We start from the raw sequence: 115,343 nt of genomic DNA on the forward strand, positions 1-115,343 counted from the left end.
CTGGTGTATGTAAATACAGCCAGAGAAAAACAGGACGGACAGGCGGAAGAAAAAGCCAACGAACGCAAACTGCTTTGGGACGAAGAAAACCGTTTACAGGCTATTAACGATAATGGATTTATCAGTGGCTACTGGTATGATGCCAGTGGAGAAAGAGTAATCAAAACCAGTGGCGATGACGAAGGTATTTATGTAAACGATGTATTCAGCGGAGGACGTACCGAGACGGCTAACTTTACCGCTTATATCAATCCGTATCTGGTAGTCAGTAAAGGCGGACAATACACTAAACATATTTACATAGGCAGTCAACGTATCGTTAGTAAGCTGGGTGATCTGGATTCTTACGGACAAGACCCACGCAGGTTAGAATATGCAGGTTCGGAAGTAGACGGGGCTAAGGTGGATTACAAGACTAAGTACCAACAAAGCCAGCAAACGATCAAAGACCGCTATGCTTATTTTGAAGTGCCTTATTATGGTAAGGATAATGACGATTATGTAAATGGTGGTGGTTTCTGCTGTAATGATGTTCCGACAACCCGTTCTTTTGATCCAAGTAAGAATGATAATCCTGAGTTGTATCAGTTTTATTATCACTCCGATCATTTGGGTAGTTCATCATTAATTACTAATTTGGACGGTGAAATTGTGCAGCATATAGAGTATGTGCCCTTCGGTGAGGTATTCATCGAGGAACGTAACAATAAGTGGAATACGCCATTCTTATTTAATGCCAAGGAGTTGGATGAAGAGACGGGATTGTATTATTATGGGGCAAGGTATTATGATCCGAGAACGAGTGTTTGGTTGAGTATTGATCCTCCACTAATTAATGGATACTATTTAGATGGCAATCATAACGGTGGAGTCTATAATGCTTTTAATTTAAACCCGTACTTATATTGTAAAGCAAATCCTATAATATTTGTTGACCCAGATGGTAATCAGGTAAAGATTGTAACATATGGACAGAAAGGAGTTTCAAAGGTGAATGATGATGATTTTGTACGAAGGTGTGCAACTGCATGTGCCGAAAAATTAGGTGTAACCCCTCAAGGCTTTAGTACGGGAACAGAATTAGTGAATATATTATCATCCTCAAGTAAAATTGCGACATATGTAAATTGGGGACATAGTGAACCTGTAGGACTATATTTGAAAAATGACCAAGGATTTTATGTTGGATCTTTAAAAGTTGGAAAAGAATCTTCTAATATAGAAGAACTTAAAAATAGTGGAATGAAGACAACAAAAAGTTGTTTATTCATTTTTGCAAGTTGTAATACTGCTGGAGGATATAGTAAATATAATGAGCATGCATTTGCAGAACAATTTAGTGATGTTTTAGATTTAGGCAATGCTGCACCTGGTACTTATAAAATAACAGTAATTGGAGCTACTAACTATTCTAATCTCAAATTAGATGGGACAGTTAAAACAGATGGAAGTTTCCTTAAAATAGAAGAAACATTTTATGTAACCCCTATAAATATACTAGCCTTACCTGGTAAAAGTAAAAATGCAGTTCTTCCTATGGAAAGGAAAATTACGAACTTAGGAAGTCATATTGATCCAGCTAAAATAATTAAAAAATTCGATTACACAGATGTATCAATTAGCAAGTAGGTGTTTACTATTTGCTATATTAATTTCTTGCTCTTCAAAAACGGAAAAAAAGCAAATAGTGGATAACAATAAAGTATATTATGATCAAGTTATTAAATATATTGAAATGTATGATACCGAAATGGATATGGAGTTATATATTGAGGGTAAAAAGTATGCTATTGAAGATAGTTTATCTAAGTATTTGTCCAAAGTAAATATTGATTCACTATATTGTGATGAAAAATTTGGATTTATTATGGGTAATTTAATAGAAAAAAGATATTTATCATTAATAAAAATAATACCAAAACAATCGGTCAATCGGTCACTTACATATAATGCAAACGCTTGGTGCTATGAGAGAAAGAGTAGTCAATCATTCCTAAACTATAATTATGGTTTTAGAAGAAAATCAGATGAAAAATTTGAAGAATATTCTTCGCCAAAAACAGATTTTATTTGTATTGACTCTGTTATATTAAAACTTGATAATAATATCTTTTTGAAAAAAGATTCCATACATGAAGTTTGTATGCAATTAGTAAGACAGAAAAAAACAGGAGGTTGTTTGTGGTAATTTCCTCGTTGAGCGTAGTCTATCAACTACGTTCTATATAAAAGGAAAACTTTGCTTTATAAGTAATAATATCAGCCCCTCCATTCTTAGCCGTTTGGTGGGGTTGATTTTTAAAGCTGCTTTGGGACGAAGAAAACCGTTTGCAGGCTATCAACGACAATGGGTTTATTTCCGGTTACTGGTATGACGCAAGTGGAGAACGCGTGGTTAAGACCAGTGGTGATGATGAAGGTATTTATGTAAATGATGTGTTCAGCGGAGGACGTACCGAGACGGCTAACTTTACGGCTTATATCAATCCGTATCTGGTAGTCAGCAAAGGCGGACAGTACACTAAACATATTTACATCGGTAGTCAACGTATCGTTAGTAAACTGGGTGATCTGGATAGTTATGGACAAGACCCGAGAAGGGTGGCATATGCAGGTTCGGAAGTAGACGGGGCTAAGGTGGATTACAAGACCAAGTACAAACAGTCTCAACAAACCATCAAAGACCGTTACGCTTATTTTGAAGTGCCTTATTATGGTAAGGATAATGACGATTATGTGAATGGCGGTGGTTTCTGCTGTAATGATGTTCCGACAACCCGTTCTTTTGATCCTTCAAAAAATGATAATCCTGAGTTGTATCAGTTTTATTATCACTCGGATCATTTGGGTAGTTCGTCTTTAATTACTAATTTGGACGGTGAAATTGTACAGCATATTGAGTATGTGCCGTTCGGAGAAGTATTTATCGAGGAACGTAATAATAAGTGGAATACGCCGTTTTTATTTAATGCCAAGGAGTTGGATGAAGAAACAGGGTTGTATTATTACGGAGCGAGGTATTATGATCCGAGAACTAGTATTTGGATAAGTACTGATCCACTTCAAGAGAAGTATCCCAATATTAGTAGTTATGCGTATTGTGCTTTGAATCCTGTGAAATATATTGATCCGGATGGGAAAGATATAATAATCAGTCTTAGTGGAGGTGCATCGACTTATAACTATAGAGGTGGACAGCTTTATGCTGAAAGAATGAATCCAAGAACTGGGAGAATGGAAGAGTCTAATTATATTCCGTCTGCTGGTAGTTTTTTAGAAGGGGTTTTAAATGGACTAAATGACTTGAAAGCGAATTCGACGACAGGGTCGGAATTAGTCAGCTTTTTTGAAAGTTCGAGAGCTAATGTTGAAATAACTGCTAACCAATCCATTACTGGCACAAGAGGGAATGCTGTGGAGTTAGATGCTCAAGGGCGTCCAGTTGTTTATATGAAGAATGATCTTACAGGAAGTAATATGCCGACACTGAACGGAATAGAGACCAGTCCTTTTTGGTTAGATCTAGGACATGAATTAGCCCATGCTGTAGATCATTACTTTAGAGGGCCTATAGCGAGTAATAAAATGGATGGATTATTTTTCTCGGAATTTCTTTATGTGGGTTATAATGCACAAGGAGGGCTTACTTCAAATACATACAGTAACGTTTTACAAAGAACAGAAATTTATGCTACATTTATGGAAAATAAAATGAGATCGGAATCGAGACTGTCATTAAGAACCCATTATTATACTATTACATCAGGAAATGATACTCGAGGAATCGGTCCTTCTTTATTAAATGCGGATAATTCTAGTGCATTCTCTAATACGACTTATTTACCAAAACATAGCTTAATCCCTGAAAACTAAGATGAAAACAGTATTGTTTCTAATATTTTCTTTTTCTATGTCAATTGTTAACAGTCAATCGATATCGACCAATTTAAAAACGATAAATGAAGACTTTGACAATAAGCGTATGATAGAAGCATATCTGACTAGTGAACCTTTTGGATGGGCACCTAAATTAGATGGAATCAATTTATTAGCTGATAGCATAATTGTAATAAAAATAGGAGGATATGATTCTTCGCCTCGTTCTTTTTTATTATATAGAGGAAAATCTTATCCTGTTTTATATAATTCAGATATCAATTACTCTCAGTCACTTCATGAGATCTTTTTTGATAAGAACGTTGGATTATCAACGCTAATAGCAGAAGATAATAAACCTGTTACCGACTGGCAGCTTGCTACTTTCCAGACGGATTATGATCCGAATAAGAATCCGTGGCTGACGTGAGAGATAAGTTTAGATATGGATAGTCTGCGGAATTAGTCACATTATCATTATATATTTTATCGAATTTAAAGTTTAGTAAGTAACGTCTTTAATAAAACCATTCTATATGTAATTTAAAGTCAAATCTATACGATCATTGTTTCGACCGTTTTTTGAACAGGCATTACTTTTATTGTATAGTCATAATGTTCGGGAGAACGTTTTTTTAGACGTACTAACAAATCCCTTAACAGACCTTTTTGCTGCAATAATTCGGGAAACCTCATTGAAGGATATAGTCTGATTTCTATAGTGCTGATCATGCCTTCCCGTGGTCTGGGGCTATGCTTGACGGTATCTACAACTTCTACCTTACTGATCGATTTATCAAGCTCTATTTCACAAAAGCTGGCTACATTATCTTCGGTAACAAGCCTGTCGTTGGAGGTCAAAATATACATATTGACTGCTAAGAGGCTATCTATATCCGAAAATTCCTTGCCACCGCAAATCTCAGTCAGAGAAATACCCACCGCATCGACTGTTTGATCGGTCATCTGAGGTGCAAATTGTTCGCTGCGAGGCAAGCCGTTAATAAGGTTTCCAAGAGTACTCAAATACTGAATGTTGACATGGATGACATTGTCATGGGGGGATAGCAAGATTTTTCCAACTTCGGTAGTATGTTTCTTTTTTTCGTTCGTCTCAATTTTACTGCCCGAGTTTGTTCCTAATTTGGCGATGGATTGGATTGTACGTGCTACCTTGTCGGTATCAATTGTAGGAAAAGCAACCCTTTCGGAGTGAGCCAAATCCATGATCTGTTCCATATAATCCATCACATCGAGCCCTTGTATATGAGTTTGGGTAACAGGTTCTATATGATAAGTACCCGGAACTTTATGCTCATCCAATATATGCGGTTCGTAGTTTGCATTGTCGGAATCAGTAACCGAGTCGATCTCTAAAAGTTTTTCGCCCTTGCCGGCATAAAGCGAAGTAGTACCATATAAAAAATATTCGGTTACTTTGGTATTATGCATACGTTTGTTTAAAACAGGAAATGTATTGAGTATAATTGTTATCCGACTCAAATCTTCGGGGAGAATATAATGATGGAATTTTAACTGTACCCAATATTTAGGAGTTAGTTCAGCAGTCTCATCTTTATCGAATATATCTTTTAGTGCCTGTGGCAGTTTCTCTGCCCGAAGTGTTTCAGTAGACAAGTTCTCGGCTATAGTCAGATAGTTTTTCTCATAGAAGGAAAGTACATTACATTCATTGTCATTGTCTTCAATATCCAAATTTGTAGGGTAGCCTTGTTTTAATTTAATGTTATTTCCGTTTACAATCAGTTCGGTATAGGACATAACCTGATAGTAATCGTGAATCTCGGAAAGTTCTGGAAATTCGATATAAAACGACAATCCTTCCAAATCGGATATCTGCTTATTAATATCCAGTGCCAACCAGATTGAATTGGAATCAACCGACTGCTGGGCTATTGATTTCACTTTCTTTTTTCCGGAATTGTCTACCGAGTATAGATTAGGGTAATGAAAATAGTTATCTGTATGGATGTTGAACAGTTTGACTTCGGTAACCGGATGAAATGAGACTGTAGATATTGCCTTGTTTTTTAATTCTTCCGGTACGTTGTTCAGATAAAAAGGCACCTGCTCGTTGAGAGTAAGTATAGGCTGATTGGTTTTCAACTGGAGTATTGTATGGGCAGGGCGAACCGACAAGTACTGCTTAGGAATAAGCCTCTCAGCAAGCCTCTCTAACAGAATTTTATCTATATTATGTATACTATTCTGAATCAAATAGAGTTCGTTAGTCAATTCTTCGACCAATAACCGAATTACGATATCGAATTGTTCAATCTTTTTTGAACCCCAGATCAGGTCGGCATAGCTTAATATTTTCTTTCGGATAGATTCCTTGCTGTTCATTATCTTTTTTATTAACTTACTTGAATAAAATTTCGATCTGTAATTGTTGTTTCTATTAATTTAATTTACATTACTTCTATATCTCTGTGTATCTCCATCGACATCGGTCATTGAGATTGTCGATTTGTATAAGGGTTTAAGGAAACCTTCTGCTTTACGGCGTTCATAATCTTTTTGCCTGTAAGCATCCAGGTCTTCTCCCGGAGGTAATGGCCTGTTTCTGTCCATATACCATACTAAAAAGGACATACAATTAGTCCAGTCTGTAGAATCTTGAATTGCAGTTATTTTAATATGCCAAAACTTATTTCCAGATATCATAACCCCTATGGATTGAGCTAGAGGAGTTCCTGACACTCCGATTCGAGCATCTTCAAATGGAATGGTTATTGTTCTGGGTATCCAGTTTAAAACTGTGGCTCGCATCGTTAATGTACCATTCTCACGGTTGAAAATAAACTTTCGGTCAGTATTCAGAATGTTGTTGATTATTATAATTATACAACTGACAACGATAATTCCTATAAAAAATGTCAATATAATTTCTTCTAGTCTCCATTTTTCAGAACTTCTGATTATAGCCCAAATGCCAAGAATTGTCACTCCTAAAGCCAATACTATATTTATAATTCTTTCTATAGGAAATTTTATGAGTTCGGTTATCATCTTTTCGTCATCTATATAATTGGCAAATATTTTTCTGAAATAATAAGGTTTACTACTTTCTATCACCAATATTTTATCTTTATATTCCTGATTGTTCATATCTTATTTAATAATTAAAATGGTTGGTTTCGAGTATTATTTCTTTGTTTCCTTCTCTCTTGGAGCTTAGCTTTCTTTTTACAATTTCGTGTAACTTATCGAAACTAAAGGGTGCCCTGTTTTCGCTACCACTTATCTCCATAATGTCTTGCACTGTTTTGCCCATGTATGACGATCCGCTATCCATATTGGAATAGGAAGTATCAACATCAACTCTTTCCATAAAATAGATATCTTCTCCCTTTTCATTTACCGGAGGGAAGCACGAACCGTCTTTATAAATAACCCGTTGAAAAAAGTATGCACTATGTATTCTATATGTATATGATATACAACTGTCGATATAAGACCGACTATATGAGATTCGACAACCGTTAGATAACTCGGAAAAATCTCCTTCAATATCTTTACAATGAAGCCTACTACCATCATCACTAGGTTTTTTGTAAAATATCCGTAGACCATATTCTACATCACTATCGAATGTCAGGGTATTATAAGAACATGCTACAAATATATTATTTAATTTATAGGTAGTGGTATAGGAATTTATGATTCTATTCCACAAACTGCCATGTACCTTCACTATCTCATGCTTAGGCGTTACTTTCATATTCATTAATAACAATGTAAAACACTCTAACGACTGTTTCAAAGTATGCCATTTGGGGAAATCATCTCCTATTATATCTGCTTTGTTTTCACACAGTGTCTGCATTATTTGGGGAGCTTCCATCCTTTTCCAACCATTAACTTTTTTAATAGCATCTTTCTGAAGTATATAGTTTGCTAAAAACTGCTCTAAAGGCGTATGCGTTAGATAAATAGCAAGCAGCATCAGACCGATACTCACCAGATAGGCTATGATCAGGTATTTGTTCCGAGCCCACACCGGAGGTGTTTGTAACATCAACCCAGCTGAAATTCCTGCCGCAGCGAAGAATCCTACCGCACTGCCTATATAAGCTAATCCGGCTTTGGTATTATTTTGTCGAAAAGCTGATATTCCATCGATCACATTGACAATACCAAGAGCTGTACAACTTGCTATCCCGAAGATATTTGAGTAAAAATTAAGACTTTGAACCATGTGCTTCGGTATCTTCGAAAACAAGGAAACATAGCTAGCTACAAACTGCCCAAGTTCAGCTGTTGCTCCAAATATACTAAAAAAATTGTATGGAATAGAGTTATTATCAATGTTAGAAATAGCCGAACTTAGATTCCATGCACTAATGCAACTGGTAAGTCCCATAAAAGATTTAGACTTGAAGATAGTCTCAACTATCCTCTGTAAATTTGCATGCGAAGGCATTGCCGCGGCAGCCTTTGCTGCGGCTGTTTTATTAGCTTCTGCTGCTGTTGCCACGGCCGCGGTCTTGGCCGCCTCATCTGCTGCGGCCGCTTTAGCTACTTTGTCAATAATAGCCTCAATGACTACGTGTTTTCTGTAACCTCCGAGTATTTTGCCTTCGGTATCGGCTATTCTACGGATAGGTATTCCTACTTTTCTTTTGGCCGCTCTTCCTCCCCGTTTAATGTAGTCTGTTTTTTGTATGCAATGCACGTCTTTGAGCAATTCGTCCATTGTTATTTGATCGAAGACCCAACAATTTATTTTTTTCGTACCTCCTCGGGGTCCTTTAAGTGTCCTCTCACTAATGGATACTTTATTAAACCATCTTTCTTCTATAATCAAATAGGTTCCCTTAGAGGTTGTTGCCAACTGAACTCCGTCTTTTACTCCTTCGCTTGCTTTAGCTGCCGCCTGTGCTATTTTTTGTGCTTCTTTGGCTATCTCTGCCGCTTCATCTGCCATTGTTTGTGCCGCCGTCCTCGCAGCATCTTCGCTTTTTGTAATTTGCGTAAGATGCCCGTTCCATGCAATACCGGCATTGGTCATATTCGACCATATTATATCAGTTGTCGATACCACATCATCTACATTGGTTGGTTTATTACCTTCGATGAAAAGAATATCTTCTAAATCGTATTTTTGGGACAACAACTCATCTACCTTATGGCCAATAGAAGCAGATTCCTGCATATACTTTGTTACATCTTTATTGAAATCACAAGAGGTGTCTTTAATATCTATATGACGGTCTACTAAATTGGCATCCATAGATATTCCTTTATGATGTTCTACAACTCTTTCTATACCCCGCTCCATATGAATAGGGTGGTTATTTTTGAAATCATCGAGTGCAGCCCTGTAATAATCAGTATCCGCAAAGGTTAACATTGTTCTTCGTATATTATTGGCATGAATTCTTGCTTCTCCCCTTCTTTCGACTAGCAATATTTTTTCCAGAAACTCCTGTTCTACAATTTTCTCTTTTAATACATCAAGTGTTTTATCTGTTTCTGATGAACCTGATGACCTGCCATAAAACATTTTGTAAAAAGTTAAGGCATGTAGATGAAGATAGTGAAAATCCTCGTTTGTATATTTATTACTTGTTTTTGTATTTACCGATATACTATTTACTAATTGACTAAGATCTCCCAAGGCGATTAGTTGATCCTTTCTTAAATCCGTAGCACATCCGATTGGGTCATGTAAAGAAAAATAAACATAGGGTGTTTTGTCATCCAGAGGTTTAATTGATGATAATCCGAGTTCAAATTTATCATATGCTATACGTTCATATTCACTCGGATTGTTTTTTTCATGATAGATTAGAATATCTTCATAAGTCGCAACATCCTTATTTTTAGTCAAATAACTTGTGTCTAATTCCTGAAATCTTTTTTCTCTTAATTTCTGGTCATCAATCATCGATCGGGTATATCTTACAGACCATTGTTCTGTTGAATAAGCAAACCAATATACAATGCCTTTTTTTATAATAGTATAGTCTTTATAGTCACCATAAGGTTCAATTTCCCTAAAGTCTGATGCTTCTTTATCCCATTTTATCCGAGGACCCTGAATCAATATACCGGCTATACATCTAAATTCAATGATGTCTTTAAATTTCTCGTTGTACATATAAATGTAGCCTTCCACAATATTTTTCCTACAGTATTCATAGATACCAACTTTGTCTGGAAAATTTGGATTCAGATTAAAATTTTGATATTGTTCGTCTGTTTTTGCCTGATGAAGGCTATATCGATTAAATCGCAGAATAATTCCATCTGTAGTACTTAGTCTATCACTCTCGACTTCTCTTCCATCATAATTAGTAGCAGAGAATTTGTATTTCTTTGTCAAAGGATCTTTTCCCATTTATTTCTCCTCCTCATTTTTAGTTTTCCATTCTACTTCTAAGCGACCATTTTCTACAATTCCCTTTACTTCATCAATTATCTCATCGCTTCCTTCTTCATAAATCTTAAGAGCAACTTCTTCTCCATCTTCATAACCCACAGTATCGGCTGATAAAAGCACAGTTTCTTCATAGTTCGTATCTCTTATAATAAAACTTTTCTTTCTCCATTGCAAATTAAATATCCTTGGCTCCGGTTTTTCGGGATTTTCGGCACGCATAGCAAATCCACCGGATATGGTTACACCGGGAACTCCGTCAATTATAACGCCTCCATGTTCAGTCATGCTACCTACAATAGCCACCTGCTCGCCATCGATAAACACTCCGGGACTACCTATTGTAATAGAGTTCGGTTTGGGACTGCCGGTACAAACACATTTGCTCCCCTTGATAGCAACAGGTATTCCGTCTATCAACACTCCATCTACTCCTTTTGTAACAGTTCCCCCTACGTGGGGTTTTGAACCATCCGACATCGGACAGATGTGTTTATTTCCTACAACAACTATTGGTACTCCCATAACTATGCAATTTCTATTTTATGACTAGCTCCACTTATTTTTGTCGATTGACCTTTTATTACCGTTTCCTTTCCGGATATTTCCATGTCGGAAGCACTGGTAATCTTTGCCGCTTTACCTTCAATTTTTATGTCTGATTTTGCCGTAATATCCGTAGAACCAACTGATTTTATCTGTATATTAGCTTCAGTTGCTATATCTACATTGGCTTGAGCTCCGATATGCACTTCAGCCATCGCATCTGCTTTGATGGCTTGTTCGGCTTTCATTTCAATATTGTTAGAAGCGTTCATCTTAATATCTTTGGCATTGATGATTACAGTTTCTACTGCTGTGAGTTCAATATTATTGCCTTTAGTATCTATATGAATATAGTTTCCTTTTTTGTCTTTGAGTGTAATACCTAATGATTCGGGATTATCATCTAATTCAAAAGTAAGTCCCATACGGCTGATAATGCTTTTAATATAGTTTTCCATACCTGCATCCGATGCATTTTTGCCGTGAAACAAACTCCCGGATACAAATGGGAAATTGGGATTTCCGTATTCAAAATCGACCATCACCTGATCACCCTTTTCTGGTGTGAAATTCATACCCCTTCCTCTTTCCACTTCGCTGCTTGATCCCGCATGAGGGCTCACAACCCGCATCCAGTGTGTGCAACGGTTCTGTGCAAACGGGAATCTGACCTGTACACGCCTGTAACCTTCGGGGTCTGTATTGTTGATAACTTCAGCTCTCATAGGACCTGCTACGGGCATCGGTATTTCGGGCATCGGCATTACTTTCAGGGAAGCCGGTACTGCTTCAAAGCTGTTCGAATAAATATGGTTCTGATCGATCTTATGTATGCTTTTAATTACTCTATACGTTCCCAAATCTCTTTTTTCGGATATGGTTTCTGCCAACTTAATGTTTATCAAACGTCCTATGGTAGATTTATAGCTGTTGGATTCGCCTGTTATATAGTTTGTACGGGCTGCCGTGCGTGTTTTCTGCTTTGCGACCAGTTCATCGAGTTCGGCTTGCCCTCTTACAGCTACGTTAGATGGTGTCTTAGGCGGACAAATCTCGGTAAGGTCTACGCTTCGCTCGGCTACTTTATCTATATATTGGTTTGAGTTCTCAATGCCTTCAGGTGCTTGTTTTTGGAGCACCGTATCATTTTCAGCCTGATAATGGTAACGGGTAAATGCATTGGGTAAAAGGCGTGATCCGAACTTAAGCTCTATTATATCTGTATTGTAAGTCATTACCTCCGGTTTCCATTCATCGTATTCTCCGAACAATATGTCTGAACCACTGAAAAACAAATTTTCCCCGTAATCCTGAGCAAGCCTTTGAAGGAACTTCCAGTCGCTTTCGTTATGTTGCATAACAAAGTTTATGGTATTCTTATATGTAGGGGTGCCCGTGGCTTGCATATATACCTGATGTACCCTTGAAGTGACCTGCTCGAAAATAGCATCTATTGTCATTTCGGAATAAATTTCAAGGCGTTTACCCTGTTCAAGCATTATAGTGGGGCTTGCCCCTTTGATTAGTATATAACCATACCTGCCTTTTTCAGCAGTGGGTATCACACCGGTTATTATTCCTTTGAAAACATATGCATTTGCCGTATCGTTTCCATGCTGTATGTCTATTGACACGGGATGGTCGATAAGGTTAAACAGATCTGCCGGAGATTTCATCAGCGAATCCTGCAAAACATGATAGTCTAAGCAGATTTCAAAATAATGATGGTCGCCGTATTCCTGCTCGATGGATAGCCAAACAAAGTCTACTTTTTTTCGGGCTACATATACAATTGCGTTTGTCTGAATTCGTTCGTCTGGTGCTTTTGAAGTTGCCATAAGTTATAATTTAATGTGTTTTAATCATAATGTTGTGTTAATCCCCAAGTAGGCGTTATGTGTGTCTGATGACAGCCTGAACTTGGAAAATTCTTTTAGAGTCAGATAGTTGATCTCCCTTTGACAATCAAGGGGCAACATCAACCTTAGCAGTTCTTTGAGTATTAATCCGTTGCGCAAGGTCGGCATAAAGAGTCTGACTTCTTCCGGCATCGCAGGACCTATGGTAATGCGAATGTTCCTGCTACCGTCTTGAAACGCACCACCGCCTACAACAGTGTTAACTCCGAGCCTCCACTTTTTAAATTGAGGCACCTGATCATTTTTCATCGGTTTAGCAGAGAGATCGCCAAGTTCGACCTTGATGGGTGTATCGAAAATAATGCCTAAGATATGTCCCATAAATTCGAGATCAGTATATATATGGTATAATTCCGGTACGATTTTAATAAAGAATGCCGCCTGACTGACCGACATGAGTTTAAGGACAGGCCAGTAACGGACAAACACGCTTTTGAGGTTATCGTAAAAATTCATTTTGTCGAATTTCCTTTCATAAAGCTGTGCCCGGGTCAGTAACTGATCTATCGCCATTTCGAAAGGCTGGAAAAACTTCCGAGCAGCGAATTCTTCCTGCCTGTGCCTTCTCATTTCCGACAAGACATCCTGATGGGATTTCTTCTTGGCGGTTTCGTAAGGCTGGTGGAAGATACCTTCGGGAAGGTTGTCATACATGCTTTTGCGGTTGGTATGAATATAGAGGTACTCCATCAGGTCCTGCGTAGAAAAGCCGTATTCAATCCGTTGAACATCTTTGGATACATGTCGCTTGTCGCCTTTCTCACGGGCGATAAGAATCTTATTAGCGTCCTGTCCCGACTCGATCAGCCCCGCAGCGATTACCTCGGCACGGTAATCGGTACTCATGCTGTTGGCTGTGGAAAACTTATTTTTTATATGGACCTTTTTTGTATCCGGCATATGAAACCTTATTTAGCAATTGCGAATTGTTCTTTACTATATCAATCAAATATTACCCAGCTTCCGGTAGATTTTGGTGTGTCAGGTTCTTTTATCCTCTCTGATATGACAATATTTTCCTTATGCTGCCCTATAAAATGCAACCCGTTGAGCGTGTGCCACAGATCTGTGATAAATATCAAAAACTGTTCTAGCTGAGTCATCGCCGGACGGATATCGTTGTGATTATACTTTATTTGAGAGGTATTTTTCAGCATTTCTTCAAACGCACCGGGGGTTACATCGTTCCACTGCTGAAAATATTTGAGCAACTCTTCCTTATCTGTTTTGGTTAATTTCGCCAGAGTCATTTGTATCTGAGAGGCTAATGACGAGAAATAAGTGATATTCTTAACAGGTGTCGAATAGCTGCTCATGTTTCTGTAGCGAAAATGTATTTCCGCAATATACATGATTATTGCCTTGCATATCCCGAAAACAGATTCTTCCAATGGCGATTTATGGGGTCTGGAATGTATCTTTTCAATAATATTACAGGAGACCCTTTCAAGTTCGTTGAGGTGTTTCCCAAAAAGTGCATTATATCGTATTAATTCACAATGGCTTTCCATCTCTGTACAAGGAGGAATATATTGCGAATCGAGCATAAAAGCATCTGCATTCTTTACAATTCGTCCGATGATCAGGTTGTAAACACCTTTTTCGTTTTTGCCGGATGAGAATGCCGAGACCACCGATAAACTAAAAAGAGACGCTGTAAACAGATCAGTTGGTATCTTTTTATTCTTACCTGTATTGGCAAGAGGGACTCTTTGAAACGGGTTTACAGTCAGCACAACGTCCCAATAAGAAGGCAACGTCTCTTCCTCTGTGTCTTGTAAACCAAAATCGAGTAAGGTGTGAATCGGTTGGTTATGGGCAGAATCGTAATGAATTACATAACCTGTACGGGTTATGCCATTACAATGCGTAAGGTTTAACCGTGCCGTGCCTTTATCCTGTAATTCCAATTCGAGTTTGCACGATTCATTTTGACTACTCTGTAGTGGCAAAAGTCCATAATTAGTATCGGTGATTTCGATTGCAAGGCTATCGATAAGATTTTCCGTGAAATAGTCTTCGGTTTTTATCAACTGGTCAATCTCAATATCTGCTCCCGGTATCCAGTTGTTTAATTTATATTTACTCATAACTATATATGATTATTGGGTTATTGGGAAAATTCGGCTCTTTTGGCAATGATCGTGGCACCGTCATTTATCTTGTTTGCAGCAAATGATAGTTCTGCATCTATGTATTTTTTACGTTTCAAAAACTTAGAATAGCTATAAAAAATCCAACCGTATGAATTGCTTATATTTGCGTAAACTATCGGTGCTTCACTTTTTTTTATGTTATAATCGTTCACAAATACTTTAAACCAGTAACCGAAAGGTAAATCTTCTAATGCTTTTGCCTTAATGTTTATCGCATTATCATTCAGTGTATTGATGACTAATTCTAATTCAACGACAATCGTCCTATTGGGGTCAATTTGATTTGTATCGACCTGACGATTCTCGCCCTTATATGACCATACATTATAGATTTCAAGGGGAATATCCATGAAAATTTTGTAAGTTTGAAGAAAGACGGATGAAAATATAAAAGGGAAAATACATGTAGCTGCCCAGAAACCATATTGGAGTTCATTGCACAGGTTAAAGACAAGACTAAACAGGGCATAGCCTACAAACATAATTACAAACAAGGCTAAGAACTCTGCATAGTAAGGTTTTTCTTTGAGTTCCAGAATCATTCTATGTATAAAAAACACATTCCGCAATCCGAGTAAAAAATAGAAAATAAATAATCCTATGTATGCATAAGGCATAAACCAGAAGTGTAAAAAACCAAGCAAAGCGGGTAAAGCCATAACCAGACAGACTATCAGGAAGTAGAAAATAAATTTCTTGTTGCTTAAAAGTTGATTCTTTTTAGCAATAAAGTACATTACGACAGTTAAAACAATCCCGATAAGGGGCAGCAACAGATATAAGGATACAAATTGTAATACGGCAACTTCCATATACTTATTTTCTATTAATAATTATTCTTCGATTAAAATCCGGTAATAATAGGTGGCAGGAGAGTGCTTAACCAGTTTCTGCCTGATAAATTCGGTATCCTGCTGATGAAACAATTTGTTAAGTCGTTTATGTGGTGTCAGGTATACATCTATGGTACGCAGGAAACTATATTCCTGCCCCGGATATTCCATATAGCCTTTACTTATTCTGACCTTGCTGACCGTATCCCTGAATTCACTCAGGCAATATTTTTTAATATCGTTATTTGTCACAAGAACGGTTCGCGAAAGTAAGGTTTGACGAAGCATCGATGTCTTAGCCGCAGACCGGGGTGCGCTTTTCCCTCCGGCTGTCGTAGTAAGCAGCCTGATTGAAGAGGAATCGAATTCCAATCCGGAATTACTTTCCAGTACGGTTCCGTTGCGGATACCGTTCACTTTTTCACAGTTGGTAGCCCAGTATTTTACAAACAAAACCTCATCATTGTCTATACAGTCGGTAATAATGTAAGTGCCCGGTTCTCTGCTGTCTTTGTATTCTTGGGTTTCTTTTTTCAAGTAATTGACAAGAAGCTGTATCTGCTGCTGAATTTCTTTAGAATCTTCATCGTTATCGCTTTTGTCTGTAAGAAAGGTTGCACGGCTTTGCATCCGGTTAGTCAGGTTGATAAGAAATTCCTTCGCATCCCTTGAATCATAGCGTTCAATACCGCCTCTGCGCAACGAATAGCTTCTGTATTCCTTTTGGGGGGTATTCTTGAAGGGCAACTCATAATATTCACGCCCCTTAGTGTCGGTCAGGCTCTGCACAAACAGAAACGATTCGTTATTGTCCGTACGCAATGGTACGACCTGCGAGAATTCGTTGACACCCGTATTTAGCGTGCACAAGCGTTTATTAGCAACGGGAAAAGCGTTTATATTGATTGTCATTTGTTCGATAACTGCTGTACTGAAAGCAGAAGGGAACTTAATTTCAAGCCAGACCAGCGGTTTGCTTATGTCGCTTGTTATGCTTTGAGGATAAAACACTTTTAGGTTTTCAGGAAAGGCTTGACGACATGAGTTGATATCTGTATCGTCAGCCACAGTAATAAATTGCCTGTGATAAAAGGATAAAATACTTTCGTTGACAGTATGTGACAAATCTAATGCCGAATTAGAGAAAAGGGCAATATCCTTGTTGTTATATTCAGAAGGAATGGTGTATAGTCCCTGCTCTATTTTCAGGGGGGTGCCATTTAATGACCATCTAAGATAAGGGAGCAACCCTAAGTATTCCTTCTTGTTTTCTATGTACGGGAAATCGAAGTAAAAAGACAGATTTTTGAGATTGGGTATAGAACTATCGAGTTCCAGACCTATCCAACATGTATTTGCATCTGTATTCTCTGACCTGTCGGGATGGCAAATCAGTGTTTTTGAAGAGTCGGTATCCGTGCTGTGCAGTAATCCGTTGATTATTATGTAACGGATGCCTCCCTTTTTCAACAGCGTATTACAAACAGGATAGAACGATTGTTTATTCAGTACCCCGTCCTTATGTTGGTATTTATCAATGAAAAATCCGGATTCCTGAGTCAGTAAGCATGACCTTTCAAGTGGAGAGGCATGTAAGATAGCATGAGCAGGTCTGGGAGATATATACATATCCGGAATAAGAATCCCGGAGAGCTTTTCCAGCAGGCGTGATTCAATGCTGTTTATTTGACCTGCCAGTTTATAGACCTCTTCTGCCAGCGACTGAATGAATAAAAGCACCATCGGGTCAAGCTCCTTAACCGACTTTACGCCTAAAAGGATAACGGCAAATTTTTGCATCCTTTTAAGTATATTACGCTTGGTGTATTGTGTATTTCCTGTGTTCATCCTATTGTGTGCTTAGCGGTCCCAGATATAGTGCATAGTTAAAACAGCACTTCTCTCCTGTTGATAACAGGCTTGCAATGATACGCACCAAAACTTGCTTTTTTATGGCCGTAGTCTGTAAGTTATAATCGATGCGTGCCACATCATCTATAGTAAGTTCCAGCGATATGTCTTTGATTCTCTCTTCGTATCGCTGAACGCTGCTTAGGATGTGACCTTTGAATTTTTCTTCCCAATCGCTTTTAGCGGTTACGTTCTCAAAATCCATATCCCATATCCTACATCCCCATTCATGGTCAAACTCATGTTCGCCGGGGCAGGTTGTCAGTAATAATTCAATGTACTGGTCTATCGATTCTTTTTCGCTGCATTTAGGCATTTGGGAAGTTTCATCCCCAAAAACAAAATCGAACTGTATAGGTAGTTTGTAGTATTGCGTTTTCATTCGTTTTACTTCTTAAATTAGTGTGAGGCCTTCCGTAATCATAGTTTTACCTATTATTATATTGTGATTTATATGCTATTTTGCATATTTGTAGGTCATGATATTATATTATTTTAAAATTGTGCAATTATTTATATAAGCTTGTGTACGTAAATCGCTTCTAATATTAATTTAGGTTTGGTAATTGTTAAAAGTAAATATCATTTTCGATAGTAGTGAACTAATATTCTAGTATACTATAAAATATAACATAAATTAACTTAAAATGTGTCTCTGCAAAAACGCAGGAGTAAAGAAAAAACAGAAAACGTTATAGAGCAATACGTTTACCGGCAGATGATGCAGGCTTTAGAGTCACCTTTTTTGGTATAGAGAGAAGTCAAAGCGGATATGGATGTTTTATCCGGTAACGGATTTGACGTATTGAGCTTGTTTATAAAAAGAGCAAGCCGGTACTGATTAACGGCTTTACTTTAATTATATTATCTTATTGATTTCTTTTCTCGTACTTTCATCGAAGATTGCCCGGTAATAATGCCTGTTGATTGTTGTGGCAATATTTCCTTAAAAAAGTACGGTATATGAAATACTAAAACATTTCATTCATGTGATTGAGAACATCTTCCTTGTGGGTTTGATCCCAGTAATGCTTATAAATAGTGTTCGGACTATTTCCGGCAAATTTTGCTACTGCAATCGGATGATATCCTTCATCTATCATTTTGGTAATGAATGTACCTCTGGCTGCATACCATGTGAATGATTTCTCTAGTTTGAGTATTTTAGATACTTTTTTCAGGGTTCTGTTTACCTTGTCCTGAAGTCGTCTTGTACATCTCCATTGCTGAAGTTCTGTTTTATGTTTTATGGTGAAAATAGGAAGTACATAGTTTTGATAGCATTTATTTTTATATTTTTCCACAATGGCTTTTGCTTTGGTATTAAAAGGCATTTCGGCTTCTTTGGGGAATTTAGTCCGTTCGTAAATTATTATACCATCTACAATACAATCCCATGTAAGATAACAAACATCTACACTAGCCATTCCTCCTGCATAGAAACTGAATAGAAACAAATCGATCCAATATTTTTCTTTATTGCTAAATTGGCTTTTATCCATTTCCTCTATTCGTGTAATAATCTCGTAAGAGATGGTTTGAGGAGGGGTTTCTTTACGTTTAATATAATGCTGAACACATTCAAATAACTTCTTGTCTGTGTAAGGTTGCCCCATTTGATTTGCATTATAAAAAACTCCTATAAACTTTTTTAATTTTTCAGGAAGACCCGCACCTGTCCCTTCCCGGATTCCTCTTTCCTGAAAATATATGACAAAATCCTGCAAGAATTTTTCATCGATATCTTTGAAAAAATAGCTTGATAAACTTTTTCCATATACTTCTTGTGTGAATATTTGAAGCTGATTTTTGAAAGATTTATATTGGCGGGCATTGTTAGTACAAGTTATAAATTTCCCATTTTTAAGCCTTTTCTGATTCTTCATGTTTTCCATAATGGTATCAATACACTGGGAAATTGTCATCACTCTTACTTTCTTCTTTGTTGGAGCCTCATTCTCTCTTTCATCAAAATAATGTGACCATTGGACAGGAGACCACTTTACACCATCTGCCTCCCAATCTTCGGCAATTTTTTGATATTTCAGACGCATATTAAGCAGAATATTATTTTTACTTGATGCATCTTTGGATTTTGATTTAAAGCATTGTTTTGTTTGGTCCCAGTCCCCCTCTAGTGCTGTAATGTTTAATGCTTTAGAGACTCTGGGATAACCTGTCTGGAAGAGAATCATGTCCAGTTTAATCAACTTTTCGTCTTTAGGGTGTGGCTTTCCTTTGAAATTTATTGTAAACATACTAAGTGGTTTTAATTGCTATTATGTAGTATTATTTACTACATATTATTCTACATAAGAATAAGGGTATGCCACAAAAAAGGTTTATTCTACATATATATTGGCATATAGTCCGTACGAATAAACCTTCATAATTATCTTACAATCTTCCACTTACATATAGACTACTCTATATATAATAAAAAAAGAGGTTATCCAACAGGGATAGCCTTTCTTATTTTTATAATATATTTAAGAGAGTACACCTCTGATACGATCTTCGAATGCTGAAAGTGAAGCTTTTGCACCTTCTCCCATAGCTATAATAATTTGCTTGTAAGGAACCGTAGTTACGTCTCCGGCAGCATAAATACCCGGAACATCTGTACGACAATGGCTATCTACTTCTATTTCGCCAAAACGATTCATGCTTACCAACCCTTTGAACACCGAACTATTTGCAGCCAAACCGATCTGTACAAAAATACCGTCGAGTTCAACAACACGTTCTTGTTCAGTCTTACGGTCTTTCACACGAATACCTGTAACCTTATCTCCGTTCCCTACCACTTCTGTAGTTTGAGAACTCAGGATAATTTCTACATTCGGTAGACTTCTGGCTTTTTCCTGTAATACCTTGTCAGCTTTCAATTCATCTAAGAATTCGAAAACAGTTACTTTAGAACAAATACCAGCCAAATCAATAGCTGCTTCGATTCCAGAATTTCCACCGCCTACTACAGCAGCATGCTTCCCTTTATAGAAAGGACCATCACAGTGGGGACAGAAGGCTACTCCTTTTCCGATGTATTCAGATTCACCGGCAACATTCAATTTACGCCAGCTTGCACCTGTTGCAATAATCAAGGCAGGAGTTATCAACTTCTCCCCTACATTGGTATATACAACCTTATGGCCTTCTTCTACCTCTACATTTTCGACTAAGCGATGCTCTAATACATCAATAGCATAGTCTTTTATATGTAGTTTCAAATTATTGGCAAGCTCTTCTCCTGTGGTTTTAGGAATAGAAACCATATTCTCAATACCCACGGTTTCTTTAACTTGTCCGCCAATACGCTCAGCCAATAATGCAACACTCAAGCCTTTACGTGCCGAATAGATGGCTGCGGCTGCACCCGCAGGACCTCCACCAACTACAACTACATCGTAGTTTTTAGTAGTACCTGTTTCGATCTTTTGATCGTCGCTACCATATTGATTTTCGAGTTTCGATAATAATTCTCCAAAATCGCCTCTTCCTACATGAAGCAACTTACCATCTGCAAATACAGCAGGAACACCTTGCAACTTTAATGCATCAACCTCTTCCTGATTCAATGCACCATCAACCATTTCATGAGAAATCTCAGGATTGAGAATAGCCATTACATTAAGTGCCTGAACAATATCAGGACAGTTGGTACATGTCAATGATACATAAGTAGTCAAACTGATGGGTCCTTTCAATGCTTTTACACGACCGACAATAAAGTCATCGGGAATATTCTTTCCTTTACCATCGCTATTCAGTATAGCCAACAGTAATGAGGTAAACTCATGACCATTAGGAATGCCACGAAATTTAACGCCTGTTTTCTCACCATCTTTGAGGATAGAAAACTCAAGCCCATTTCCTTCATTCACTTTGCTCGACAGCTTATCCGAGCAGGAAACAACATCGGATAACATTTCGAGTAATTCATTGCGGCTCTCATGTTGATCAGACACTGCTATATCAAATGTATATTGAGCCTTAAGGTCTGCAAATACAGTACGTAATTGTTCTTTTAAAGAGGAATCTAACATATCTAAATTTTTATTTTCAGGTTAATGGTCTTCGACCTAATAGTTATTTAAGCGGATGATATCTGAAAAATTAAGACCGGCAATCGCCGGTCTTAGTATTCCTTAATTAGATCTTACCAACTAAGTCAATACTAGGTTTTAGAGTCTCATCGCCTTTTTTCCATTTAGCCGGACAAACTTCACCATCGTGAGTAGCTACAAACTGAGCAGCTTCAATCTTACGTAGCAATTCGTCAGCATTACGTCCGATACCATTGTCATGAATTTCTGCAATTTTGATTTGTCCTTCCGGATTTACCAAGAAAGTTCCTCTGTATGCCATTCCTTCTGATTCGATCATTACACCGAAAGCACGGCTCAACAAACCTGTTGGATCGGCTAACATTGGGTATTTGATTTTACGGATAGTCTCAGATGCATCATGCCATGCTTTGTGTACGAAATGAGAATCTGTACTTACAGAATATACTTCAACACCCATTGCTTGCAATTGATCGTATTTGTCTGCAACGTCTACCAATTCGGTAGGACAAACAAATGTGAAATCTGCTGGATAGAAAAAGAAAACAGCCCATTTTCCTTTTACATCGTCGCTGCTAATTGTTTTGAAAGCTCCATTGTGATAAGCTTGTACTTTGAACTCTGGTAATTGAGAATTGATAATTGGTTCCATATTTTTTATTATTAAGTTGATAAATTTCGTTTATGATGATGTAAAGATATATAGTTTTTATTTATAAACAAACTATCCTTTATAGAAAATACCTATATCACCTTAACCCTCCAAAATTAGAAATACACTCCTTAATTATACTAATCCCCAACAGAACCAATAAGTTACAAAGCTCTCATTCAAGTTACAAAGTAAACACTGTTACCTCCATTGGTGTATACTTTTGTCGCCCCACTAAAGCACTATATATCAGAACATATCAAAAAAAAAGGTGACAAAAGTAACAAAAGTGACACTTTTTTCGTCATCTTTTCGACTGTTACCTTTTTGAGATTACAGGAAAACACTTTTTCCCCTTTCGTATTATTATAGATAAATAAATACACTATATTCACTAATACAAATACGATTTACGAAGGAAATAATCAGTCTAAAAGATTACAGAAAAGAAGGTGCATCAAAAGTCTGAATCTTTTGACACACCCTCTTACCTAAATGACCTAAATATTTATTCTTTAATCTTAGAACATTTATCACATAAACCTTTCAATACAAAATTTACACTTTCCAACAGAAAACCCTGAGGCAACTGAACTTTTGGTATAGAGATATTCTCCATGCAAAAGGTCTTTTTACATTTATGGCAGTTGAAATGGACGTGTAAATCCTGAATAGAACAATTACAATCGGAGCTGCAAACAGAATACTTAACCGAACCCGAACCATCATCAATACTATGAATCAACAATTTCTCATGAAATAATGATATGGTTCTGAAAAGGGTCGACTTGTCAACAGTATCAAGACTTATCTCAAGATCCGACAAACTAAATGCCTGAGGACACTCCACCATCGCCTTAAAGATCAATAATCTTACAGCCGTTGGCTTTACCCCTCTTTCCTCTAATCGTGCAACATATTCTGTACTCATTATATAATTCTTTTATATATCCTTAAAATTGACTGTCCCATTGTTGAAGTTCCGACAAAGCTAACTGATAATCCCGTTCCCTCAACAAATATTCATCTATTGTAGTATAATAGATCGACAATTCCAGTAAATAATCGATCAAAGATAATTGTCCTTTATCAAAAGCCCTCTTCAATAACGACCGATTATTAGATACATCTAAAACCTCTTCATACTCGCGAAGCAAACCCGATAATGTGCCGGCTCTGCTGTATTGGTTCTTTAGATTATTGTAGAACTGAAGTTCCGAATCTTTATGCTGAACCTGCAAAGCTATAGTCCGGGCTTTTTGATGCTTCACCGTGTTCTTTCCCTCCCACAACGGAATAGACACACCCAAAGTAATCCCCTGATGAGTAGTACCCAACAGTCGTTCACTCATATATCCTGCCGATATTTTAGGAAGATTAAGAGCCTTCGTCAGTTTCTCTTGCTTACGGCTCAGATCTACTTCCTTTTCAGCCAATTCAAGAGCCGGATTATTTACCTTAGCCATGCTGAACCACTGATCGAAACTTAATGGTAGCGTATAATTAGAATATCTATCCAGTACATCCGATAAAGGTTCACCGCCGTTCATTCGCTGCAATTCGGCCCGAAGAGTAGTAATTTCCACTTCACAAATTTGTAAAGCTTTCTCTTCATTCAGCAAGTTTAACTTTGTCTTGTTGTATTCGATAATATTGATATCTCCCTTATCGAATCGACTTTGGTAAGCTTCTCTCAATTCTCTTGCCAGTTTTACACGTTCGGTCAACTCCTCATATACCTTTGTTTGATATACCAGTTCAACACAAAAAGCTCTGGCTTCTTGGAGGATCCCTTTCGCTTGTTGCCGATAAGCTAAATCGGCTTGCGTATTCTGCGCTTTTACAACTTGTGACCTGTAACCATAAGCCGTCGGAAAATCAAAAGACTGGGTTATGCTCAAATCCTTTCGTGTACCTTCGCCCGCAGGACTGCCCCACAAATAACCTACTCCAACTTCGGGATTCTCCAGATTCTGAGCCGTTTTATTGCTTATCTTATCTGCTTTAGTCTGTTCTTGCAAAGCTTTTAGAGTTGTATTATTAGATTCTATACTTCTCAACACTTCCTGAAAATTATCTTGGGCATTTACCCTAAACAATATACATGAAAAGATTACTACTGTAATATATATAAACTGTTTCATATCTCTACTCATTTTTTATTTGACCTGCGTTGCTGCATCATTCTATATACAATAGGTATAATATACATATTCAGCAAAGTAGATGTTAGTAAACCTCCTAAAATAACTTTTGCCATAGGGCTCTGGATCTCATTACCCGGCAAGTCTCCTTGCACAGCAAGAGGGATAAGAGCCAATCCCGAACATAGGGCAGTCATCAAAATAGGATTCAACCTGTCGAGTGATCCGTGAATAATACTATTCTCTATCGATTCGCCTCTATTGTGTAAATCATTATAGTGAGCCATTAATAATATTCCGTTTCGAGTAGCAATACCAAAGAGTGCAATAAACCCGATAATAGCCGGAATACTTATTTCGCCTGTCGTAAATAGAATTACATATATACCTCCGATAAGAGACAACGGTAAATTGAGAAGTACAATAATAGATTGGGATACATTCTTAAACTGATTATATAATAATAAGAATACAACCAGAATAGCAAAAATGGAAGTTATCATCAATGTTTCCGATGCTGCCTGTTCGCTTTCGAACTGACCTCCATACTCTACGTGATAACCTTCGGGCAGTTGAATAGTAGAACCGACTGTTTCTTGTATCTCATTGACAACACTACGCAAATCCCGATCGGCAACATTAGCCGATACTACGATCTTACGTTCAACATTCTCTTTACTGATTGTATTAGGTCCCATAGAAGAAGTTACGTCTGCCACATATGCCAGGGGGATTTTTGTTCCTTCGGCATCAATCATCAGATTCTTTATTTTTTCAGCCTGATCTTTATACTGATCATCTACTTTAACTATCAAGTCGAATGTTTTACCATTTTCATACACTTGAGATACAACCTCACCCGACAACATAGTCGTAATAATCTCCGAAAACTCAGGTAATGTGATACCATATTTTGCTAACACCTCTCTTCGTGGAGTTATCTTTAACTCCGGGCGTTCCACTTGTTGTTCAACATTCAGATCGGCAATACCTTCGATATTCCGGATAGCATCCCGTATTTCATTGGCTGTCTCATAAAGTTGATTCAGATCGGCACCAAAAAGCTTAATCGCAATATTTGCCTTGGTTCCCGAAAGCATATGATCGAGACGGTGAGAAATAGGTTGACCTACCTCAACCGTAATGCCGGGTATAGCATTCAGTTTTTCCCGAACCTCTGCCAACAACTCATCTTTCGAACGATCGTCCAGAAGAAACGGAGCTTCTATTTCCGATGTATTTACACCTATGGAATGTTCATCGAGTTCCGCCCTACCCGTCTTACGACCCACAGTCTGTATTTCTTTGATACTTAACAATGCCTCTTCGGCTTGCCGTCCTATTTTATCAGACTCATCCAGAGAAATTCCCGGCAACGTATTTATACTGATCGTAAAAGAGCCTTCATTAAAGGGAGGAAGGAAATTTCGCCCAAGAGTGAAAAAGATCACAATTGCCGATATCAATAACAGCCCTGTAATTCCCAATACCTTCTTTTGATGAGCTAAAGCCCAGTGTAAACTTTTCTCGTACCAATATTTCAGAGTTAAAACCAAACGGGGCTCTTTTTCTTCTTTATCTCCTTTTGTCTTACCCAACAAGTAGCTGCAAAGAACAGGTGTTACAGTTAAAGCTACAACCGTAGAAGCAAACAAAGCAACAATAAAAGCAATACCCAACGGCATAAGCATACGCCCTTCCATTCCACTCAAAAAGAACAGTGGAACAAAACATGCTACAATAATCAAAGTAGAATTTAGTATAGGCATACGCACCTCTTTAGAGGCTTCGAAAACAACTTCGAGTACGGGCAACTGCTTGTCTTTTGGTTTCGCCCTGTTTTCCCGAAGATGTTTAAATACATTTTCGACATCAATAATAGCATCATCCACCAACGAACCGATAGCAATAGCCATTCCCCCCAAGCTCATTGTATTTATAGTTAACCCCATAAACTTAAGAGTAAGTATAGATACCAATAGAGATAAAGGTATAGCCAGTAATGAAATGAATGTGGTACGTGCATTCATCAAAAACAGGAAGAGCACAATTACCACAAAGACAGATCCCTCGTAAAGCGATTTTTCTACATTCCCAATCGAATTTTTGATGAAACGCTCCTGACGGAAAATATCACTCGAGATTTTAATATCTGTGGGTAGATTCTTTTGCAGGTCGGCAATCGAAGCATCCAGCTTTTCAGTCAATTCTATCGTATTTGTATTAGGCTGTTTAGTGATAGTTATCAATACGGCAGGCTTACCTTTTTCGGAAGCAACACCTAGTTTTGGCTGTTTGCCTCCTACTTTTATATCTGCAATATCAGCAATCAAAATAACACCGTCGCCTTGTTTCTTAACAACAGCTTTGCCTAACTGCTCTACATTCTCACTTTGAAGAATGCCTCTGACAATATATTCGTTGCCATACTCGTACAATATTCCTCCCGAGGCATTTCGGTTCATATTCCGAACCACAGCCAGTACTTCATCTAACCCTACTCCGTAATGTTTCATACGTCCGGGGTCAAGCAGTATCTGAAATTCTTTTATATCTCCACCGATTACCGTAACCTGAGCAACGCCTCCCGTAGATAACAAACGAGGACGTATTACCCAATCGGCAAGAGTTCTCAAATCGAGCAGCGAAGTAGTATCGGACGAAACACCGATAGTCATTACCTCTCCCATTATAGAAGATTGAGGACCAAGCGTAGGCTGACCGATATTATCGGGGAGTTCTCCTGCAATTGCAGCCAGTTTTTCTGTCACCACCTGTCTGGCTTTGTAGATATCGGTTCCCCACTCAAACTCTGCCCATACCACAGAAAATCCTGTTGTAGACGACGAGCGTACTCTTCTAACATCAGTCGCACCATTTATGCCGGCTTCAATAGGATAAGTAACAAGGCGTTCTACCTCTTCACTTGCCATACCGTTAGCCTCGGTCATTACCACTACAGTGGGAGCATTCAGATCGGGAAATACATCTATTTCCATGTTCTTGGCTGTGTAAAACCCACCTATCAAAAGGAGGAGAGCAGCCACCAGTACCACAATCCGGTTATTTAACGCGAAATGTATTATTTTATTTAACATATCAATTTCTTTATGTAAGTATTCGAAAACAAGGTCTCAGACCTGTTGGTTACTTTGCAAAAACAGCTATCGTTCTGCAAAACCTTAGTGACTATGACCGTGAGGAATTGCCCCCGATGCAGCAGCCAGCTTTATATGGTAAGCACCCTTGGTTACCACTTTATCTCCGGTTTTCAATCCTGATAGAATTTCGATATTCCTACCATCACTTGTTCCCGTTTTAATCTCTTGCTTTCTGTAATCATCAGCATTAACCTGAACATACACAAAAAACAAGCCTTGCGATTCCACTAAGGAGGATACAGGAATTGAAATTACATCGGGGCGTGATTTGCCAAGAAGAAACACTTCCACATAAGAACCTGCGATAATGTTTCCCACATTATTAAATTCAAAATTCACAGGTATATAAAAACCTTCGGTGGCACCTGCCGATTTTCCGTAAGAGATCAATCGTCCCTCTAAGTCCGACAACTGATAAATATGGCTATCGTAAGGCGTTCTGAAATTAGCTGATGTAACATTACCCAACGATTGGTAATAGCGTTCCGAAACATCTGCCCGAAGCTGTAACTTTCTGTTTTGGGTAATTCTGAATAAGGGTTGTCCCACTTCAACATATTCCCCTTCGTTCACCAACTTGGTTTTGATAAATCCATTTATAGAAGATGATATTACTGCTCCTCCACCAGCTCTGTTTTTAGAGTAAGACTGATAGGATACTTTTGCATTTTCGTAATTTAGCTTAGCTTCATTGTATTCTTTTTCCGAAATAAGTTTATCAACAATCAAAGATTCTGCACGTTGAAACTCCTTCTCGGCTATTGCATACGCCGCATTGGCTCTTACGCCCGGGTCTCCATCGGGAAGATTTTGAGAAGAGATAGTCAACAATGTCTCTCCGCTTTTTATTGAAAGACCTTCACTTAACGAATTTCTATTCAACTTAACAATACCGTTTGCCGTAGCCGATACAACGACTTCATCTCCCGGAGCCGATAGAATCTGCCCACTGGTTTTAATGATTTCATGAAACATTCCCGATTCTACTGTAACAGTCTTCAAACCTATGGCTTTAGCCTGTTCCGCAGTAAAAACTATTTCATTAGAGTGATCTCCCCCGTCAGCTTTCACCTCATCGTGCGAGTGATCACCATGTCCGGAGCATCCCCAGCCTAAAATTAAAAGACTGAATATAAACAATATACTTTTTCTCATTTTTCTTCTTTTGATAAAAAAAAATACTCCTTAGCTCAAACGCTAAAGCATAAATGATACGTCAAACCAATGTTGACTAATAATAAATTAGGTAATTATCCTACAAAAGAAGATACGGGAGGGGCTCTCAGACTCTTAATAGAGCCTGTAAAAGGTGAAGTATAATTATCAAAATAAGGTATTTGTTTCCAATCAGTAGAATAGTATGGAAACTCTAAATGAAGATTACTTAATGGATAGATCAGACAATACACGGAAAGCAGATCCATTGAATGAAGGCTATTATCATCATTCGAATCGTATTGACGCATAACAATCTGTTTCAGATCGCATTTATCAAGAGTATCTGAGCAATGATCTTTAGCATGTTTATGATCTACCGACGAATGACATTTCAAACAATCAGTATTGCCTTCCTTTGTAATACACACAATCCCGTCGTGATGAAAATGAGGTAGAATAATGTGAACCTGTAAAAATATACAGGCTAACATCAGACATATTTGTATTATAAATTTCTTCTTATTCATAATTGCTTCTACCACATCAGACTACAAAGGTAATCATTTCAGCCTGCAACCAAGTTGCATTTATTAAAAAATAAGTAATCGAACAGCCCCTCTTAGTCTCACCGAAGGGAAAAAAGCTCCCTCATAGTAGGAGAAGGTCGGGGTGAGGTGGTTCGGGTCAGGTTTACAAAAGCCACTAAAAACCAACTATTCGCACAAAATATTTTATGGTTTATTAGCTAGATAAATCTATTTTATTTTCTGTATATTTGCGTCTTTAATAGTAATATGCCCTCTTTATAACATAATATCATCAGTATATTTAATAAAGAAGTCTGTTCTAATAACATTTATAGTATGCTTGCTTTTATCACATGGGATGTTAGTCCTGAACTAGTTAATATTTTTGGACGGGAAATCCGCTGGTACGGATTATGTTGGGCAATAGGAGTACTTTGTACATCTTATGTGGTACAAAAAATGTACGAATCGGAGAAGCTCCCCGAAAAATGGTTCGACTCTCTTTTTGTGTATGTATTAATTGGTCTTATAATAGGTGCCCGACTTGGACATTGTCTATTCTATGATCCGGGATATTATCTATCTCATCCGATCGAAATTCTCAAAATATGGGAAGGAGGCCTTGCCAGTCATGGTGGAGCTATCGGGATGACTATCGGTATATGGCTTTTCTGCCGCAACGTCAGTAAAAAAAGTATTATATGGGCACTCGATCGCCTTATTGTAGGGGTCGCCATAGGAGCTGCTTTTATTCGCGTAGGAAATCTTATGAATTCCGAAATATACGGAGGCCCAACAACAATGCCTTGGGGATTCAATTTCGTAAGAGATAAGAGTTGGCACTTGCCTATTGTAGATGGCGGAGCAGGAGAATTACCTTGTCACCCGACACAGATATATGAAGCCCTCATCTATTTTGCGATATTTATTCTGACCATGTATATGTTTTACAAAACAAGGGCTAAAGAAAAACAAGGTCTTATATTAGGTATTTCGTTAATCGGAATTTTCTTATCCCGATTCTTTATCGAATATATGAAAAACGTACAAGAGCCTTTTGAAGTACAAATGAGAGCAAGCGTAGGTATTAATATGGGACAATTACTCAGTATACCCTTCATTTTATGGGGATTTTGGTTAGTATATAATGCCCTTAGAAACAAAGAACAAACTATCGATAAAAAATAAGGTCTCATATCTTTTTATTGCTTTGGTAAGTAATACAGCTATAGAAAGTTATAATCTGAAAAATATATCATTAAATACTTACTTTTACTTATTATGTTAAAACCCATTCAAATAAAGGAAGACTTATACTATATTGGTGTTAATGACAGGACGAAGGCTTTATTCGAAAATTTATGGCCTCTCCCTAAAGGAGTATCGTATAATTCTTATTTAATTGTAGACCAAAAGACGGCACTATTCGACACTGTAGATATCTGTTATTCAGACATTTTTTTACAGAAATTAGAAACAGCACTAGACGGAAAAGAACTAAATTATTTAGTAATCAATCACATGGAACCCGATCACTCAGGTTCACTAAGATTACTTAAAACCAAATATCCCAATATTCAAATTGTCGGCAACAAAAGAACTGCCGATATGGTAAGCGGATTTTATGGCATTACTGATGGTGTATTAGTAATAGAAGACGGCGAACAGTTGAGCTTAGGTAAACACAACTTAGTGTTTTATCTGACACCAATGGTACACTGGCCCGAAACTATGATGACTTATGAAACAACCGAGAAAATGATCTTCTCAGGAGATGCATTCGGTACCTTCGGTACACTTGACGGTGGAATCACCGACAAACAATTACACCCGGAACGTTACTATGATGAGATGGTACGCTATTACTCAAATGTGGTAGGTAAGTTCGGTTCTCCGGTTCAAAAAGCATTGCAAAAACTAGGTCACCTCGAAATCAATTATATTTGCTCTACTCATGGCCCTATCTGGACTATTCCCGAGCAAATAAGTAAAGTGATTTCGATCTATGACAAACTAAGTAAATACGAAGGCGATGAAGGTGTAGTTATAGCCTACGGAAGTATGTACGGAAATACCGAGCAAATGGCTGAGACAATAGCACTGGAATTGGCTCAACAAGGTATTAAAGAAATTATACTTCATAATACATCTAAACGCTCTCACTCATATATTATTCGTGATATATTTAAGTATAAAGGTCTTATAATAGGATCTCCTACTTATAACAATAAATTGTTTCCCGAGGTAGCCACTCTTCTCGCAAAAATAGAAGAAAGAGATATGAAAAACAGATATTTCAGTTATTTCGGTTCATATACATGGGCAGGTGCAGCCATTAAACGCATAGCACAATTTGCGGAAAGTACTAACTTTGAAATAATAGGTACCCCCGTAGAAATGAAACAATCGATGAGTCTCGAAACTTATGATGCTTGTATAGCTTTAGGTAAAACTATGGCTGACAGATTGATTCAAGACAGATAATTGCAGTTAACAGTGAGCAGTCAACAATTATTAGTTTTATTTCTTGATAATTGTTGACTGCTCACTGTTGTCTGTTAACTGATTTAATTATGGAATGGCAAAAACTATTATCGTCTAAACGTTTTGGAATGGAAGAGTTTCATGACGAAAGACAACATGATCGCTCCGATTTCCAAAGAGATTACGACCGCCTCATCTTTTCATCGCCTTTCAGAAGGCTTCAAAATAAAACTCAGGTATTTCCACTTCCGGGCAGTGTATTTGTACATAATAGACTAACACACAGCCTAGAAGTATCTTCCGTCGGGCGATCTATCAGTTTGATGGTATCCAAGTCGCTACGTACCAAATACCCTGATTCTCCTGCTGCTTTTGAGGAAATAGGATCGATTGTTGCCGCTGCCTGCCTGGCTCACGATTTGGGTAATCCACCTTTCGGGCATTCGGGAGAAAAAGCCATTGCCACTTATTTTTCGGAAGGTAAAGGACAACCTCTTTATCATGATATAGTAAAAGGAGACGGACGATGGGAAGACTTTATTAATTTCGATGGAAATGCAAACTCTATCCGCTTGTTAACTCATCAGTTTACAGGACGTAGAAAAGGAGGCTTTGCTATGACTTATTCCATGCTGGCTTCTATCATTAAATATCCCTTTTCATCAGAACTGGCACATGGTAAAGGTAAATTCGGGTTCTTTCAAGCAGAGGAGGCTGACGTAACAAAAATAGCCGACGAACTGGGAATACCTAAATTGCAGGAACAACCCCTTAGATTGGCTCGTTACCCGCTTGTTTACCTTGTAGAGGCTGCCGATGATATATGTTACAAGATTATGGACATTGAGGATGCTCATAAACTACATATTCTGACAACTGAAAGAACAATAGAACTTTTTATGAATTTCTTTCCTCCCGAAAGGCAAGAAAAAATGAGAAGAACAATGCTGCTCGTAAACGACGTTAATGAACAATTGGCTTATTTACGATCTAATGTAATAGGTTTGCTTGTAAATGAATGCGCTCAGGTATTCATAGACCACGAAGAAGAAATTCTTAACGGAACGTTCAGTGGAGCTTTAATCAAACATATCCCTAACCTTTCAAGAGAAGCATATAAAACATGTACTGAATACAGTGTCAAATACATCTATAGGGCTAAAGATGTTCTGGATATAGAACTCGCAGGACATCGCATCATCGGATTACTATTGGATACATTGATGGATGCAATACGCGATCCGGACAAAGCTTATTCTCAACTTTTATTAAGAAGGGTTCCCGAGCAGTATGAGGTACAAGACCCCTCATTATATACTCGTGTATTGGCTATCTTAGATTATATATCGGGGATGACCGATATTTATGCGTTAGATTTATATAGAAAAATTACAGGAATGAGTCTACCTGCCGTTTAAGGTCGCAGACCTTTTTATTGCTTTGGCTGGGCTTAACAAATAGAGGCTGTTATGTCGATAAAATATCGCATTAAATATTTAACACTACTTAATATTTTCGGATTATCGGTTTCATTTCTTTTATGAGGTAAGTATCGTCAATAGCATAGTATTGCTTATTACGAATTAGTCCCGTTGGTTTTATCAGATTCCGATGGACGGCGTTATTTACCGAAATAGCAATTAACTCGGTACAATATACTTTTTCGTCAGAGCTATTGTCAAAATCGAGATCGAAAGGCGTTTCCTTAGTCAAATATTGAGTAGCAACATAAACGATAGAATCTCTCACTATTTGTGTTGTATCTAATCTATAAATTCCCCAAGTTGATATATCTTTCAGAAAAGTATTTAGTTCCTCTTTTCTGACACCTCCTATTCCCGTAAATTCACTTGCCTCAGAATGTATTACATATACTTGGCTGCTGTCTATAACGATAATACCGCCATGGGAATACAACTGTTCTTTATTTGATGATTTTCTAAAATAATCAGAAAAGAATCCATTCCCATGACGATATACAATATCTCCATTTTGAAGCTCCTGAGTGTTTAAACCTTTATTATTGATTTTCTCATTCTTATGACAACCGAATAATAATAGTAACAAGCTTAACAAAAACACTTTAAGTGTATCCAACTATTTACTCTATATATTTAAATAATAACCGGTGATCACACTTACCAAGCTAATAAAAAGGTTTGTGCCTTATTTACCCATTGTAACTTTCCATTCACCATCTCGTCTCACTAAGTTGAGCTCTTCCTGATTACCCTGAGGCGATATATAAGTAACCCAAGCTATTGTATCTCCTACAATTGAATCCTTAATCATCTCAAACTTAAAGTCCGGATATTTAGGTAGAGCATCACCCGACATTTGAGTTGCCATATCCAAAAGAGAGGCAGTACCCGCTGTCATGTATTTTTTAGCTTCCTCCGTATCACCCTTAGCCATGCTTTCAGTGAATTTTTCGGCAGCGACTTTCGGTGAATTGCTGTTACAAGAAACAAAAGCAACCGAAACGAATAATAGTAATACTATTTTTTTCATAAATATCTATTTTGAGGTCATAGACCTTTTATTTTTTTAGGCAGATTATGCTCTGATTAATTAATTTGACGATTTACTCTCATATACAATTGCATCAATAACAGCTACCGTTGTCAGATTTATAATATCCCGCACCGAGCTTTCTATATCCGTAAAATGTACAGGTTTATTCAAACCCATTTGAATTGGTCCTATTGTTTCACCCGATATACCCAAATCGACAAGCAATCTGCTTACTACATTTGCCGAGCTTAAATTAGGAAATATAAGTGTATTTACATCCTTACCCTTCAATGTATTAAAAGGAAATGTTGTATCTCTTAATTCTTTGTTCAATGCAAAATTAACCTGCATTTCTCCATCAATTTCTATCTCCGGATTATTTTTATGCAAATAATCTACCGCTTGAGCAATGCTATGAGGACTTCCGTCTTTATCTGCTCCAAAGTTAGAAAAAGATAGCATTGCCATTATAGGATCGACATTAAAAAACTTCACTGCATTATGAGTCAATTTTGCAATATCAACCAAAGCATCCTTATTAGGCCATCTGTTTATCAGCGTATCGGCAATAAAGAACGTACCCTTTTTAGTTTGCAGAATATGCATTGCTGCAAAATGATCGGTATCAGGACGTAGACCTATAACTTCTACCGCCTTTTGGGCAAACTCCTGATAATGGCTATACACACCCGTAATCAAAGAATCAGCTTCTCCGGTTTCAACCATCATCATACCGAAATAATTACGGTCATTCATCTTTTCGAAGGCTTCGACATAAGTAATACCTTGTCTTTGTCTCTTTTCAGATAATAAACGTGCATACTTATCACGGCGGATATCTTCGGTAATCGCTCTATGGTTAATAATCTCAATACCTGAAATATTCAAATTATTCTCTTTAGCTATTCGCTGTATACGCTCTGCATTACCGATAAGAATAGGATAGCAGATCTCTTCGCTTTTAGTAAGGACAGCAGCCTTTATCATATTGATATGATTGCCTTCGCAGAACACTATTTTCTTTGGATTTTTTTTGGCTAAGCTGGTCAATTGTCTCATCAGTTTATTACTGTATCCCATCATCTCGGTCAACTTATTTTCATAGGCAGACCAATCTTCAATAGGTTTACGAGCAACCCCCGATTCTATAGCAGCTTTAGCAACCGCAATAGATACAGCAGTCAATAAACGAGGGTCTAATGGCTTGGGAATAAAATAATCTCGTCCGAATATAGTACGTTGAAGCCCGTAAGCAGCATTTACAACATCGGGAACCGATTCTTTTGCCAAATTAGCCAGAGCTTTTACGGCAGCCAACTTCATTTCCTCATTAATACCTTTGGCTCTCACATCCAAAGCACCACGAAATATATAAGGGAATCCCAGTACATTATTTACCTGATTAGGATAATCAGATCGTCCTGTTGCGAATATAACATCTTCTCTTGCTCCAACTGCATCGTCATAAGCAATCTCCGGATCAGGATTTGCCAAAGCAAATACAATCGGATTGTCATTCATCAATTTCAGCATATCGGGAGTTACCACTCCGGCTTTAGAAAGTCCTAAGAAAACATCGGCGTCTTTCATTGCTTCAGTCAATGTAGAAATATCCCTATCGGTAGCAAAGAACTTCTTCTGATCATCCAGATTTGTTCTGCTTGAAGATATTACACCTTTACTGTCGCACATTACCACATTCTCTTTACGCACTCCTAAGCTCATATACAATTTAGTACAAGCTACGGCAGACGCTCCTGCACCACTCACTACAAGCTTTACTTCCTCTATCTTCTTTCCTGCAATTTCCAAGGCATTCAATAAAGCAGCAGACGAAATAATAGCTGTACCATGTTGATCGTCGTGCATAACAGGAATATCAAGCTCCTCTTTCAGTCGACGTTCTATTTCAAAACATTCAGGAGCTTTTATATCTTCGAGATTGATTCCTCCAAAAGTTGGAGAAATAGCTTTTACAGTTTGGATGAATCTTTCAGGATCTTTTTCATCTACTTCTATATCAAATACATCTATGCCTGCAAATATTTTAAAAAGCAATCCTTTACCTTCCATTACAGGCTTTCCTGCCAAAGCACCAATATCACCGAGCCCCAGTACTGATGTACCGTTTGATATAACTGCCACCAAATTACCTTTGATAGTATAATCGTATGCCGTATCCGGATCTTTTTCTATTTCGAGACAAGGTTCTGCTACACCCGGCGAATAGGCTAATGCCAAATCGGTTTGAGTACTATAAGGTTTGGTTGGAACCACCTCTATTTTTCCGGGTTTGCCCTTCGAGTGATAAAGCAAGGCTGCTTCTTTGGTAACTTTTCTCATAATGCCAATACAGGTTCTAGATTATTTTACAAATTAAATTCTTAAATGATAGAAGAATTATGCCAGAAATAATGGATTCTGATACAAAAACGAAGTTAGTGAAAAAGCGCGATTTGCTCTTTATATATGTGGGTTAAAAAGAAGGTAAGTGTTATAAAAATAGAAAGTCCGCGAAATCACTTCGCAGACTCTCCTTCTTAACACAAACTTTACAAAACTACACAATAGAGTTGATTGCGGTCTGATAATTAGGCTCTTGCGTAATCTCAGGAACCAACTCAATGTACGATATATTTCCTTTAGGGTCGATAACTACCACTGCACGGGCTAAAAGGCCTTTAAGTGGACCATCTGTCATCAACACGCCATAATCTTTTCCAAATTCCGGGCTTCTAAAAACTGACACCGGAGTTACATTGTCAATTCCTTCTGCTGTACAAAATCTTCCGGCAGCAAAAGGAAGGTCTGCTGATACTGCCAAAACAACTGTGTTGTTTAATTTAGCAGCCTCCTGATTGAATTTTCTAACAGAAGCAGCACATACACTAGTGTCTAAACTCGGAAAAATATTCAAAACAACTGTTTTTCCTTTATAATCAGAAAGAGACACTTCTGCTAACTGACCATTTACTAATGTAAAATTAGGAGCTTGAGTTCCTTTACCTGGTAAATTACCTATAGTATTAACCTCACCACCTTTAAAACTTATTTTTGCCATAATCTATTGTTTTATTGATGCTCTCTAATTCAAGAGCAAATTTAATCTGTTTTTTGTTATTTATCTCACGAAAATCTCTTTTTTTTATATTTTTAACTCTAATTTAAGAAATTTCGATGTAATTCCTATGTTTTTTCTCACTAATTCCTCAGGTGTACCTTGCATTATTAACATTCCACCACCGGAACCACCCTCGGGTCCCATATCAATAATGTAATCAGCACATTTAATTATATCTAAATTATGCTCAATTACAATTACGGTATTCCCCCTGTCGACAAGTTGATTTAATACAGTCAGCAAAACTCTTATATCCTCAAAATGGAGCCCCGTAGTTGGTTCATCCAGAATATAAATAGTATTACCTGTATCGGTTCGAGCCAATTCCGTAGCCAGTTTAACCCGTTGCGATTCCCCTCCCGAAAGAGTAGTCGATGGTTGTCCCAACTTAATATAACCCAAACCTACATCTTGCAGGACTTTTATTTTATGCAAGATACTTGGCGTATTTTCAAAGAACTCAACCGCCGCATTTATCGTCATATTCAAAACATCTGCTATAGATTTTCCTTTAAATCTAACTTCTAGAGTTTCTCTATTATAACGCTTACCGTGACAATCCTCACATGGAACAAACACATCCGGCAAAAAGTTCATTTCAATTGTCTTGTATCCATTTCCCCCACACGTTTCGCAACGTCCTCCTTTTATATTAAAAGAAAATCGACCGGGCTTATATCCTCTGATTTTGGCTTCGGGAAGACTCACAAATAAGTTCCTGATATCTGAGAATATTCCTGTATAAGTTGCAGGGTTAGAACGAGGTGTCCGTCCGATAGGCGATTGATCTACACTGATTACCTTATCCACAAACTCCATCCCTTTAAAAGACTTATAGGGAAGAGGGTCTGCCAATGACCTGAAAAAGTGTTGACTAAGTATTGGCAACAAAGTTCCGTTAAGCAAACTCGATTTACCACTACCCGATACTCCCGTAACACAAGTGAGTGTTCCCAAAGGTATTTTTATATCTACAGATTTAAGATTATTACCTGTTGCTCCTTTTAATTCAATAGAATGCCCGTTTCCTTTTTTCCTTTTCTTGGGTATTTCTATCATTTTACGTTCATTCAGATAATCTGAAGTCATCGTATCAGCTTTCAGCATTTCTGCAGGAGTTCCGGCAAAAACCACTTCACCACCTCTTCGACCGGCAAAAGGTCCCATATCAATAATGTAATCCGCTTCGAGCATCATATCTTTATCATGCTCTACCACAACTACTGAGTTACCCGAATCACGTAATTTCTTCAATGATTTAATCAACCTCACATTATCTCTTTGATGAAGACCAATACTAGGCTCATCAAGAATATAAAGCACATTTACAAGTTGAGATCCGATTTGAGTAGCTAACCGTATACGCTGGCTTTCACCTCCCGATAAGGAAGCAGATGCTCTATTCAGAGACAAATAACTCAATCCGACATCCAATAAAAAAGTCAATCGGGAGAGAATTTCTTTTTTTATCTCTTCTGCAATAAACCGTTGCTTCTCCGAAATATGCTCATCCATGGTTTGTATCCAGTCATAAAGTTCTTGGATATCCATAACCGACAATTCTGCAATATTTTTCTCGTTGATCTTGTAATGCAGAGCTTCTATATTGAGGCGTTGTCCTTTACAATCAAGACAAGTTGTGGTCTTAATAAATTGGTTTGCCCATTTCTGAGCCGTTGCAGAAGCTTCACTTTCTTGTTGCATATTTATGTATTTTGCAACACCTTCGAAAGTAACGCTATAAGTAGAACCTCCCAGAGTCTCGTTTTTTATTTCAAGCTTCTCATCTGTTCCAAACATTATTTCGTCTAAAGCCTCAGCCGGAATATTTTTGATGGGCGTTTTTATAGTTACCCCATATTTCTCACAAATAGCTTCGATCTGCCAGAAAAACAAAGAATTTTTATACTTACCCAAAGGTGCTATACCTCCGGCATGTATACTTTGATCGGGTTTCGGCACAATCTTATCCATATCGATCTGGTTGACAACACCCAGACCTTTACATTTAGGACATGCACCAAAAGGCGAATTGAACGAAAAATTATGCGGAGCAGGTTCTCCATAAGATAAACCCGAACTGGGACACATCAACTGGCTGCTATAATGACGTACTTCACCCGATTCAACATCCTGAATCATGATTAGACCCTCACCTTGCTTCATCGCAACTCTAACACTGTTCTTTAATTGATCAGCAAATTTATTAGAGACAGCCATCTTATCTACAAGAATTTCAATACTGTGATTCTTGTAACGATCAACACGCATTCCCGGTAGAATCTCACGGATTTCGCCATCAATACGTACATTCAAATAACCCTTTTTTCTGATTTGTTCGAAAAGTTCTTTGTAATGCCCTTTACGATTTCTTACAACAGGAGCTAAGATGTATATTTTCTTACCCAAATAACGGGTCAAGATAAGCTCGAGTATCTGATCTTCAGTATACTTTACCATCTTTTCGCCCGTCAGGTACGAATATGCATCTCCTGCTCTTGCATACAAAAGTCGTAAAAAGTCATATATTTCGGTCGTAGTTCCCACTGTAGAACGTGGATTACGATTTGTCGTTTTTTGCTCAATCGAGATAACCGGACTTAATCCCGTTATCTTATCTACATCAGGACGCTCCATTCCCCCAAGGAAGTTACGGGCATATGCCGAAAATGTTTCTATATAACGTCGTTGCCCTTCTGCGAATATTGTATCGAAGGCCAGGGATGATTTTCCGCTGCCACTCAGTCCTGTAATAACGACTAGCGAATTACGGGGAATATCAACATCAATATTTTTTAGATTATGTACACGTGCACCGTATACAGATATTAATTCAGTTTCTTCAACTTTCTGATCCATTATTTTATCCTAAGGTCCCGGACCTTTTTATTGCTTTGGCTGTAGGGACAAGCCTATGTGTTTGCCTAATATGGAAAAACGCATAGATCTGCGACTACAAATCAAATTCTTTTTTTACTTCAATACTTTCTTAAAAAATTATTCTGTAATCCATTTTTTATCATACACTTTTACTTTTTCGCCCCTTTTGTAGTAAAGCGATTCGCTATCGGGTATAAGAATGGTATATGTGCTTGGCTTTTTAGCCGTGATAGTCAATTTCCGGTCTCGTAGCCAAGAATTGAAATCTTTTAGCTGTGCATAAGTTATCCCGTTGTCTTTTGCAAAAGAAGCCAGATCGGGTATACTTTCCGAAACATCAACCGATTTAAATTTGATTGGTTTGTAAAGGTGCTCAGCAGATATTACATAACCATATTTATATGGATTTTCGAAAATACATTTGATTGCCAACATTCTGAAATAGTAACGGGAAGTCTCTTCCACTAACCACAAGTCTAGACTATCCTCTGCTTGCTGTTTGTCCAATTCTCCACTGATACGCCCCATACCTGCATTGTACGACATGGCAACACTCGACCAGTTTCCATATTTTCGATAAGCACTATTCAGATATTTGCATGCAGCTAATGTCGATTTTTCAATGGAATATCGTTCGTCCACCTCACTGGTCACTTCAAGACCAAATTGGGTTCCGGTAGCAGGCATTAATTGCCATAATCCCGATGCTTTAGCAGATGATACAGCTCTAGGATCGAGCGAACTCTCTATTACAGCCAGATACTTAAAATCTTCGGGTATACCGTTTTCTTTCAAGATAGGATCTATAATAGGGAATATACGGTTTGCTCTTTTTATAAGAAGAAGTGTAGTGGAATGCAAATATGCGAAGCTATTTATTTCGCGATCGAAACGTTCATGAAGATCATAGCGGTCTAATTTCAATTTCTCTCCGGCAAAACTCACTTCATCAGGAATTTCTACGGATATTGTCATTGCCAAAACTTTAGGATTCTTACGTTCTTCCAGTGTCGATTCGGAAGTTGACAGAAGAATAACCCCTAACGAACATACACAGACAGCAGAAATTGCCAGTATTATATATTTTTTCATTATAAATTCCTTTTAATTATATTTTCGATGTAAAGTTAGAGAAATTATTACTTTCGGTTTCCCAAAAAATCCTAATTTAAGGTTTAAAACCTTTTTTACCGTTCAGTTAAATGTGACTATGATGCAGGTTCTTATTTTAAATATGCCATTAAAATCGAACTTCTGTTTGCATTCTTTTATTTATGTGTTCGCTCCGATTTATCAGCAGCATTAACAGGCTGATTTAATAACTCCTGCAATTTTTCAGGGGTTATATTAGGATATATGTGTCCTCTGCTCATGAATGAGATTTTGCCTCTTTCTTCCGAAACGGTTATTACCTGCGCGTCGGTTTCCTGACTGATACCCAATCCCGCTCTATGTCTCAATCCGAATTGTTTAGGTAAATTAGGATTCTGTGATACGGGGAGTATACAGCCTGCAGCCTTTATTTTTCCTTTGGAAATAATCATAGCTCCATCGTGAAGTGGACTATTCTTGAAAAATATATTTTCTATTAAACGTGTGCTTATATCAGCATTAATATATTCGCCGGTTTGCTCGTAAAGCCCCAACGACATTTCTTGTTCTATAACGATAAGAGCCCCCGTATAAGATTTCGACATATTCATACATGCCAAAACAATTGGAGTGACAAAAGCATTGCTTCCTGTCTCTTTACTTTTTCCTCCGAAGAGTTTCACTAATGACCTGAATACACTATTAGCACCTAAAGTCATAAGGAAACGCCGAATTTCGTCTTGAAAGAGAATAATAATAACGAACATCCCGATGCTTACAAACTTATTGAGAATAGCTCCCATAAGTCTCATCTGCAATACATGGGCAATAAGAATCCAAAGTATTATAAATGCAATGATACCCTTAAAGATAGTGGTAGTTCCCGATTTTTTGACAAGATTATATAGCTGATACATAACGAATGCAACCAGCAGAATATCTATAATGTCTTTTATTCCGAAATTTTCCAATACTAAGTAACGTTAAATATTTAGTGTCATGTTTTGATAATTACAACAATCTTCGGTATCGCTCTTACCAATATAACAAACAGGATTGAAACCTAAGCTTTCAATTGTTCAACTATCTTAATAGCCTCGCAAGCTTCCTTTACGTCATGTACCCGTAAAATATCAGCCCCATTCATCAAAGCATATGTATTCAGCACCGATGTACCGTTAAGAGCCTGAGAAGGTGTGACTTCAAGAAACTTGGTTATCATCGATTTCCGAGATATGCCTACAAGCAAAGGTAATTCAAAATTTTCAAAGAAATTCAAATGACGCATCAATTCGTAATTTTGAGAGACGTCTTTTGAGAATCCAAAACCGGGATCAAGTATAATATCATTCACCCCTAACCGATGCAGATGAGCCACCTTTTCTGAGAAATAATAAGCAATATCAGGAACTAAATCGTTGTATTTATTTAATTGTTGCATTGTTTGAGGAGTTCCCCGCATATGCATCAAAATATAGGGTACTTGAAGATCAGCAACGGTTTGAAACATTTCGGAATCGAGTTCACCGCCTGAAATATCATTAACAATTGCCACATTATAATCTTTCACACAGATTTTGGCAACATCAGCATGAAAAGTATCCACTGATAAAATAACTTCGGGAAACTCTTTATTGATAGCAGACAAAGCCGGTGATAGACGGTCTATCTCTTCTTCTGAGGTAAGAAATTGAGATGCAGGGCGCGTAGATTGTGCACCTATATCAACCATTGTTCCTCCTTGAAGCAATATCTCCTCTACCCTCTTTAATATGTCAGCTACATTTTGCTTACGGCTTCCTTCATAAAAAGAATCGGGAGTAATATTAAGTATCCCCATCACAACAGGAGTAGATAGATCCAGTAATTCGCCCTTAATATTTATCGTTTTTCCCATATCTTAAGATCTCAGACCTATTTATTATTTGGTATGCAACAGCAATAGACTGTTATAATCGGAAAGCACATCATTAAATACTTTCATTTACTTAATTAACAGAGACTTTTATTTTTCCAGATCGATTATACTTTCCTCTAAAACTGTAAGATTCTCAATACTATCATCATGTACCAAATAAGTATTCTCTACACCTACCGCCCCTACATTTGGAATTACAAATTTGGGTTCGAGTGCAAAAACAGTATTACTTATAAAGACTTCTTTCGAACGGGGTGTAAGTACAGGAGGTTCATTTATTTCAAGACCAACCCCATGTCCTACAAACTTAGCTTGTAGCTTTGTCCCCATAAAATAAGCTTCGAGATCGTTCTTTTTCACCAGATCCATTGCGGTATTATAGAGGTCGGCACAAGCTGTTCCTTGTTTAGTATTCTGTTTGATAATTTCATGTATCTCTCTCGAAACTTCGTGTGCTTTATAAGCTAAGTCCGAAAGTTTTCCCACTGAGAAAACCCGAGTCATATCTGTCATCCAGGCACCATAGTTACCTGCCATATCCACCATTATTGCATCACCTTGCTTTATGGCTTCGCCACAAGCACCAAGGGGAAGTATGGGGTTTCCACCCTTGCCTCCTAAAGCAAAATCAAATGGAGATGGACTTTCCGCATTTTCACCAACCAATAAACTCCCCATATATATATCCATATTAGCACCGTAACTCCTGAATATACCTAAGGAACCATGTTTACGCATAAGATGTTCGATTTCGAATTGTAATTCGAGGTCGGTCATCCCTTTTTTATACAGGTGAGGTATTTGTTTATAAACTTCAACATGCTTTCTCGCACATTCTCTTACTTGGGATATTTCGAACTCCGATTTTACGGAACGTAGTTGACGTAGTAATACCGAAGCATTTACTGTTTCTGTTACTTGAAGAGAAGAGATAAGCCTACTGCATTCTGTAAAGGAGAGTGTATCTACTTCTAACAGCACTTTCTTAGGTAAAGGAAGCCCTCGTTTTTCTAATTCTTCTACAATTTGTTCTGGTTTACGAATAAATATTGCATTTTCTAAAACCGCCTCAGTAGTTCTTTTTAGAAAATGGAATGCTTCTCCCTCAGCAGGCAAATAGAAATATCCATTGTAGATAGATCCGGCTACGTAAAATACATTAACCCCTGTTGTCAGGATACAGGCATCTACTCCACTTTTTTGCATTTCGTTTTGAAGGCATTCTTTACGTGATTGCAAATCGTTGAATAAAGATGTATTGAAATCCATAATTTTATATTTTAAGGTCTCAGACCTTTTTTATTATTTTTATTTAATACCTATAACTACCCGAAACAACAATTATGCCTTACAGGTATAAGCCTTTTTCAATGATATACTTATGTACACTTTCGGGTAAAAAGGCATGCATATTTTTGCCTTTGGCCAAAGCCTCTCTTATAAAGGTAGACGAGATCTCTATAACGGGAGAACTAAGAGCCTCAACCCTATCTTTCAACTTCTTAGAGATAGAAATCCGATAACCGAACCGAGGGTATACATATATTCTATATTGCTCTAATATCTCTTCAAAATCCCTCCATCTGTCGAATGCTTCCCAATTGTCAGCTCCAATAATCAAGGCAAATGTATTTTCGGGATAAGCTTCACTTAAAGCCTCTAAAGTATGTACAGTATAGGACGGCTTGGGTAAGGAAAACTCGAAATCGGAAGCTTTTAATTTGGGATAGTCTGCCAATGCCAGTTTTGTCATTTCGAAACGGGTATTCTCGTCTAATAAAATAGCATCTTCTTTCAGCGGATTCTGTGGCGTCACCAAAAACCAAACTTCATCTATATCCGTAAATTCGGTGATGAAGTTGGCTAACACCATATGCCCGATATGAATCGGATTAAATGATCCTGAAAAAATTCCGATTTTCATTGTCCTAAAAATTTAGAGACTACAGACAAAGCCTCCGCTTTAGCAACTTCTAAGTCTTCATTACGAATAACGACATCGAACTGAGGGGCAAATGTCATCTCATATTCGGCTTTTGCAATCCTGTCTTTAATTACCTCGGGACTATCTGTACCTCTTTTTTCTAACCTGTCCTTTAAAGCCTCAATAGATGGTGGTTCAACAAAGATCGACAATGCTTTGTCACCATAATATTTTTTAATATTACAACCGCCAACTACATCCACATCAAAAATCACATTACCGCCATTATCGGTAATACGTTGTATTTCGGACTTTAGTGTACCGTAATACCTATCGTAATAAACCTCTTCGTATTCGAGGAACTCATTGTTTTTTATTTTTTCTCGAAATTCATCAGGTGACAGAAAATAATATTCTACTCCATCCCTTTCAGTGCCTCGTGGAGGACGGCTTGTTGCTGAGATAGAAAAAGAAAGGTTCAGATTCTGCTGCAATAAATAATTTACTATTGTCGATTTTCCTGCGCCCGAAGGTGCCGAAAAGATAAGAAGTTTACCCATCAATTAGTTACAAGTAATTAGTTATAAGTTACAAGTCTGTTTTTGAGAAAACAAACTTGCAAGAATATATCGCAATGAATATTTATAAAGACAACTTACAGTACGTTAAGCACCTGCTCTTTAATCTGTTCTAATTCATCTTTCATCTGGACAACTATTTGCTGCATCTGAACATGATTTGCTTTAGAGCCTGTTGTATTTATTTCACGCCCCATTTCCTGAGTAATAAATCCCAGTTTTTTACCTTGTCCCGAAGTATCATTCAATGTTTCAAGGAAATATTTCAGGTGATTTCTCAAACGTACTTTTTCTTCATTAATATCAAGCTTTTCAATATAATAAATCATTTCTTGCTCGAAACGGTTTTTATCATAATCAAAGTTCTCAATTTTTTGAAGAGCTTCGATGATTCGGGTTTTCACCTTTTCAACTCTCTCTGACTCATAAGGTTCTATATCTGCCATAAGAGTACTGATATTAGAAACCTTCTGAATGAATAAGTCTTCCAACATTTTACCTTCTTGTTTTCTGAATTCTACAAGTTGGTCTAATGCTTTATTTATGGTATCAGATACTACTTTCCACTCTTCTTCATCTGCTTCCTGAGCTTCATATTTCAGCACATCCGGCAGTCTCAACAATACTTGAAACCAATCTGCAGGAACATCTACCCCTAGTTTTTCGGAAGAATTTTTTATCTGATTATAATATGCTTCAAGTACATTTTGATTGATTTGTGATGTAGTTTCTTTGCTTGTATTTTCGATATAAATAGCAAAATCAACCTTACCTCGTTCAAGGCGACGGGCTATCAGGCTACGCACATTCAACTCTTGCTCTTTGTATACACTTGGAATACGCACAGACAAATCCAGTTGTTTGCTATTCAAGGATTTAATCTCAACCGTAATTTTCTTGTTTGATAATTCGGCTGTTGCTTTGCCAAACCCTGTCATCGATTGTATCATATAATTTGTTTTAAGGTCTCAGACCTATTTATTACTTTGGCAGGCATAAATGCAACTGATAGTTATTATTCAAATAAGGTTGCATTAAATACTTACTGGTTATTCTTTCACAAAAGTAACTTTTTTAGACGAAACTACGGTCTAAATTCATACTTCAAATATATTCCTCAGCGCTTTATTTCGTCCAAGTGCCTACCTTTCTCATGTAGATACTTACCATACTTGGGTTCGCCCACTATTTGCTTTCCATAAATACCTGTATGTCCAGATATTAAATAAGAAATTACGCACGCAATTGCAGCATATACGCCACATCCGCCACCAAATAATTCGATAGCCATTATAGAGCAAGCTATGGGCGTATTAGTAGCTCCGGCAAAAACCGCTACAAATCCTATTCCCGCCAACAGAGCCATAGGCAGTGGAATGAACAATGAAAGAGCATTCCCCAATGCAGCACCTATAAAAAACAGAGGGGTAACTTCGCCTCCTTTAAATCCTGCGGCAAGGGTTACTATGGTAAATGCTATTTTCAGAAGGAAAGCATAAGGAACTAACTGACTATCGAAAGAATCGACGATAACAGGAATACCCAACCCAATATAGTCGGTCGTATCGATTGCCCAAACAGCAATAATTACGATTATACCTCCCACAAAAGGGCGAAGAGGCGGATATTTTATTTTTGATTTAAAGATATTCGTCACAAAATGAATCCCTTTACTAAAAAGCACAGCACAAAGCCCGAAGGCAATTCCTGCCAGAATGGTGTACAATAAATTTAAAGGTGAAATATCGGGAATAAAAGAGATTTCATAGTGGGTATGGTTAGCCTGCCAAGCCTTAGTAACTGCATCGGCAATAACGGATGCCAGAAGTGCAGGAAACAACGTATTATACCTTAACCTACCGATTAAATAAAATTCAAGCCCAAAAATTGCTCCGGCAAAGGGTGTTCCAAAAACAGAACCAAATCCGGCAGCAGTAGCCGCAACAAGCAAGATACGACTATCTTCGGCTGTTAATCGGAAAGGTTTACGAAACACATCGGCAATAGCTCCCGCCATCTGAATAGCTGTACCCTCACGCCCGGCAGAACCTCCAAACAAATGAGTGACTACCGTACCTAGAAATACCAAAGGAGCCATTCGGAAGGGAATTCTTTTTTCAGGTTTGTGAATGGTATCAATCAATAGATTATTGCCTGCATTTGCTTCTTTACCATAATAGTGATAAAGTAGCCCAATAAGCAAACCGGCTATCGGAAGCAGTGCTATAATCCAGATATGTGATTCTCTGTAATTGGTCACAAAATCCAGAGAATGCAGAAACAGGGCCGAGGCCGAGCCAACACAGACTCCGATAATTGCAGTAATTAATATCCATTTAAGAATATATAGTATCGCAGGAAAATTTCTTAGGATGAGTAGAAATTGAATTCTGATTTTTCGCACAGAAAATGGATTTGTTTCTTTATTTAATAGCTTCATACCTTAAGCTCTCAGAGCTTTTTATTGCTTAGCAAGTGCAATAACTAAAAACCGGTTATGTTTATAAATATATCATTAAATACATTCAATTACTCTAAATTAAGCATCTAATCATTATCTAACAATAAGGTGTCACCAAATTGTTCAAAACAGCTGGTTAAGGAAGACACCATTTCCTGAATATTTATCACTCCACAAATATAATTGCTTTATATTTCAAAATAAAAGAAGGACTGATTAAAATAGCAGATTTTTTGTTGCAGGATTTACAACTCTTACATACTTTTGAGCCCGAATTAAAAACGACCCGTTCATGAAATCAAAGTATACTTCTTTACTCAGATTCGAGACTATTATTATAATATTTATTCTTGTTGCTTTTTCTCTGACTTGGATTAGTTGGGGGAAGCTTATTGTTACAGGTTGGGATCTCCCTTCACTATATAAAAAGACCACTAAAATATCGAATACAATAATGTTCTTCTCTAAAAAGGACTCTCCTCATTTGGCATATGTCTTTTACATTGTACCGTTATTAGGCTTATTATCTGCAATATTCCTGTTTAAGATGAAATATCGTACAGCCAACTTCATCCTGCTATTAACCTCTGCTTTAGGAATATTTGTTTCTCTATACATGTATGTTTACTTCATCAGTTCCAAAATGTTCAAACTATCAAATGCAGGAGGAGGCATACATCTTTTACTCTTTGTTAGTACCGTTGGATTAATATGGTCTTTTGTTTACTGTTCAAGGAAAAAGAAGAGTGTCAACGAAAACATATCTCCTGAAACTATCGGAGAACCCGACAGTCAACTTTACGAAAAAGAAATGGACTGAATCCATTTAACACAGTAGAAAGGACAAAAGCAAGAGTCTTTTTTTTGTTTTTTTCGCATTCTTTCGTGCCGGAAGTCTAAAGTATTTTCATATTTTTGGGATTATAGCTACTTATCACAATTTAAGGCTAATAATTTTTAACCAATTAAAAATACTACTCGTAACGCCATGAAAGAATTAAAAATGTTTATTGATGGTAAATTCATCGAAAATACTTCCGGAAAATGGATTGATGTACTAAACCCTTCAACAGAAGAAGTGATCGCGCGTATGCCTGACGGCACATTGGATGACACAAAAAAAGCAATTGATGCAGCAGATGCAGCTCAGGATCAATGGGAGAAAATTCCTGCTGTCGAAAGAGCAGGCTACCTACTAAAAATTGCAGCCGGCATCCGCAAAAGAGAAAAAGAAATAACAGATATTATTGTACAAGAGGGTGGTAAAACTCAAGGTTTAGCCAATGTAGAAACATTGTTTACTGCCGACTATCTCGAATATATGGCAGGATGGGCCCGCCGCTATGAAGGCGAAATTATCCAAAGCGACCGCCCTAACGAAAATATATTCCTATTCAAAAAAGCAATTGGAGTAACAACAGGTATCCTGCCGTGGAATTTCCCGTTCTTCCTCATTGCACGCAAAGCAGCTCCGGCACTTGTGACAGGAAATACAATCGTTGTAAAACCAAGCCAGTTAACACCTATCAATGCATACATTTTCGCACAGATAGTTGAAGAGGCAGGTGTACCTAAAGGAGTTTTCAATTTGGTGAACGGACGAGGCTCTGTTATCGGCAGCGAATTGGCAGCTAACCCCAAAGTAGGAATGGTGAGCCTTACAGGCAGTGTATCGGCGGGACAACAAACAATGGCTGCGGCTGCACCCAATATCACTAAAGTATCTCTGGAACTTGGAGGTAAAGCTCCAGCCATTGTGATGGACGATGCCGACCTCGATTTAGCTGTTAAAGCAATTATTGCTTCGAGAGTTATCAACACCGGACAAGTTTGTAACTGTGCCGAACGTGTTTATGTACACAAAAACGTGAAAGAGGCATTCATGACTAAGCTGGTTGCAGGAATGAAAGCTGTAAAAGTGGGAGATCCAAATAAGATTCAAGACCTGGATATGGGTCCATTAGTAGAAGCTAACGCTTTGAAATCAGTTCAGGAGAAAGTCGATAAAGCAATCAAACAAGGAGCGAAATTAATATGCGGAGGTAAACGTATTGGCGACAAAGGATATTTCTTTGAACCGACAGTACTCGATGGTGTTACCAACAAAATGGACATTATTCAAGAAGAAACATTTGGGCCCGTACTACCAATTGTTGAATTCTCTGACATCAATGATGCTATTGCTTGGGCGAATGACTCTGAATTTGGTTTAACCTCTTCTGTATATACTCAAAATCTGGATACAGCATTCAAATTAGTGAGAGCTCTTAAATTCGGTGAAACATACATCAACCGTGAGAATTTCGAGGCAATGCAGGGATTCCATGCCGGATGCCGCAAATCGGGTATCGGCGGTGCAGATGGAAAGCATGGCTTAGAGGAGTACTTAAGAACCCATGTTGTTTATCTGGAAACTAAAGGATAAGATTATATCACAACAATAAACCTAAAATGCCCGGATGTTAATTTTTTCCGGGCATTTGTTCTTGTTAAAGAAAAATAACCTATATTTGCCTCATTGAATCACTCTTTTAATTATAGCATGACCATCCGATTAACAAATATATCCACCGACAACAATCTAAAATTTAACTATTTAGATTTGTTTCTGTGCGTTGAAATGTTAGAGAGAGAGAGAGAGAGAGAGAGAGAGAGAGAGAGAGAGAGAGACTAACTAGCAAGCACGTTACTAAAAAAAATATTTCAGGCGGAATTTTCCGTCTTTTTTCATTATCGTGTCGTATCCACACACTCGTTCATTCTTTAAAATATTTCCCCAATAAATACATTGATAGTTGTTTCGGTAAACGTTTTCGTGTAACCGGTTTGTTTTGTTGTTGTCGTTCAAAATCGGCACGAATCATCCGTTTACCTATGTCACAGCTATGTCCGGCAGCAATATGTAGAGATTACATGTTGCTGCTTTTTTTAGTAAACAGCTATCGACTATTAAGTTATCAACAAATAGTAAATCAAACACATATAAATAATTAAGACAATGAAAAAACTTTATTTAACAGCTATAAGCTTATTTTTAATGGGCTTAATCCATGCACAAATCGGGATAAATACCGAAACACCCCAGACAACCCTGCACGTTGTACCGCAAACCACAGGCGCTTCGACTGCCGAAGGAATTATAGCTCCTAACCTGACACGGGCACAGGTAATAAGCAAAGATGCACAATACGCAGCCGCTCAGAAAGGTGCTTATGTATATGTAACAACACTAGATGGAACTCTGACTACCAAAACGGCTAAAATAACTATACAGGGATATTACTATTTCGATGGTACTATCTGGCAACCGATGGATTACACCCCCGAATCTCTTTATTTGCCCTCATTCAACCTCCCAGTAACAGCAGTGGCAACAGGTGTAACTTACGATTTGTATAACAGTGTTTATAAATATCAGTTTACCAAGCTGGGTAATCCTACTTTTGTGAGCAGTAATGCGTCTTTAACTCAGATACCGGTTCTGTATGCTGCTAACCAGTTGGATTATGTGGTGACGTATTACGATAACACGATTATCAAGGTAAATAGTGTGTCGGCAACAGGTATACTCAATTACAATGTATTAAATCCCAATCCGGGCAATAATTCTTTTATCAACATAGTACTGGTCGTTAAGAAATAAAGGAGGAAAAATGCAAAAAAAATGTTTTATATTGCTGTTCTTTTTATTGACAGTATCATCTGGTTTTGCTCAAAAAGAGTTTTATAACTGGTTTTTCGGGCAGAATGCGACTCTTACATGGAGTAATACACAAAATGTTAATGCAGGAGGAGCCTATGGTACACCCAATGCCATGCTTACCGGTATACCAACAGCTATAACGCCAGTTTCGCCGAAAACCCAATCTCCCATGTCTACCATGGAGGGGTGTTTTTCGGTATCGGATGGAAACGGGAACTTGATGTTTTTTTCGGATGGAATTACTGTTTGGGATAAAAAATGGGATCCTATGCCCAATGCTAATCCTCTGCTGGGTACTCAAATGACAGGAAATCCGTCTTCCGCTCAATCCGGTGTGATAATACCATATCCGGGTAATGCAAGTAAGTACATTGCCATCACAATAGGATCTCAGGGGGCAAATAACCCAGCCTCTTCTGTTATAGATATGACACAGAGGGGAGGATTGGGAGATGTTATTGCCTCGACTCGTAATACTCCGTTTCTGGGCGGGCGGGGTACAATGTCCGAATCTATAACAGCAGTCGTGGCAGCAAACCGTAGCGACTATTGGATCGTAGCTCCTGGTCGTAGTGCCACATCGCCCAGCTATCTTAATGTATGGAAGGTAACTTCGGCAGGGGTTCAAAATACTGCACCTTCCAGTGTTACGTCGGTGAATCATATAACAACACCCATGGATGTGGGCGGATATATAAAGTTTACTCCGGATGCGAAACATTTTGCTTGGATAGATTACGAAAATCGTTTTTTTGCTTACGGTGATTTTAACAACACAACAGGAGTCATAAGTAATATACGCGTGCGTGACGGAGCGTTGGGTACCGCATTTCCTGCAAAAGAAAAAGGGTATGGCATAGAGTTTACGAATGATGTAAAATATATGTACTTAACTTACATTGACGATAGAGGTATAAATTACAGTGGATTGCAGGTTTTCGACTTCAATGCTTTGTTGGCAACATCAACCCCAAACTCGGTTGCTCCAATAAAACAGCTGGTAAACACCGGAAATTTGGGTTACTATCACTTTGGGGCAATACAGAAAGGCCCCGATGGCAGAATGTACATTACGGCATTGGTGTCGTCTCATATCTGGGTAATTGACAATCCTACCGACCCTACCAATATGAAAATTTATACTCTGAATAATATTCTTGGGTCGTATATAGGCAGATGGGGGCTTCCCAACTTTTCAACCCCTTGGTTTAAGATGCTAATCTCTTCGTCCACAGGCACAGAGTGTTGTTCCCGAACATCTGCCAGTTATCGACTCGAAGTTATAGGTGGCATGGGTTTTGATAGGGTTACCAAGGTTGTATTATCTTATGGTGATGGAACAAGCGTAACATACAATAATCCTACATTGGGAATATATACCGACACTCACATCTATGATACTCCCGGATTATATACTATTACTGTGACAGCTTATGATTCGAATGGAGCAGTTGAACTCTCCACAACTTCCCAAATAAAGATAAACTCGTGTGTTCTCAGAGTTAATCCGCATATCAGAGGTATAAATGAATAATGATATAGAATGATGAAAAATAATATATATATACTAATCGGTTTTACACTTTTTGCCACCTCAACTGCATACTCTCAGGTTGGAGTTCTGAATACAGATGCAAAAGCCAGTTTGCATATAACACCGTCTACTACAACGGGCAATACAGCAGAAGGAATTATTGCTCCCAACCTAACCCGGGCACAACTCATAAGCAAAGATGCCCGCTATACAGCGGCACAAACGGGGGACATGGTCTACGTAACAACCATCGACGGGACTGCAACAACAAAAACGGCTAATGTAACACGTGCGGGTTATTTTTATTTCGATGGAGCACTTTGGCAAGCGGTAGACCAACCGGGGCAGTATTTTTACCTGCCCGTTTTTTCTCTACCGACCAATACGGTGGGCACGGGCTACACCTTCGATCTGTATAATAATGTTTATAAGAAACACCTCCTGCAAACCGGAAACACTTTATACACGACAAATAACACAACATTAAGTATGGTTCCAACAGGTCGTTATGCAGCTACCGAATTAGATTATGTTGTCACCTATTACGATCAGGATGTAATAAAAATAAATAGCATCTCTTCGACCGGAGTGATTAATTACAATGTAATAAATACTAGACTTGGTGCGGCATCATTTATCAATGTGGTTCTTGTGACGAAAAGATAAAACAGATTTTACCTGTTTTAAGAGAAAGCCCGATGATAAATGCGTCACCGGGCTTTTTATCATTGATAAAATTCACCTTTTTTTTTGTATTCTAAAGAATTAAATTATACATTTGCTACGTAAATAAATGTTTTACATCTATTTATTATTGTAATAAATAGGTTTATACACTATCAATGAATCATATTTTCACACATAAAAACTCCAATAAAAATCTAAAATTTAACAATTTAGGTTTGGATATATGCGTTGAAATATTAGAGAGAGAGAGAGAGAGAGAGAGAGAGAGAGAGAGAGAGAGAGACTAACTAGCAACCGTGTTAGTTATAAAAATATTTTAGGCAGATTATTCTGTCTTTTTTTATTTGTGCGTACAATTTACGCATCTAAATACTATCCAGCACATTATCCCCACAATAATAGCTTTGCCGATAAAAATTATCGTGCAACCGATTTGTTCTGTTGTCGTTCAAAGTCTGCACGAGCAAATAATTTATCAGGTATGGCACAGCTATGTCCGGCAGCAACATGTAGAGATTACACGTTGCTGCTTTTTTACTCTATAATCCAAACAACTAACTATTATAATACAACAACGCAGCTATGAAGAATTTTTTTCCACTAATCCTAAGCCTACTATCCATCGTTCTATCTCATGCACAAGTAGGCATCAATACAGAACATGCTCAAGGCATTTTTCATATTGATCCTAAAGGTGATACGCAAGCCGATGGTACAAAAACTGAGGATGACGTACTTGTTACCACAGACGGACGGTTAAGCATCGGAGCAGGAATAAATCCGACAGCCAGAGTACACATCAAAACAGATGCTTCCACCCAAGGATTTCGCCTTGAAGACGGAAACCAAAACAAAGGCTATGCTTTAACTACCGACAATACAGGCAATGCAATGTGGAAAACAATAGCAAAACCAATCGGTATGATACGGTGGAAGATGACTCATCCCAACTTTTCTTTCAACGGCAGTGCACAATATTTTACTGCAAATACCTTGGCAAATGTAGAGTTTGAAACAATGAATATCTCCGGAGTATCCAATACGATAAACTCAGTCACATTACCGGCGGGAAGATACTTTGTGTTTTTCAGAGGAGATATTGATGGCGAAGAATATTTAACGATGAACATTGAAGCAAACAACACCGACAAATATGCACCGGGGTTCGACGAACACTATACAGTAACCCATCTAGACATAATGGAGTTATCCTCAACTGCAACATGCAAATTATATTTCCAAGCCCTTACCAATGCTTCCTATCATATGCGTTCGGCACTCATACCACCCTTTACAGCACCGGCTTGGTACGAAATTATATTTATAAACTTAAATTGACGTATGCAATGAAAAATAAACAACCTTCTTTTTGTATTCTTCTTATGATATTATCTATTGCATATCCAATCAACAGCTTTAGTCAGATACAAGTCGGAATACTTACAAATACTCCGGAAAACGTTTTTCATATTGATGCAGCTGGCAATAACGACATTGTACCTATTATAACTAAATACAATGATGAGATAGTAGTGAATAATGATGGAAAAATGGGAATAGGAACAAACACCCCTACGGCAAAACTTCATATAAAAGGTTCGTCAAACAATAACTTTAAGCTAGAAACAGGAAACACTCCCCTAAACAATGCCGTAATGGTTAGTGATGCCGATGGGGTTGGAACATGGCAATCGTCACCGCCCTTTAATCAAAATTACAAATGGAGACTAAGTAGCTCCTTTTGGCACACAGGAGCAGCACTCAAAATGACAGGCTCTGTTACATTTTCGGGTAATTTAGTGGGAGCAGTTAATAATCCGGATTATACACTAACAATCCCTTCCGGCAAATATTTAGTTTTAATAAACGGTGATATTAATACCGAAGAATATGCATTATTTGAGCTAAGGGGTAATTATAAAACCAATCCCCAGACAACTCTAACGTTTGTAAGTTTTCGATACGAACATTATTTGGGAGGAAATTCTGCCTACATTGAGTTTCCCGACACTGTCGTGTTATCCATCTATATCACTCTGATGAGCAACCGTTATGCAAGCACATTTAGTTACGCAATCCCTTATAGCGGTTCAACCTGGTATCAACTAAATCTATTAAAACTCGAATAACCTAAAATCATATGAAAAAAAAATATTATATATCCATACTATTCTTATTTTGTTATCCTCTTTTTGCCTTTTGCCAGGTCGGCATAAATACGGTAAGCCCTTTAGGCGTTTTCCATATCGATGCTAAAAGTAATAATACATCATCCGGCAGTAACAAATACGAAGATGATATACTGGTTACCCCAGATGGTGATTTAGGGATAGGATTAATAGCACCTACAGGAAAGGTACATATAAAAACAACTGGCACCGTACCCGGTTTCCGACTCGAAAACGGATCTCAACAGCAAGGGAAAATATTGATATCCGATGAATCGGGCTACGGTACTTGGGGCTCTTTAACTATCGGTAGTGGCTCTATATTATGGAGAGTGAAAAATCCGGCTTTTTATTTTAGCGGCACTTCGCAAAAATTTTATGCATCGAGTCTCAACGAAGTCGATTTCTCTTCAAATATAAAAGGAGTAGTCAGCTATGACACTCAATACCTAAGTATACCTCCCGGTAAATATTTATTTTTCTGGAGGGGAGACCTTGTCGGCATAGAAGAATATATGAAAGTCGATATAACCGCATATTATGCTTCTGCACCTGCAATGCCCATAAAAGTAGTTAGCCCTCTTTATGAACATTATCTGTCGAGTGTCGCATATTATAATATTCTTGAGTTTGCAAAACTAGAAATAAACGTACAGATGCTAAATGCAAATAATAATGTAGGCCCGGGATACACACTTCCTATTGATGGATACTTTAATCCACCTTTAACCAATTCGGCTTGGTATGAGTTGGTTCTTCTTAAATTAGACATTGATTAATAAAACAACAAACTCGGGGCAAGTTGCTCCGAGTTTGTTGTTTTAAGGTATCATCCCCTTTGCATTACATCTCCAAATCAATATCAAACAATTCGTGCCAAGGCAGTCCTTGTATATTTAATTGTTCCATGAACGGATCGGGATTAAATTCTTCGACATTGAATACTCCCGGTTTACGCCAAAGACCTTTAAAGAACATCATTGCTCCAATCATTGCAGGCACACCCGTTGTATAGCTTACGCCCTGCATGCCTGTTTCTTTGAATGCAGCCTCGTGCGAACAGTTGTTATATATATAATAGGTACGTTCTTTACCATCCTTTATGCCGGTGATACGACAACCGATAGATGTTTGACCTGTATAGTTTTCGCCAAGCTCTCCCGGATCGGGCAATACAGCTTTCAGAAACTGAATCGGAACGATCTCTACACCATTATATATAATAGGGTCGATACGAGCCATTCCGATGTTCTGAATTACACGCAGGTGAGTCAGGTATTCTTGTCCGAAAGTCATCCAGAAACGGGCACGTTTCAATGTGGGGAAGTTTTTCACCAGCGACTCCAATTCTTCGTGATAAATTACATATGACTCCTTCGGTCCGATATTTGGATAATTCAAAGGTTTATGAATTTCGTGCGGCTCAGTTTCTACCCATTCTCCATTTTCCCAGTATTTCCCTTTTTGAGTAACCTCACGGATATTGATTTCAGGATTGAAGTTAGTAGCAAAAGCCTTTCCGTGATCTCCGGCGTTACAGTCTACAATATCTAGTGTATGTATTTCATCAAAATGATGTTTTGCAGCATAGGCCGTAAAAACACTTGTTACTCCCGGATCGAATCCACAACCTAGAATTGCAGTTAAACCAGCTTCTTTAAATTTATCTTGATAAGCCCATTGCCAGCTATATTCATATTTAGCTTCATCTTTAGGCTCATAATTGGCTGTATCTAAATAATTGACGCCACACGCCAAGCAAGCATCCATAATAGTCAAATCCTGATACGGAAGGGCTACATTTATCACCAACTCGGGTTTAAACGAATTGAATAACCTGATCAAATCCTCTACATTATCAGCATCCACCTGAGCTGTTTGAATTTTACCTCCCCCAATAGTTTGGGCAATGGCATCACATTTCGATTTGGTGCGGCTGGCAAGCATTACTTCCGTAAATACTTCCGGATTTTGAGCGACCTTATGCACTACGACAGTGCCTACACCCCCTGCTCCAATAATTAAAACTTTACCCATTTTAGAAATTGTATTAAAAAGCCTATTGTTAATTTATATTTAAAAAATAGTAAGTACACTTATTTTTCCTACAAAAATAAAACTTAAAAATGAAATATTGGCTATATTTGCTTCAACAATCATACTAAACGTAGCGTAATAAGAGAATATTCATTACTTTCGGGAATAACATTATTGCAATGATCTCTTAAGAATGACAGTTATTAAAAACTATGGTTGATTGTAAAAAAAGAATTTCTTAAAGAAGAATTTCCGATAACCTGAAAAGCATAAAATAATTAATTGTTGTTGCGTTTTACTGCGAACATCGTTTTTCTGGCACACCTGTCAGTAAAATCCCTGCACAGTAAACTTAAGGTCGCAGACCTTTTTATTGCTTTGGCTGATTATAATAACCAGAGATCGCTATAATTATAAAATATAGCAATAAATATTTAATGCTACTTGTAAGAGAAAAAAATAAAAAATATATAATTATGTCACAATTAGTAGGTCGTATATCTCAGGTCATAGGTCCAGTGGTGGATGTCTATTTTGAGCAAAAAGAAGGTTCAGCACCAAACTTACCCCAGATATATGAAGCATTACACGTTCAAAGACCCAACGGTAAAGTTTTAATTATTGAAGTGCAACAACACATTGGAGAAAACACTATTCGCGGTGTTGCAATGGACAGTACGGATGGTTTAAGAAGAAATCTTGATGTTATTGCAACCGGTAAAGCTATAACTGTTCCGATCGGTAATCAGGTAAAGGGTCGCTTACTAAATGTGGTAGGAGAAGCTATTGACGGGATGGAAAGCCTTGATAATTCGGCAGGATTACCAATTCATAGAGAACCGCCTAAATTTGAAGATCTTATAACTTCTCGTGATGTATTATTTACCGGGATAAAGGTTATCGACTTATTAGCACCTTATGCAAAAGGAGGTAAAGTTGGTCTTTTTGGTGGAGCAGGAGTTGGTAAGACCGTATTAATTATGGAGCTTATCAATAATATTGCTAAAAAACACAACGGATATTCGGTATTTGCCGGAGTTGGAGAGCGTACCCGTGAAGGTAATGACTTACTTCGAGAAATGATCGAATCGAACGTTGTCCGTTACGGTGATGAATTTAAGAAAAGCATGGAAGAAGGTCATTGGGATTTATCTAAAGTAGATCCTAAGGAACTTGAAAAATCACAAATATCGCTCGTATTCGGGCAGATGAATGAGCCTCCGGGCGCACGTTCGTCAGTAGCTCTTTCGGGGCTGACAGTTGCGGAATCGTTCCGTGATGCAGACCACGAAGATGGTGCACCAAAAGATATATTATTCTTTATTGACAATATTTTCCGTTTTACGCAAGCAGGATCTGAGGTATCGGCACTATTAGGTCGTATGCCTTCGGCTGTGGGCTACCAACCTACCCTTTCTACAGAGATGGGAGCTATGCAAGAGCGTATTACTTCTACAAAGAACGGATCTATCACATCTGTTCAGGCCGTTTATGTGCCTGCGGATGACTTGACCGACCCTGCTCCGGCGACAACATTCTCCCACTTGGATGCAACTACAGTATTGAGCCGTAAGATTACGGAACTTGGTATTTACCCTGCGGTGGATCCACTGGATTCTACATCACGCAGCTTAGACCCAAATGTGGTTGGACAAGAACATTACGATGTGGCTCAACGTGTAAAACAAATATTACAAAGAAATAAAGAACTTCAGGATATTATCTCCATACTTGGTATGGAAGAACTTTCGGATGAAGACCGTCAAACAGTAAACAGAGCAAGACGTGTACAACGTTTCTTATCTCAGCCATTTAATGTGGCTACTCAGTTTACAGGTGTTGCAGGTGTAATCGTAGATATTCAGGACACTATTAAAGGATTCCAGATGATACTTGACGGTGAGGTAGATAACCTACCTGAACAAGCATTCTTAAATGTGGGAACTATCGAAGAGGCTATCGAAAAAGGTAAAAAGCTAATGGCTCAAGCTTCTAAAGGCTAATAATCAGTTAACAGTGAGCAGTCAACAGTTATTTGATTACATGTAACTTATAAGTCAAAGCAATGAAAGAATTACAATTAAAGATAGTTTCACCCGAAAAGATGTTGTTTCAAGGAGCAGTTTTATCCGTAAAACTACCGGGAACAGAGGGGGAGTTCAGCATATTACCCGATCATGCTCCACTTATATCTTCTTTGCATAAAGGTGAAATTTCGTACGAAATAGAAAAAGGTTCGCCTCAGAAAGTAGTCATCGAAAGTGGATTCGTTGAAGTCAAAAAAAATATAGTTACCGTTTGCGTAGAATAATTTATGAATATATTCAAAACAAAACTAATTATATCTATAATTGCCTTCGGTCTCATAATCAGTGGTTGCATTGGGGTTGGTCTGTCCTGCTTTTTGCCCACATTTGATTGGAATTGGTTTGTAGGTCTTACCATATTTTATCTGATAATAGAATCGTTGGTAGTATCTCTGGTCGAAAAATGTAGTCAGAAGAAAGATAAAAAACAGTTAGTAAACATGTATATGCTAACCAAAGTCATAAAAGTTATTACTTCGCTGATCTTTGTTACTGTGTATGTGCTTACCGTGAAAGAAAACATCAAAGCTTTTGTAGCTGTTTTTATATTATTTTATTTATTATACCTGATCGCCGAAACATTCATCTTTATGAAAGTCGAGAAGCGTATCAAAGAAAAAAATAGTAGCAATGAATAGCCGATTAAAATACATATTTGTACTGGTATGCTTATTCGTGATGGGAAGTACATCTTCTTATGCATCGTCTGAGGAGCATTCTTCAGAAGGTGAAAAAAGCTTGAATGTAAAAGAATTAATTCTTGATCACCTTGCAGATTCTTACCAGTGGCATATCACAACTTGGGGAGATCATCCAATTGTCGTTTCACTTCCTGTCATAGTTAAAGGCGAAAACAGTGGATGGAATGTATTCTCTGCTGCCAGATTCGATCATGGACATTCTGCATATAAAGGCTTCTACATTGCTCAGGAGGGCGATTATAAAGGGAAGATTGTAGAAAAGAATGCATCAGGTGATGAAATCAGACCATGGGATATTTCTATTACAAAAAATGCCTTTGCTTTACTTGTTTGCAGTATAATAACTCTTGTTCTTATAATGTCTGTCGCCAGATGGTATAAAAAGAATTCTACTGCTGAAAGTCCCAAAGCACCTAAAGGTTTTATAGGATTCATGGAAATGTTTATCATGAGTGTGAATGATGATATTATTAAGCCATGTGTGGGTAAAAATTACAAGAAATTTGCACCTTATTTATTGACAACTTTCTTTTTTATATTCATCAATAATATAGCAGGATTAATTCCAATCTTTCCTTTCGGAGCTACCGTAACAGGGAATATAGCTGTCACTTTAGTATTGGCATTGTTTACTCTGGTTATAGTGAATATATTTGGGACAAAGGAATACTGGAAAGAAGTATTTTGGCCAGAAGTGCCTACATGGCTTAAACCGATTATGATACCTATTGAAATTGTAGGTGTATTTACAAAGCCATTCGCATTGATGATTCGTCTCTTTGCAAATATTTTGGCAGGACACTCTATTGTACTGGGATTAGTATGTTTGATCTTTTTGACTGTAAAACTAGGAGTAGCAATCAACTCATCAATGACTGTGGTGTCTGTTGTCTTGACAATATTTATCAGTTTTGTTGAAATTTTGGTTGCCTATATTCAAGCATATGTATTCACCATGCTATCAGCAGTATTTATCGGTTTAGCACAAGCGGAACCGCATCATGCTAAAAAACATGAGTAAGAGGAAGTGAGAGCCAAATTGTTTTATCTATCTGTAAAAGATGAAAATATGACATTAAAAGGTAACAATAAACAAAGAGAAAAATAAACATGTAAAAAGTGTCACTTTTGTAACCTTTGTAACCTTTTTCAACATTAACGGCTCAGATACAACAACTTATACAGAGCCAAAAAGTAACATTTATGTAGTAGTTTTTGTCACTTTATTGATTACTTTTTGTCACAGATGTTACTTTATTGTGGAACTTTTATAAAGAAATAAATAGAAAACAAATAATTAAATAACTAAAAGAATAAAATTATGTTACTATCAACTATTCTACAAGCAGCAGCTGAAGCTGGTGCAGGACTTACAGGTTTCGGAGCAGCTCTTGGAGCAGGTTTAGCAGCTATCGGTGCAGGTCTGGGTATCGGTAAAATTGGTGCTTCTGCAATGGAAGGTATTGCTCGTCAACCCGAAGCTAGTGGGGATATTCGTATGTCTATGATTATTGCAGCAGCCCTAATCGAAGGTGTAGCTCTATTTGCTGTAGTAGTTTGTGGATTTATCCTATAAAACAATTAAATTAAAAAATTATGCTTTTACAACCTGAAGCCGGTCTTTTATTTTGGATGTTTCTATCTTTTGGGATCGTTTTTGCCGTATTGGCAAAATTCGGCTTTCCCATTATCACAAAGATGGTCGAGGATCGCAATGCGTACATCGAAAAATCTTTAGATGCAGCCAAAGAAGCCAATAAACAATTGGCTCACATAAAAGAACAAAGCGAAGCTATATTAGCTTCAGCCCGTGAAGAGCAGGTGAAAATCTTAAAAGATGCTGAAAGCACCAGAACACGTATAATCAACGAATCAAAAGAATTGGCTCGTGCCGAAGGATTGAAAGAGCTGGAGGAACTTAGAAAGCAAATGAAGCTAGAGAAAGAGGACGCAATCAAAGACATACGTCGCCAGGTTGCAGATCTTTCGGTAGACATTGCTGAAAAAATAATCCGCAACAATCTGAATAGCAACACTGAGCAAATGGCTATGATAGACCGTTTGATTGACGAAAGTATGGTATCTAAATCTTAATATAATATGAATTCAGGAATGGTATCTATGCGTTATGCGCGAGCTTTGTTTAGCTATGCTTTGGAGAATAAAGCGGAGGATGTGATCTTTTCAGAAATGAAAAGTCTATCTGAAAGCCTCGCCGGTAGTCCACAACTTCGGGCAACACTAGATAATCCTGTACTGAGTACAAGGGAAAAACTGGAACTTATAAAACTTGCTGCCGGCTCAACCGTGAGCGATGTATTTGTTCGGTTTATCCAATTGGTATTGCATCAGAGAAGAGAAAACCATCTGCAAACGATCAGTTTAGTATACTTAGATTTATACAGGAAATATAAGAATATAAGTGTCGGAAAATTAGTAACGGCATGTCCTGTCGATGATACTACTATAAATAAAATTAAGCAACTGGTTCATGAAAAAGAAGAGGGTACAATTGAGTTTGTAACCGAAGTGGATCCTAAACTAGGCGGTGGTTTTATTTTATATATTGGTACTTATAGACTTGATGCCAGTGTGGCTTCTCAATTGAACAGAATAAAGAGTCAATTGATGAGTAAGAATAAAAAAATTGCATAGTAACCTTATGTTGTAACAGGCTTTGGTTACAATGTCCACCAAAGCAATAAAATAGGTCTGAGACCTTAATACAAGGAAATAAATATGTCTGAAAATATAAAAGCTAGTGAGGTTTCTGATGTGTTGAAGATGCAGTTGGATGGGATTGACAATCGTATTCAATTAGACGAGGTAGGCGTTGTCCTTTCGGTAGGAGACGGAGTCGCCCGCATCTATGGTCTCAATAACGCAGAAGCCAATGAATTATTAGAGTTCGACAATGGTGTGAAAGCTGTTGTGATGAATCTCGAAGAAGATAATGTAGGAGCAGTTTTACTAGGATCGAGTAGCCAGATTAAGGAAGGTTACAACGTCAAGAGAACAGGTCTTATTGCTTCAATTAAAGTCGGTGACGGATTGCTAGGTCGTGTTATTACACCTCTGGGTGAACCTATCGATGGAAAAGGAGATATAACAGGCGAATTACTGGAAATGCCTCTGGAACGTAAAGCTCCGGGAGTTATCTACCGTCAGCCTGTAACCCAACCTATGCAAACCGGTCTTAAGGCTATTGATGCCATGATTCCGATTGGTAGAGGACAACGTGAGTTGATTATCGGTGACCGTCAGACAGGAAAAACAGCAATAGCGATTGATGCCATCATCAGTCAAAAAGCAAATTACGATGCAGGAGATCCTGTATATTGTATCTATGTTGCAATCGGTCAGAAAGCTTCTTCTGTTGCCAACATTGTTGAAACATTGAAAGAGAAAGGAGCATTAGAATACACAATTATCATTGCAGCAACAGCTGCCGAACCCGCTGCGATGCAGTATTTCGGTGCATTCTCGGGTGCTGCCATTGGTGAATACTTTAGAGACACCGGTCGTCACGCCTTAGTGGTTTATGATGATTTATCGAAACAAGCGGTTGCTTATCGTGAAGTTTCATTACTTTTGAAAAGACCTCCGGGTCGTGAAGCATATCCCGGTGATATTTTCTATCTGCACTCTCGTCTATTGGAACGTGCTGCTAAGATTATCGATCAGCAAGAGGTTGCCGAACAAATGAACGATTTACCTGAATCTCTAAAAGGAAGAGTTAAGGGTGGAGGTTCATTAACTGCACTTCCTATCATCGAAACTCAGGCGGGTGACGTATCTGCATATATTCCTACTAACGTAATTTCTATTACTGATGGTCAGATATTCCTGGATATTGACTTGTTCAACTCTGGTTATCGTCCTGCAATTGATGTAGGTATTTCGGTTTCCCGTGTGGGTGGTAGTGCTCAAACTAAGGCTATGAAAAAGGTAGCCGGAACTTTGAAAATCGACCAAGCTCAATTCCGCGAACTGGAAGCATTTACCAAATTTGGTGGTGACATGGATCCTATTACAGCACATACTATTGACAAAGGACAAAAGAATGCTGCATTGCTGGTTCAACCTCAATATTCTCCGGTACCTGTTGAAAAACAAATTGCAATATTATATTGTGGAACTAATGGTCTATTGAATAATGTGCCTGTAGATAAGGTTCATGAATTCGAATCGGATTTTCTGCAAATACTAGAGATGCAATATAAAGATACTGTATTGGATGTTCTCAAAAAAGGAATTATAAATGACAGTGTAACAGCTATCATCGAAAAGGTCGCCGAAGAAATTTCGGGCAAATACAAAAAATAAGGTTTCATACCTTTTTATTACTTTGGTGCAGGGATAGGGCTTGCCTTATCCCTGCGAATAAGAATACATTATTAAATACGATCATAGTTATGGCATCATTGAAGGAAGTAAAAGATAGGATAGATTCGGTAAAAAGCACGAAGAAAATAACTTCGGCCATGAAGATGATTGCAACTGCAAAGCTGCGAAAGTCTCAGCAGGCAATAAACTCTTTTCTTCCCTACTCTACCAAACTGAATGAGATTCTGACTAATCTTTTAGCTTCTGACAGCAGTATCGATTCTGTTTATGCACAAGAAAGAGAAATTAGAAAAGTAGCCATTGTAGCTTTCTCTTCCAACTCCAGTTTGTGTGGAGGTTTCAATGCGAATGTTGTTAAAGAATTTTCTTCGGTCGTCTCTCAATGTGCTAAGATTGTAGGGAAAGAAAATATCGTTGTCTATCCTTTCGGAAAGAAAATTGCCGATTTTGCACGAAAGTCAAATTTTGCGATTGAACGGAACCCCGAATTTCAACAGATAACCGATAGACCTGCTTTTCCTCCGATATTGCAAATTTCAAAAGAGCTTGTAGATAAATTCTTGTCAAAAGAAATAGATCAGATAATTTTAGTGTATACTCACTTCAAATCGATGGGCGTTCAACAAATTAAAAGTAATGTGTATCTGCCTTTTGATTTGAAAGGAGCTATAGAGAAAGCAAGCAACGATTCAGCAACATCAAATATCAATCAGACTACTGATTATATTTTGGAACCAGAAAAGGCAGAGCTTCTATCGCATCTTATACCAAAGGTTTTAGCATCAAATCTTTTTGCAGCTTTATTAGACTCTAATGCTTCGGAAAATGCAGCACGTAGTCTTGCTATGCAGATTGCGACAGATAATGCTGAAGAATTAGTCGGTGATTTGACAATTGAGTATAATAAGAATCGTCAGGCAGCTATTACCAATCAGTTATTAGATATAATTGGTGGAGCATCTGCTTTGAGTAAATAAGACAAACTTTCATATAGAAAAGGAGTATTTGAGATTTTCAAATACTCCTTTTCTATATGAAAGTTCACCACTTATAATTTAACCATCGCTTTTTTTACCACCTTCGCATTATTTGGTAAGCGAGGTACTGTGACCGCTACAATATACCCTTCGACAACCGTAGCCATATTTGTGAAAACATATACTTCAAAAGTATAGTCTATATCATTGTGCTTTATCAGTTTTGTTTCGATTTTCGCTACCCCACTTTGCGTAGTTCCGCTTGCTAGTATAAGAGTATATTTATCAAAATCAGGTGCATTAACAGCAACCTTTGACCCGTCAACAGCTTCGATATAATCCTGCAGCTCTGCATAGTTATTTATGATATGAAACATATCTTTTTGTTTAGACAAATTCCAGCGGTAAGGCTCACCTAATACAAAATTTGAAGTAAGTATTTCTACTTCTTTATCATCATCCGAACATCCTACAAAGAGAGTTCTTGAAAACACTAAAATATAAATTAATAATAGACTTTTTTTCATAATATTTGATTGGGTATTTTATTATATTGTATATATTTTTAGTCAAATATAATGATTATCTTCGAATCATATAAAAATATAATTATCTAATTTAAATACTTAACACCCCGATTTATCAAGATGAAAAATCTTTATATATATTTCATTCTTCTCTGTATCTGCTTGGTATCCTGTACTAAAAAAACAGATCCTCCGACAAATTTACAATGTGAATATTTAGATAATCCTTTAGGGATAGATTCACATTCACCTCGTTTCACTTGGAAAATAGCACAAACTGAATTGTCACAGAGTGCATATCAAATAATGGTTAGTACCGATTCGGTTAAACTCTCTAATAGCAAAGCTGAAATATGGGATTCAGGAAAAATAGATTCTGATAGTTGTCTTATTTCCTACAAAGGTCAGCCATTGCAGCCATTTACCAAGTATTATTGGAAAGTAACTATATGGAATGAAGAAAGTAATCAATCAAAACCTTCGGATATTTCGTCTTTTGAAACAGGATTGATGACCTCCAAAAATTGGCAAGGAAAATGGATATCCGATAGTCAAAGTATAGATTATAAGCCAACCTTTTATTTTAGGAAAGATATAAATATAAACAAAGACAAAGTAGTAAAATCTGCACGAGCTTATATAACAGCAGCAGGATTATACGAATTATCTGTAAACGGGCTCAAAGCAGGCGACCGTATGCTTGATCCGATGTACACCCGATTCGATAAACGAAACTTGTATTCAACTCTTGATATAACTTCACTATTACAATCAGGAGATAACACATTTGGTGTTATACTCGGTAATGGATGGTATAATCATCAGTCAACAGCTGTATGGGATTTTGATAAAGCACATTGGCGTAACCGACCTCGCTTCCTTGTTAATATAAAGATTAACTATAAAGATGGAACAACCGATACAATTGTTTCTGATAGTACTTGGAGAATTCATGAGAGCCCTATTATATTTAATAGCATCTATACAGCAGAGCACTACGATGCTCGTAAAGAAATAGAGAATTGGAATATGCCCGATCTAAATACTACCGATTGGCAAACCGCAGTTGTTGTAGATGCTCCTTCAAAACTGATTACAAGTCAACAATTACACCCTATACGTGTAACTGAACGACTAGAACCAGTGAAAGTAGACAAAAAGAATGATACATGTTACGTCTTTAGCTTTGCCAAAAATATTGCAGGGATTATAGAGATACGTGTTCAAGGAGATAAAGACACAGAACTACGAATAAAGCATACTGAACGACTCTATGCTGATGGAAGAGCCGATATGTCGAACATAGATGTTCATTATCGCCCAACTGATAATAGTGATCCTTTCCAAACAGATATCTTCATATTAAAAGGAGGAGGAGTTAAGGAAACGTTCTCTCCAAAATTCAATTATAAAGGTTTTCAGTATGTAGAAGTTACTTCATCCAAACCAATAGACCTGAATAAAGGAAGTATAACAGCTTTAGAGATGCACAGTGATGTTCCGCAAATAGGAAGTATCAAATCATCTAATCCGACTCTGAATAAAATATGGGAAGCTACTAACAACTCCTATCTGTCGAATCTATTCGGCTATCCTACCGATTGTCCTCAGCGAGAAAAAAACGGATGGACAGGAGATTCTCATATTGCCATAGAAACAGGCTTATACAGCTTTGACGCCATCACTATCTATGAGAAGTGGATGAATGACTTCAAGGACGAACAAAAATCAAATGGTGTGCTACCTAGCATTGTGCCCACTCATGGTTGGGGATATGATTGGGGAAATGGTCCTGATTGGACAAGTGCTGTAGCCATCATTCCTTGGCAAATCTATCTGTTTTACGGAGACAGCCATCTACTTCGTAATATGTATGGTAATATAAAATTATATGTAGATCATATAACATCTATCAGTCCTCACGGAACTACCGATTGGGGGCTTGGAGATTGGGTTCCTGTAAAGACTGTTAGTAATAAAGAACTGACATCGTCTCTATACTATTATAAAGATGTAACGATACTGGCTAATGCTGCTAAAATATTCGGAAAGAAACGAGACCATGAGCATTATACCCGTCTGGCTCATAAGATACGTAATGCCATAAATAAAAAGTTCCTGAATACCGAAACCGGTATATATTGTTCGGGATCACAAACCGAACTTGCTGCACCTCTCTATTGGGGAGTAGTTCCAGAGAAGGTTAAGTCGAAAGTTGCAGGCAATCTATATAAGAAAGTAGAAGAAGATAACTTCCATATTGATACCGGTATTTTAGGAGCTAAAGCATTGCTGAATGCTCTCTCTGAGAATGGATATGCAGAAGCAGCATATACTATTGCAGCACAAGAGACATACCCTTCATGGGGTTGGTGGATTGTAAACGGAGCAACTACATTGTACGAGAACTGGAACATAGATGCAGAAAATGATATCTCGATGAACCATATTATGTTCGGCGATATTAATGCTTGGATGTACAGAGCTCTTGGAGGTTTATTCCCCGATGAGAACAAGGCAGGATTTAAGCACATACAACTACGTCCCAATTTCGTAAAGGCACTTAATCGATTTGAGGCAAAACATACTTCTCCGTATGGAGAAATTATATCATCATGGAAGCGTACCGATAAACAAATACTTTATCATCTGGTAATCCCTGCTAACAGTTCAGCTACATTATATCTACCTGAGAATATCGAAGGTGAAAAAACAATACAATTATCTGCCGGAGTTTATGACCTTGAATTGAGAGAGATCAAGAAATAAGACTTCGAGTATACTTCAAAAGAAAAAGCCGGGATCCCTAAAGGAATCTCGGCTTTTTAATATCTATAAGTTACTTAATTTAATTAAGCATTTACTTTAGCCATTCTAGCAACTAGTTCAAGAACTTTGTTTGAATAACCCCACTCATTGTCATACCAGCTAACAACTTTCACAAATGTTGGGCTCAATTGGATACCAGCTTTTGCATCGAAGATTGAAGTACGAGCATCACCGATAAAGTCAGAAGAAACAACTTCTTCGTCAGTATATCCAAGGATACCTTTCAATTCGCCGTCAGCAGCAGATTTCATTGCAGCACAGATTTCAGCATAAGTAGCTTCTTTAGCTAAGCGAGCAGTTAAGTCAACAACTGAAACGTCCAAAGTTGGAACACGGAATGCCATACCAGTAAGTTTGCCATTCAATTCAGGAATTACTTTACCTACAGCTTTAGCTGCACCTGTAGAAGAAGGGATAATGTTACCAGCAGCAGCACGTCCACCTCTCCAGTCTTTAGCCGAAGGACCATCAACTGTTTTTTGAGTTGCAGTTGTAGCGTGTACTGTAGTCATTAAAGCTTCTACGATACCGAATTTATCATTCAATACTTTAGCGATAGGAGCCAAACAGTTAGTAGTACAAGATGCATTAGAAACAAATTGAGTTCCTTTTACATATTTGCTATCATTTACACCGCAAACGAACATAGGGGTATCGTCTTTTGATGGAGCAGACATAACTACATATTTAGCACCAGCAGTAATGTGACCTTGAGCGCTTGCTTTATCTAGGAAAAGACCTGTAGATTCAACAACATACTCAGCACCAACATCACTCCATTTTAGGTCAGCAGGATTTCTTTCAGCAGTTACGCGGATAGCATTACCGTTAACAACTAATTTACCGTCTTTAATTTCAACAGTTCCGTTGAATCTTCCGTGGATAGTATCATAACGTAGCATGTAAGCCATATATTCTACATCGATAAGGTCATTGATACCAACTATTTGGATATCACTTCTACCTTGAGCTGCACGGAAAACAAGACGACCAATACGTCCGAAACCATTAATACCTACTTTAATCATTTTATTAAAAGTTTTATGGGTTAAAAAATTTATTAATCCGAAATTAACTTAATAAGTACACCATTGTATTTCTACAATTACCAAAATGACATATAACATTAATCATTTTGACCTGTACAAAAATACGCAAAAAATATATTTTTCACTAATTATTCTTCTCCAAAATTACACTTCTGAATGTCCTCTTTAGTATAATTTAGTATTGACTATTAACAAGAAACAATTCTGCAAAGTACGTGTTACAAAATAGACAGAAAACGAAGTTTATATTTTGCATTTTAAGTTTTAAGAATCAGCCGGTTCTTTTTTATTTACTTTCTGATTTTATAAATAATACTACCGGCTATGGCGCCGGCTTCCTCCATATATGAATAGATAAAATCTTTCATTTGAGGTTGCCTGTTTATCTTATCATTTTCAGAAATAACGAATGGCTGATCTTTACTCTCTCCCCAAATATGATTCACTAACTGAGGACAATCTACAAAAGGATTTCTATTGCCTTGTAGTTTATACACTTCGTTATTTCTAGCTATTTCTTTGTCGCTAACAGGGTCTTCATTATTCCACTTGATTAACATTTCGAGAGCCCACGGTTGAAGCCCCGGATAAGTTTCTGCTTGCAACATCGATTTTTTTGCATCATCTTTCCAATCATATGAGTAATCTTCATAACAGGTTAACATATAAAAGTAAACACGGGCAAAGTCTCCTTTATATTCATCTGCCGGTTCAAACACCTGTCCTCTATGCCCGTTCGGATAAGTATTGTTTCCAACCTTCGATACACCATTATCAAACTTTGTGATTCCAACCTCCCCTAGCGGTAAATTACTCTTAGCTGCATTAGCGCTATAATCAGAAGGGAATATATTATGAAGATCACCATTAGCGTCGTATGACGAATACTTATCCCTCTTCCCCCACCAACTGCGAGGCATGCAATGTTCACGATTCTGAACATTCCCTCCGACATAGGTAGTATGCTTTTCGTTGGAGTACATATCCAGAAAATAGCCATCCGAACACCAATCGGTCTTCTTAAAATAATTGTCCCACCAATAACGGGCAGTTGTGCTTTCATCAAAATCCAGATATTCATGATCTCTTATAATATCATGCATAGCAGTCTTTAAAGCAGCACCGGATAAACCATTTGCCCGATCATAATATCCGATCGATATATCTTTGATAAACAAAGAAGCGATTGCTATTATTACAGGAATCGCCCATAATAGCTTTTTTCCAAAGCCTGAGCCTTTGCTTCTCCCTTTTTTCTTTTTTCTTTTCTTTGCCACCTATAACTGCAAGGTCAAAAGACCTCTACTTTATTATTTTACCGTATCATTTTACCGTATCAAAATAAAAAACACAGATGAAGCCTTTAAACCTCAACTGTGCCTTTTTAAGATGTATGTTAAATCACTAACTCAATTAAGCAATTGAAAGTAGTTAATAATATATTCCTAAGCTATAACAGGCTATACTGTTACATACTTGCCAAAGTTGCGAAAAGGTCTGAGACCTTACCAAGCAAACAATGGGTAATCTTTCATCATTTGATTTACCTTCTCATGTACAGCCTTAATCGTTTTTTCGTCTTCGTGATTAGCTAGTACTGTATCAATCATTTCTACAATATCGCCCATCAAACCATCCTTAACACCACGAGTCGTAATAGCAGGAGTACCGAAACGTAAACCCGATGTAAGGAATGGGCTACGGCTATCAAAAGGCACCATATTCTTGTTCGTAGTAATATCTGCTGCCACAAGAGCTTTTTCTGCAACTTTACCTGTCAATTCAGGGAATTTACTTCTTAAATCAACTAGTATCAAGTGATTGTCTGTACCTTCCGATACTATTTTATATCCTTTATCAGCAAAAGCCTGTGCCATTACAGCAGCATTCTTTTTAACTTGTGCCTGATATACTTTATAGGATGGATCTAATGCCTCAGCAAAAGATACCGCTTTAGCTGCGATAACATGCTCAAGAGGTCCACCTTGTATTCCAGGAAATACAGCAGAATCCAATAAAGCCGACATCATACGGGTTTCTCCTTTTGGAGTTTTCTTTCCGAAAGGATTTTCGAAATCTTTACCTATCAATATAGCTCCACCACGAGGTCCGCGTAGAGTCTTATGGGTTGTAGTAGTTACAATATGTGCATATTCAAGAGGGTTATTTAAAAGACCCGCAGCAATTAGTCCCGCAGGGTGAGCCATATCAACCAGGAAAATAGCATTGATAGAATCTGCAATCTGACGGATACGGGCATAATCCCAATCACGAGAGTACGCCGAAGCACCTGCAATAATCAATTTTGGTTTCTCAGCCTTAGCAACAGCTTCCATTTGATCATAATCAACCTCTTCGTTATCTTGTCTTACATTATATTCCAGTGCATGGAACATCAACCCCGAAAAGTTAACGGGCGAACCGTGTGAAAGGTGACCTCCATGAGAAAGATTCAATCCTAAAAATTTATCGCCTGCCTGAAGACATGCCAAAAATACTGCAGCATTTGCCTGAGCACCCGAGTGAGGTTGTACATTTGCCCATTCAGCTCCAAAAATTTGTTTCAAACGATCTATAGCCAATTGCTCGCTAAGGTCAACTATTTCGCAACCTCCATAATAACGTTTGCCCGGATATCCTTCGGCATACTTATTAGTTAAGCACGATCCCATAGCATCCATTACTTGTTGGCTCACAAAATTCTCTGAAGCGATAAGTTCAATTCCTTTTAGTTGGCGCTGGTGTTCTCTTTCAATAATATCAAAAATTGCAGTATCTCTTTTCATTATATAAGAAAGTTTTAAAGGTCGCTGACCTGTTTATTATTTTTCTGATTAAAGGTCGTTGACCTCTTTATTGCTTGTATTGTTAAGAATAAAGTTATTCGGCAATACTAAAAATACGCTTACAAATTTACTACATTATTTTTCATTTCCCTGACTATATGAGTAATATTTTCACCCTCAGCAACCATTCTGAAAACTCATTGCTATATAATTAAAATGGGGCTTTTGTTCGCAACTGATTTTTCTTTCGGGAAAAACAGTACTTTTGTAGAATAGATAAAATAATAAAGAAAACATGAACACATCCGATAAAACCACAATCGAACAACTCGAAATTCAATTACTGGACGCCATGCGCCATGCTAATGTAGAAACATTGGATAAGCTTATTCACCCTGACTTGCTTTTCAACAGCGCAATGGGGCAAACCGTTACCAAAGAAATAGACTTACAATCGTATAGCAGTGGGCTCATGAAGGTAGACAGCATCAGTGCTTCCGATCAACAGATCAATATAATTGGAGATACGGCGGTAGTTGCAGTAACAATAGATATGAATGGCGAATACGGAGTTCAACCGATTTCCGGAAAAGTTCGTTTCCTTAGAGTATGGAAACAGTTCGATAATAGTTGGCAGGTTATTGCAGGAAGCAGTGTAATGATATAAAGAGATTATCGGACTCGGTATTTCTCGAAGTCAGACGAATTTACAAGCGTCAAACTATCATTCCCCGAATCTAGGATCAGCAGATAAGATAAATTCGCTTTTTCAGCTATACTCCTTATGTTTGCAGTATCGGCAAGCATAAATACGGTTGCATAGGCATCTGCCGTCATACAATCATCAGCAATAACAGTTGCACTTAAGATATTCGACTCCGATGGATAACCTGTCTTAGGATTGATTGTATGTGCGTATTTCTTACTATCCTTTATGTAGAAGTTACGATAGCTGCCCGATGTAGCCATTGATTTGTCGCACAATTGTATAATGGCCTGTAATTCTCTGTGAGCGGGTGCTTTTTCATCCATTGGCTTATCTATTCCGATATGCCAGTATTCACCTTTAGCATTTACGCCTCTTGCTGTTACCTCTCCACCAATCTCAATCATATAATCGGCTATGCCATACGATTCGAGCAGATTTGCAATAACGTCGGTTGAGTAACCTTTAGCAATGGCAGATGTATTGATCTGAATACGAGGATCGGTTTTTATTACCTGTCCATCTTGAAATTGTATTTTATCGTACCCTACAATCGACTTAAGACTATCAATCATTTCGGGAGTAACATTCTCCAGATTCTTAAAGCCAAAGCCCCAGGCATTAATCAGCGGAGATACTGTTATATCAAAAAGCCCGTCGGAAACCTTAGAAACCTCTTGTGCCTTATTAAATACATTCACAAAGAAACTGTCTAACACAACCGCTTCATTGTTATTCACTTTAGATATAATAGAAGTAGGCTTGAACGGATTCAACGAATTATCGAACTTTGCTAATTCTGCCTCTATTTCAGATTTGAGAGAATGGCTGTATTTATATTTTATAGAATAAGTGGTATGAAAAATCTCCCCTTTGTCCTCAACATAAGAAACTTGTTTCCCGTTACATGAGACAAGCCATACAGTGAAGCACAAAAGTAACAGTTTTTGCATACACTTATCAGCGGGCTTTATTCAACAAGTAATAATCGAGAATAGTCATAGCTGCCATTGCTTCAACAATAGGCACAGCACGGGGAAGCACACAAGCATCATGACGTCCGCGAGCCTTAATATCAGCCTCATTTCCTTCCTGATCTACCGTATGTTGTTGCATCAATATGGTTGCAACAGGCTTAAACGCCACTCTGAAATAAATATCCTGTCCGTTTGAAATTCCACCTTGAATACCTCCCGAATGGTTGGTACGAGTATCTATCGTCCCGTCTTTGTCATAAAACTCATCGTTCACTTCCGAGCCTCTGTGATTTACGTCAAAGCCATCCCCATACTCAAAACCTTTAACGGCATTGATACTTAACATGGCATTTCCCAAAGCCGCATGAAGCTTACCGAATACAGGTTCACCCAATCCTACAGGAGTTCCCTTGATTACACAAGTAATAACACCGCCGATTGTATCACCCTTCGATTTCACTTCATTTATCAGTGTAATCATTTCCTCTGCTTTCGCAGCATCGGGACACCTAACGGGAGTATCTTCAATAGTATTCAAATCATATTCAGAATATAGTTTCTCTAATTTAATACCGCCTACCTGAGAAGTATATGCAGTTATAGAAACATTCAATTGATTCAATGCCAATTTAGCTAAAGCTCCAGCAACACAACGGGCAATAGTCTCACGAGCCGAAGAACGACCTCCTCCCCTATGGTCTCTTATCCCGTATTTTTGCTGGTACGTATAATCCGCATGAGACGGACGATACAGAGCTTTCATATTATCGTAATCAGACGAATGCTGATTAGCATTCCATATAATAAAACCAATGGGAGTTCCCGTAGTTTTACCTTCGAAAATACCCGATAGAAACTCTACCTTATCGGCTTCATTTCGGGGTGTAGTTATTTTTGATTGTCCCGGACGACGACGATTCAATTCATTCTGAATAAAATCCATATCCACCTCAATGCCTGCAGGACAGCCGTCAATTATGCCTCCTATGCCTGCACCATGAGATTCACCGAAAGACGTTAACCGAAATATATTGCCAAAAGTATTCATATCCTTATTAAATAATAGTAATTAGTTACAAGTTACTTCGCCCTCAGGGCAGTTACAAGTTACGAGTAAACTGTTGACTGACAACTATTAGCCGATATTCAGTAAATAGTCACAGGAACTTAAGTACTACAAAGATACAGAAAAATGAAAGTAAATCGCAACTTCAACTGTACATATAAGTAATGGTAAATATTTTCCTTTGCTTATTATACACCTCAAAATCCGAAAATATATCCGACCGAATAAAACATCTGATTCCCATAAGGGCTCCAATCATTCTGAACCACATCGTAATGAATCATCATAGTGACAGCCCCATTACGTCCGGAAGGAATATTTACACCACCTCCGACCAATACGCAAGGAACGGTTTGCGAATCAAGCGACTGTCCTCCTACACTTCCCCACATCTGATAGATTTCGGGCTGTACCTGCAATGAGATAAAACGGATCGGGTGAATCCTTGCAAAAGTATTCAAACCCAAGTAGTTTTGCGAAAAGTCACTCCCGTGAGAGTTATCTCTATAATAGAAATAACCGACTCCTCCTCCGGCAGTAAAGTAACGGTTAAACTCATAACCAACCTGCGGAGAGATATTGACAGATGCATAACCACTGCCAAATGCCATACCAAACGAACCTCCGAATACCATTCTGCCTTGGCTCTGTCCACCACTGTAGCTTAACGGCTGTTGTGCAGGCTTCGACTGAGACGTTTGTTGTTGCTGCTGTACAGGCTGCTCTATTTTATACAGAGGTTGCTGGGATTGACTCTCTCTCGGATCGGCAACTGTATCGTAACGAAACAATTGCACTTGATCCTTTGCGGGAGCAGGAATCGTGTCATAACGAAAGGCTTTCGTATCCGTTTGCCCTAAGCAGTCTGATACTCCCAGAATGAAGGTCACTAACAAAACAAGTAAATTTTTCATATACTTAGATGGCATTAGGTGTTTATTATTTAACTTTATTAACATTCAGCTTATTGAATAAGTTCAGATTTACTCTATAAAAGTAATAAAAGTTGCAATAAGGTTACAAAGGTACATCATAAACCTGTGTATATAGTATACTTTTGTCACTTAGCAAACAATTGATTTTCAACACACAAGAATTTAAAAAGTAACAAAAGTAACAAAAGTGACACCTAACACGAACTTTTTTTCTCACTCAGATTCTTTTGTAACCTTTCCAGATCGCGTTTGGTCTTTTCGCTGTCTACGGTTATCACTAACGGACTCGGTGCCTGTGCCTGTTTCCTGCTTTTAGACTCGTTATATCCTCCCGACAGAGAATAGACGATAGCCGATGTTTCGGGTACGCAGTATTTCTCTTTTACCACATATTCTTTTACTACGAGGCTATCAGGGTCATCGCTGTCCTTGGATGCCACATAAGTTGTTTTTGTTTCTACCTGCCTGTACCCTTCCAGCTTTTGCCGCATCGACTGACGGGCTTTTTGTTTCAGTTTTTCTTCACGTGCTTCTACAGCTTGATCCAAGGCTTCGGCAAAAGCGGATTTGGTTGCTTTCCATTCATAAAACATTTTCCGGCTAATGCCCACAATACGGCATATCTCAGTTATTGTATAATTGTCTTCTTCTATCAGTGCGGCAATTTTCTCGACTAATGATTGGTTAAATTTCCCCATAATGCTTTCTTTTATAGATAAAAACATAATTAACTTTGTAGAAATTCAATAATCCAATCTAATGAAAACATTACCATCTAAACTTTCTATTATCCTATTGTTACTTGTTACTCTTTTAGGATGTAAACAAAAAAATGAAAACAACATTACCGATAAACAAATAGAAGAATCGGTCAGGGCATTTGAAAACAGAACAATATACAAAAAGTTAACTAAAGAAATTATTGATTCAGCCAATGATAATGAACTAGAGATGATTGTATATGATAATATATGCAGCCGTTTCAACTCCGACTACAGCAACGATTATGAAGTCGTAAAAGGCTTATCGAAAGGACAACAGGCTATATATTCCATATGGTGGGTAGAAGCAGAGGTTAATAATGGCGGATTCAATCAGTTTTATTTTAATTCGAGCGGAAAATTTGCAGAAATGGCTATAGACGGTTTTAAAGTAATTGGTGCAAACAAATTTGCTGACTTAATGATTGAAGCAAATAAGATATATAATGAAAATAAAGAAATTCTGGAAGGGTTTGATGATGGAACTGTCGAAAGTTTCAGTAAATCTTATGAAGATAATCCTCTGGACAATATGGATCAAAAATTCTATGAAATATACAACGAAGAGAATTTATCTGAATTAAGGATCACATACATAAGAAAGAATTATACAGAGTTTATTTAAAAAGTGTCATTCTAAAACCTCGATCGGGTATTTTTAGACATATACCTTTTCATATCCGGCTCAGAACTTTATCTTTGTATAAATCTGAAAAAATCGAAATATAAAATGACTGAAAATCTAACTTCTCCAAAGGAAAGCATATCACATCCAAAAGGCTTAAAATATCTGTTCCTTACCGAAATGTGGGAACGATTCGGGTATTACCTCATGCTCGGAATATTTGCACTCTATCTGATAGATGCAGATGGCATGGGCTTATTAAAAAAAGATGCTTATGATATTGTAGGTACCTATTTAGGATTGGTGTATATTACTCCGTTTCTGGGAGGATTGATAGCCGATAAACTACTCGGGTATCGCAAATCGATCATTATAGGAGCCATACTTATGTCTGCCGGATATTGTACACTTGCCATTCCGGGAAGTACAGCCATGTGGATAGCCCTACTCCTTATTATTGTAGGTAACGGTTTTTTCAAACCAAATATTTCTACTTTACTGGGTAATCTATATACAGAAGAAAAATACAAGGCAAAAAAAGATGCAGGCTATAGCATCTTTTACATGGGTATTAATGTGGGAGCATTCGTGTGTAATTTCGTCGCAGCATATATGCGCAACAACTATGGATGGGGTTATGCATTCATAGCAGCCGGTATAGGTATGCTTATCGGTCTGATCGTCTTCCTGATGGGCACACGACATATAAAAGAAGCCGATATTATAAAAAAGACAAACGACTCCAATTCCGATATAACCAAAGTATTACTCTATGTATTTGCTCCTGCCATAGCCTTTGGAGCATTGGGATGGTTAATTCCCGGAAATATTTTCGGATCGGATTCCAACGATGCATTCTTATTCGGATGTATACCCGTTATATTTTTCTATGCTTCATTGATATTCAGATCCCCCAAAGAAGAACGGTCTCAAATAAAAGCACTTTTGAGTATTTTCCTCATCATGGTAGTATTCTGGACAGTGTTCAAACAAAATGCAACTGCCCTGACTACTTTTGCCGAAAGTTATACCGAACGATCGATAACCCCTGCCGTAGCCAAAATAGTTAAACCCGTTGGGATGGTACAAGAGGCACAATACACAAAAGACTCTGTCATTGTGATGGATCACACTTTGAAAGCTGTAACAGATGCCAACGGTAATACTCTGAAGGCGTACGATTATCCTCATTATTTCATCAATCAATCACCCCAGAATTTACCTCAGGAAGGAGAAAAAGTAAACCTGATTTCTACCGAAATATTCCAATCTATAAACCCATTCTTTATAGTTATACTTACCCCTGTTGTCTTAAGTTTCTTTTCGAGACTTCGAATAAGAGGACGAGAACCCTCTACTCCCGCCAAAATGGGATGGGGATTACTCATCACAGGACTTTCATCTCTCGTTATGGCTGCATCGGTTATCTATACGGATATTTATACAGACAAAGCCTCTGCCCTATGGCTCATCGGCACATACGGAGTAGTCACTGTCGGAGAACTATTAATAAGCCCCATAGGCTTATCGTTGGTATCAAAAGTCAGCCCAAAGAGCATTACCTCGTTTATGATGGGTGGATGGTTTTTATCGACCTCCATCGGAAATAAACTGAGCGGAATGGTTGCCGGAATGTGGGATATGTTCGATAACAAAGAATATTATTTTCTGATGAATTTCGGAGCATGCGTTGTAGCCGCCCTTGCCATTATGATGCTTGTGAAATGGTTGCGGAATATTATTGATCAGCATTCGTAAGAAGAATCAAATATCTCATTTATCATAAAAGAGGTCGGTATTATATGAATATCGACCTCTTCTGTTTTACAGAGGGTAAATAACCTGCTGAAAAACATACTATTTTACCTCAGCTAAGATAGTCTCATCAAAAGAACATTTATTAATTTTGAGAAAATGCTGATGAGCATTTGTTTCCTAAACCTTATTGAGTTTGAATATTTAAAATAGTTGAGAGTATTTAATCATATTCTCAAAATATAATAGGCTGTAGTTTTTATACTGACTGAAGTAATAAAAGATCTGTGACCTTATACAAGTAAAAGAAAATATTTAATGCAACATTTCAGAGCCGTAACTAACTATCGTTGTTACACCAGCCAAAGCAATAAATAGTTCTGCGAACTTAAATCCTATAAATATTTATTACCATGAGAACTTACCAAACTAACGAAATCAAAAACATTGCAATTCTTGGGAGCTCCGGCTCCGGGAAAACCACTCTTGCCGAAGCAATGCTTTTCGAGGCAGGAGTTATAAAACGTAGAGGCACTGTGAAAAGCGGAAATACAGTCACCGATTATTTTCCCGTTGAAAAAGAGTATGGATATTCGGTCTTTTCGAGTATCTTTTCTGTTGAATGGATGAACCGTAAACTCAACTTTATCGACTGTCCGGGAGCGGATGATTTTATAGGCAATGTAGTTACATCGCTCAATGTTATGGATACTGCACTCATGGTATTAAATGCTCAATATGGGATAGAAGTTGGCACAGTCAATCAATTAAGGTATATTCAGAAATTTCAAAAACCGGTGATGTTCATCGTCAACCATCTCGATCAGGAGAAAGCCGATTTCGACAGCGTAGTATCTCAGCTAAAAGCCAATTATGGCGAAAAAGCTGTACTTATACAATATCCGATCAATTGCGGACCCGATTTTAATGCCATAGTAGATGTCCTCAAAAAGAAAATGTACAGGTGGAAACCCGAAGGAGGCGTTCCCGAAGTACTTGAAGTTCCCGAAGAAGAAAAAGACAAAGCCGAAGAACTGCACCAAAAATTAGTTGAAGCAGCAGCAGAACACGAAGAAACGTTGATGGAAAAATTCTTCGAACAAGGTACACTCACCGAAGAAGAAATGCGCTTCGGAATCCGTAAAGGGCTCGTTCAGAGAGATATTTTCCCCATATTCTGTGTTTGTGCCGAACGAGATATGTGCGTAAGGCGTACCATGGAATTCCTCGGCAACGTAGTTCCCTATGTGGTCGATATGCCCTTCCCTGAAAATACAGAAGGCGAAGAAATTAAACCCGACGCCAATGGTCCTACAAGCTTATTCTTTTTCAAATCGACAGTAGAGCCTCATGTAGGTGATATTTCTTACTTTAAAGTGATGAGCGGAAAAGTGAAAGAAGGCGACGACCTTATAAATGCAGATAGAGGATCAAAAGAGCGTATCGGACAATTATTCATGGTTGCAGGTCAGCAACGCACCAAAGTAGAGGAACTTGTTGCAGGAGATATAGGAGCCACCGTAAAACTGAAAGATGTGCGCACAGGTAACACACTGAACGGAAAAGGAGCTGATAATCAGTTCGACTTCATTAAATACCCCAACCCCAAATACCGCAGGGCAATAAAAGCCGCCAACGAAAGAGACTCCGAAAAACTGAGCGAAGCTCTACAACGGATGCACGAAGAAGACCCTACATGGCTCATCGAGAACTCGAAAGAGTTAAAACAACTCATAGTGTCGGGACAAGGTGAATTCCATTTAAAGACTCTAAAATGGAGAATAGAAAACAACGATAAAATAGCAATCGTATATTCAGAACCTAAAATTCCATACCGTGAGACTATAACAAAACCATCCAGAGCCGAATACCGCCACCGAAAACAATCGGGAGGTGCAGGGCAATTTGGTGAAGTACATATGATTGTTGAACCTTACACGGAAGGTATGCCTGTACCCGACACCTACAAATTTAACGGGCAGGAATTTAAAGTACAATCGAGAGACATTCAAACCTATGATCTCGATTGGGGAGGAAAGCTCGTCTTTGTCAACAGTATTGTAGGAGGAGCCATCGACAATCGATTTGTTCCGGCGATTATTAAAGGAATAATGGCACGCCTCGAACAAGGCCCTTTAACAGGCTCATATGCCCGAGATGTACGTGTCATAGTTTACGATGGTAAGATGCACCCTGTAGATTCCAATGAAATATCATTCATGCTTGCCGGGCGTAATGCGTTTAACGAAGCTTTCAGAAATGCAGGACCTAAAATTTTGGAACCCATATCGGACGTTACAGTTTTTGTTCCTTCCGACAAAATGGGAGATGTAATGAGCGACATTCAAAACAGAAGGGGTATAATTCAGGGGATGGAAAGCGACAAAGACATTGAAGTCATAAATGCTAAAGTACCTTTGAAAGAAATGTCCAACTACTCTATAACTCTTAGTTCTCTTACCGGAGGACGGGCTTCATTCATCATGAAATTCTCAAAGTATGAATTAGTTCCCGCCGATGTACAAGAAAAGCTCTTGAAAGAGTATGAAGAAACTCAAAAAGCCGAAGACTAAAAGTCGTTGACCTTTTTATTGCTTTGATTAGTAACATGGATAGTTATAGCTAAGAAATATAGATATACATATTTCTTCTTACTGCACAAAGCATTACAAAAGAAAAAGGCAGATCTCTGAATTATATATTCTTAGAAATCTGCCTTTTTTATATTTTTTATCTGATCAGGGAATAAGGGACGCAGCCCCCAACAAACTAATATCTTCTTTGGATGAAAGTAATATCTTCATTCGAGCCAAAGCCAAAGGATAAGGATAAGTAGACAGATTCTTATTCATGCCCCCTTCAAAGTATTTATACCCTTTTGAGATTCCTCCTCCGAGAATTACAGCTTCAGGGTCATACATATGCATTATCACCTGAATCATATTACCTATATGATGCCCAAATTCCTCCCACATATTCAGTGCTTCCTGCTCGTTATTCTCAGCTCTCAAATAGGCAATGTGACCGGTAGTATTATATCGTTGAAAAAATTTAGCCGCACAATAGTGTTCGTAATTACTATCCAAATAAGGTATTAAGCCAATCTCACCTGCACCGGTATTCAGTCCCTCGTACAAAACATCGTTAATAACAATACCTGCTCCAAGCCCTGTACCAAGAGTTACACCTATAATATTACGATAGGGAGTGCATTCACCATAGTATCTTTCGCCAAAAGCAAAACAATTACAATCGTTATTTACACGTACCGGTATCTTAAATTCTGATTGAAGGATATCTTTCAAATGCACCTCCTGCCACGAAGGAACATTACCTGCCTTGTAAACAATTCCCTTTTTGGAATCGACAACGGAAGGAACTCCTATACCGATCCCTTTTATATTTGAGTTCATCAATCGTCCAATAGTAGTAATCAAGAAATCTATAGTTTCTTCAACTGTTTTATCATACGGAAAAGGTTCCGATATCTTACGGTAGATCACTCCACCTTCAACTATACCTACTCTTATATTCGTAGCACCCAAGTCAACTCCTATTGTCATATTTTTTCTGTTAAAGACTTTAGAGAATAGATTCTTCGAAAAAAAAGATATACTCTAAATTAAAGGTTAAAAAACTTATTCAGCTCATAGCTGATATAATATTAAAATTATTTGATTTTCCTTATTCCTGATAAAATTTAATACAAATATAAACAAAATATCAGATTGAGTGTAATTACAATAGCCATTTAACATGGTGTAAAGACAGCTAAACACACATATTTCAAATCGCAACCAATTAATATACAATCAGATCAAAATAGTACAAAAAAAAGGGAAGTCTTAACACTTCCCTTTCTTATATAGATAGCTGACAAAGTCTATAATCTTACTTGATAAAACCTCTGTTTTTCAACAAATAAATAGGATTAGGCTCTGCACCTCTGAAAATCTTGTACAAAGTCATCGGATCCTCTGAACCACCTTTTGACAAGATATTATCACGGAACGATTGTCCTGTTGTTCTGTCAAAAACACCTTTTTCTACGAAAGCTTCAAAAGCGTCGGCATCCAATACCTCAGACCACAAATAACTATAATATCCGGCAGAATATCCACCATCAAAGATATGTGCGAAATAAGTACTCTTATATCTTGGAATAATCTCAGAAATAAGACCTATTTTATTCATTTCGTTTGATTCGAATGCATCCACATCAAAATCTTGTTGCTCAGTTATTACATGCCATTTCATGTCAAGAAGAGCAGCAGCAACAATTTCGGTAGTTTCAAATCCCGAATTAAAATTGGTAGCCTCCTGCATTTTAGCAATTAAAGCATCGGGAATAACTTCCCCTGTTTGATAATGCTTTGCATATAGCTTCAATACCTCAGGATGCAACGCCCAATGTTCGTATATTTGAGAAGGAAGTTCTACAAAGTCACGAGACACAGCAGTACCCGACAAACCATTATAATTTACACTTGATAATAAGCCATGCAACCCATGCCCGAATTCATGGAAAAGAGTTGTCACTTGTTCCAAAGTCAACAAAGAAGGTTTATCCTCGGTAGGCAAAGCAAAATTACCTACATTATAAATAATAGGATTCACAAACTCACCATTCTTCACACTTTGTTTACGGAAGCTGCCCATCCAGGCACCATTGCGTTTACTTGCACGAGGAAAGTAATCCAGATAAAGAACTCCGATAAAAGAGCCGTCTGCATCTATCACATCAAAAGCCTGAACATCCTTATGGTAAATCGAAACCTCAGATGAAGGTTTAAATGTAATTCCGTATAACTTATTAGCAACAAGGAATGCTCCATCGCGCACATTATCTACCATAAAATAGGGCTTCAATGCCTCTTCGTCCAAAGCATATTTTTCCTTACGAAGTTTTTCAGTATAATACCACCAGTCCCAAGAAGCTAATTGGAAATTACCACCGTCACGATCGATCATCTTTTGAAGTTCGGAAGCTTCTTTTTTAGCCTGAGGTAAAGCATATTCCCAGATATTATTCAATAAACCGAATACATTATCTGGAGTTTTAGCCATTGTTTCATCAAGAACATAATCTGCATGAGATTTATAACCTAAAAGATTAGCTTTCTCTAATCTCAGATTAACAATCTTATTGATGTTCTTTTTATTATCGAATTCGTTATTATTGTTACCACGACTATACATAGCCTTGTACAATTTTTCACGTAAGTCTCTGTTATCTGCATATTGAAGAAAAGGCAACCAACTGGGTTTACTCAACGTAAATACCCATTTACCATCCATTCCTTTTTCCTTAGCTGTTTTTGCTGCAATATTAATAACATCAGATGATAATCCGGACAAGTCCTTAGAATTATCTATTACCAATTCATAGTTATTTGTTTCTGCCAAAAGATTCTTTCCGAAAGAAAGTGAAAGCAAACTCAACTCTTTATTTATTTCACGTAAACGATCTTTTTGAGCCGCATCCAATGCAATACCCGAACGAACAAATCTCTTATAGTATTTTTCAACCAAGCGTTTTTGTTCCGTAGTTCTCGCAGGATTCAAACTATCTGCATATACTATTTTTATGCGTGCAAAAAGCGGTTCGTTCAAATAAATATTATCATCGTGCTCCGACAACAACGGAGATATTTCCTCAGCTATTTTCTGAATATCCGGATCACTCTGAGCACCACGAATGGCTCCAAATACTGATGATACTCTATCTAATATCTCTCCACTTTCGTCCAAAGCTACTACTGTATTTTCGAAAGTAGCAACATCTCTTTTTCTGGTGATGGCATTTATTTCTGCAGCTTGTTGCTCGATGCCTTTAACAAAAGCAGGCTTGTAATCTTCTTTTTTAATTAAGTCGAAAGGAGGAGTACCGTTAGGTGTTTTAAACGCCTCTAAGAAAGGATTCTTTGCATCCATTTGTTTAATATTATTCTGATTATCTTGTGCATAACTCAGTGTCGTCATTATAGTCAGACTAAAGAGGAATAAAAACTTTTTGATCATAAATTCTTGTAATTTATATGTAGATTAAGGTCTCAGACCTTTTATTATTACTTTAAAATTAATAACATTCGTCATTCGACAATTCAGGGAGTCATTTCATCTACCTGAATAATTCCGGCTGTGTTTAAACTATCTATCTCACTATCGGGCAACCATCCTTCTTTTGTTGAAAAATAGGTATATAAAGAACAGGAAGTCCCATTTTCGATATCGCCACAATTCCTTAAAACTAATTTGGAGTCATCTATTTCCAATATTTCAACAATTTGCGAAGCTCCGTCAGTGGGGCTTACCATTACAAAGTGAGTATCATCAACCAGTTTCCACCGATCTTCGTAGATATCGGAACTATATTTTGAAAAAACGGTGTATAATTTATTTTCGTCATCAAAAAAGAGACTGGATATATCATCTCTTTTGAAAAATTCAACCTGAGTCAAAATTTCCTCTCCCACTTTTTCCTCTGTCCTTACAGAAAACAAGAACCAAGCACCCTGAGAGGTTAACCGTTGACTCATATCCATATCCATATCCTGTCCTTTCATATAAATGAAACAACATAACATGAGCGATATTATAACACCAATCTTTTTAATCATAATCTTAAGTAAATGAAAGTATTTAATGATATACTTCCGAATTGTAACAGACTATTGCTATCGTACTTACCAAGGTAACAGATAGGTTTGGGACCTTAAACTGTTAGTTAGTCAAGTCGATATCCGAAATTTCTCAGAATATTATCTCTGCTTCTCCAGTCTTTTTCGACCTTCACAAACATTTGCAGGAATATTTTCTTCTCAAAAAAGCGTTCCATATCCTGACGGGCCATTGCTCCTACTTTCTTCAAAGCAGCACCTTTATGTCCTATAATAATTCCTTTTTGAGAATCACGTTCCACGATAATAAGAATGCGTATATTAATAATATCTTTTTCTTCTTTAAACTCCTCAACTACCACTTCTACTGAATATGGAACTTCTTTCTGATAATAAAGTAAAATCTTTTCTCTTACTATTTCCGTAACAAAAAATCGTGCAGGACGATCCGTTAAAGCATCTTTCTCAAAGTAGGGAGGTGATTCAGGTATTAAATCAATAATACGACGTTTTACAAAATCGATATTAAACTTATTTAATGCCGAAATAGGATATATCTCAGCTTTTGGCAGCAATTCTTTCCAAGCCTCAACCAAAGTAACCAAATCATCCTGATTCGTTTGGTCTATCTTATTGATTAGCAACAACACAGGAGCTTCTACTTTCTGTACTTTTTGCAAGAAATCCTCATTCTTAGAAGTTTTCTCCACAACATCGGTCACATATAGCAATACATCGGCATCACCCAAGGCTGATTCCGAGAAATTACGCATCGATTCCTGCAACTTATAATTGGGGCGAAGTACTCCGGGAGTATCCGAATATACAATCTGATATTCTTCTGTATTTACAATTCCCAAAATACGGTGACGGGTAGTTTGAGCCTTCGACGTAATAATTGATATCTTTTCGCCAACTAACTCATTCATCAACGTTGATTTTCCAACATTGGGATTTCCTACAATATTTACAAAGCCTGATTTATGCATTCTTTTTTTCTTCTCTCAAAAATTTAGTTTAAAGTCTAAGACATGTTTATTATTTCTCTATCGGGAATATATACTGACAAGAACAGGCTCTATTCTTTCAAAACAGAGCAATTAAATATTCCCCAATACTTAAACACCTCATTAGACAACAAATATAGAATAAAAAAACGCACCTGACAAAGATGCGCTTTTCTATCTATATAAGATTTATATTTTTTCTATTATTTTCCGTCGTATGCCCACTTCAAATACACAGAACCCCATGTAAATCCGGCACCGAAGGCTGCAAGAATAATATTATCTCCTTTTTTCAATTTGCTCTCCCATTCCCATAAACAAATAGGAATAGTTCCTGCACTAGTATTCCCATATCTTTCGATATTTATCATCACCTTATCGCGGGACAATCCCATACGATTAGCGGCTGCATCTATAATTCTAAGATTGGCCTGATGAGGTACAAACCAGCTTACATCGTCTTTAGTCAGTTGATTACGCTCCATGATCTCAGCCGAAACATCAGCCATACGAGATACTGCGTGTTTAAACACAACCTGACCTTCTTGATATACATAATGCATACCTTTCTCAATAGTTTCTGCTGATGCAGGGAAAGCCGATCCACCGCCACATAAGTGAAGGTGTGGAGCACCAAATCCGTCGGTATGTAAAATAGTATCTATGATACCATAATCTTCTGCAGTAGGCTCTAACATTACAGCTCCTACAGCATCTCCAAACAACGGACAAGTGGTTCTATCTTTGTAGTTCGTAATTGCAGTCATTTTATCCCCGGCAACTACTATAACTTTCTTATATCTTCCTGATTTTATATAATTCGATCCGGTTTCCAATCCAAATAGGAAGCCCGAGCAAGCTGCTTGCAAATCAAAAGCTAAAGAATTTTTAATTCCACAACCATCAGCTACTAAAGCTGCTGTTGAAGGAAACTGAAAATCGGGTGTCGTTGTTGCAAAAATAATTACTTCGACATCTTCTGGTTTTGTATTTGTCTTGTCCAACAACTCTTGTACAGCACGTATTCCCATTACGGATGTGCCTTTACCTTCACCTCTCAGTACATGACGTTCCTTGATTCCTACGCGACTCATGATCCATTCATCATTAGTATCTACGAGTTTTTCAAGATCTTCATTAGTGATGACATCTTCGGGAACATAAGCTCCGATGCCTGTTATCGCTGCTTGAATCATATTTTCAGATATGTAAGTAACAGATTGTATTTAATGATATATTCGGCAAAGTAACAGTCTATTATTGTTATACTTGCCAAAGTATAAAAAAGGCCTGAGACCTTAAATTTATAAAAAAAAATGCCCTATTTAATTAGGGCTTTTATTGTTTAGACAATTAAAGAGCGACTTCTTTCTCAATTGCTAATTTTCCTCTGTAATACCCACAATCATTACAAACTGTGTGGTAAACATGCCATGTTCCACAATTAGGACATACTGCTAATGTTGGAGTTAGAGCTTTATCATGAGTTCTTCTTTTCGCCGATCTAGACTTCGATTGTCTATGCTTTGGATGTGCCATTTTATCTGTTTATTTAATTTAAATTTTTACTTTATTTATCGCCTTATTCTTCAATAAGTCCTTTTAAGGTATCCCACCGGGGATCAGTAGCCTCATTGGATTCTTCTTCAACCGAATCGTCAAAATCAGTATCATCAACATCCAGACTATCGTCTGAATCAGCATCTGCTGCAACAGCTTTGTGCTTATTAAGTTTCGAAGACATCATTTTATTGCATTTACCCGGAGCATGAACATGCTTCATCGGAAGGCTCAACATTACAAATTCATACAAGAACCATGCAATATTAATTTCACCTTCTTCTTCCGGTATAATTACAATTTCATCGCTTTCTTCCGAATATTCATGACCAAATTTCACAACCAGACGGTTGGTAGAGTTTGTTTCAATCAGAATATCATCTAAACAACGATCACAAGGAACATGAACTTCACCATTCAGAGTAAAACTAAACTCGAATGTCGAAGATACACTTTTCACTGTGACATCTACATTAACTTTGCCTCTTCTAATATCAGAATCAGCGTCGCCAATAGCTTTGAAGTATTGATCATCCAAAACGTACTCGAACTTATGAAGACCATCTGCCAGATTCCTTAACGGAATATTATAGAGACTAAATTTTCCCACTTTTTCAATTAATAAAAGAATGGTCGCAAAGATAAAAAACTTTTTCCTAATTACCATATTTCTTTCTAACTAAAAAAAGACTCACAGACTATATAAGTAATTCTAAATATTTAACACAATGATTTATCAACATAACTATCTCAGGTTGTTATGCCCAGCCAAAGCAATAAAAAGGTCTGCGACCTTAGTTAATATTTGAACATTGTATTCATATCTTATTTTTATATATTTATTTTGTTGTAATTATTATCTTTGAGCATCTTATTAAGATCATCAGAAAATAAAACAACATCAGATTTTCAGATCACTGATAAGATACAATAAATAGGTCTATGACCTGAACTGTTTATTCAATGCAAAAACTCTTATCCATAATACTACTCTATATCCTATGTATATTTTATACACAGGCACAAGAGCGTAGAATTATCCGTTACACATTCGAAGTAGTAAAAGGCGACACTCTGTTTAACGCATATCTGCCCGAGGCTATAATATTTCCTCCGCTCTACTTCAAAAACGAAAAGGAGAGGTTGGAGTATACCAAACTAGTACGCGATGTAAAGATAACCCTACCCTATGCCAAGCAGGTAGCACAAAACATTATTGAGACTTATGAATTCATGGAGACTTTACACGATAAGAAAGCAAAACAAAAACATCTTGAACAGACTCAAAAATTCATAATGGACTCCTATAAACCAAGGATGAAAAAACTGACCAAAAATCAAGGAAAGATTCTGGTTAAACTTATCGACAGGCAAACCAATTCGTCGGCATACGATATCATCAAATCTCTCACAGGAGGATTTAAGGCTACTGTTTACAATACCTTTGCAGGTGTTTTCGGCAACAACCTAAAAACTCAATACGAACCCAATGGTAAAGACAAGATGATAGAACGCATTGTAATAGAGATAGAGCAAGGAACACTCTAAAATTTTCGCCTCCGGAGTTTCACAATCCAAAGAATACAAATACTTTTGTAACAATTAAAGTATTTACAAATAAAAAAACGACTCATGTATATAATAGGTATTGCGGGAGGATCAGGTTCCGGAAAGACAACCTTAGTAGATGGCATATTAAGCCGCATCCCCCGGGAAGAAATTGCTATTTTACCACAAGATGCCTATTACAGAGACAACAGCGACATACCGTTAGAAGATCGGTTCAAGCTAAACTATGACCATCCCGATTCTATTGAATGGGAGTTAATGAGCAAGGATATCGAGTCACTAAAATCGGGACAAACGATCAACTGTCCAACCTATTCATATCTGACATGCGCTCGTCTGGAAGAAACAATACCAATCGCCCCTAAAAACATTCTATTAGTAGAAGGCATATTAATATATACCTCTCAAATGATTTGCGATCAACTGGATATGAAGATATTTCTGGAAGTACCTGCCGACCAACGTCTCACCCGCATCATTCAACGGGATATGGATTCACGTGGGCGTACAGCACTGGAGGTTATAGACCGTTATTACAAAACAGTCCGCCCTATGCACGAAGAATTCATAGAGCCATCGCGTCAACAAGCCGATATGCTTGTAATGGGTGGCGGATTAAATGAAAAAGCTGCCGAATTTATAGCAGCAGCTATTCTCGAAAAATTAAAATAACTTTATAATTAAATTATTATAGTAAGATTTATAGGTTCAAACAGCTCCTCAACTCTATTTCCTTATTGAGGGACATTATTTTCGCCATCTAAAACACTACTATACAACCACTTTAAATCCTCATCTTTACCAATATCTACTATTTTGGTTTTCTTTTCTCTGTCAACAAAACACAAACGAGGTATACTTTCGGCAGAATATCTTTCAATAACTTCGCCATATCGTTTCTCTGCAAGCAAGCTTCGCCAGGGAATATTTTCTTTTATCATCAAACTTTTCCACTGTTTCTCGGTTTCATTATCATCAACTGACACATAAACAATATCCAAGTATTGATGTAAATCATTATATATCTGCTTCAATGCAGGTATCAGTTTATGACAAGGACTACACCATGATGCTGAAAATATAACTAAAGTGTAATCGCTGCTATCTTTCACAATATCTTCTTCAATTCCGGTTTGCCAATCGGGAAGGCTCATATTATGAAAGACTTGAAAATTTTTCTTTTTTGAAATTTCTTTCAATATTCGTTTCCCATAGTAAGAATCTTGTAATTCAGGGGAAATTGTAGAATAAATATTTTCCAGTATAGATAAATTAAGATTAATCCCTATTGCAGAAAGGGTTAAAGCACTTCGAGTAGTTGGATATTTTTGTAAAATACCCAGATACACTTTAGCAACCTCTTCTCCCGGTAAAGTTCTCAGCGCGTGCACAAATTCTTCAACCATTTTCAAAGAATTGAAAACCTCCGAATCTCCTTCATATATAAGAAATTCATCTCTATATTCTTTTTCAGATGCAATATCAGTACGTTTTTGAAAGCATGCTTTTATATATGTATCGGGAACATCACTAAAAAAGAAAACATTACTACTTGTTTCAAAAGGATATTCGTCCAATGCAATATTGAAGCTAATGTTATATGCAATAGAATCTTCATTTGATTTATATCCGATAAACCTTGTAGATGTATACGTAGAAAATATGCTGTCGGGAACTATAAAAAGCCAACTTCTATCTTCTTGTTTAATACCATCGATAGGAAAAGAACTAAACTCGGCTTCTATTTTGTCATAATTAACACTATCTAACTGTATTCGTATATTATGATTTTGACAATAAACCACTATATGAACAAATAACAGAAAGATCGTTATTGTAAAGCTTCTCATAACTTGCATTTATTCAAAGAACAATTATTATTTTATTATTGAGAATTATATATTCTTCTTTGATCTTATTCTCTTCAACCCTTAAAGAACATCGGAGTATCTCCAAAAATAAAATTAGAGAATCCCGCCTCTTTAAATTTGTATTTAGCTAAAACGTCCTTTGCTATAGCTAAGAAAGCATCAAGATCATAGATGATAAAATCCATGTATGAGAAATAAAAACCTGTTGCCCCTCCTATAGATTCTGCAACCCTTTCCGCTTTTGCCTGTTTTAATATCTGGTCTTCAATTTCGGTTCTGAAAGGAACCATACGATCTTTCGGAACATTGATATTCTCATAAAACAAGAAACCGAAGACAATACCATCCGCATAAAAGTTACCAAACAATTCGGTTGATTTATTGTAAAAAGCATTTAACACCGGAAAACAAGATGAATAAGCGATATATATATCCTCTCTCAATTGCCAGTCTTTTGCTTTTGATGGAACCATTTCATAACCGGCACATCTTTCACAGATGTTTTCGATACGAAACCAGTTTTGTGCTACAATAGTATCATCCATCAACTTTTTGAGATCAGCGGCTGCTATTTTTTGAAAATCTTTCGTTGAGGATACAACAAAATCAATCGATCCTATATATTCCATCGTATAAGCTTCGCCAATCAATTGATCCAGATAAATAAAAAATATGCTATATCTTTTATTCTCCTCCAACTTCATCAATTGAGGGCACTGAACCTGCAAATTTACTTTCTGATGCTTCTCGTCCACATTATAATATAACACAATACTATCCGCCGAAAGAGACGTATCGTACATATTTATTGTAAAATCGCCCTTAGCCTTGGCTGGTTTAGTCGAATAGAAATTCCATTTTTTCAATAATACCTCCGGAGCCTGTTTCAACCAATATTCCAATTGAAACAATCTCGACCTATCTCCCTCGGGAGTTAAAATCAGTTCATGCTTTCCATCCTCATTAACACCCAATTCGAAAAATGCTTTACTAAAAGCAACGGACAAAAGACCATCAACATATTTTATCAATGTATCAGTTTCAACTTTGTCATCTATCATTTTTCTGACTTCGGACTCTTTTACAGTAAAGAGATCCCAAAACTTTGTTACTTTTTCCTTAAATGATACATTCATAAAATTATTTCTTTTTATAAAAGGCCTGAGACCTCAACGTTTAAAAATCAACTGCAATACCACAAACACCGATACCGGGGCGCCTGCCTGTTTACCTGCCTGCCATTTGGGCATAGACTTCACTAAGCGAAAAGCCTCTTTATCCAATATATCGTTACAGCCTTCTATCACCTTTAAATTCTTTACCGAACCATCTTTAACCACAACAAAACCAAGCATTACCGCACCACACGATTCAGGCATCACCAAATCCTCAGGCAATCTCACTTTCTCATTAAGGTATTTCATCATTGCATTATATCCTCCATTAAAGGATGGCATAAATTCGGCATTAATTAAAGGGCGGTATTTAGTATTTAAAGTTATATATTTCATTTCATCCATCAACTCAAACAAAGCATCGTCTCCCTGAAAAGATATTGCTGCTACAGTTCGTGTTCCGCTTGGTTCGAAATTAGGATCATTAAAAAGAAACATAAACCGAGCCTCATCTCCTTTTTGAAAACGAGACAATTTTCTGACCGACAAAAGTTTCTTTACAATACCGTATTCAACATGCCTTTCCACATAGCGAGATTCATGATAATGGGGTATTATTTTTTTAATTTCCAATGAATCTCTCAATGCTGAATCGTCATTCCAAGCCAGATATATCTCACTCCTTTTAAGGGAATCCGGTAAAACATCTTGCTGGGCCTTCCCCTGAAGCGAGAAAACAAACAGAAAACAGAACAAAGATAGAAATCGTCCCATAACTTCTTCAATTAAAAATAAACACTTTTCAACTACTAACTATTTTTACGACATTTCATAACGACAAGCAATGTATTATCGCCATACCTATTAGGAGTGTAAAAAAGTCTAAAACCTTAAGCACAATAAATATAATATTTATTGCTATACCTTGCAAACATTTTTGCTATGTTAAAAAAGAAAAACTTCTCAGTATCTATCATTTAATAATGCAAATCAGTAGTTGGATTATATAAAACGCTCTTCTTTGTTATTTATAACCTACGCGCAATCACAGATTGCTTGTGTTCCTTTTGCCCAAAGCCGCAAAAGGAATCAAAAAGTCTTTGCCGACCACTTACGGTGGTGATCCGTTATCAACTTGCCGTTAAGAATAAAATAAGCCGTCCTGTCGGACTCTTTACATTTTATTCTTACCGACAGCTTCGTTGAACGGATACCTCACCCCCGAAGTAAATGTCGGCTTTGCTTACGCCCGTCAGGCTCTCCGACCTTGGCGGTTGCACGGGGTACCCGATGTGGGAGGAAAGCGTAAAAAACAAAAAGAAATCAAAGTCGAAAGTATTTTTTTGTTTCCGCTTTCAGATCACGAATTGAGGCCAAAGCAAAAGGCACAGTCTTGATCTTTTGTTTCGTTTTGCATCAAGGCAAAATGAAAGACAAACCTCGTTAGAGGTGCGTCAGTAAAAAAAGAGCGTTTTTCACTAACAACTGAACCACTCATTGGCATTAATAAGTTAGCGCAAGTCTTTCTGCCTCAAAAGGCTTATAAGTTAATCAACCGCCACCTTAAATACAACTTTGCGTACTTTAGCTTTTTCTCCATACTGAATATTAGTCATATGAATATCATCAGGAAAGAAAATCGTAAATTGATCAGGGCGTATCACATGATACTCTATTACCGGCACTTTAAAATGAGCAATATCTCTTTTTGCATCATACGGATTTACAGTTTCGATGGCAGTGCTCAATTTGGCATACCCCTGCAATTCGCAACCTTCAACAATATACTGTAAATCTATATATTTCTGATGCCCTTCCAACTGCTCATTGCCCGGCTCACGGGTAGTGTATTCTTGCACATTAACGGTTACATCATCTCCCAGAGATTGTTTTCCAAGTGGAAGAGCCTTCAGATCATTTTCTTCGATGAACTTAAATACTTTCGCCCATCTTTCGGGATGCTTTTCATAATGATTAACGAATGTCACGGCATCCAACCCCGAGTCAGGAGATGCATTAGCTCCCAGCATCCACTTTTTAGAGTCAAACCATTCCTTTTGTTTTTTTGATAATTGTTTAGTCTTTACTACATCCTTCGCACACAAGTGCACAACAGGAAATAATAAGACAACTGAGACAATAAGTGCAAGATTAAAAAAACGTGTTTCCCTTTTCATTAGTTTAGTATTTAAATAATATTAAATAATTATTTGTATTTTCGTTGCAGGAGCAGATCTGAGATACTTTACCCTCTATCGATAAAAAGAGTGCAAAATAAAAACAAATGTCCCACCATCTGATTATAAGTACAGCAAATGTAAGATTTGTCTTCAATATTTAAGAGAAAATTCCAATTAAGTAGCACTAAATATTTAATGCGATTTCTCTGCTTACCAATTGTCAGCAAACAATCACACCAATCCTCTATACTTGTTACCTTATCCACTTATTTATTCGTTGTTATACTTACCAAAGCAATAAAAAGGTCTGAGACCTTAAAATCTTACAAAACATATCTTTCAATAGTACAATTCTTTCCGTATATTTGCATCCCGTAAATTGGGGTTGTAATCTCCAATCGATAAACTAGTCATACCGTTGTTTAAGAATGAATAAAATAAGAAATTTCTGCATCATTGCGCATATAGATCATGGTAAGAGCACATTAGCCGACCGTCTACTCGAATATACTAAAACAGTAGAAGGTAAAGATATGCAAGCTCAGGTCCTTGACAATATGGATTTGGAACGTGAACGTGGTATCACAATCAAAAGTCATGCCATCCAGATGCAATACCTGTACAATGGCGAAACATATATACTGAATCTCATTGATACTCCGGGACACGTTGATTTCTCATATGAAGTTTCGCGTTCTATTGCTGCCTGCGAAGGAGCATTACTTATAGTTGATGCAGCTCAGGGAATACAAGCTCAAACTATTTCCAACCTTTACATGGCAATCGACAATGACTTGGAAATTATTCCGATCCTAAATAAGATAGACCTTCCAAGTGCGATGCCTGATGAAGTAGAAGATCAGATCATCGAACTTTTAGGATGTAAACGCGAAGAAATTATCCGTGCCAGTGGAAAAATGGGACAAGGAGTATATGATATTTTAGCTGCTATTATAGAACGTGTTCCTGCTCCAAAAGGAGATCCCGAAGCACCTCTGCAAGCTTTGATTTTCGACTCTGTATTCAACTCTTTCCGGGGAATTATCGCCTATTTCAAAATACTAAACGGTACTATCAGAAAAGGCGACCTTGTAAAATTCTTTGCTACGGAAAAAGAATATAACGCCGATGAAGTGGGTGTTCTGAAACTAACCATGTCGCCCCGTGATGTAGTTACCTGTGGTGATGTCGGCTATATTATATCAGGAATCAAGACTTCCAAGGAGGTAAAAGTGGGTGACACAATTACTCACGTTAAGAATCCTTGTGAGAAAGCGATAGACGGTTTCGAAGAAGTAAAACCAATGGTTTTCGCAGGGGTATACCCTATCGAAAGCGAAGACTTTGAAGATTTGAGAGCTTCTTTGGAAAAACTTCAATTGAATGATGCTTCGCTAACCTTCCAACCCGAATCGTCCATTGCCTTAGGTTTTGGTTTCCGATGCGGTTTCTTGGGGCTTCTGCATATGGAAATCATACAGGAACGTTTGGAACGTGAGTTTAACATGGACGTTATAACAACCGTACCTAACGTTTCATATTTAGTATACGACAAAAAAGGAGGAGTAAAAGAGGTACATAACCCTTCGGGGCTACCCGACCCTACCCTTATCGATTATATAGAAGAACCCTATATACGCGCATCGGTTATTACCAGTACAGCATACATAGGACCTATCATGTCACTATGTTTAGGTAAGCGAGGTATACTTCTTAAACAAGAATATATTTCAGGAGACCGTGTAGAAATCACTTATGATTTACCCTTGGGTGAAATCGTAATCGACTTTTACGATAAACTGAAAAGTATATCAAAAGGATACGCTTCGTTCGACTATCAAATGCACGACTACCGTGAAGCTAGATTGGCAAAAATGGATATTCTCCTAAACGGAGAACCCGTGGATGCCCTGTCAACACTTACTCACGTAGATAATGCGGTAAACTTCGGTCGCAGAATGTGCGAAAAGCTGAAAGAGCTTATCCCACGTCAACAATTTGACATCGCTATACAAGCAGCTATCGGAGCTAAAATTATTGCCCGTGAAACAATCAAGGCTGTACGTAAGGATGTTACTGCAAAATGTTATGGTGGTGATATTTCCCGTAAACGGAAGCTTCTTGAAAAACAAAAAGAAGGTAAAAAACGAATGAAACAAGTAGGTAACGTAGAAGTACCTCAAAAAGCATTCTTGGCTGTATTGAAATTAGACTAAATCTATTACATGAAAAAGTTTTTCTTTATTATTAGTATTCTTGCTTGCTTTATCGCATGCTCTTCGGATAAAGAAGAGGAAATAATTACATTAGAGTTATCTCAATCCGAGATTTCATTTTCAGCCAATGAAGAAACTAAAGACCTTAGTGTAAAGACCAACGGATCATGGACCATAAGTGATATTCCCGATTGGATTTCAATCGATCCAAAAGAAGGTAAGGGTAATTATAAGATTACATTAAAATCTGAAGAGAATCTAAAAGAAGAAGAGCGTTCTGCCACTTTGAAAATCGTTGCGAAAGATAAAATCAAGGAATTGAAAATAAAGCAAAATGCAAAGAATGTAGAATTATCTATCTCAAAACCAGAACTTGTATTTGATGCCGAACCGATAGCCGATGGATTGACTCTTGATATTGTATCCAACGAGCCTTGGACTATTGTCGACATTCCAGAATGGTGTACATTAAGTGCAGATAAAGGAGAAGGAAACATGACCATTACAGTTGTTGTCGATAAAAACTATATCGACATAAAACGTGATGCTACCATAATAATAAAAGCCGGAAGCAAAACAGAGGAATTAAAATTAAAGCAAGAAGCTTTAAATATTCAGATAGTTTTTTCCATGATGGATCTAACAGGAACGTATGCCAGCGATATCCTGGATATGGGATTTTACAGCGAAGCCTCTGCCAATTCTATCATGATACGCTCAAATACAAAATGGACTGTTCAATCTAACGCAACATGGGCTACCCCAGACAAAAATAATGGTAATGGAAACCAGCCTATAACTATCAGTGTTACCGAAAATAAAAACAAAACAGATAGAAACGGTGAAGTAACAATTACTGCAGGATCAAAATTCCTAAAATTAATTATCGGACAAGGAGGGATGATTGATGTTACAGACAATCCATACCAAATAAACCAGCGAGATAATGCCCCTCATATTGGCGACTATCTCATTAAAAAGAAAATAAGCTATGTAGACCCTGGTAATGGAGGTAAAAATGCTTCTTGGAATTTCAGCAATTTGACAGTTCTTATTGATAAATATGAAGCCAACTACAGAGCTCCAAATATGGCCGAAGATCATACGTACCGCCTCGGTCTTGATATTATTGATCCTTCTAAAATTTCTGCGAATAGTCTTATTATTTATACTGATAATGTTGTAAATACGATGTATTATTACGAAATCAAAAATAATCAATTACAGGCAATGGGACATGAAAATTCAACTACTCTATTGCAGTATAATCCTCGTATGATAGAAGATAAATACCCAACATATTATGGCGATTCTTATAAATACGATTACCAATCAGATGTATGGTATAGTGGAAGAAATGATTTCAGAACCAAAGGTTATTATGAAATGAAAGCTGATGGCTACGGAACTATTACGTTACCATCGGGTACTTATAACAATGTTTTGCGGATAAAATATGTACAAACTATTCAATATATCCCCTTGCGTGGTGTTTGGGAAGGTCCACTAGAATACGAATTTATAACCTACAAGTGGTATGTAAAAGGATATAGGTACCCTGTACTTGAAACAATGCGAATGGTAGATACTACAGGCTTTGAAACCGCATCTCTTGGATTCTATTATCCTCCAACAGATCACACTTATTTGAAGCAAACAAAGCAGGTTGTTTCAGTTGATAACAAACCTATAACAAACGTAAGGAGTACACCTCGAAAAACATCCCGATCAGAAAGTGTACGACCAATATTGCAATTGACAAAATAATATAACAATGAACAATTTCAAAGAAATATCGGCAAAACAACTGCCATTCTCCCCTTATGACATAAAGGACGAATGGATGTTGGTTACAGCTGAGAAAGAGGGCAAAGTAAATACGATGACTGCCAGTTGGGGAGGCTTCGGAATTATGTGGAACAAACAAGTAGCCTTTATTGTTATACGTCCACAGCGTTACACAAAAGAATTTGTAGATAATGCAGATTCTTTTTCGCTCACTTTCTTTGATAAAAGCTATTTGAAAAAGCTCGGTTATTTGGGCAAAGTATCGGGCAGAGATGAAAATAAAATAGAAAAAGCTGAACTGACAATTACTCACGAAGGAGAGATTCCTTACTTTGAGGAAGCTCACACAGCCATTTTTATAAAAAAACTATATGCTCAACCAATGGGAGGTGAATATTTTCTGGATAAGGAAATAATCTCAAAGTGGTTCCCTCAAAACGATTTCCATATTTTATATATAGGAGAGATAACAAAGGTTCTAACTACCAAGTAAGGTCGCAGACCTTTTTATTATCTACCTAAGTATAAATATCATTGCAAGTTATAATTTTAAAATATTGATTTTAAAATCCAACTTTTACTTAAGGTCACTCTATTTACAAACAATTTTAAAACAGGCGTATTTGCAATAATGAGAAAATGGCGCATTGAAGATTCGGAAGAATTGTACAACATCTCCAGTTGGGGTGTGAATTATTTTTCAATCAATGAAAAGGGGAACGTAATAGTTACTCCCCGAAAAGATGGTGTAGCTGTGGACATGAAAGAGCTGATAGATGAATTACAGCTTCGCGATGTAGCAGCCCCTGTATTGGTTCGTTTTCCGGATATTCTGGATAACCGCATCGAAAAGATTTCTACTTGCTTTAAAAAAGCAGCCAAAGAGTATGGTTACGAAGCACAGAATCACATTATATATCCTATAAAGGTGAATCAGATGCGACCCGTAGTAGAGGAACTTGTGAGTCATGGTAAAAAGTTTAACATCGGTCTTGAGGCCGGTTCTAAACCCGAATTACATGCAGTTATAGCCATCAATACAGACCCTAACTCTTTAATTATCTGTAACGGATACAAAGACGAAAGTTATGTAGAATTGGCTCTTCTTGCTCAAAAAATGGGAAAAAGAGTATTCATTGTGGTTGAAAAACTGAATGAATTACCACTTATTACAAAAACAGCAAAACGTTTAAAAATAGTTCCTAATATTGGTATACGTATCAAATTAGCGAGTAGCGGTAGCGGAAAATGGGAAGAATCGGGAGGCGATGTCAGTAAATTCGGATTAAATTCGAGTGAGCTATTGGAGGCTCTGTCTTTCCTTGAAAAAAATAACATGCAGGGTTCTCTGCGTCTTATCCACTTCCATATCGGTAGTCAGGTAACAAAAATAAGACGTATTAAAACAGCACTACGTGAAGCTTCGCAATTTTATGTACAACTTCATGGCATGGGCTTCAATATCGAATTTGTTGATATTGGCGGAGGTCTCGGTATCGATTACGACGGCACACGTTCGTCACACAGCGAAAGTAGTGTTAATTACACTATTCAGGAATATGTAAACGACTCTATTTCGACAATGGTAGATGCAGCCAACAAGAATGGCCTGCCCCACCCTCATATCATTACCGAATCAGGAAGATCGCTAACAGCCCATCACTCGATACTTGTATTTGAGGTTCTCGAAACAGCAACTCTACCCGAATGGGAAGAAAGTGATGTGATTAGTGAACAAGATCATGAACTGGTGCGTGAGATGTATCAAATATGGGACGATCTTAATCAACGCCGTATGTTGGAAGCATGGCACGATTCGCAACAGATCAGAGAAGAAGCACTCGATTTATTCAGCTTGGGAATGTTGACTCTCAAAACAAGAGCACAAGTAGAGCGTCTTTATTTCTCTATCGCACGTGAAATATACCAGATGGCAGGACGTATGAAACATTCCCCCGACGAATTGAAACAGTTAGCTAAATTGCTCCCTGATAAATATTTCTGTAACTTCTCTCTTTTCCAGTCTCTGCCTGACTCTTGGGCTATCGATCAGATATTTCCGATCATACCTTTGCATCGTTTGTCAGAAAGACCCGATAGAACAGCTACATTACAGGATATCACGTGTGATTCGGACGGAAAGATTGATAACTTCATACCAACAGGCAATCAAACAGGATATTTACCTGTACACAGCCTGAAAAAGAATGAACCTTATTATTTAGGAGTATTCCTGGTTGGAGCATATCAGGAAATTCTGGGTGACCTTCACAATCTGTTTGGTGATACCAATGCAGTACACGTAGCAGTTGACGAAAACGGATATAAGATAGAACAGATATTAGATGGAGAAACGGTAGCTGAAGTATTGGAATATGCACAATACAACGCTAAAAAACTGGTTCGTACAGTAGAAACCTGGGTAACAACTTGTGTTAAACAAGGATCTATTACCGTTGAAGAAGGTAAAGAGTTCTTATCCAACTATCGTTCAGGATTATACGGATATACATATTTGGAGTAAAAGATTCCAATCTACAAACGATATAGATAGGTGGAGAAAAGTTCCTTTTCTCCACCTATTTTTTCTTACAGCAGCTAACCCATTCTTATAAAGAGTAACATCTTCTTTTTAGAGTCAGCGAGCCGACTATTCTTTTCATAAACATTTACTATTTTAGAAAACAATCTTTATATTTAAGGTTTCAGACCTTTTTAATATTTTGACAAGTACAACAACTATAACCTGAAAGCATATTGCTTATAGCTTTCTTTACTAAAAAATAAACAATCATGGTTTTAAAAGATTCTACACCTAACCTTATGGTTAAAGACGTAAACAAAACAGTCGATTTTTATACTAATATCTTAGGGTTTAACAAAATAGATAGCGTACCCGAAACAGGGCAATGGGTATTCGCAATAGTAAAATCGGGAGACGTTATGTTTATGTTTCAAGAAGAAAACAGCATTAAAGAAGAATATCCTCAACTATCTGAATTTCCTCGGGGAGGCGGATTGACTTTTTATATACATGTATCTGACATACATACTCTTTATGAAAAGTTGAAGAACAAAGCAACCTTAGCAAAAGACCTGCATGACACATTTTACGGATCAACCGATTTTGCAATAGAAGATTGTAACGGATATATACTTACATTTTCTCAAAGCAATAAATAACACAATGCGGAATATACCTTAAACTCAAAAACCAAACACAATATTATGATAAAACAGATTACACCAATCCTTTTTATGGCTGTTCTACTCCTATCATGCAGCCGTCCGACTACAACAGTCACAGATAACGGATGGGAAATGGTTCCTGAAATTATGAAAAATATTTCCGCACCTAAATTTCATGACAAAACCTTCAATGTTGTAGATTTCGGAGCAAAAAACGATTCTACATTCAACAGCCTTCCTGCAATTATTGCCGCAATAAATGAATGTAATCAGCAAGGCGGAGGCAAAGTATTAGTTCCCGCAGGCACATACTACCTTAAAGGTTCTATTATCTTAAAAAGTCACGTAAATCTTCATTTAACAGAAGGGGCCCGGCTCGAATTTTCGACAGAACCTACCGACTATCTCCCTATGGTACTGACTAAATGGGAAGGTACAGAATGCTTCAACTATACCCCGTTTATTTACAGTTATCAATGCGTAAATGTAGCCATCACAGGCAAAGGAGAAATTGATGGTAATGGTGCAGTAACATTCAACACTTGGAAACCCAAAGAAAAACCGGCAATGGACAGACTTCGTCAAATGGGTAACGACTCCATTCCTGTTTACGAGCGTGTTTTTGGAGAAGGCTGGCATCTGCGCCCATGTATGATCCAGTTTTTAGGATGTAAAAACGTATTGATCGAAGGCGTAAAGATATACGATTCGCCTTTCTGGATTATTCATCCCGTTTATTGTGACAATGTAATTGTACGTGATGTGTATATTGACAGTAACAATTACAATAATGACGGATGCGACCCCGAATCATCTACCAATGTATTAATAGAAAATGTAAAATTCAATGTCGGAGACGACGGTATAGCCATTAAATCGGGACGGGATCAAGACGGATGGCGTATAGGGCAGGCAACCGAGAATGTAATTATACGCAATTGCTATTTTGCCCGCTGGGCTATTACCATCGGTAGCGAAATGTCGGGAGGTGTACGTAATATCTTCATCGAAGACTGTAAAATAGATAGTTGCAGGAATGGAATTTACTTCAAATCGAACCTCGACCGTGGAGGATTCTTCGAGAATCTACATATGCGAAACATCGAGGCTGATGTATGCTTATGGGGAGTAATAAACTTCCGTACAGACTACCACGGTTATAGAGGAGGAAATTATCCGACACAATTCCGAAATATTACCATCGAAAATGTAACATGTAACCGAGTAGACAGCGTAGCCATCATGGCGAACGGTGTGCCCGAAGCCAAACTATATGATATTACATTACGCAATATTGAAGTAAAAAAAGCACCTAAGGCTACTCAAATGAAAAATGTCGTTAATCTGGTTTTAGATAATGTAAAAGTAAACGGAAGGCTCGTCACCAAAGAAAACGAATAAACTCCAGACTTATAATACTATTTAATCTGAGACCTTAAGAAATAAAGTTTCGGGTTAAATAGTATTAACAAAAACCACTATAATCTATTTTAAGAAGTATATTGCAAGGTTAAATTTATAGACATATCAGTTTACCATAACAGACCTTATAAACAAAGCTTATAAGGAGTTTGTTATAAAAACCAGGTATTATAATAATCAGGTTGCAGTAAGTAAAGAATACAATAAAAGCTACAGCATAAATAATGTATTCATACTTACCAAAGCTATAAATAGGTCAAAGACCTTAATATACTTAACATGAGTAAAATAATAACAACAGCCAAAAGCGGCATCGTCTCAAAAGTTCTGGAATGGACATACGCCAGAGCCATAAATGGTTTTGGAGGTGTAGACTCAGCATATCAGTTAGGAAATGATTATCTTAAATCAAAAGGAAGCATCGACCAGCAAGTCGACCAGTTGATCAAATGGCAGGTTACCAAAGCTGCATCCAGCGGATTCTTTGCAGGACTCGGCGGATGGGCTATAATGCCTTTTGCCTTGCCTGCCAATATAGCGAGTGTGATGTATATTCAAGTAAGAATGATCTCTGCCATTGCTTATATGGGTGGCCACGATATTCAAAGCGATCAGGTAAAATCGGTCATCTATGTTTGTATGCTTGGCAATGGAACCAAAGAGATATTCAAGGAGATGGGAATCAAAGCCGGTGAAAAATTCGTAAGAAACTTTATTGAACAATCGTCCAAAAAGATGCTCCTTTCAGTGAATGAAAAAGTGAGTGTAAACATAGCCTCAAAACTAGGCAGCAAAGGTTTATCCGGCTTAGGAAAAGCCGTACCTTTAGTAGGAGGGCTTATCGGTGGTGGATTTGATGCAGCCTCAACACAAATTATAGGTAAGGTTGCCAAGAAAATATTTATAGATGATGATAAATCATTTTCAATTCTGGAGAGAGAGGAAACAGGAATTCCTTCACTTCTCTAATTTTTTTGTACATTTGTTATTTAGAAAAAGCAGATAAGTAAATGAAAGTATTTAATGATATACTTTCTGATTATAACAGGCTATTTCTGTTATGCTTACCAAAGCAATAAAAAGGTCTAAGACCTTAAGGTTACAAATCTTAGATATTTCACAGGACTTAAAAAGTTAATTTTAAAGGTATGCTATTAATAGGTTCATTAGAAAAATTGGGACAATATGCGATGCTAATGCGCAAAGTCTTAACAAGACCCCAAAAATGGAGAATATTTCTTCAACAGCTTTCAAAAGAGATAAGTAAACTTGGAGTAGATTCGATAAGTATCGTTATCATCATCTCGTTTTTTATCGGTGCTGTAATAGTTATACAAATTGCACTTAATATCAACAATCCGCTTTTACCCAGATATACCGTAGGATATACCTCGCGTGAAATCATTTTGCTTGAGTTTTCATCATCTATTATGTGCCTTATTCTGGCAGGAAAGGTCGGGTCGAATATATCTTCCGAGATTGGAACCATGCGTGTTACCGAACAGATAGATGCCCTCGAAATAATGGGAGTAAACTCTGCAAATTATCTCATCTTACCTAAAGTTGTGGGTCTGATGACTTTCGTACCGGTATTAGTTATACTAAGTATGTTTTTTGGTATCGTAGGAGGATTTGGTGTCTGTTATTTTACCAATGCCGTACCTGTTGCCGATTTCGAATTCGGATTACAATCCTTTTTCAAAACATATTACATATGGTACGCCATAGTAAAAACAATATTTTTCGCCTTTCTGATTTCCTCCATAGCAGCCTATTACGGGTATTTTGCCAAAGGAGGTTCGCTTGATGTAGGGAAAGCAAGCACAAATGCTGTTGTAGTGAGCAGTATTTTGATCTTGATTTCCGATTTATTAATCACTGATTTGATGATGGGATGATAGAAGTTAAGGATTTAGTAAAATCATTCGAAGGCAGGGAAGTGCTTAAAGGTATAAGCATGATTTTCGAAGAAGGCAAAACCAATCTGATCATAGGTCGAAGCGGCTCAGGAAAAACCGTTTTACTTAAAAACCTGATCGGATTAATGAGACCCACTAAAGGCAGCATCTTATACGATAACAGGGATTTGACAAAATTATCTTCGTATCAGATGAAAGCCTTGCGTCAGGAGATGGGTATGATCTTTCAAGGATCGGCTTTATTTGATGCAATGACCGTATTCGAAAATGTGTATTTTCCATTGGATATGTTTTCATCACTATCTAAAAGTGAAAAGATAAAACGTGCAACATCCTGTCTCGATCGTGTAAACTTATCGGATGCAGGTCATTTATACCCCTCTGAAATAAGTGGAGGTATGATGAAGCGTGCAGCTATCGCAAGAGCTATCTCATTAAATCCAAAATACTTATTTTGTGATGAACCCAACTCAGGACTTGATCCTCAAACATCTCTGGTTATCGATGAACTGATAAGCGATATTACCAAAGAATATAAAATTACCACTATCATCAATACACATGATATGAACTCGGTGATGAATATCGGAGATAAGATATTCTTTATCCAAGAAGGTAATCTGGAATGGGAGGGTACTAACAAGCAGATATTAACAACAAAAAATGAAGCTCTTAACGATTTCGTCTTTGCATCTGACCTATTCAAAAAGGTCAAAGCAATTGAAATGGACGAAATAAATAATAAATGACGAATGATGAATAGCTAAAATATTCATCGCCTTTTTAATTTCCTAATAATGAAAATTGTCTCATATAACGTTAATGGTATACGTGCTGCATTCAATAAAGGACTAGCCGAATGGCTAAGTAAGGAAAACCCTGATTTAGTATGCTTTCAAGAACTTAAAGCACAAGAAGACCAAATAGATCTTATAACCTTAAAATCTCTGGGATACGAATATTGTTATTTTCATCCGGCAGAAAAAAAAGGCTATAGCGGAGTCGGAATTATAACTAAAATCCAGCCCGATTTTGTAAAAATCGGAATGGGTATCGAAAAATACGACAAAGAAGGTCGTGTAATACGTGTCGACTATGGCAACGTAACCATAATATGTGTATACATCCCTTCGGGAACTACCGGAGGACTTCGTCAGGTTTTCAAAATGGAATTTCTGGCAGACTTCTCAGAATACATCCAAGAATTAAGAAAAGAACGTAAAGAAATATTGATTTGTGGCGATTATAATATCTGTCATAAGCCTATTGATATAAATCATCCCGAAAAACACTTAACTTCGTCTGGGTTTTTACCCGAAGAAAGAGAGTGGTTCGATCAGTTTGTAGGAACAGGCATGGTAGATACATTCAGGGAATACGATCAAAGTGGAGAGAAATACACGTGGTGGAGCTACAGAGCCGGTGCCAAACCTAAGAACTTGGGATGGAGAATAGACTATCATATGATTTCGAGCGAAGCAAGAGAAAGAGTTAAAAGCGCAACCATTCACAACGAAGTATGCTATTCCGATCACTGTCCGATATCTATTGAGGCAGATATATAATCTTTATAGATTTTTTAGATCATATATAGCCAAAAAGAAGTAAACAATTTCTTACAACTATTGTTCATTGTATTGAAATATATAGCCCCGGCTATATTAGTGAATATAATAACAATTTAGAAAAACAACGAGTAATAAAGTTATTAATAAGCTGAATAAGCGATTATTAAAAGACTTATCACTATATTATTTAATTATTTTATTTTAAACAAAATAATGGCGAATTTATTAAGCATAAAAAACTTGCATGCCAACATTGATGGCAAAGAAATATTAAGAGGACTAGATCTTGAAGTTAATAACGGAGAGATACATGCAATTATGGGTCCTAACGGAGCCGGTAAAAGCACATTAGCATCGGTACTTGTAGGTAATCCCAATTTCGAGGTAACAGAAGGTGAAGTTACTTTCGAAGGCAAAGATTTATTGGAACTTGCTCCCGAAGAAAGAGCATGCGAAGGTTTATTCCTTAGTTTCCAATATCCTGTAGAAATACCGGGAGTAAGTATGGTAAACTTTATGCGTGCTGCTGTGAATGAGACTCGCAAGCACAAAGGACTCGATCCTATCGCAGCATCGGATTTTTTAAAACTGATGAAAGAAAAACGCGAGTTAGTTGATCTCGACAGCACTCTGGCAAGCCGTTCGGTTAACGAAGGTTTCTCTGGTGGTGAAAAAAAACGCAACGAGATTTTTCAAATGGCTATGCTTGATCCTAAATTAGCTATTCTGGACGAAACAGATTCAGGCTTGGATATTGATGCTCTTCGTATTGTTGCAGCAGGCGTTAACAAGTTGAGACGTAAAGACAATGCTACGATTGTTATTACTCACTACCAACGTCTTTTAGAGTATATCAAACCAGACTTTGTACATGTATTATACAAAGGACAAATCGTAAAAAGTGCAGGACCTGAATTGGCTCTTGAATTGGAAGAAAAAGGATACGATTGGATTATTAAAGATTTTCAAGATTAAGGTCATAAACCTATCTGTTGCTTTGGTGCAGGAATAAGGTTTATCTCCTGCGATACTAAAAGTACAGAAACAATGTTTTACAGTAAAATATACAGAATTCAATGATAGAAACTCAATATATAGACTTATTCACCGAACACAGAAGCCTTATCGACAGCAAATCGACAAAGGTTCTGAACGATGAAAGGAATAAGGCTTTTGAAATTTTCAAGACGCTCGGTTTTCCCGATCGTAGCCTTGAAGATTATCAATATTCGGATGTTGTAAAGGAATTTATTCCCGATTATGGATTTAATCTAAGTAGATTATCTGCTCAAACAAATCCATACAACGCGTATAAATGCAATGTACCCGAACTTTCGACTAATTTATTCTTTTTAATGAATGATACATTCCACAAAGAGCATCAGCCAAAAACTGATTTCCCAAAGGGTGTATTTATCGGAAGCCTAAACGATTTTGCAGAACAACATGCTGATATAGCATCAAAATATTATGGCAAAGCAGCTCAATTAGAAAACAATACTATAGCTGCTTTCAATACTATGTTTGTACAAGATGGATTTGTAATATACATTCCTGATAACATCGTAATTGAACAGCCTCTGCAATTAATAAATATACTAACTGCAAATGTCGATTTTCTGGTAAACAGACGTCTACTTATTATTGCAGGAAAGAACTCTCAGGTAAAACTATTGGCTTGCGACCACACTGTTGACAGCCATAAATTTCTGGCGACTCAGGTTACAGAAATATTTGCCGGAGAAAATGCGCACATCGAGTTTTACGAACTGGAGGAAAACTCTAACCAAGTAACCCGATTGGCTTCAACCTACGTTCATCAAGATAAATCATCAACCGTCTTAGTTAATAATATTACACTGAACTGTGGTTTTACACGTAATAATTACCATGTGAAACTTAACGGGGAAAACGCCGAAGCAACTATTGCAGGTGTTATTATTGCCGATAAAGTACAGCACGTTGATAACTTTGCATTTCTGGATCATGCAAAACCTCATTGTCAAAGTACTCAGCTATTTAAATATGTATTACAGGAGCATGCCGTAGGTTCTTTCTGCGGACGTATTCTTGTAGAGCAGGATGCACAAAAAACAATGGCGTATCAGACAAATAACAATCTTTGTGCTTCGCCTGATGCCCGTATGTATTCAAAACCTCAGCTTGAAATTTATGCTGATGACGTGAAATGTTCTCACGGTTTAACTACCGGACAACTGGACGAGGATGCTCTTTTCTACTTGCGTGCAAGAGGTATAGCCAAAGAGGATGCAAAATTGCTGCTTATGCAAGCATTTACCGCGGATGTGCTTAAGCTTATTCATATTGACGTACTAAGAGACCGTCTTGAAGAATTGGTAGAGAAACGCTTCCGTGGAGAAGAAGCCAGATGTGGTGATTGCGCTATATGTAAATAAGGCCTCAGACCTTTTTATTGCTTTGGCAAGTATTATAACCGGAGACAGTTATAATCAGAAATAGAACAATATAGATTTAATTACTTACAAAAAACAAATAGGTCTATGACCTTAGATATAAATAAAATACGAGCTGATTTCCCTATACTTGAAACTCAAGTATATGGGAAACCTCTTATTTATCTGGATAATGGAGCTACTACACAAAAGCCCAAATGTGTAATAGACAAGATAAGTGAAATATATGGTTCTGTAAATGCAAATATTCACAGAGGAGTACACCATCTTAGTCAGGAAGCTACCGAACTAACAGAGAATGCCCGCAAAAAAGTTCAGCAGTTTATCAATGCAAAACATGCTCACGAAGTAATATTTACGAAAGGAACAACCGAAAGTATAAATTTGGTTGCCTCTAGTTTTTGCCGTGAGTTTTGCAAAGAAGGTGATGAGATTATTGTTTCTGCCATGGAGCACCATTCCAATATTGTACCTTGGCAAATACAAGAAAGCATTACAGGTGTAAAGCTTAAAGTAATCCCTATCAACGAAAAGGGAGAACTTATTCTTGAAGAACTTGAGAAACTGATTACACCTAAGACTCGTCTGATCTCAGTAATGCACGTATCTAATGTTCTGGGAACAATAAATCCGATTGAAAAAATCATAGAGATCGCACATAAACAAAACATTCCTGTTTTAGTAGATGCTGCTCAATCCATACAGCATATCGATATAGATGTGCAAAAATTGGACTGTGACCTATTGGTTTTCTCTGGACACAAAATATATGGTCCTACGGGAACAGGTATTTTATATGGGAAAGAAGACCTACTGAACAAGATGCCTCCATATCAAGGAGGAGGGGAAATGATTGGTTCGGTTTCATTTAAGAAAACCACATTCAACGAACTTCCTTTTAAGTTTGAAGCAGGTACTCCCAATTATGTAGATTTCATAGCCCTAGGAACTGCGCTAGACTATGTCAGTTCAATAGGACTATCCAATATTCGTGCCTATGAAGATGAGCTTTTGGAGTATTGTACTTCGGAGTTGATGAAGATAGACGGTATGCGTATTTTCGGAACATCCGACCACAAAAGTAGTGCAGTATCATTTCTTGTAAAGAATATCCATCATTACGATATGGGTATGTTACTAGACAGAATGGGTATTGCCGTACGTACAGGGCACCATTGCGCTCAACCATTGATGGAAGAACTTGGTATTGAAGGAACAGTTAGAGCATCTTTTGCATTTTATAATACAAAGGATGAAATAGATCAACTCATTGCAGGAATAAAACGAATTGTTCCTATGTTTGGATGATATCAAACACCCTATATACAGAAAGACTATTTATGAACTAATTTCATAAGTAGTCTTTTTTTTATTACTAAATTTACACGTCCTTAGATCGCTGTTTTTTTTATTACCATAACAACTATATTTCTATATTACACTTACCAAAGTAACAAATAGGTCTGAGACCTTATAATATCATTTATGAAGAAATATTTATTGATCTGCTTAGCCTTATTATCATTAGCGGGCTTTGCTCAAAACCAAAAGGAGATATATCCGATTGCATTCTATAATGTAGAGAATTTATTTGATACAAAAAGAGATACCAATATTGAAGATGAAGATTTTACACCTTCGGGACGTAATGCTTGGACAGATGATAAATATAAGAAGAAACTCAAAAACTTAGCATATGTAATTGATTTACTCGGCAAAGAAACAAATCCTTCGGGCGCTGTCATAATAGGTGTGGCTGAAGTTGAAAATAGAAAAGTAATAGAAGACCTTATCAGTACAGGAGATTTAGCAAGTCGTAAATATAAGATTGTACACCAAGACTCACCCGATGCACGCGGTATTGATGTAGGACTTATTTACAACCCATCGTTATTCAAAGTAACCTCATACAAAATTTATCCCTTCACACTTCCGGGAGCAAATGACATAAGAACCCGAGACATTCTTGTTGTTAGTGGGTTATTAGCAGGACAACCTCTTAATGTTTTGGTTAATCACTGGCCTTCGCGCCGGGGAGATAACTCCTCACCTCTCAGAGAACGTGCTGCTGCTATCTGCAAACATATCAGCGATTCTATTTACAAAGCCACTCCTACAGCAGGCATTGTCATTATGGGTGATATGAATGATGACCCTAAAGACAAGAGTACCCGAATAGTACTTAATGCTAAAAAGAATCAGGAAGAGGTGCAGAAAGGCGAACTATATAATACCATGTGGAAAATACACGAAAGTGGTACAGGTACTTTATGCTATAAAGACCAATGGAATTTGTTCGATCAAATTATAATTTCTCAGAGCCTGTTAAGTAAAGGAAAAAGCAAATTGAATTTTGAGAAAGCTGAAGTATTCAATAAGGATTTTCTTTTCCAGAAATCGGGAAAATATAAAGGATACCCATTGCGTACTTTCTCGGGAAATACTTTCTTAAATGGGTATAGCGACCACTTCCCCACCCTAATCTATCTATCATTGAACAAATAATGTTCTTTTCTTTAGAAATTATAGAAAAACAGGTAATCTAAGGTCTCAGACCTATTTGTTACTTTGGTAAATATAAAAACAGGAGATAGTTATAGTTGTAAAATGTAACAATAAATATTTACTACCACTTATAACACTTAAACTCTCGAATTTCTACAAAAGAAAAAACATATTTATATTATCTTTGGCTAATAAATCATATAAATAACTAATTACAGATGAGCAGTTCTTTAAACCTTAAGTATCGCCTTATAATAATGAATTTCCTACAATTCTTTTTATGGGGTACATGGCTTACTTCTCTCGGGGTATATCTTTCCGTAACACTTCATTTCAATGCCGTAGAAATCGGAGGTATTTTTGCAACCATGGGTATTTCTGCACTTATAATGCCTGCTCTGCTTGGTATTATTGCCGACAGATTCCTCAATGCCGAACGTGTATATGCAATTTGTCATCTGTTAGGTGCTGCACTACTTTTTTATCTACCGCATGTTACAGAATATAGTCAGGTTTATTTTATTATGCTGCTCGTTACTATGTGTTATATGCCTACACTGGGCTTGACCAATACTATTGCTTACAATGCAATGGAACGATCAAACTTCGATATCGTAAAACATTACCCACCTGTTAGAGTTTGGGGTACAGTAGGATTTATTGTAGCCATGTGGATGGTTGATATAATGAAATGGACTGCCAGCGCCAATCAACTATACTTAGGAGCTGCCGCTGCGTTGATATTAGGTTTATATGCTTTTACATTACCAAAATGTCCTCCGACTCATGCAACTAAAAACTCTTCTTGGGTTTCAACCTTCGGACTAGATGCTTTCGTACTTTTCAAAGAAAAGAAGATGGCTATATTTTTCATCTTTTCCATGTTACTAGGTGCTGCACTGCAAATCACCAACCTTTTCGGACAACAATTCTTAAATGACTTTGCTCTTACTGAAGAATATAAAGACTCTTTTGCCGTTCAGCATCCGGGCATTTTGACTTCGTTATCACAAATATCAGAGGCTTTATTTATTCTGGCAATACCTTTCTTCATGAAACGTTACGGTATCAAGAATGTAATGCTCATCAGTATGCTAGCCTGGGTATTGCGCTTTGCCTTGTTTGGCATCGGAAACCCTGATAGCGGCATTGTATTCATCATGTTATCGATGGTGGTATACGGAATGGCTTTCGACTTTTTCAATGTATCGGGATCTCTTTTTGTGGAGACAGAAACAAACCCGTCATTCAGAGCAAGTGCTCAAGGTTTATTTATACTTATGACCAACGGAATCGGTACTATTGTTGGAACAATGGGTAGCGGATACGTTGTAGACCTGTTCACTTCAAGCGATGGTATAAAAGACTGGCCGAGTATTTGGTTTAGCTTTGCAGCCTATGCTTTAGTTCTTGCCGTTGTATTTAGCATTGTCTTTAAATATAAGAAAACCGAACACATAAAAACAGCTTAAAAAAATATGTCACTAGGCAAACTATATATTATACCGACTCCTGTCGGAAATCTGGAAGATATGACTATCAGAGCAATAAGACTGCTCAAAGAGGTGGATCTTATCCTTGCAGAAGATACGCGTACAACAGGTTTTCTGCTGAAGCATTTTGAGATTCAAAATAAGATGCAGTCGTACCATAAATTCAACGAACATAAAACTATATCTCATATTATAGACCGACTGAGTGCAGGAGAAAATATAGGTCTCGTTTCGGATGCCGGAACTCCGGGTATTTCCGATCCGGGTTTTCTTATCGGTAGAGAATGCATAAAAGCAGGTA

98 protein-coding genes and 1 pseudogene (1 of these 99 running past the window's edge) are annotated in these 115,343 nt (G+C 37.4%); 48 read left to right on the forward strand and 51 right to left on the reverse strand.

All coding sequences use genetic code 11. The features are described from left to right. The 4 genes and pseudogenes from CLV62_RS10415 to CLV62_RS10430 form a co-directional block, all read left to right on the forward strand. A partial coding sequence (locus tag CLV62_RS10415) for an RHS repeat domain-containing protein (protein WP_317048081.1) occupies positions 1–1,629 on the forward strand: 1,629 nt, incomplete at its 5' end. Beyond that, positions 1,610–2,188 (forward strand): hypothetical protein, encoded by a 579-nt coding sequence (locus CLV62_RS10420; protein ID WP_110310725.1) that lies wholly within the window; start codon positions 1,610–1,612, stop codon positions 2,186–2,188. The genes CLV62_RS10415 and CLV62_RS10420, both read left to right, overlap by 20 nt. A 113-nt stretch (positions 2,189–2,301) precedes the next feature. Next, a pseudogene (locus CLV62_RS10425) lies at positions 2,302–3,873 on the forward strand (RHS repeat domain-containing protein); the annotation flags it as partial. A gap of 37 nt (positions 3,874–3,910) precedes the next feature. Beyond that, on the forward strand, positions 3,911–4,306 hold the full coding sequence (locus CLV62_RS10430) for a hypothetical protein (protein WP_146212726.1): 396 nt from the start codon (positions 3,911–3,913) through the stop codon (positions 4,304–4,306). Between the two features lie 125 nt (positions 4,307–4,431). Here CLV62_RS10430 and CLV62_RS10435 read toward each other — a convergent pair whose 3' ends face one another. The 18 genes from CLV62_RS10435 to CLV62_RS10520 all read right to left on the reverse strand — a co-directional run bounded on the left by CLV62_RS10435 (position 4,432) and on the right by CLV62_RS10520 (position 29,356). Then, on the reverse strand, positions 4,432–6,243 hold the full coding sequence (locus CLV62_RS10435) for a hypothetical protein (RefSeq protein ID WP_110310728.1): 1,812 nt from the start codon (positions 6,241–6,243) through the stop codon (positions 4,432–4,434). 60 nt (positions 6,244–6,303) lie between these two features. Further along, positions 6,304–7,008 (reverse strand): hypothetical protein, encoded by a 705-nt coding sequence (locus tag CLV62_RS10440; protein ID WP_110310729.1) that lies wholly within the window; start codon positions 7,006–7,008, stop codon positions 6,304–6,306. 7 nt (positions 7,009–7,015) lie between these two features. After that, a complete protein-coding gene (locus CLV62_RS10445; RefSeq protein ID WP_110310730.1) occupies positions 7,016–10,243 on the reverse strand; it encodes a toxin VasX in 3,228 nt (1,075 codons plus the stop codon). After that, positions 10,244–10,807, reverse strand: coding sequence for a PAAR domain-containing protein (locus tag CLV62_RS10450; RefSeq protein ID WP_110310731.1), 564 nt, complete (start codon positions 10,805–10,807; stop codon positions 10,244–10,246). Between the two features lie 2 nt (positions 10,808–10,809). Next, the gene (locus tag CLV62_RS10455; protein ID WP_110310732.1) at positions 10,810–12,666 is read right to left on the reverse strand and encodes a type VI secretion system Vgr family protein; all 1,857 of its coding nucleotides are present in this window, start codon (positions 12,664–12,666) and stop codon (positions 10,810–10,812) included. Between the two features lie 24 nt (positions 12,667–12,690). Further along, positions 12,691–13,647 (reverse strand): type VI secretion system baseplate subunit TssG, encoded by a 957-nt coding sequence (locus tag CLV62_RS10460; protein WP_110310733.1) that lies wholly within the window; start codon positions 13,645–13,647, stop codon positions 12,691–12,693. A 41-nt stretch (positions 13,648–13,688) separates the two neighbouring features. Then, positions 13,689–14,837: a hypothetical protein gene (locus CLV62_RS10465; protein WP_110310734.1), complete on the reverse strand. Its 1,149-nt coding sequence runs from the start codon at positions 14,835–14,837 to the stop codon at positions 13,689–13,691. A 20-nt stretch (positions 14,838–14,857) separates the two neighbouring features. After that, the gene (locus tag CLV62_RS10470) at positions 14,858–15,715 is read right to left on the reverse strand and encodes a TssN family type VI secretion system protein (protein ID WP_110310735.1); all 858 of its coding nucleotides are present in this window, start codon (positions 15,713–15,715) and stop codon (positions 14,858–14,860) included. A 21-nt stretch (positions 15,716–15,736) separates the two neighbouring features. Continuing rightward, entirely contained in the window at positions 15,737–17,584 is a 1,848-nt protein-coding gene (locus CLV62_RS10475; RefSeq protein WP_110310736.1) for a type VI secretion system baseplate subunit TssF, read from the reverse strand. A gap of 1 nt (position 17,585) precedes the next feature. Further along, positions 17,586–18,029 carry a GPW/gp25 family protein gene (locus CLV62_RS10480; protein WP_110310737.1) on the reverse strand — a complete coding sequence of 148 codons (444 nt, stop codon included), beginning with the start codon at positions 18,027–18,029 and terminating at the stop codon, positions 17,586–17,588. Between the two features lie 589 nt (positions 18,030–18,618). Continuing rightward, positions 18,619–19,905, reverse strand: coding sequence for a tyrosine-type recombinase/integrase (locus CLV62_RS10485; protein WP_110310738.1), 1,287 nt, complete (start codon positions 19,903–19,905; stop codon positions 18,619–18,621). Positions 19,906–20,136: 231 nt separating this feature from the next. Next, complete coding sequence (gene ahpF, locus CLV62_RS10490) at positions 20,137–21,693, reverse strand: alkyl hydroperoxide reductase subunit F (protein WP_110310739.1); 1,557 nt, start codon at positions 21,691–21,693, stop codon at positions 20,137–20,139. A gap of 106 nt (positions 21,694–21,799) precedes the next feature. Next, positions 21,800–22,366: an alkyl hydroperoxide reductase subunit C gene (gene ahpC / locus CLV62_RS10495; protein WP_110310740.1), complete on the reverse strand. Its 567-nt coding sequence runs from the start codon at positions 22,364–22,366 to the stop codon at positions 21,800–21,802. 508 nt (positions 22,367–22,874) lie between these two features. Further along, complete coding sequence (locus CLV62_RS10500; protein WP_110310741.1) at positions 22,875–23,297, reverse strand: Fur family transcriptional regulator; 423 nt, start codon at positions 23,295–23,297, stop codon at positions 22,875–22,877. A 22-nt stretch (positions 23,298–23,319) separates the two neighbouring features. Beyond that, on the reverse strand, positions 23,320–24,510 hold the full coding sequence (locus tag CLV62_RS10505) for a TolC family protein (RefSeq protein WP_110310837.1): 1,191 nt from the start codon (positions 24,508–24,510) through the stop codon (positions 23,320–23,322). 8 nt (positions 24,511–24,518) lie between these two features. Beyond that, positions 24,519–27,608: an efflux RND transporter permease subunit gene (locus CLV62_RS10510; protein ID WP_110310742.1), complete on the reverse strand. Its 3,090-nt coding sequence runs from the start codon at positions 27,606–27,608 to the stop codon at positions 24,519–24,521. An 84-nt stretch (positions 27,609–27,692) separates the two neighbouring features. After that, positions 27,693–28,826 (reverse strand): efflux RND transporter periplasmic adaptor subunit, encoded by a 1,134-nt coding sequence (locus tag CLV62_RS10515; RefSeq protein WP_110310743.1) that lies wholly within the window; start codon positions 28,824–28,826, stop codon positions 27,693–27,695. A gap of 95 nt (positions 28,827–28,921) precedes the next feature. Then, complete coding sequence (locus tag CLV62_RS10520) at positions 28,922–29,356, reverse strand: DUF6769 family protein (RefSeq protein WP_110310744.1); 435 nt, start codon at positions 29,354–29,356, stop codon at positions 28,922–28,924. Positions 29,357–29,692: 336 nt separating this feature from the next. On the opposite strand from CLV62_RS10520, the gene lgt reads away from it, so the two are divergent. The 3 genes from lgt (at position 29,693) to dgt (ending at position 33,258) form a co-directional block, all read left to right on the forward strand. After that, complete coding sequence (gene lgt / locus CLV62_RS10525) at positions 29,693–30,544, forward strand: prolipoprotein diacylglyceryl transferase (RefSeq protein WP_110310745.1); 852 nt, start codon at positions 29,693–29,695, stop codon at positions 30,542–30,544. Positions 30,545–30,637: 93 nt separating this feature from the next. After that, entirely contained in the window at positions 30,638–31,840 is a 1,203-nt protein-coding gene (locus CLV62_RS10530) for an FprA family A-type flavoprotein (RefSeq protein ID WP_110310746.1), read from the forward strand. Between the two features lie 89 nt (positions 31,841–31,929). Beyond that, positions 31,930–33,258 (forward strand): dGTP triphosphohydrolase, encoded by a 1,329-nt coding sequence (gene dgt / locus CLV62_RS10535; protein ID WP_110310747.1) that lies wholly within the window; start codon positions 31,930–31,932, stop codon positions 33,256–33,258. A gap of 88 nt (positions 33,259–33,346) precedes the next feature. On the opposite strand, the gene CLV62_RS10540 is transcribed toward dgt, so the two are convergent. The 13 genes from CLV62_RS10540 to CLV62_RS10600 all read right to left on the reverse strand — a co-directional run bounded on the left by CLV62_RS10540 (position 33,347) and on the right by CLV62_RS10600 (position 48,307). Then, positions 33,347–33,937: a YiiX/YebB-like N1pC/P60 family cysteine hydrolase gene (locus CLV62_RS10540; protein ID WP_110310748.1), complete on the reverse strand. Its 591-nt coding sequence runs from the start codon at positions 33,935–33,937 to the stop codon at positions 33,347–33,349. Positions 33,938–34,006: 69 nt separating this feature from the next. Beyond that, positions 34,007–34,351: a DUF4878 domain-containing protein gene (locus tag CLV62_RS10545; RefSeq protein ID WP_110310749.1), complete on the reverse strand. Its 345-nt coding sequence runs from the start codon at positions 34,349–34,351 to the stop codon at positions 34,007–34,009. Between the two features lie 60 nt (positions 34,352–34,411). Continuing rightward, complete coding sequence (locus tag CLV62_RS10550) at positions 34,412–36,697, reverse strand: NADP-dependent malic enzyme (protein ID WP_110310750.1); 2,286 nt, start codon at positions 36,695–36,697, stop codon at positions 34,412–34,414. A 217-nt stretch (positions 36,698–36,914) separates the two neighbouring features. Then, positions 36,915–37,415 (reverse strand): thiol peroxidase, encoded by a 501-nt coding sequence (tpx, locus tag CLV62_RS10555; RefSeq protein ID WP_110310751.1) that lies wholly within the window; start codon positions 37,413–37,415, stop codon positions 36,915–36,917. An 84-nt stretch (positions 37,416–37,499) separates the two neighbouring features. Next, positions 37,500–40,334: an excinuclease ABC subunit UvrA gene (uvrA, locus tag CLV62_RS10560; RefSeq protein WP_110310752.1), complete on the reverse strand. Its 2,835-nt coding sequence runs from the start codon at positions 40,332–40,334 to the stop codon at positions 37,500–37,502. A gap of 138 nt (positions 40,335–40,472) precedes the next feature. Then, complete coding sequence (locus CLV62_RS10565; protein ID WP_110310753.1) at positions 40,473–41,447, reverse strand: lytic transglycosylase domain-containing protein; 975 nt, start codon at positions 41,445–41,447, stop codon at positions 40,473–40,475. Positions 41,448–41,623: 176 nt separating this feature from the next. Further along, positions 41,624–42,418, reverse strand: a complete 795-nt coding sequence (gene cdaA, locus CLV62_RS10570) for a diadenylate cyclase CdaA (RefSeq protein WP_221409238.1) — start codon at positions 42,416–42,418, stop codon at positions 41,624–41,626. Between the two features lie 92 nt (positions 42,419–42,510). After that, positions 42,511–43,344, reverse strand: coding sequence for a dihydropteroate synthase (gene folP / locus CLV62_RS10575; RefSeq protein WP_110310754.1), 834 nt, complete (start codon positions 43,342–43,344; stop codon positions 42,511–42,513). Positions 43,345–43,452: 108 nt separating this feature from the next. After that, positions 43,453–44,634, reverse strand: coding sequence for a M24 family metallopeptidase (locus tag CLV62_RS10580; protein WP_110310755.1), 1,182 nt, complete (start codon positions 44,632–44,634; stop codon positions 43,453–43,455). Positions 44,635–44,713: 79 nt separating this feature from the next. Then, the gene (gene nadD, locus CLV62_RS10585) at positions 44,714–45,289 is read right to left on the reverse strand and encodes a nicotinate (nicotinamide) nucleotide adenylyltransferase (RefSeq protein ID WP_110310756.1); all 576 of its coding nucleotides are present in this window, start codon (positions 45,287–45,289) and stop codon (positions 44,714–44,716) included. Further along, positions 45,286–45,852 carry a guanylate kinase gene (gene gmk / locus CLV62_RS10590; RefSeq protein ID WP_185144261.1) on the reverse strand — a complete coding sequence of 189 codons (567 nt, stop codon included), beginning with the start codon at positions 45,850–45,852 and terminating at the stop codon, positions 45,286–45,288. Before gmk ends, nadD begins: the two co-directional genes overlap by 4 nt. Before the next feature lie 92 nt (positions 45,853–45,944). Beyond that, complete coding sequence (locus CLV62_RS10595) at positions 45,945–46,817, reverse strand: YicC/YloC family endoribonuclease (RefSeq protein WP_110310758.1); 873 nt, start codon at positions 46,815–46,817, stop codon at positions 45,945–45,947. Between the two features lie 167 nt (positions 46,818–46,984). Next, a complete protein-coding gene (locus tag CLV62_RS10600) occupies positions 46,985–48,307 on the reverse strand; it encodes a voltage-gated chloride channel family protein (RefSeq protein ID WP_185144262.1) in 1,323 nt (440 codons plus the stop codon). Between the two features lie 313 nt (positions 48,308–48,620). On the opposite strand from CLV62_RS10600, the gene CLV62_RS10605 reads away from it, so the two are divergent. The 8 genes from CLV62_RS10605 (at position 48,621) to CLV62_RS10640 (ending at position 57,199) form a co-directional block, all read left to right on the forward strand. Beyond that, on the forward strand, positions 48,621–49,148 hold the full coding sequence (locus CLV62_RS10605; RefSeq protein ID WP_110310759.1) for a hypothetical protein: 528 nt from the start codon (positions 48,621–48,623) through the stop codon (positions 49,146–49,148). Between the two features lie 168 nt (positions 49,149–49,316). Then, on the forward strand, positions 49,317–50,753 hold the full coding sequence (gene aldA, locus CLV62_RS10610; protein WP_110310760.1) for an aldehyde dehydrogenase: 1,437 nt from the start codon (positions 49,317–49,319) through the stop codon (positions 50,751–50,753). Positions 50,754–51,326: 573 nt separating this feature from the next. Next, positions 51,327–51,971 carry a hypothetical protein gene (locus CLV62_RS10615; protein ID WP_110310761.1) on the forward strand — a complete coding sequence of 215 codons (645 nt, stop codon included), beginning with the start codon at positions 51,327–51,329 and terminating at the stop codon, positions 51,969–51,971. A 10-nt stretch (positions 51,972–51,981) separates the two neighbouring features. Beyond that, the gene (locus CLV62_RS10620; RefSeq protein WP_110310762.1) at positions 51,982–53,565 is read left to right on the forward strand and encodes a PKD domain-containing protein; all 1,584 of its coding nucleotides are present in this window, start codon (positions 51,982–51,984) and stop codon (positions 53,563–53,565) included. 9 nt (positions 53,566–53,574) lie between these two features. Further along, on the forward strand, positions 53,575–54,231 hold the full coding sequence (locus CLV62_RS10625) for a hypothetical protein (protein WP_110310763.1): 657 nt from the start codon (positions 53,575–53,577) through the stop codon (positions 54,229–54,231). Positions 54,232–54,834: 603 nt separating this feature from the next. Continuing rightward, a complete protein-coding gene (locus tag CLV62_RS10630; protein ID WP_110310764.1) occupies positions 54,835–55,590 on the forward strand; it encodes a hypothetical protein in 756 nt (251 codons plus the stop codon). Positions 55,591–55,598: 8 nt separating this feature from the next. Continuing rightward, complete coding sequence (locus tag CLV62_RS10635; protein WP_146212727.1) at positions 55,599–56,381, forward strand: hypothetical protein; 783 nt, start codon at positions 55,599–55,601, stop codon at positions 56,379–56,381. Between the two features lie 11 nt (positions 56,382–56,392). Continuing rightward, positions 56,393–57,199 carry a hypothetical protein gene (locus CLV62_RS10640; protein ID WP_110310766.1) on the forward strand — a complete coding sequence of 269 codons (807 nt, stop codon included), beginning with the start codon at positions 56,393–56,395 and terminating at the stop codon, positions 57,197–57,199. 64 nt (positions 57,200–57,263) lie between these two features. On the opposite strand, the gene CLV62_RS10645 is transcribed toward CLV62_RS10640, so the two are convergent. Then, the gene (locus tag CLV62_RS10645) at positions 57,264–58,457 is read right to left on the reverse strand and encodes a saccharopine dehydrogenase family protein (RefSeq protein ID WP_110310767.1); all 1,194 of its coding nucleotides are present in this window, start codon (positions 58,455–58,457) and stop codon (positions 57,264–57,266) included. Between the two features lie 476 nt (positions 58,458–58,933). Here CLV62_RS10645 and atpD point away from each other — a divergent pair, with 476 nt between their 5' ends. The 9 genes from atpD to atpG all read left to right on the forward strand — a co-directional run bounded on the left by atpD (position 58,934) and on the right by atpG (position 66,569). Continuing rightward, on the forward strand, positions 58,934–60,460 hold the full coding sequence (gene atpD / locus CLV62_RS10650) for a F0F1 ATP synthase subunit beta (RefSeq protein ID WP_110310840.1): 1,527 nt from the start codon (positions 58,934–58,936) through the stop codon (positions 60,458–60,460). Positions 60,461–60,522: 62 nt separating this feature from the next. Further along, positions 60,523–60,768, forward strand: coding sequence for an ATP synthase F1 subunit epsilon (atpC, locus tag CLV62_RS10655; protein WP_110310768.1), 246 nt, complete (start codon positions 60,523–60,525; stop codon positions 60,766–60,768). 3 nt (positions 60,769–60,771) lie between these two features. Further along, a complete protein-coding gene (locus CLV62_RS10660) occupies positions 60,772–61,182 on the forward strand; it encodes a hypothetical protein (RefSeq protein ID WP_110310769.1) in 411 nt (136 codons plus the stop codon). After that, positions 61,175–62,266 (forward strand): F0F1 ATP synthase subunit A, encoded by a 1,092-nt coding sequence (atpB, locus tag CLV62_RS10665; RefSeq protein WP_110310770.1) that lies wholly within the window; start codon positions 61,175–61,177, stop codon positions 62,264–62,266. Before CLV62_RS10660 ends, atpB begins: the two co-directional genes overlap by 8 nt. Positions 62,267–62,566: 300 nt before the next feature. Beyond that, on the forward strand, positions 62,567–62,821 hold the full coding sequence (gene atpE / locus CLV62_RS10670) for an ATP synthase F0 subunit C (RefSeq protein ID WP_050708158.1): 255 nt from the start codon (positions 62,567–62,569) through the stop codon (positions 62,819–62,821). Positions 62,822–62,838: 17 nt separating this feature from the next. Next, on the forward strand, positions 62,839–63,339 hold the full coding sequence (gene atpF, locus CLV62_RS10675; protein ID WP_110310771.1) for a F0F1 ATP synthase subunit B: 501 nt from the start codon (positions 62,839–62,841) through the stop codon (positions 63,337–63,339). A 6-nt stretch (positions 63,340–63,345) separates the two neighbouring features. Then, a complete protein-coding gene (locus tag CLV62_RS10680) occupies positions 63,346–63,900 on the forward strand; it encodes a F0F1 ATP synthase subunit delta (RefSeq protein WP_110310772.1) in 555 nt (184 codons plus the stop codon). 84 nt (positions 63,901–63,984) lie between these two features. Continuing rightward, positions 63,985–65,571: a F0F1 ATP synthase subunit alpha gene (atpA, locus tag CLV62_RS10685; RefSeq protein WP_110310773.1), complete on the forward strand. Its 1,587-nt coding sequence runs from the start codon at positions 63,985–63,987 to the stop codon at positions 65,569–65,571. 89 nt (positions 65,572–65,660) lie between these two features. After that, on the forward strand, positions 65,661–66,569 hold the full coding sequence (gene atpG / locus CLV62_RS10690) for an ATP synthase F1 subunit gamma (RefSeq protein ID WP_110310774.1): 909 nt from the start codon (positions 65,661–65,663) through the stop codon (positions 66,567–66,569). 71 nt (positions 66,570–66,640) lie between these two features. Here atpG and CLV62_RS10695 read toward each other — a convergent pair whose 3' ends face one another. Further along, positions 66,641–67,096, reverse strand: coding sequence for a hypothetical protein (locus CLV62_RS10695; protein ID WP_110310775.1), 456 nt, complete (start codon positions 67,094–67,096; stop codon positions 66,641–66,643). A 120-nt stretch (positions 67,097–67,216) separates the two neighbouring features. On the opposite strand from CLV62_RS10695, the gene CLV62_RS10700 reads away from it, so the two are divergent. Next, on the forward strand, positions 67,217–69,865 hold the full coding sequence (locus tag CLV62_RS10700; RefSeq protein ID WP_110310776.1) for a glycoside hydrolase family 78 protein: 2,649 nt from the start codon (positions 67,217–67,219) through the stop codon (positions 69,863–69,865). A gap of 83 nt (positions 69,866–69,948) precedes the next feature. Here CLV62_RS10700 and gap read toward each other — a convergent pair whose 3' ends face one another. From gap to glyA, 3 genes are all read right to left on the reverse strand, one after another. Continuing rightward, on the reverse strand, positions 69,949–70,953 hold the full coding sequence (gene gap, locus CLV62_RS10705) for a type I glyceraldehyde-3-phosphate dehydrogenase (protein ID WP_050708164.1): 1,005 nt from the start codon (positions 70,951–70,953) through the stop codon (positions 69,949–69,951). Between the two features lie 311 nt (positions 70,954–71,264). Continuing rightward, a complete protein-coding gene (locus CLV62_RS10710; RefSeq protein ID WP_110310777.1) occupies positions 71,265–72,251 on the reverse strand; it encodes an endonuclease I family protein in 987 nt (328 codons plus the stop codon). Positions 72,252–72,479: 228 nt separating this feature from the next. Continuing rightward, on the reverse strand, positions 72,480–73,760 hold the full coding sequence (gene glyA, locus CLV62_RS10715) for a serine hydroxymethyltransferase (RefSeq protein ID WP_110310778.1): 1,281 nt from the start codon (positions 73,758–73,760) through the stop codon (positions 72,480–72,482). A 295-nt stretch (positions 73,761–74,055) separates the two neighbouring features. Between glyA and CLV62_RS10720 the strand changes: the two genes are divergently transcribed. After that, a complete protein-coding gene (locus CLV62_RS10720) occupies positions 74,056–74,427 on the forward strand; it encodes a nuclear transport factor 2 family protein (RefSeq protein WP_110310779.1) in 372 nt (123 codons plus the stop codon). A 5-nt stretch (positions 74,428–74,432) separates the two neighbouring features. On the opposite strand, the gene CLV62_RS10725 is transcribed toward CLV62_RS10720, so the two are convergent. The 4 genes from CLV62_RS10725 to CLV62_RS10740 all read right to left on the reverse strand — a co-directional run bounded on the left by CLV62_RS10725 (position 74,433) and on the right by CLV62_RS10740 (position 78,142). Further along, on the reverse strand, positions 74,433–75,419 hold the full coding sequence (locus CLV62_RS10725; RefSeq protein ID WP_110310780.1) for an FAD:protein FMN transferase: 987 nt from the start codon (positions 75,417–75,419) through the stop codon (positions 74,433–74,435). Between the two features lie 7 nt (positions 75,420–75,426). After that, complete coding sequence (gene aroC, locus CLV62_RS10730) at positions 75,427–76,491, reverse strand: chorismate synthase (protein WP_110310781.1); 1,065 nt, start codon at positions 76,489–76,491, stop codon at positions 75,427–75,429. 215 nt (positions 76,492–76,706) lie between these two features. Then, positions 76,707–77,423, reverse strand: a complete 717-nt coding sequence (locus CLV62_RS10735) for a hypothetical protein (RefSeq protein WP_110310782.1) — start codon at positions 77,421–77,423, stop codon at positions 76,707–76,709. 215 nt (positions 77,424–77,638) lie between these two features. Further along, the gene (locus CLV62_RS10740; RefSeq protein ID WP_170120045.1) at positions 77,639–78,142 is read right to left on the reverse strand and encodes a phBC6A51 family helix-turn-helix protein; all 504 of its coding nucleotides are present in this window, start codon (positions 78,140–78,142) and stop codon (positions 77,639–77,641) included. A gap of 61 nt (positions 78,143–78,203) precedes the next feature. On the opposite strand from CLV62_RS10740, the gene CLV62_RS10745 reads away from it, so the two are divergent. From CLV62_RS10745 to CLV62_RS10755, 3 genes are all read left to right on the forward strand, one after another. Beyond that, positions 78,204–78,830 (forward strand): DMP19 family protein, encoded by a 627-nt coding sequence (locus CLV62_RS10745; protein ID WP_221409239.1) that lies wholly within the window; start codon positions 78,204–78,206, stop codon positions 78,828–78,830. A gap of 105 nt (positions 78,831–78,935) precedes the next feature. Then, on the forward strand, positions 78,936–80,588 hold the full coding sequence (locus CLV62_RS10750) for a peptide MFS transporter (RefSeq protein ID WP_110310784.1): 1,653 nt from the start codon (positions 78,936–78,938) through the stop codon (positions 80,586–80,588). 410 nt (positions 80,589–80,998) lie between these two features. Beyond that, positions 80,999–83,158, forward strand: coding sequence for an elongation factor G (locus tag CLV62_RS10755; protein ID WP_110310785.1), 2,160 nt, complete (start codon positions 80,999–81,001; stop codon positions 83,156–83,158). Between the two features lie 165 nt (positions 83,159–83,323). On the opposite strand, the gene CLV62_RS10760 is transcribed toward CLV62_RS10755, so the two are convergent. The 7 genes from CLV62_RS10760 to CLV62_RS10790 all read right to left on the reverse strand — a co-directional run bounded on the left by CLV62_RS10760 (position 83,324) and on the right by CLV62_RS10790 (position 90,382). Further along, the gene (locus tag CLV62_RS10760) at positions 83,324–84,148 is read right to left on the reverse strand and encodes an ROK family protein (protein ID WP_110310786.1); all 825 of its coding nucleotides are present in this window, start codon (positions 84,146–84,148) and stop codon (positions 83,324–83,326) included. 328 nt (positions 84,149–84,476) lie between these two features. Further along, complete coding sequence (locus CLV62_RS10765; RefSeq protein ID WP_110310787.1) at positions 84,477–86,606, reverse strand: M3 family metallopeptidase; 2,130 nt, start codon at positions 86,604–86,606, stop codon at positions 84,477–84,479. A gap of 83 nt (positions 86,607–86,689) precedes the next feature. After that, positions 86,690–87,205, reverse strand: coding sequence for a hypothetical protein (locus CLV62_RS10770; protein WP_146212728.1), 516 nt, complete (start codon positions 87,203–87,205; stop codon positions 86,690–86,692). A 107-nt stretch (positions 87,206–87,312) separates the two neighbouring features. Further along, complete coding sequence (gene era, locus CLV62_RS10775; RefSeq protein WP_110310789.1) at positions 87,313–88,194, reverse strand: GTPase Era; 882 nt, start codon at positions 88,192–88,194, stop codon at positions 87,313–87,315. A gap of 221 nt (positions 88,195–88,415) precedes the next feature. Beyond that, positions 88,416–89,408, reverse strand: a complete 993-nt coding sequence (locus CLV62_RS10780) for a beta-ketoacyl-ACP synthase III (RefSeq protein WP_110310790.1) — start codon at positions 89,406–89,408, stop codon at positions 88,416–88,418. Positions 89,409–89,565: 157 nt separating this feature from the next. Beyond that, positions 89,566–89,751: a 50S ribosomal protein L32 gene (gene rpmF / locus CLV62_RS10785; RefSeq protein WP_110310791.1), complete on the reverse strand. Its 186-nt coding sequence runs from the start codon at positions 89,749–89,751 to the stop codon at positions 89,566–89,568. A gap of 43 nt (positions 89,752–89,794) precedes the next feature. After that, complete coding sequence (locus CLV62_RS10790; RefSeq protein ID WP_110310842.1) at positions 89,795–90,382, reverse strand: YceD family protein; 588 nt, start codon at positions 90,380–90,382, stop codon at positions 89,795–89,797. Positions 90,383–90,735: 353 nt separating this feature from the next. Here CLV62_RS10790 and CLV62_RS10795 point away from each other — a divergent pair, with 353 nt between their 5' ends. Together CLV62_RS10795 and udk are read left to right on the forward strand one after the other, a co-directional pair. Next, positions 90,736–91,320 (forward strand): DUF4294 domain-containing protein, encoded by a 585-nt coding sequence (locus CLV62_RS10795; protein ID WP_110310792.1) that lies wholly within the window; start codon positions 90,736–90,738, stop codon positions 91,318–91,320. An 84-nt stretch (positions 91,321–91,404) separates the two neighbouring features. Then, positions 91,405–92,013, forward strand: coding sequence for a uridine kinase (gene udk / locus CLV62_RS10800; RefSeq protein ID WP_110310793.1), 609 nt, complete (start codon positions 91,405–91,407; stop codon positions 92,011–92,013). A gap of 62 nt (positions 92,014–92,075) precedes the next feature. Here the strand turns inward: udk and CLV62_RS10805 are convergent, their stop codons facing one another. The 3 genes from CLV62_RS10805 to CLV62_RS10815 all read right to left on the reverse strand — a co-directional run bounded on the left by CLV62_RS10805 (position 92,076) and on the right by CLV62_RS10815 (position 95,101). After that, positions 92,076–93,191, reverse strand: coding sequence for a TlpA family protein disulfide reductase (locus CLV62_RS10805; protein ID WP_170120046.1), 1,116 nt, complete (start codon positions 93,189–93,191; stop codon positions 92,076–92,078). Between the two features lie 74 nt (positions 93,192–93,265). Continuing rightward, positions 93,266–94,348 carry a hypothetical protein gene (locus CLV62_RS10810; protein ID WP_110310795.1) on the reverse strand — a complete coding sequence of 361 codons (1,083 nt, stop codon included), beginning with the start codon at positions 94,346–94,348 and terminating at the stop codon, positions 93,266–93,268. Between the two features lie 33 nt (positions 94,349–94,381). Next, on the reverse strand, positions 94,382–95,101 hold the full coding sequence (locus CLV62_RS10815) for an energy transducer TonB (protein WP_110310796.1): 720 nt from the start codon (positions 95,099–95,101) through the stop codon (positions 94,382–94,384). A 428-nt stretch (positions 95,102–95,529) separates the two neighbouring features. Here CLV62_RS10815 and CLV62_RS10820 point away from each other — a divergent pair, with 428 nt between their 5' ends. Further along, entirely contained in the window at positions 95,530–95,724 is a 195-nt protein-coding gene (locus CLV62_RS10820) for a hypothetical protein (RefSeq protein ID WP_110310797.1), read from the forward strand. Positions 95,725–95,874: 150 nt separating this feature from the next. On the opposite strand, the gene CLV62_RS10825 is transcribed toward CLV62_RS10820, so the two are convergent. Continuing rightward, positions 95,875–96,504 carry a YhcH/YjgK/YiaL family protein gene (locus CLV62_RS10825; RefSeq protein WP_110310798.1) on the reverse strand — a complete coding sequence of 210 codons (630 nt, stop codon included), beginning with the start codon at positions 96,502–96,504 and terminating at the stop codon, positions 95,875–95,877. 431 nt (positions 96,505–96,935) lie between these two features. Here CLV62_RS10825 and lepA point away from each other — a divergent pair, with 431 nt between their 5' ends. From lepA to rsmI, 16 genes are all read left to right on the forward strand, one after another. After that, positions 96,936–98,723, forward strand: coding sequence for a translation elongation factor 4 (gene lepA, locus CLV62_RS10830; RefSeq protein ID WP_110310799.1), 1,788 nt, complete (start codon positions 96,936–96,938; stop codon positions 98,721–98,723). Positions 98,724–98,732: 9 nt separating this feature from the next. Continuing rightward, positions 98,733–100,490 carry a BACON domain-containing protein gene (locus CLV62_RS10835; RefSeq protein WP_110310800.1) on the forward strand — a complete coding sequence of 586 codons (1,758 nt, stop codon included), beginning with the start codon at positions 98,733–98,735 and terminating at the stop codon, positions 100,488–100,490. 7 nt (positions 100,491–100,497) lie between these two features. Beyond that, entirely contained in the window at positions 100,498–101,004 is a 507-nt protein-coding gene (locus CLV62_RS10840) for a flavin reductase (protein ID WP_110310801.1), read from the forward strand. 138 nt (positions 101,005–101,142) lie between these two features. Then, positions 101,143–103,035, forward strand: a complete 1,893-nt coding sequence (gene speA / locus CLV62_RS10845; protein ID WP_110310802.1) for a biosynthetic arginine decarboxylase — start codon at positions 101,143–101,145, stop codon at positions 103,033–103,035. Between the two features lie 269 nt (positions 103,036–103,304). After that, complete coding sequence (locus tag CLV62_RS10850; RefSeq protein WP_110310803.1) at positions 103,305–103,694, forward strand: VOC family protein; 390 nt, start codon at positions 103,305–103,307, stop codon at positions 103,692–103,694. 75 nt (positions 103,695–103,769) lie between these two features. Continuing rightward, positions 103,770–105,101: a glycoside hydrolase family 28 protein gene (locus tag CLV62_RS10855; protein WP_394337201.1), complete on the forward strand. Its 1,332-nt coding sequence runs from the start codon at positions 103,770–103,772 to the stop codon at positions 105,099–105,101. A gap of 300 nt (positions 105,102–105,401) precedes the next feature. Beyond that, positions 105,402–106,091, forward strand: a complete 690-nt coding sequence (locus CLV62_RS10860; protein WP_110310804.1) for an EcsC family protein — start codon at positions 105,402–105,404, stop codon at positions 106,089–106,091. A gap of 179 nt (positions 106,092–106,270) precedes the next feature. Next, complete coding sequence (locus tag CLV62_RS10865; RefSeq protein WP_110310805.1) at positions 106,271–107,020, forward strand: MlaE family ABC transporter permease; 750 nt, start codon at positions 106,271–106,273, stop codon at positions 107,018–107,020. Continuing rightward, positions 107,017–107,790 (forward strand): ABC transporter ATP-binding protein, encoded by a 774-nt coding sequence (locus CLV62_RS10870; RefSeq protein WP_110310806.1) that lies wholly within the window; start codon positions 107,017–107,019, stop codon positions 107,788–107,790. The genes CLV62_RS10865 and CLV62_RS10870 overlap by 4 nt, the downstream gene beginning before the upstream one ends. A 48-nt stretch (positions 107,791–107,838) precedes the next feature. Further along, positions 107,839–108,606: an exodeoxyribonuclease III gene (locus CLV62_RS10875; RefSeq protein ID WP_110310807.1), complete on the forward strand. Its 768-nt coding sequence runs from the start codon at positions 107,839–107,841 to the stop codon at positions 108,604–108,606. Between the two features lie 216 nt (positions 108,607–108,822). Continuing rightward, entirely contained in the window at positions 108,823–109,584 is a 762-nt protein-coding gene (sufC, locus tag CLV62_RS10880) for a Fe-S cluster assembly ATPase SufC (RefSeq protein WP_110310808.1), read from the forward strand. Between the two features lie 101 nt (positions 109,585–109,685). Next, complete coding sequence (sufD, locus tag CLV62_RS10885; protein WP_110310809.1) at positions 109,686–111,026, forward strand: Fe-S cluster assembly protein SufD; 1,341 nt, start codon at positions 109,686–109,688, stop codon at positions 111,024–111,026. A 105-nt stretch (positions 111,027–111,131) separates the two neighbouring features. Further along, positions 111,132–112,352 (forward strand): aminotransferase class V-fold PLP-dependent enzyme, encoded by a 1,221-nt coding sequence (locus CLV62_RS10890; RefSeq protein WP_110310810.1) that lies wholly within the window; start codon positions 111,132–111,134, stop codon positions 112,350–112,352. Between the two features lie 177 nt (positions 112,353–112,529). After that, a complete protein-coding gene (locus tag CLV62_RS10895; RefSeq protein ID WP_110310811.1) occupies positions 112,530–113,549 on the forward strand; it encodes an endonuclease/exonuclease/phosphatase family protein in 1,020 nt (339 codons plus the stop codon). A gap of 218 nt (positions 113,550–113,767) precedes the next feature. Beyond that, on the forward strand, positions 113,768–115,021 hold the full coding sequence (locus CLV62_RS10900; RefSeq protein WP_110310812.1) for a nucleoside permease: 1,254 nt from the start codon (positions 113,768–113,770) through the stop codon (positions 115,019–115,021). Between the two features lie 6 nt (positions 115,022–115,027). Continuing rightward, positions 115,028–115,343: the start of a 16S rRNA (cytidine(1402)-2'-O)-methyltransferase gene (gene rsmI / locus CLV62_RS10905; RefSeq protein WP_110310813.1), read on the forward strand. Its footprint extends 365 nt past the window's final position; the window shows 316 of its 681 coding nt (coding positions 1–316); the start codon lies at positions 115,028–115,030; its stop codon lies off the right edge, out of view.

Origin of the sequence: Indolivaga alginatilytica, from assembly GCF_003201355.1 — a bacterium.
In the GTDB taxonomy this organism is placed as follows: domain Bacteria; phylum Bacteroidota; class Bacteroidia; order Bacteroidales; family Dysgonomonadaceae; genus Dysgonomonas_A; species Dysgonomonas_A alginatilytica.

Bases quoted from the DNA above. Each gene is read 5' to 3' on its own strand.
- CLV62_RS10855 (WP_394337201.1), top strand. From the start codon at position 103,770: ATGGCTGTTCTACTCCTATCATGCAGCCGTCCGACTACAACAGTCACA.
- CLV62_RS10565 (WP_110310753.1), bottom strand. From the start codon at position 41,447: ATGAAAAAATATATAATACTGGCAATTTCTGCTGTCTGTGTATGTTCG.
- atpG (WP_110310774.1), top strand. From the start codon at position 65,661: ATGGCATCATTGAAGGAAGTAAAAGATAGGATAGATTCGGTAAAAAGC.
- CLV62_RS10455 (WP_110310732.1), bottom strand. From the start codon at position 12,666: ATGGCAACTTCAAAAGCACCAGACGAACGAATTCAGACAAACGCAATT.
- CLV62_RS10755 (WP_110310785.1), top strand. From the start codon at position 80,999: ATGAGAACTTACCAAACTAACGAAATCAAAAACATTGCAATTCTTGGG.
- CLV62_RS10890 (WP_110310810.1), top strand. From the start codon at position 111,132: ATGACCTTAGATATAAATAAAATACGAGCTGATTTCCCTATACTTGAA.
- atpD (WP_110310840.1), top strand. From the start codon at position 58,934: ATGTCACAATTAGTAGGTCGTATATCTCAGGTCATAGGTCCAGTGGTG.
- CLV62_RS10720 (WP_110310779.1), top strand. From the start codon at position 74,056: ATGAACACATCCGATAAAACCACAATCGAACAACTCGAAATTCAATTA.
- CLV62_RS10825 (WP_110310798.1), bottom strand. From the start codon at position 96,504: ATGAAAAGGGAAACACGTTTTTTTAATCTTGCACTTATTGTCTCAGTT.
- CLV62_RS10480 (WP_110310737.1), bottom strand. From the start codon at position 18,029: ATGAAAACGCAATACTACAAACTACCTATACAGTTCGATTTTGTTTTT.
- CLV62_RS10420 (WP_110310725.1), top strand. From the start codon at position 1,610: ATGTATCAATTAGCAAGTAGGTGTTTACTATTTGCTATATTAATTTCT.
- uvrA (WP_110310752.1), bottom strand. From the start codon at position 40,334: ATGGATCAGAAAGTTGAAGAAACTGAATTAATATCTGTATACGGTGCA.
- gap (WP_050708164.1), bottom strand. From the start codon at position 70,953: ATGATTAAAGTAGGTATTAATGGTTTCGGACGTATTGGTCGTCTTGTT.
- atpB (WP_110310770.1), top strand. From the start codon at position 61,175: ATGAATAGCCGATTAAAATACATATTTGTACTGGTATGCTTATTCGTG.
- CLV62_RS10695 (WP_110310775.1), bottom strand. From the start codon at position 67,096: ATGAAAAAAAGTCTATTATTAATTTATATTTTAGTGTTTTCAAGAACT.
- CLV62_RS10850 (WP_110310803.1), top strand. From the start codon at position 103,305: ATGGTTTTAAAAGATTCTACACCTAACCTTATGGTTAAAGACGTAAAC.
- CLV62_RS10735 (WP_110310782.1), bottom strand. From the start codon at position 77,423: ATGAAAAATTTACTTGTTTTGTTAGTGACCTTCATTCTGGGAGTATCA.
- lgt (WP_110310745.1), top strand. From the start codon at position 29,693: ATGCTTGCTTTTATCACATGGGATGTTAGTCCTGAACTAGTTAATATT.
- CLV62_RS10505 (WP_110310837.1), bottom strand. From the start codon at position 24,510: ATGAAACAGTTTATATATATTACAGTAGTAATCTTTTCATGTATATTG.
- aldA (WP_110310760.1), top strand. From the start codon at position 49,317: ATGAAAGAATTAAAAATGTTTATTGATGGTAAATTCATCGAAAATACT.
- CLV62_RS10765 (WP_110310787.1), bottom strand. From the start codon at position 86,606: ATGATCAAAAAGTTTTTATTCCTCTTTAGTCTGACTATAATGACGACA.
- CLV62_RS10725 (WP_110310780.1), bottom strand. From the start codon at position 75,419: ATGCAAAAACTGTTACTTTTGTGCTTCACTGTATGGCTTGTCTCATGT.
- CLV62_RS10835 (WP_110310800.1), top strand. From the start codon at position 98,733: ATGAAAAAGTTTTTCTTTATTATTAGTATTCTTGCTTGCTTTATCGCA.
- sufD (WP_110310809.1), top strand. From the start codon at position 109,686: ATGATAGAAACTCAATATATAGACTTATTCACCGAACACAGAAGCCTT.
- CLV62_RS10645 (WP_110310767.1), bottom strand. From the start codon at position 58,457: ATGGGTAAAGTTTTAATTATTGGAGCAGGGGGTGTAGGCACTGTCGTA.
- CLV62_RS10620 (WP_110310762.1), top strand. From the start codon at position 51,982: ATGCAAAAAAAATGTTTTATATTGCTGTTCTTTTTATTGACAGTATCA.
- CLV62_RS10740 (WP_170120045.1), bottom strand. From the start codon at position 78,142: ATGGGGAAATTTAACCAATCATTAGTCGAGAAAATTGCCGCACTGATA.
- CLV62_RS10745 (WP_221409239.1), top strand. From the start codon at position 78,204: ATGAAAACATTACCATCTAAACTTTCTATTATCCTATTGTTACTTGTT.
- lepA (WP_110310799.1), top strand. From the start codon at position 96,936: ATGAATAAAATAAGAAATTTCTGCATCATTGCGCATATAGATCATGGT.
- CLV62_RS10445 (WP_110310730.1), bottom strand. From the start codon at position 10,243: ATGGGAAAAGATCCTTTGACAAAGAAATACAAATTCTCTGCTACTAAT.
- tpx (WP_110310751.1), bottom strand. From the start codon at position 37,415: ATGGCAAAAATAAGTTTTAAAGGTGGTGAGGTTAATACTATAGGTAAT.
- CLV62_RS10840 (WP_110310801.1), top strand. From the start codon at position 100,498: ATGAACAATTTCAAAGAAATATCGGCAAAACAACTGCCATTCTCCCCT.
- CLV62_RS10630 (WP_110310764.1), top strand. From the start codon at position 54,835: ATGAAGAATTTTTTTCCACTAATCCTAAGCCTACTATCCATCGTTCTA.
- CLV62_RS10430 (WP_146212726.1), top strand. From the start codon at position 3,911: ATGTCAATTGTTAACAGTCAATCGATATCGACCAATTTAAAAACGATA.
- CLV62_RS10635 (WP_146212727.1), top strand. From the start codon at position 55,599: ATGAAAAATAAACAACCTTCTTTTTGTATTCTTCTTATGATATTATCT.
- CLV62_RS10660 (WP_110310769.1), top strand. From the start codon at position 60,772: ATGAATATATTCAAAACAAAACTAATTATATCTATAATTGCCTTCGGT.
- CLV62_RS10750 (WP_110310784.1), top strand. From the start codon at position 78,936: ATGACTGAAAATCTAACTTCTCCAAAGGAAAGCATATCACATCCAAAA.
- aroC (WP_110310781.1), bottom strand. From the start codon at position 76,491: ATGAATACTTTTGGCAATATATTTCGGTTAACGTCTTTCGGTGAATCT.
- CLV62_RS10780 (WP_110310790.1), bottom strand. From the start codon at position 89,408: ATGATTCAAGCAGCGATAACAGGCATCGGAGCTTATGTTCCCGAAGAT.
- CLV62_RS10470 (WP_110310735.1), bottom strand. From the start codon at position 15,715: ATGGAAGTTGCCGTATTACAATTTGTATCCTTATATCTGTTGCTGCCC.
- CLV62_RS10520 (WP_110310744.1), bottom strand. From the start codon at position 29,356: ATGAATAAGAAGAAATTTATAATACAAATATGTCTGATGTTAGCCTGT.
- CLV62_RS10865 (WP_110310805.1), top strand. From the start codon at position 106,271: ATGCTATTAATAGGTTCATTAGAAAAATTGGGACAATATGCGATGCTA.
- CLV62_RS10810 (WP_110310795.1), bottom strand. From the start codon at position 94,348: ATGAATGTATCATTTAAGGAAAAAGTAACAAAGTTTTGGGATCTCTTT.
- CLV62_RS10595 (WP_110310758.1), bottom strand. From the start codon at position 46,817: ATGATACAATCGATGACAGGGTTTGGCAAAGCAACAGCCGAATTATCA.
- atpE (WP_050708158.1), top strand. From the start codon at position 62,567: ATGTTACTATCAACTATTCTACAAGCAGCAGCTGAAGCTGGTGCAGGA.
- speA (WP_110310802.1), top strand. From the start codon at position 101,143: ATGAGAAAATGGCGCATTGAAGATTCGGAAGAATTGTACAACATCTCC.
- sufC (WP_110310808.1), top strand. From the start codon at position 108,823: ATGGCGAATTTATTAAGCATAAAAAACTTGCATGCCAACATTGATGGC.
- CLV62_RS10900 (WP_110310812.1), top strand. From the start codon at position 113,768: ATGAGCAGTTCTTTAAACCTTAAGTATCGCCTTATAATAATGAATTTC.
- CLV62_RS10475 (WP_110310736.1), bottom strand. From the start codon at position 17,584: ATGAACACAGGAAATACACAATACACCAAGCGTAATATACTTAAAAGG.
- CLV62_RS10795 (WP_110310792.1), top strand. From the start codon at position 90,736: ATGCAAAAACTCTTATCCATAATACTACTCTATATCCTATGTATATTT.
- CLV62_RS10450 (WP_110310731.1), bottom strand. From the start codon at position 10,807: ATGGGAGTACCAATAGTTGTTGTAGGAAATAAACACATCTGTCCGATG.
- era (WP_110310789.1), bottom strand. From the start codon at position 88,194: ATGCATAAATCAGGCTTTGTAAATATTGTAGGAAATCCCAATGTTGGA.
- CLV62_RS10870 (WP_110310806.1), top strand. From the start codon at position 107,017: ATGATAGAAGTTAAGGATTTAGTAAAATCATTCGAAGGCAGGGAAGTG.
- CLV62_RS10640 (WP_110310766.1), top strand. From the start codon at position 56,393: ATGAAAAAAAAATATTATATATCCATACTATTCTTATTTTGTTATCCT.
- CLV62_RS10760 (WP_110310786.1), bottom strand. From the start codon at position 84,148: ATGACAATAGGAGTTGACTTGGGTGCTACGAATATAAGAGTAGGTATA.
- CLV62_RS10895 (WP_110310811.1), top strand. From the start codon at position 112,530: ATGAAGAAATATTTATTGATCTGCTTAGCCTTATTATCATTAGCGGGC.
- nadD (WP_110310756.1), bottom strand. From the start codon at position 45,289: ATGAAAATCGGAATTTTTTCAGGATCATTTAATCCGATTCATATCGGG.
- CLV62_RS10680 (WP_110310772.1), top strand. From the start codon at position 63,346: ATGAATTCAGGAATGGTATCTATGCGTTATGCGCGAGCTTTGTTTAGC.
- CLV62_RS10550 (WP_110310750.1), bottom strand. From the start codon at position 36,697: ATGAGAAAAGTTACCAAAGAAGCAGCCTTGCTTTATCACTCGAAGGGC.
- CLV62_RS10625 (WP_110310763.1), top strand. From the start codon at position 53,575: ATGATGAAAAATAATATATATATACTAATCGGTTTTACACTTTTTGCC.
- CLV62_RS10805 (WP_170120046.1), bottom strand. From the start codon at position 93,191: ATGAGAAGCTTTACAATAACGATCTTTCTGTTATTTGTTCATATAGTG.
- CLV62_RS10500 (WP_110310741.1), bottom strand. From the start codon at position 23,297: ATGAGTACAGAATATGTTGCACGATTAGAGGAAAGAGGGGTAAAGCCA.
- ahpC (WP_110310740.1), bottom strand. From the start codon at position 22,366: ATGGAACCAATTATCAATTCTCAATTACCAGAGTTCAAAGTACAAGCT.
- CLV62_RS10615 (WP_110310761.1), top strand. From the start codon at position 51,327: ATGAAAAAACTTTATTTAACAGCTATAAGCTTATTTTTAATGGGCTTA.
- CLV62_RS10700 (WP_110310776.1), top strand. From the start codon at position 67,217: ATGAAAAATCTTTATATATATTTCATTCTTCTCTGTATCTGCTTGGTA.
- CLV62_RS10435 (WP_110310728.1), bottom strand. From the start codon at position 6,243: ATGAACAGCAAGGAATCTATCCGAAAGAAAATATTAAGCTATGCCGAC.
- CLV62_RS10510 (WP_110310742.1), bottom strand. From the start codon at position 27,608: ATGTTAAATAAAATAATACATTTCGCGTTAAATAACCGGATTGTGGTA.
- CLV62_RS10485 (WP_110310738.1), bottom strand. From the start codon at position 19,905: ATGTTTACAATAAATTTCAAAGGAAAGCCACACCCTAAAGACGAAAAG.
- CLV62_RS10580 (WP_110310755.1), bottom strand. From the start codon at position 44,634: ATGGATTTCAATACATCTTTATTCAACGATTTGCAATCACGTAAAGAA.
- ahpF (WP_110310739.1), bottom strand. From the start codon at position 21,693: ATGTTAGATTCCTCTTTAAAAGAACAATTACGTACTGTATTTGCAGAC.
- folP (WP_110310754.1), bottom strand. From the start codon at position 43,344: ATGGGAAAAACGATAAATATTAAGGGCGAATTACTGGATCTATCTACT.
- CLV62_RS10530 (WP_110310746.1), top strand. From the start codon at position 30,638: ATGTTAAAACCCATTCAAATAAAGGAAGACTTATACTATATTGGTGTT.
- glyA (WP_110310778.1), bottom strand. From the start codon at position 73,760: ATGAAAAGAGATACTGCAATTTTTGATATTATTGAAAGAGAACACCAG.
- rpmF (WP_110310791.1), bottom strand. From the start codon at position 89,751: ATGGCACATCCAAAGCATAGACAATCGAAGTCTAGATCGGCGAAAAGA.
- CLV62_RS10605 (WP_110310759.1), top strand. From the start codon at position 48,621: ATGAAATCAAAGTATACTTCTTTACTCAGATTCGAGACTATTATTATA.
- CLV62_RS10440 (WP_110310729.1), bottom strand. From the start codon at position 7,008: ATGAACAATCAGGAATATAAAGATAAAATATTGGTGATAGAAAGTAGT.
- udk (WP_110310793.1), top strand. From the start codon at position 91,405: ATGTATATAATAGGTATTGCGGGAGGATCAGGTTCCGGAAAGACAACC.
- atpA (WP_110310773.1), top strand. From the start codon at position 63,985: ATGTCTGAAAATATAAAAGCTAGTGAGGTTTCTGATGTGTTGAAGATG.
- CLV62_RS10770 (WP_146212728.1), bottom strand. From the start codon at position 87,205: ATGATTAAAAAGATTGGTGTTATAATATCGCTCATGTTATGTTGTTTC.
- CLV62_RS10465 (WP_110310734.1), bottom strand. From the start codon at position 14,837: ATGAGTAAATATAAATTAAACAACTGGATACCGGGAGCAGATATTGAG.
- CLV62_RS10815 (WP_110310796.1), bottom strand. From the start codon at position 95,101: ATGGGACGATTTCTATCTTTGTTCTGTTTTCTGTTTGTTTTCTCGCTT.
- CLV62_RS10515 (WP_110310743.1), bottom strand. From the start codon at position 28,826: ATGAGAAAAAGTATATTGTTTATATTCAGTCTTTTAATTTTAGGCTGG.
- CLV62_RS10860 (WP_110310804.1), top strand. From the start codon at position 105,402: ATGAGTAAAATAATAACAACAGCCAAAAGCGGCATCGTCTCAAAAGTT.
- CLV62_RS10545 (WP_110310749.1), bottom strand. From the start codon at position 34,351: ATGAAAAAAATAGTATTACTATTATTCGTTTCGGTTGCTTTTGTTTCT.
- dgt (WP_110310747.1), top strand. From the start codon at position 31,930: ATGGAATGGCAAAAACTATTATCGTCTAAACGTTTTGGAATGGAAGAG.
- CLV62_RS10875 (WP_110310807.1), top strand. From the start codon at position 107,839: ATGAAAATTGTCTCATATAACGTTAATGGTATACGTGCTGCATTCAAT.
- CLV62_RS10600 (WP_185144262.1), bottom strand. From the start codon at position 48,307: ATGAAGCTATTAAATAAAGAAACAAATCCATTTTCTGTGCGAAAAATC.
- CLV62_RS10460 (WP_110310733.1), bottom strand. From the start codon at position 13,647: ATGCCGGATACAAAAAAGGTCCATATAAAAAATAAGTTTTCCACAGCC.
- atpC (WP_110310768.1), top strand. From the start codon at position 60,523: ATGAAAGAATTACAATTAAAGATAGTTTCACCCGAAAAGATGTTGTTT.